The following is a 112,005-nucleotide window of genomic DNA, read 5'->3' as shown; positions in this document are numbered from 1 at the left end:
CAGCCGGGACGGCGAAGTTCATCACGGTCGTCACAACGACGACACGCGTCCGGTCATAGCTTGTGACGGCCGCATGAAACCTCTGCGTCCGCGCGAACCGGAAGGTCACTCATGTCCAGAATCGTTGTCATCGGAGGCACCGGCCTCATCGGCTCCAAGGTTGTCTCAAAGCTCACTGAGCACGGCCACGACGCTATCTCGGCCACACCCAACTCGGGCGTGAACACCCTGACCGGAGAGGGACTGGCCGAGGTGCTGGTCGCCGCCAACACCGTGCTCGATGTGTCGAACTCGCCTTCGTTCGCCGATGACGACGTGATGAACTTCTTCACGACCGCCACCAGCAACACCATTGCCGCCGCGAAGGCCGCAGGGGTTAGCCACTACGTCGCCCTTTCCGTCGTCGGTGCCGAGCGGATGGTCGACAGCGGTTACATGCGCGCGAAGGTCGCGCAGGAGAAGCTCATCAAGGACTCCGGTATCGCCTACTCGCTGGTGCACGCGACCCAGTTCTTCGAGTTCGTGAAGAGCATCGCCGACAGCGCCACCGTCGACGGCGTCGTGCACCTGTCCCACGCCCTGATTCAGCCGATGGCGGCGGAGGACGTCGCGACCGCGGTGGCACGCACCACCGCAGGCGAGCCGCTGAACCGGACCATCGAGGTCGCCGGCCCCGATCGGTACAGCCTGGACGACCTCATCCGCACAGGCCTCGCCTTCCGCGGGGACACGCGGACCGTCGTCGCCGACCCCGATGCCACCTACTTCGGCGAGAAGCTCACCGCCGAGATGCTTCTCCCCGGCCCCGACGCCACACACTTCGACACCCACTTCGAGGAGTGGCTGCCCGCGAACCCCGCCCCGGCAGCGCCGGCCGCTTCGAAGTAGCATGCCGACCGTGTCCGCTTCGGACCACCTCGACTCCGCGGTTCCGGCCGCCTACCAGGCGCTCATCGCCGCCGGTAAGGCGGCCGGCCTCGCCGCCCGCGACGCGGGACTCGACCCGCTGGTTGTTGAGCTCGTTCGCATCCGATCGTCGCAACTTAATGGCTGCGCATTCTGCCTCCGCATGCACACAAGGGATGCATTTGCTCACGGCGAGACCAGCGACCGCCTCGCCGTGCTCCCGGCATGGCGAGACTCCCGCTACTTCACGGCCGTCGAACGTGCAGCACTGGCCGTCGCCGAAGAGGTCACACTCATCGCTGATCAGCAGACAGGACGCCGGTTCCTCCGAAGCGACGGTGACGTCGAGCAGCAGGTGCTCACCCCCGACCAGCTAGCGGCGGTCCGCTGGTTGACCATCGTCATCAATGCCTTCAACCGCATCGCGATCCTCAGCCACTACGACGTCGCACCGTAGCCAGCGGCCGACATCCCACCCCACGGATCGACCGAAACCCAGCACCACTGAAGAAAAGGAAGCGAATGATGAGCGAACACGAGAACTCCGATTCCGCTGCCCACCCTGATGAGGTCAGTTTCCTCCAGGATGGCATCGCCGACCTTCGCAATGACAGTCTCCGCGACGCTGACCTTCCGTCGGCGGACGCAGATTTCGAGATGGTCGTGCATCGCGATGATGTCCGGCATCACTACTCTGCCAGACTCGAGGAGCTCGAGGTGGCGGCCATCGAGTTCAAACAGATGGGCAACCGGGTCGTGATTCTTGCGACCACTGTCGTCCCAGAGTTTCGTGGGCGAGGCATCGCTGTGGAACTCATCGCTTACGCCCTCGACGACGTGCGCGATCGCGGCATGCACGTCACCGTGTACTGCCCTCTCGTTTCCGCCTTCATCAACCAGAGCCCGGAATATGCGGACCTGGTCGATCCGGAGCATCCGGGACGAACATCCAGCGAACGGCTCTTCACCAAAAGGACCACATCATGAAGAACATCGCCGTCTACGGTTTCGGACGTATCGGCCGTCAGCTCGTGCGCAGCGCGGTGAAGAACGACCTCTTCTTCCCCAGCGTCATCTGTGACATCGCTCCAGCCGGCGACCTCGCCGCACTCCTCGAAGTGGACACGAACTACGGGTGGTGGCCAGCGGTCTCCTCGGACGACGACACTTCCATCTCCATCGACGGCAGACGAATCACGTACATCAACTCCCGCGAGGGCGTCCCGGACTGGAAGGCCCTCGGCATCGATCTGGTCGTCGATTGCACCGGCCGCGGTGTCACCCGGGAAGCAGCTGAGCGGCATCTCGCGAACGGCGCCGAGCGCGTGCTGATCAGCGGACCGAGCAAGACCGCCGAGGACTGCGACGCGGTTCTGCTGCCGGGCATCAACCTCGACGACTACAACAGTGATACCCACAAGATCATCAGCATGGCCAGCTGCACCACCAACGCCCTCGCGGCCGTCGTCAAGGTGCTCCTCGAGTCCACGGGCATCCAATACGGCGTCTTCTCAACGGTCCACGCCTACACGAACACGCAGTCGTTGACCGACCAGCCGATGAAGTCCAGAAGAGACTCATGGGCCGGTGCGGAGAACATCATCCCGTCCTCTTCGGGGGCCGCAAAAGCGCTGGGGTTCGTCTGGCCCGACCTCAAGATCACCGGTAAGGCCTATCGGGTACCCGTGCGTACGGGCAGCATCGTCGAGCTCAACGTGATACCGGAGCGAGAGATCGCGACCGAGGACCTTCGCGACGCCTTCCGGCAAGCCGCGGCCACAGGGCCCCTCAAAGGCATCCTCGAAGTGTTCGAGGACGAGTGGACCTCAGCCCGCATCGTCGGAGATCCGCACTCATCGATCGTCGACCTCCCGCTGACTCAGTCGTTCAACGGGATGGTCTCAGTGGCGGCTTGGTACGACAACGAGGCCGGATTCTCGATGCGACTCGCTGAGACCGCTGTCCGCTTGGCATCCACAGACCGCTGAGTGCCGTGCACCGATGCCATGGAACGTGGCATCGGTGCACGTTTTGGTTTCAGCGCCCTCAGCGATACTCGGGATTCGCGCTCAGGCCAAAGCGTTCTCCGCTGTCCCACGCCCCTCGAAGATTTCCCCACGCGGGGATACCGCCAGCTGCTCGAAGCATGCTGGCCATGTGCATCAGGTTCCAGGTCATAAACGTCACATTTCGACGAGTGAAGTCATTCTCCGGACCTCCGGAACCTGGGTCCAAGTAGCTCGGTCCGGGACCGATCTCGCCTATCCAGCCCGCGTCGGCACCTGGAGGTATGACGCATCCCACGTGTTGGAGGCTGTACAGGATTGAAGCGGATGCGTGCTTGACCCCGTCTTCATTGCCGGTGATGATCGCGCCGCCAGTCTTCCCGTAGTAGACATACTGACCTTGGGCATTGTATTCGCCGCTCATCGCGTAGAGGCGTTCGATGAGTTTGCGAGTGACCGATGCGTTGTCCCCGAGCCACAAAGGCCCGCCAACGACGAGGATGTCGGCGGCCTTGATCGCCGGCCATACGTCGGTGAGCCACTCATCGCTCGCCCAGCCGTGTTCGCGCATATCGGGGTAGACACCCGGAGGCACGTCAAAGTCGACGAAGCGAAGCGTTTGCACCTCGACACCATGGGATCTCATCAGGTCGACACTGAGGTCCATGAGTCCTTGGGTGTTACTCACCTGCGGACTTGGTTTGAGAGTGCAATTAACGAAGACGGCACGCAACCCGCTGAAATCAGGCCCGCCGCTCATCGTTGTTTCGCCGCCTGCGCGCGCCAGTCTGCCGGAAGCCGACTCGCGGGGCCGGGCGCTGCCTGATCGAGGGGATGGCTCAACGGTGGCGCCAGAACGACCGGCTCGGCGTAGCTGTCGCTCCGGTAGTCCCAGAACCAGTCCTCGCCCGGCTCGAAGCTTGCGATGACGGGATGGCCGGTCTGAAGGAAGTGCGCCGTCGCGTGCTGACCGGGCGAATTGTTGCAGCAGCCAACATGACCGCAGGCAGCGCACCGGCGCAGATGCACCCACCAGCTGCCTTCCGCATCGCACTGCACACACACATTTCCCGACGGCGGGACCGTCGGGTCGACAATTGAGAGATCCATGGTCATGAGCCAGCCTTCGCTGCGGTGCCCGCCGGGGCAGGTCGCGTTTGCATGAGATCCAGACTGGACAGCCCGCCGGTGCGGGTTTCGCTGATAGTCACTGCGACTTTCCTCTCTCACCGAGCTGAGGCGCGGTGGGTCATGAGATAAGACCGAACAACTGCAACTTGTGTGACACCCCAGAAGCACCGCCAACTGCGGCGATCTACAGCGCCAGGGGCACGGAGGGCGCAATCGGTGCGAGCTTCTCGGGATTCATCACCCAGAAAATTTCTTGCACCGAGCCCACGCGGGCGGAGACCGTGAGGAGCGCGAACGGCTTTCCTGCTCGGTACAACAGGGCACTGTCGTGGCCGTTCGCCTCGACGATTTCGATGGTCACATCACCCCAGAACCACGTCGAGACGCCGACGAGGAATCGAATGAGCGTCTCCCGCCCGCAGATAGGTCGCCTGGCGGTGCGATGAACCACACCGCCGCCGTCGGTGTAGCTCACAGCGTCGGCAGCGAGAAGCTTCTCTAGCTCCGTTGCGTCTCCCCCCTGGGCTGCGTCGAGAAACGTGCGGAAGAGTCGTTTCTGTTCTTCTCGGCTGCTCACGTGCACAGCATCCGTCGACAGATGCTTTCGTGCCCTGCTGACCAGCTGGCGGGCAGAAGCTTCCGTTGTGCTGAGGATGTCCGCGATCTTCGCGTAAGGGTAGGTGAACGCTTCCCGGAGCACATATGCCGCGCGTTCGGTAGCAGTGAGTCGCTCCATGAGGAACAAGGTGGCGAGCTCGAGTGCCTCAGATCGTTCAGCTCCGAGCATCGGATCGTCTGAGGTATCGACGGGCGTCGGCAACCACGAACCGACATAGGTTTCGCGTCGAGAACGGGCACTGTTGAGGACGTTGATGGCGAGGCGCGTGGTGGTTGTCGCGAGAAAAGCGGCGGGGTTTCGCACCGTTGCCTGATCGCACAGTTGCCATCGAATCCACGTGTCCTGCACGACATCCTCCGCTTCAAAAGCGCTGCCGAGAATCCGATAGGCGATGCCGAACAATCGCCGACGCTGAGTGACGAAGGCCATCAGCGACTCGTCATCTGAGTCGTACACGTATTGCTGTTGCGGGTTCATGTGCCGTTCCTGAAGGAAGGTCGCGCACTCGACTTTGTCGCACACGCTGGCTGAGTCGCGCACCTCAGCTGAGCGCAAGGCTACAACGTGCGCCAGCAGTTAGATAGCGATATGACTGCACCTCAAGCCGTGATGTCTTCAACGACTTCCGGGGTCTGAATGCGCCAGTCGTGGTACCTCCGCTGAGCAATCGAGGCTGTGGCCTCCGGAAGAAGGTCACGGCTCGCGAGTCGAGCACCGAAATAGGTCCCGAGCGGGTCGGGCACGACTTCCCGCTCGTCCTGGCGGAAGCTCAGATCCATCACCGCCAGGTCCTTGAGACTGAAGACCTCCGGGCCACCGAACTCCACCATCCCGTAGAGCGGCTGCCCGAGCGACGTGTCAACGACAGCCCGTGCGACATCATCGGCTGCCATGGGCTGCACCAGCACATCGGCGACCCGGACGGCCCCGCCGCGCACCGCATGGTCGGTGATGCTGCGAATGAATTCGAAGAACTGAGTCGCGTGTACGAGCGAGTATGGGCGGTGAGACTCGATGATGAGCCGTTCCTGCTGCTGTTTCGCGACGAAGTACCCGCCTTCGGCACGGGCCAGACGATCGGTGCCGACGACGGAAAGGGCGACATGGTGCCCTACGCCGGCTGCTTCCCCGTAGCTGAGCAGGTTCATGGTGGAGGTGTAGAAGAATTCTTGCGCCCCCGCTTCGTCCGTGTAAGAGGAGTTCGACACGTCGACCAGAACGTCTGCACCTGTCAGCGCGTCTTCCAGCCCCTCCCCCGTGAAGGAGTTGACGCCCGTGGAGCGGGCGGCGACGAGAACGTCGTGCCCGGATGCCCTCAGCTGACGGACGACCCTCGCTCCGATCAAGCCTGTTCCACCGATCACCGTGATTTTCATGTCGCCCCTCTGAATGCTGTTCGGCTGCGACGGATGTCCGCCCGTACTCAATAGACCAGGCGCCCGCCCTGTTTGTGACAGTCCGCGAGGAACTGCCTTTCAATCGCTAAGCCCGTCACACCCGCTCGAGCTACACGGTCTTGTCTGGCATGGGCAACAGATGTTGAACGAAGGCCCATCCCGTTATCCCTGAGCACGGAAGGACCATCATGGTCGATCACACCCTGGAGCCGGATGCACGAGCATTCGCGGACGCCACCTCGAAGCCGCCTTATCTCACCAACCTCGGCGTCGATGGCGCCCGCGAGCTGTTAGACCAAGTTCAAGCGTCCCCGACCGCAAAACCCGACATCGATGAGGAATGGATCTCTGTCCCCGCCGACGTCGGTCAGGTGCGAGTGCGCATCGTCAAGCCGGTTGGCTCCGCTGCGGCGCTGCCGGTTGTCCTCTACGTGCATGGCGGCGGGTGGGTGCTCGGCAACGCTGGCACCCATGATCGGCTGGTGAGAGAGATCGCTGTCGGCGTCAACGCAGCGATAGTGTTCGTCGAGTATGACCGGTCCCCGGAAGTGCGCCACCCCGTCGCCGTCGAACAGGTATACGCGACCGCGCGCTGGATCATGAACGAAGGCGCAACGAAGGGCCTGGACGCGTCTCGTCTCGCGATCGCCGGCGATTCCGTCGGTGGAAACATGGCCGCTGTTGTCGCGATCCTTGCGAAGCGGCGTGGCGACGTCACCTTCATTCACCAGTCGCTGTACTACCCCGTCACCGATGCGGGCCAGGACACTGACAGCTACCGTGAGTTTGCTGAAGGATTCCACCTGCGCGCTGATGCGATGGCGTGGTTCTGGGACAGCTATCTGCCGGATCTTGACGCTCGCAAGGACGTCACCGCGTCGCCGTTGCAGGCTTCCGTTGACGATCTCAGGGGACTGCCGGAGACGCTCCTCGTGGTCGATGAGAACGATGTCCTTCGCGACGAAGGCGAGGCATACGGACGAAAGCTCATCGAGGCGGGAGTCCGCGCGACCCTCGTCCGCTACGACGCCACAATCCACGACTTCATGATGCTCAATCCGCTACGGACCTCAGCCGCAAGCACGGCGGCGATTGAGCAGGCCGTGCGGACCCTCCGCCAAGCCTTCGCCACCGCAAACTAGCCCATTTCGAAGAAAGTGAAGATCATGACCGACTTGAAGCCCACCATCGTCCTCGTTCACGGCGCCTTCGCCGAATCTGCCTCGTGGAACGGGGTTATCACCCGTCTGCAGGAACAGGGGCTCGACGCAGTCGCTGTCGCGAACCCGCTGCGTACGCTCGCCGGCGACGCTGCCTACGTCCGCGATGTCATCACCTCCATCCCCGGGGCCGTCATCCTCGTAGGTCACTCGTACGGCGGCCTGGTGATCACTGAAGCTGCAGCCGACAACGACGCCGTCGTCGGTCTCGTATATGTGTCCGCCTTCGTCCCTGATACCGGGGAGAGTGCGCTCTCGCTGTCGTCCAGCGCGCCGGGAAGCACTCTCGGAGACGCGCTTTCTGTGTACCCGGTCACAACCGGAGGCAACGAGTTCGCTATCCGTCCGGACGTATTCCGGCACCAGTTCGCCGCAGATGTGGCAGAGGATGTTGCGGCACTCATGGCCGCAACTCAGCGACCTGTGACCGAAGCCGCGCTCTCCGAGACGCTTTCCACGTCGCGTCCGGCCTGGAAGGACGTGCCCTCCTGGCACGTGTTCGGCGAGCAGGATCTGAATATTCCAGTTGCAGTGCTGCGGGCTGGTGCCGAGCGCGCTGCCTCGCGGGCAACACACGAGATCAGCGGAGCATCACACGCTGTCCCCGTTTCCAACCCCGGTGTCGTCGCCGAGATGATCACTAAAGCAGAGCAGGCCTATGCCGCGACCTTGGAGGGCGCCGCATAGCCAAAAAGTTTCGGGCAGGCTGTCACAGATCGATGCACTGTCCGGTCTGAACTTGAGTAGGGCTTTCTGCGTGCACGGCGCAAGCCCGGAACGGAGCGGGCGAGATGCGAATCGTTGTATTGGGCGGAACCGGCCAAGTTGGCCGGAAGATCGTTGAAAAGCTCGAACGAAGAGCTCAGGCCGTTGTCGTTGCTTCACCGACCAGCGGGGTGGACGCGAGAACTGGACGCGGGCTCGACGCCGCGCTCGAATACGCCGACGCGGTGATCGATGTGACCAATGCTCCCGATCTCTCCGGAGATGCGGCGCGGGAGTTCTTCGAGGCCAGCACTCACCGGTTGCTGGAAGCCGAAGAACGCGCCGGCGTGAAGCACCATGTGGTCCTCTCGATCGTCGGGGCCGATCACGCAGGTGAAGACGGTTACTTTGCGGCAAAGGGTCTCCAGGAACGGCTTGTGCAATCGGGGCCGATCGCTCACTCCATCCTGCGATCGACTCAGTTTTTCGATTTTGCTCGCAGTATCGCCGAATGGAACACCGCCCAGGACACGGTGCATCTACCCGCGAAGCGCGTTCAACCGGTCGCGTCGTCGGATGTCGCGGAAGTTCTCGTGGAACTGGCGATGGGAGATCCGCTGGGCGGCGCCATTGACTTCGCCGGCCCGGAGCAGATGCCCCTGCCCGAGTTCGTGCACCGCGTGCTGCGGGTCGACCACGATCCGCGCTACGTCATCGAAGATGCCGAGACCACCCTCGTCGGCTTCAACGTCTCCGGAGATCTCCTCCTCCCCCGCTCACCCATGCGCCTTGCACCCACCACGCTGGAATCTTGGGTGCACCAAGAAGGACAGCGGAAGCTTTCAGGAGTCCGTTGAGGTGGGAATGGAAGACGTGACAGCTACAAATCCTGATCATCCCAGCAGAAGCGGTGACCTCGCCGCTGCCGTCCAGGTCTTCGACGCGCATCGTCGGCGCCTGTTCGGCATCGCATACCGGATGTTGAGCAGCGTGGCTGATGCAGAAGACATCGTTCAGGAGACGTGGATCCGGTGGCAGAACACCGATCGGACACAGATTCAGGAGCCCGTCGCGTTCCTGACCACGATAGCGACCAGGCTCTCGATCAATGTCCTGCAGTCAGCGCACGCACGACGTGAGACCTACATCGGGCCGTGGCTCCCGGAGCCGGTCAACACGGATAATGACCCAGCTCTCGGCGCCGAGCGCGCCGAAGCGTTGCATTTCGCGATCCTGCTAACCCTCGAGAAGCTGACCCCGACCGAGCGGGCAGCGTACATTCTGCGCGAAGCATTCGACTATCCCTACCCGCGCATCGCTGAGGTGATCTCCAGCAGTGTCGTCAGCGCTCGACAACTCGTCAGCAGAGCACGCACGCACCTGTCCTCGGCCCGCGTTGTGACAGTAGACCCGATCGCGCAGCGCCGATTGCTGGAAGCCTTCCTCGTCGCTGCGCAAAAAGGCGACGCCAAAGAACTCGAAGCACTCTTCGCATCCGACGTCGTGAGCTACACAGACGGAAACGGCGCGAAGCTCGCTGCCCGCATCCCCGTGATCGGAAGTGCACGGGTTGCGAAGTTCGTCGCGGCGTTCTCGCACCACTTTTGGACCGACAAGACAATCGGCTGGGTTCATGTCAACGGTCAACCCGCCGCGACACTTACAGAGAACGGCACGGTGACCGCCATGGTGACAGCGACAACAACGAACGACGGCATCCTCCAACTTCTCTGGGTGATGAGCCCGCAGAAGCTCGGGCATGTCACCGCGGCCAGCGCATGACTCGCAAGCACTACCCGGCGTGGTTGCGCCGGAGGCGTCGTGGTGCCGCTGACGAAGCCACAATGAAGGAACTTGCGATCGCGCTGACGTCGAGCGATCAAAATGCGCTCCAGGAACTGCTTCACCCTGATGTCGTCTTGATCATCGACAGCGGCGGCCACATCCCCAACGTCGCCGAACCCATCGAGGGGCAGGCAGCGGCATCTGCACAGCTGCTCAGCCTGGTGACGTCGGGCACGTCCGCCGCGATGGCCTCGATCAACAGCGTGCCCGGGTTCACCCTCATCCGTGACAAAAAGGTCGTCGGAGCGGTCACGGCAGAGATGCGATCGAGGCTCCTGGTCACCGTCTGGGTTGTGTACAACCCGGACAAGCTTCGCCACTGGAATCGGTGATCCGGCGTCACAAGAACACCTGGCCGCCGGTCAAACCTTGAGGGCGCCACTTCGGCGCCCTCAAGGACGGAAGGTATTCGACATGGCGAAAATCGTAGTTATCGGAGGCACCGGACACATCGGGTCGCGCGTGGTGTCAAAACTCCTCGAGCACGGCCACGACGCCGTCGCCGCGTCACGCAAGACCGGCGTCGACACGATGACAGGGGACGGACTGGCTCAGGCTCTGGCAGGTGCGGACGTCGTCGTTGATACGACCCAGGCGCCCTCCTACGCTCCGGACGTCGTGCTGGATTTTTTCACCACCTCGACCCGGAACCAGCTTGCGGCCGAGAAGGACGCCGGCGTGAAGCACCACGTGGCCCTCACTGTGGTGGGAACCAACCGCCCTCAGGATATTTCCTACTTCCACGGCAAGGCCGCACAGGAGAAGCTGATCCGGGAATCAGGGGTCCCGTACACGCTTGTTCACGCCACCCAGTCCTTCGAGTTCGCGCCGGCGATCGTGTTCACCTCCACCCATGACGACATCATCAGCGTCGCGGATGCCTTGATCCAGCCGATCGCCGTCGAAGACATGGCGACGGCTGTGGGCCGGGCTGCAGCTGCAGAGGCCGTCAATGGGTCGATTGAAGTGGCGGGGCCGGAGACGTTCCTGCTCGAGGACTTTGTCCGGCGGAACCTTGCGGCGTCGGGTGACCAGCGTCCCGTGGTATCCAACAGCGAATCGACGTACTTCGGGGCCCGCATTGAGGAGCGAACGCTGCTCCCGCTTGAAGGCGCGCAGACATCAACGACCACCCTCATCGAGTGGCTGGCGACGAACACAACGCCGTGAGCCAGAGGTGCAGGGCCACCGCGGTCCTGCACCCTCAAAAGGCCATTCCGAAGAAGTACAACATGAGTCAACTTCAGAGTTGCTAGTCCACGGGGGTGAGCGGGACTTCTCCTCCGGTCACGAAGAGCTCGCGAGGCTCCTGGAGATCCGGGAGCGAGACGATGTCCCGGCCGAAGAGCGCACCGGGGATCCAGCCCAGCAGCACCCGTGCATTGCGATCCCATGTGGGTACTGCGAGGACGTGGTAGCCCCGATGCATCACCCAGGCGACGAAGCCCTTCACGACGATCCCGTGCCACTGGAAGATTCCCCGGCCGAGGCCCAGCGTCGCAACGACACCGAGTCCGTGGTGTGAGTAGTCGACGGGCCGCTTGCCGCGAAGCGTGCGGACCAGGTTTTTTGCGAGAAGGCGCCCCTGCCTTACCGCGTGCTGGGCGTTTGGCACAGTGCGAGCGCCTGCCGTCTTCTGGGTCAGGTCGGGCACTGTGGCATTGTCTCCTGCACCCCACGCATCTTCGACGACGCGGTCTGCCTGGGCGTCGTAGACGCGGAGATCCGCTTGCACGGTCAGCAATCCACGTTCGTCAATAGGCAGATCAGTATGCCGGGCGGTCATCGGGTTCGAGGCGTTGCCCGCGGTCCAGATGAACAGCGAGGTGTCGCACTCTTCACCGGTCGACAAGACGATGTGACGCCCCTCCGCGGACCGCAGCTGCGTACTCAGATGCACGTGCGCACCGCGACGTTCCAGCTCACGTACAACCCATGACCCGGGCCCGTCGCTCACCTCGGGAAGGATGCGGTTCGCTGCCTCCACGAGATGGAAGTCGAGGTCTGCCTTTGAGAGCATCGGATATTTGCAAAGCATCGCTGTGGCCAACGAAAGCAGTTCACCGAATACCTCGACCCCCGAAAAGCCTCCGCCGACGACCGTAACGGAGAGGGCACGGCTACGCGCGGGTCCCGGGACCATGGACGACGCGCGTTCAAACGCGCCGAGCAGTGCCTCCCGGATCGCGATCGCCTCCTCAGCGGACTTGAGTCCGATCGCCTCATCCAGGATCCCGGGGATCGGGAACGTCCGGGTGACGGCGCCGGCGGTGACGACCACCATGTCGTAGGTGAACTCCCAGTCCGCGCCGTCGATTGGCCGAATGACGGCGACCTGGTCGGCGTGGCGTACCTGCACCACGTGGCCGGTGATCACGTTGGTACTCGTGAGGTTGCGTCGTATCGACACCGCGACGTGGCGTGGCTCGACCGACCCCGCTGCTGCCTCGGGAAGGAAGGGCTGATAGGTCATGAAGGGTCGCGGTTCGACGACGGTAACGTGTGCCTCCCCCGGGCGAAGCCGCTTCTCGAGGCCCCAGGCTGTGTAGAAGCCCGAGTAGCCGCCACCGATGATCAGAATCTTCTTCGTGTCGCTTCGTTCTCCATCTTCTTCTTCAGAGCGCTCGACGACGCATCGGTTCCGGGCGTCTGGCCGGCTCGTGATGACGCGTCGTCCAGGCCGAGTTCCTCGGAGTCCGAGCGCCCAAGGGGCTTCAACCGCTGTTCGTAGAACAGGTGCGAGAGCGCCGCACGCGCCCGCTCGAGCACCGATCGGCGTCCGTCTTGCTGGACGATCGCGTGGGGCAACACGACATCGTCTTCGTTGATCAGTCGCCACCGCTCGTGGGGCGTCAACGACGAGTGCACTTCCACGTACTCGCCACCGGGCAACCGCACGATCCTCCCTGTCTCATACCCGTGGAGGAGGAGTTCTCGGTCTTTGCGCTGCAGACCGATGGCAACGCGGCGGGTCAGAAGGAAGGCGACTACCGGCCCCAGGACGAGAGCTGCCTGGAACACGTGGATGGTGGACTCAAGGCTGACCGAGAAGTGAGTGGCGATGATGTCGGCGCTTGCGGCACCCCACAGCGCTCCATAGAACACGATGGCCGCAACGCCGATGCCCGTACGACCAGGAGCGTTCCGCGGACGATCCAGAAGGTGGTGCTCGCGTCGGTCGCCTGTGATCCATCCCTCAAGGAACGGGTAGGCGACGACCAGCAGAAGGAACAAACTCACAACGGCAAGGGGAACGAGGATCGCGAAGGTCCAGGTGCGGCCGAGCCATTCCGCCTCCCAGCCCGGCGGGACGAGTCGTAGTGCACCGTCGAGGAAGCCGGTGTACCAGTCCGGCTGGCTGCCGGCCGAAGCGTCGCCCGGGGACGACGGCCCGTAGACCCAGACTGGTGCGATGGTCACGGCCGAGGCGATCGCGATGATGAGTCCGCCCACGATGAAGAACAGTCCGCCCGCCCGCGCCGCCATCTGCGGATAAAGCGGGAGCCCGACGACGTTCTGCTCGGTGCGGCCCGGTCCTGCGAACTGTGGGGCCTGATGCCGGTATCCCGCGCGGACGCGAAGGATCAGGAACAGCACGAGCGCGCCGGGGAAGATGTGGATGTGGAGTGGGTAGAGGTTGTCGATGATTCGGCCGGGGAATTCTCCTCCGAAGAGGAGGGTCGAGATGGCAGTGCCAACGAACGGGATGGCGAGCACGATTCCCTCAACGATCCGAAGGCCAGTGCCGGAGAGTAGGTCATCGGGAAGTGCATACCCGCTCCACCCCGCGGCGAGGGCCATGACGAAGACGAGAAAAAGCAGCACCCAACTCCCCCGCCGCGGGCGGCGGAACGCTCCTGTGAAGAAGCTCACCAGGATCTGCAAAATGATCGTGGCGGGTAGGAGAAGGCCGGCCCAGTGATGCGCTTGACGCATCAGGAGGCCGCCGGAGATGTCGAAAGAGATAGCGAGCGTCGAGGCATATGCCTTCGACATCTCTATGCCCACCAGAGGCGGGTACAGCCCTTCGTACTTCACTTGGGCGCTCGAGGGGACGTAGGCGATCAGGAAGACGCCGGTCACGAAAAGCACGGCAACACAGGCTGCCGAAGCCACCCCGAACAGGTTCGACCAATGCAAAGGGACAACCCGCGCGCGTACATCGGCTTGGAGGATGCGAAGCCAGGTCCCGACGCGGCGCTCGCTTAGGGCAATCGAGAGCCGTTCCGTCACGGAAGCGCGGCGCTTCGCAGCAGTACTCCTCAGCATGAGTTACTCGATTCTCTAAGCCGCCACAAATAAGACAACTTCGACGGCCCAGCTGTGACACGGACGGTGGGGGTTGGTTTCCCCTGCAGACGCCTCAGCGAGCACGTGCGCTGCGGAGCGGGCACGTCGGCGGCCTACGGCGACCCGGGAGGCCTCGCCCGCCGGCGTCACGGCCGCATTCGGAAGCGTGAAGCCGGAACAGGACCTTGTCACAGAAGTCGTGGGTAGCCGGTCCGTCATGTGTAGGCATTATCTGAAGAGGAGCCACCATGTCGGATCGTGTAGACCCGCTTTCTCGCAGCATCGTCGTTGTCGGCGCAGGGCCTGGGATAGGTCTCGCGGTTGCCCGTCGTTTTCACTCATCGGGCTATGCCGTCGCTGTCATCGCGCGTTCTCGTGCTTCCATCGACGGCCTTGTTGCAAAGCTGAACGATTCCGATGCCAACGTGCCGGTCATCGGTCTGACTGCCGACATCAGCGATGATGCAGCGCTCTTCGCTGCTCTCGACGCCGCCGTTGCAGAGCACGGCGTTCCCGACTTGCTCGTGTACAACGCCGGAGTCATCCGTATGGACCGAGCCGGGGAGCTCTCCTCCGACGAACTTTTAAGCACCTACGCGATCAACGTCGTCGGGGCAGCGATAACCGCCGGCCACCTTGGGCCGCTGATGGCCAGACGCGGCCATGGCACGATTCTTATCACCGGTGGCATGGCCGAGCCGAAGCCGGACTGGTTTAGCCTGTCTCTGGGAAAGTACGGAGTACGCACCCTGACTGAACTCTTGGCCCGCCAGTTCGGCCCTTCAGGAGTGCACGTCGCCACCGTTGCCGTAACCGAGGCCGTGGTTCCCGGCACGGCCTATGATCCCGACGTAATCGCTGAACAGTACTTCCAATTACACAACCAAGAGCAGGGCCAATGGCAGCGTGAGATCGTGTTCACCCCCGGGCAGTGAAACTACCTACCTCTGACATCCATCTACTCGCATCCCCGGGCGGAAGTCGCTCGAACCGACATCGCGAAGCAAGTCAATGACGGCGAAGCAGGCACCCTGCACCCAACACCTCACTAGATTGGGCACGCGGCTCGCCGGAAAGGCCGAATGTCGGTGGTCACCGCGAGACTGCCCTTAGAGCCTGCGGTTCCTGGCGCTACTACAAGGAGACAAAGATGCCTCAGCCCGACCGATACGTCAGCGTCAAAATTGAATGCAGTTCCAACCACTCGCACGACATCTGCGTCGAAGTAGACCGGCAAGTCCCGCCGGAGCTTCGCTGCGAGCCGAACGCTGGCCCCGGTTACTCGCAGGGCGGCGGAGGTGGTGGTTGCAGCATTCCGTCTTCCGCCCAGCTAAAGGAACTGACCAGGCGCGAACTTCGCGACAACTTCCAAGAGTCCAAGCGCCGTGGTTACGTGCTGATCCGTCGGTGACAACCGGCAAAGCGAGGTTTCGAGAACGGGCACCCTGAGTACGGAAGCGATCGCCCTCCCAATTGCCGTGCTGAAGATCGTTCCATACTTCGGGTATACGGCGCAGGTAGGCGGCGGGCCACTTGTGCTCCCCGGTCGTCGCCTCGGCAGACCGACACATCCAGCAGTTCGCCATACTTGGAGGCTAGCCATGTGTCGCAAATGCTCTTTGTTCCCTCGACCCAGTCAGCAACTACGTGTCGCAACACTCTAGGTTGAAGAACACTCCATTCCTTGCTGCGACCGTCCGGCAAGCCGAAGGGCCTCCTGAACATGACCTGGGCGACTGGGGCGTGACCCTTCGACCCATCCCTAAGAACAACTGTGTCTCCGGAGACCGCGGTCAGGTGGCTGAGTCCGCTCGTGCGCATGTCGTCGTTCAGCTCCGTCGACACCGCACGCGTGTCACCGACGGCGAGTCCCGGAAGCAGCCCTGCGCCCGGTTCGGGGAGACGTGTGGACCGCTCGATGAAGTCGCTGCGCAGGTCGGCGGCGACCGCGAACACCCCGGATGCCGGCACCTCGACCGACGCCGTGCTCGCGAACACGACGAGAGCAGACCTCTCCCCCGGATCCGTCGCCGCTGCCTCGCCCTTCACTCTGAGCGTCGCACCGAGATCGAACCCGTCGGCCGGATCGATGCCGACCCGCACCGGGGCGGATGCCGCGCGCACCGACCCCGGAGACCCGATGCCCGTGAGCTGCACCTCCATCCACAGCCGCCCGTCCCGGCCGACCGACGCCGACGAGATGACCTCTCCGGTCGCCTCGACCACACGGCCGTCCCACGACGCGGCGCTGTCTCGAGCAGGAAGCGCGGTCAGGGCCGTAACGGACACAGCCGCAGCGGCCGCGAGGAGCACCACGATCAGGCCTGCCCTCGACGCAGTGCGTTCGCGGCGCTTCAGCGCGATTCCCAGCGCTGCGACCGTGCCGAATCCACTCGCCAGTGCGCACCATCCTGCCGCAGCAGGCACGAACACGCAGATGAGAGCGACCGCCCACACCGCCGCCGCGATGGGCAGCATCCGCAGGTCGCGCCTCATGCCCGCACGACGTCACTGATGACAGCGACCATCCCGCGGTTGCTCACGCTCTTCGCGGATCCTCGCACCAGAAGAACCTAAGGTCTCCCGAAGTGGCCTCGTTGGCGTAGGCCCGGTCACTGTGCACAAGCGTCAACGACGTCGCGGTGTGCAGAAACGGCGGGCGACTTTGCGGCTCCTGTGCGACCTCGACGAGACGCGCGAGGCCGCCGAAAAGCCCGGACGCGAAACCGGCGGTCGGCGAGCTTCGTCACCGAGCTGGCGGTCGAAGTTACCGACTCCCAAGCATCATTGGCTGCACCGGACCCGCGATTCCTCGGTGAGCCAGCAGCGCCGGCCGCAGCTCGTAGAGACACGACAAGAGCCGCCGAGCATAGGGGTCGGCGGCTCTTGTCCAGCATGTGCCCTCGCTAGCTAGCTGTTCAGTCGTCGCGTGAGGGTGACAGATGCCATCGCGATCAAATCTCTCGATAGCGACAACTTCACGCCGTGCGGCGGCCGGTCACTCTTGTCGGCGTCGTCGCGCGCCGACGAACAGCAGCACCAGTCCTCCACCGAGGATAACCAGCCCTAGCATCATTCCCGCCGTATCCTGGGGAAGCGCAACGCACCCTGCAGCGACGTCGTCTTCGGGGCACTCCCGCCACGGCTGAAGCGCGAAGACGACGGCCATCACAACACCCGCTATAACCGCGGTTGCCCCGCCAAGCGTGTACATGGATGCCCGGATTCTGGCTTGTGATCGATTCATTAGTCGTTGTCCCCATATCTCGGGTGTACGTTCCGTCTCGCCAGTTCAGTATCCGGTAGCGGTGTTCCAGTTGCACCGGTGCACGGCGACACCACAGGTCCAGAAGACCGTGCGGTCGCGGTGAAAACGCTTCAGATTCCATACGCCAGCGAAGGCATTACCGAAGCGTGGCAGTCTCCTCGTGACGAACATGCCAACGACCGTATCAAGGGTCGTCACGGTCGCCGCTCACGAGCGCCGCATGCTCAGCTTTCATGCTGGGAGTTGTGCGTTCTCGCGCGCCTAGGGGATGTACTCCGAGGACCAATAGTCGGCGACGAGAAGAAGGACGCTACCCGCTGGTCTCGCCGACACCCACACGGTCCGAGGATCCCAGAAGGTGCCCGGTATCGACAGCTGCGGGGTCGCACCAATCTCCTCTGCGAGAGCCCCCGGCGACTGCCCGTTCGCTGGACGCACGGTGAAAGTCGCTGAGCATCCCCCGCTTCCGCACCCGACGCTGCCACCGAGGATCTCCGCGCCTTCAGGCAACGGAACTGCGGATGCAGGGGGCACGTCGCCCTCGGTCGCCATCATGGACAACCAAGCCACACGCCCGGTGTAGAAGAGCACCAGCACCACCACCACGGTGACGACCAGCACCCACAACGTACGCCGCCGCCTGACGGCTCTCTCGTTCGCCTCCCAGTCCGCCTGGTTGAAGGACTGCCCCGGTTCCATGCCGAGAGCCTACTGAGTGGGCCGACGAGCGGGCTGGTGGAACGACACCGTGTCCCCCGCGACACGACAAGCGTCGACGGACTCGTCCGGGTGACGAGGGCGCGATAGGCGCCGATTCCGCGCGGGCGTCCGCTCCACGGCATCCCGTCGTACACTGGTGTCATGGAGCGGACGCTGCGCAATCTGGTGATCGTGCTCGGCGACCAGCTCGACCTCGAGGCCAGCGGGTTCGACGGATTCGATCCGCTTCGCGATGCGGTGTGGATGGCCGAGGTCGCCGAAGAATCCACTCACGTGTGGAGCAGCAAACCGAGGACCGCCCTGTTCCTGTCGGCCATGCGCCATTGCGCCACCGAGATGCGCGCCGCCGGACGTACGGTCCACTACACGTCGCTCGATGACGCGGACAACCGTGGCACGCTCCCGGATCAGCTCACCGCCGATATCGCGCGGCTCGCCCCGACATCGCTTGTGATGACCGCGCCCGGCGACTGGCGGGTGCTCGAGTCATTGCGACAGGTGGCGATTCATGCCGACATCCCTCTCGAGATCCGCGAGGACCGCCACTTCTTCTGCACGGTGCGCGAGTTCGCCGCTCACCTGCACGAGCGCAGCACGCTGCGGATGGAGTACTTCTACCGAGAGCAACGTCAGCGCTTCGGGATACTCATGACGCCGGATGGGAAGCCCGAAGGTGGTGCGTGGAACTTCGACGCCGACAACCGCAGAGCTTTTCCCGCGCAGGGGCCCGGACTGGTGCCACCGAGAGCCATGTTCGAGCCGGATGAGATGACTCGAGAGGTTCTCGCGCTCGTCACCGAACGCTTCTCCGACCACCCCGGTCGCCTCGATACGTTCGCGTGGCCTGTCACCCGCTCGCAGGCGCTCGAATCTCTTGCGCTCTTCATCGAGGAGCGCCTGCCTCAGTTCGGAGACTCGCAAGATGCCCTGTGGCCCGGTGAGCCATGGCTCTGGCACGCGCATCTGTCTGCCGCCATGAACCTGAAACTGCTCCGCCCGCGTGAGGTCGTCGCCGCGGCAGAGGCCGCCTATCGCGACGGGCATGCACCGCTGGCATCCACTGAGGGCTTCATCCGGCAGATTCTCGGGTGGCGCGAGTATGTCCGCGGAATCTACTGGACCCAGATGCCGGGGTATGCCGACCGCAACGCGTTGGACGCGCACGAGCCGCTCCCGGACTGGTACTGGACGGGCGACACGTCGATGGCGTGCATGGCCGACGCGATCGGTGCCACGCTGGAGAACGGCTACGCCCATCACATCCAGCGGCTGATGGTGACAGGCCTCTACGCCATGCTTCTCGGCGTCGAACCGGCGGAAGTGCACGCCTGGTACCTCGCGGTCTACGTCGACGCGGTCGAGTGGGTGGAGCTGCCGAACACCCTCGGAATGAGCCAGTTCGCTGACGGAGGGCTGATGGGAAGCAAGCCCTACGCAGCATCCGGTGCGTACATCTCGCGAATGAGCCCGCACTGTCGCACCTGCCGATTCGACCCGAAGAAACGCGTCGGAGCGGATGCCTGCCCGATCACCACTCTCTATTGGGACTTTCTGATGCGCCACGAAAAGACTCTCGCCGCGAACCCGCGCATGGCCCTGCAGGTGCGCAACGTCGATCGAATCGACGACGACGAGCGCGCGGCGATCGGCCGACGCGCGGCGGCGGTCCGCCGAGGGGAAGTCGTCGCGAATGCATGACGTGATCGTGATCGGCGCCGGACTCGCGGGTCTCCGCTGCGCCGGGCTGCTCGCCGCACGCGGGCTCGATGTCGTCGTCCTCGAGGCCGCGGATGCCGTCGGAGGACGGCAACGCACCGACATCGTCGACGGCTTCCGGCTGGATCGTGGCTTTCAGGTGCTCAATCCGGCCTACCCGGCGCTCCGCCGCAGCGTCGACCTCGACGCGCTCGCGCTGGGGAGCTTCCCGGTCGGTGTGCGTGTGCGCACGCGGGATGGGATGGCCGAGCTGCGGCATCCGTTGCGGCACCCGCTGTCGATCGGCACATCGCTGCGCAGCGGTCTGGTGAACGGTCGGGATGCCGTCGCGCTGGCACGCTGGGCCACGCCGGCTCTGGTGCGTCCGCGCTCGCGTCTCGCCCGAAACGATGTCACCCTGCGCGAGGGCTGGGATGCCGTGGGGCTCCGCGGCCCGCTCCGCACGGCCGTGCTCGAACCGTTTCTCGCCGGGGTCCTGGCAGAGAGGCGCGGCGAGACATCGAACGCGTTCGCCCGACTCCTTGTGCGGTACTTCGCGCTCGGCCGTCCTGGCCTGCCCGCACAAGGCATCGCTGCGGTCCCGGAGCAGCTCGCCGCACACGCCCGCGCGGCGGGTGCTGACATCCGTCTCGGTGCGGGAGCGGAGCGGATCTCGGCGCGTGGAGACGGCATCCGCGTGGAACTGATCGACGGCGGCTCCGTCAGCGCTGGTCGAGTGGTCGTCGCAGTCGGCCCCGGTGATCTCGAGGGGCTCACCGGGCTTCCCGTTCCGGCGACGAACGGCCTGCAGACATGGTGGTTCGCCGCTGCCGAACCACCGACCAGGTCCGCGCTGCTCACCGTCGACGGGCGCGGCGACCGCGGCCCCGTCGTGAACACCGTCGTGATGACGCACACGGTGCCCTCATACGCCCCGGCCGGCCGCCACCTCATCGCAGCGACATGCTTGCTACCGCGCGGTGGTGATCCGGCCGCGGAGAACGACGTCCGCCGCCACCTGAGTGAGATCTGGGGTGCAGACATCAGCGCGTGGGAGCTGATACGGCGCGATGACATCGAAGACGCGCTACCTGCACAGCCGGCACCCCTCGGTGCACCACGATCGCCGCGCTACGCCGAGCGTCTGTACATCGCGGGCGACCATCGAGACACCGCGTCGATTCAAGGCGCTCTCGCGTCTGGCGAGCGGGCCGCGCGCGCCGTCCTCACTGACGCGGGATCTTCGAGGAGCACCGCACCTACCAGCCTCTGAAGAACTGCGAGATCACAGAGCGCAGCGTGCTCCGTCATCTGGCAGTTCGAGGTCGACGAGGTAGTCGGCGACGATCCCGTCGATGCACTCGTTGCGTGAGATGACGGTGCCGTGCTGGTTGCCGTCGACGGTGAGCAGCCGCGCACCGAGCGTGTCGGCCAGGCTGATGCCGCCCTCATGCGGTGTCACGGGATCTCCGGTGGCCGAGATGACCAGCACTTCGGGCAGTCCGTCGATGTCGGTCGCGTAGGGGTAGCCGAGTGTCGGTTCACCGGGCCAGTACTCGCAGCCGTCCTGAGTGGCGGGATCGGTTCCCGGGTCGAGGAACGGCACGGCGTCGTTGAGGTCCTCGCCGAGCTGCGCCATCTCCTCGGCGGTGACGCGTTCTTCGTCGAGGCAGTTGATCGCGAAGAGCGCTTCGTACGAGTTCGTGTACTCGCCGCTTTCGGAGCGTCCATAGGATACGTCTCGAAGTGCGAGCAGGGCATCCGGTCGCCCTGCCTGCAGCTCCGACAGCCCGGCGATGATCGCAGGCCAACTCGCTTCGGAATAGAGCCCGGCGACGATTCCCTCACCGGCAGCGAGGAAGCCGACCTCACGGCCGTCAGCGGCGATCAGAGGCTCATCGACAAGCGGTCGCAGCAACTCCTGCGTCACGGTCGTCGCCTGTGCCGGGTCCGTGCCGAGCGGGCACTCCGCTTGGGTCGCGCAGTAGTCGGCGAACTGCTGGAACGACGCCTGGAGCCCTTCGCTGAGCTGGATCCTGCGGTCCGCGGTGCCCTTGAGCGGGTCCACCGCGCCGTCGAGGACGAGGGCACGCACGTTCTGTGGGAACATCTCGGCGTATACCGATCCCAGACGTGTGCCGTAGCTCGCACCCGCGAACGTCAGCTGGTCATCGCCGAGCGCAGAGCGGAGGACGTCCATGTCGCGGGCGGTGTCGCGGGTTCCCAGGTGCGCAAGCACCTCCTCACTACCCGTGCCTTGTGCGCACTTGTCGACGATCTCGCGCGCGGACTCTTCCGTCCACTCTCCGAGCGCCGCGAGGGGCGCGTCGGCGTCTCGCTCTTCGTCGGTGTAGCAGTCGACGGCGGGGCGGCTGAGACCGACGCCCCGAGGATCGAAGCCCACGATGTCGAAGCGCTCGGTGACGCGACCGCCCGTCCACAGCGCGGCGACCAGCGGGGCGAAGGTCGTCGCCTGAGCGCCGGGCCCGCCCGGGCTCAGGACGACCGAGCCGATGCGGTCGTCGCCGGTGGCGGCGATGCGGGTCACGGCCAGGTCGATGGTCTCCCCCCGTAGATCCTCGTAATCCATCGGCACCGTGAGCATGGCGCATTCAGCGCTCTCCGCCGCATCGATGATCTCCGGCACGTCAGGCTGAGAACCCACGATCGTGGGGTCGCAGGGCCCGAAGTCGAGCTTCTGCGCCATGAACTGCTCGAGCCCGGTCTCGGTCGAGCCTCCCTGGTCGTCCGGCGTTGCCGTGGTGCACCCGGCCAGCACCAGCAGCGATACGGCCGCGAATACGGCGATGCCCGGTGTCACCCATCGCCGTCGTTTGTCGTTCTTCCCTCGGCTGCGCATCGGAGAGCGGTTCATCATTGTGATTCCTTTCGTGGGGTGTCAGCTGGCGAGTTCATCGATCCAGCTCGATCGCATCCGCAGTGCCCGCTCCGTGCTGCCGACGACAGCTACGAGCCCGATGAGCAGATTGACGTGGAGTGGGAGCTGGATCGGGGACGTGAAGGTACCGATCGAATCCGCTATCGGGGGGATCTGCGAGAGGGCTTCGATGATCTGGGGAACCTCGACGCAGAGGCCGACGACGACGAACAGAACGGAGAGGATGCCGATCGCTTGGCTTATTCCGGGATGCTGCTGGTGCAGGCGGGCGCGACGCCCTTCGGCCGATCGGGGATCGGGTGACAGTTGCTGTTCCGTGCCGTCCGCTCGCACATAGTGGCATCGCTTGAGCCCGAAACCGGTGATCGCCACCTCGATGTGGCCGCCCGGCACCGCGAAACGGGTGGGCATCTTCGCGTACGCCTGCAGCGCTCCGTCGACGTAGAGGCGGGCGCGGACCTCGCCGTCGGTCGCATCGCCACCATGACGGACGTCGACGGAATAGATCGACGTCCTGCCGTCTTCCGATGTCAACGTGATCGAGCGCAATGACCGGCTGAACATCTGCCACCAGCGATAGCGTCGCAGCGGCTCGCCGGATCCTGCATGGACGCGACGATTGCGCCAGTTCGCGATCCCCATTCTTCGATCCGCCCTTCCCATTAGCACAGCGTGATAGTGACGAGGGGTTAAGCTAGCACACTGTGATAGACAGGTGTCACACGGAGGGCGAACATGGACGTCGAATCGAAGGAACCGGGAACCCGCTCGAAGATTCTCATCGCCGCGGCGACGATGCTCGGAGAGAACCCCACCGCGCGGTTGAGCGTGAGGGCTGTAGCTGCCCGCGCCCAGGTGAGCACCGGCTCCCTGCGCCACTTCTTCCCCACCCAGCGGGAGCTCATAGAGACGGTGATCGCGGCGATGTACGACCTGGAGATTCCCGATGACCCCATCAACGATCACTCACTGGCGCCGCAGGAACGCCTCCTCGCATGCCTGCAGATGCTGCTCAGCCACGTCGGCGTCGGCGCTCGCGCCAGGGAGCAGTGGGGCGCCCTCTACGAGGCGTATGTGGCCACCGCGCCATCCGAGGATGAAGCCGCGACCTATCTCGCTCTCGATCGCATGGGGCGCCACCGCATCGAACAGTGGCTGAGCGCCCTGGTGGAGGAAGGCGCGATCCCTGCGGGAGGGATCGAGGCGCGAGCCCGGTTCCTCTCGACAGTGACGACCGGGATCATGACAGAACGCGCACTGCCTTCCGAGACGGTGCGCGTCGACTCCGAGAACGAGACTCTGCGTCTCGCAGTCCACGCCGTCACGAGTGGGTGGCCCGGCGCATGAGTTCCCTGCTCTACAAATCCGTGATGCACGTCGTTCCGCTGCTGTTCCTCGAGCTCGTCGAGGGCGTGGCGGACTTCACGCCGTTCGGCGCTTTGGGGAGCGCCTGAGGAATGCGCCGCCTTCTGCCCCTTGCCCTCGGCTGTCTTCTGATTGCGGCAGCACTCGTCGGCTGCGCAGACTCGACGTCAGCGCCCTCCGAATCCGATGCGGATACCCCGACGGTCGCCGCGCCGGACCCCGACCTCGACTTCGTCGTGGAGAAGGAGCTCATCGGCCTCGAGCAGGAGTTCGAGGCGAGTATCGGCGTCGTGGCGCTCGACACAGCCACCGGCGAATCCGTCTCGTACGGCGGCGATCGGCGGTTCGGCTTCGCGTCGACCATCAAGGTCTTCGCCGCCGCAGAGTTCCTCCGCTCGGTGCACGGCCCGGACCGCGACGAGCTCGTCCGCTGGACAGCGGACGAAGCGGCTTCTGCCGGCCACGCCCCGGTGACCTCGCAGCATGTCGAGGGCGGCCTGACTTACGCGCAGCTCGCCGAAGCCGCGGTTCGGTTCAGCGACAACGCCGCTCTCAACCTCGTCCTCGACCGGATCGGTGGCCCCGCCGCCCTCGACGGTGCGCTCGAGGACCTCGGTGACGCGACCACCGAGGTCGCCAATGACGAACCGACGCTCAACACCATCGAACCCGGCAGCACGGCGGACACCACCACGGCGGCCGCGTTCACGGCATCGCTCGCGACGATCCTCGACGGCGCCGCACTCTCCACGGTTGACACGGCGCTGCTCATCGACTGGATGAGCGACAACCGCACGGGAGACGCCCTCATTCGGGCCGGCGCTCCCGACGGGTGGACTGTCGCCGACAAGTCCGGCGGAGCCGGTGCGATCCGCAACGACATCGCTCTGGTCACGCCGCCCGACCGAGACCCCATCATCATCACGGTGCTGACGTCGCGGAACGATCCCGAGGCGACCTTCGACGACGCGCTCGTGGCTCGTACGGCATCCGTCGTTCTGAATGCCCTCGACCGCAGTCACTGACGAGACAGTGTCGCGCCACGGTCACTCCCCCGCCGCCCACGGCTCATACCTCAGGTCGGCGAGTCACCTGTGGTGCCGCTCTACGGTGTGCGAGGCAGAACATACCCACGTGGCGGCACTGTGATCGGGAGTCCACTTCAGCAGCGCACACGCGGCGAGGTCCAGCGTCACACGCGCACACCGTCTCGGATGCCGGCGAGCAGCTTCTCGCCGATGCCGGGCACGGCGAGCAGATCCTCGACCGAGGCAAACCGCCCGTTCTCCTCTCGCCACGTGATGATGCGCTCCGCGAGCGCGGGACCGATCCGCGGGAGGCCCTCGAGCGCTGCCTGATCAGCCGTGTTGAGATCGACTCGATCATCGCCCGGGGTGGTTCCTCCCGTCTCTGCAGCTGCCCCGATCACGGGCACGATGATCTGCTCACCATCCGAGAGCACGCGGGCGAGGTTGATGGCGGTCAGGTCGGCGTCATCCGTCGTTCCCCCGGCAGCAGCCACCGCGTCGACCAAGCGCGAATCGAGGTCGAGGACGTAGAGCCCGGGACTCGTGACCGCGCCGAGCACATGAACGTACAGCTCGCCCGATGAGCTTGTGGTCGCACTGTCGCCGGTCGACAGCGGCACCGATTCCGTGGGTGCGGCCTGGCCACGCATCAACCCGAGACCGACAGCGGCCGAGAGCACGACGAGCGCCAGCACAATGGCCGCGCCGATGCCCAGTTTCAGCCGCCGCGGGGGCGTCGATGCAGACGGGGACTCGGACATCCGACAACGCTAAGCGTCCCGCCGGAAGCACGAAGACGTCCGGCCGCCCGACGGGGAGAACCCCCGCGGGCGGCCGGATGTGCAGAACGGCTGGATCGCCTCAGTCGTCGACCCTCAGCCCTTGACGACGATGCTGACGATCTTCGGAGCGCGCACGACGACCTTGATGATCTCGCGATCGCCGATCGAGCGGATGACGCGCTCGTCGGCACGGGCCAGTGCTTCGAGCTCGGCCTCGCCGATGCGTGCCGGTACCTCGAGCTGGGCACGCACCTTGCCGCCCACCTGCACGACGGCGGTCACCGTGTCTTCGACGAGCAGAGCCGGGTCGGCCGATCGCCACGTCACGAGTCCGACGGAGGGCTCATGGCCGAGGATCTCCCACATCTCCTCCGCGGTGTGCGGGGCGATCAGGTCGAGCATCACGGCGACCGTCTCAGCGGCCTCGCGGACGGACGGATCAGCCGCACCGGCAGCGCCGTCGATGGTCTTGCGAGTGACGTTCACCAGCTCCATCAGACGAGCGACGAGGACGTTGAACTTCGTCTGCTCGACGAGGGACGGAGCATCGGCGAGCAGCTTGTGCGTCGTACGGCGCAGCGCCGAATCGCCTCCGGCGAACACCACGTCGACGGGGGACGAGACCTCGCGGGCGACTCGCAGCGCACGCGCCAGGAACTTCTGGGCACCCGTGGTCGAGACGTCTGCCCAGTCCTTATCGTCTTCCACCGGGCCGGCGAAGGCGAGGCCGACGCGCAGCGCGTCAGCACCGTAGGCGTCGAGCTCCTCCTCGAACAGCACGAGGTTGCCCTTGCTCTTCGACATCTTCGCGCCGTCGAGCAGCACCATGCCCTGGTTGATCAGGTTGGAGAACGGTTCGGTGAAGTCGATCAGTCCCATGTCGAACAGCACCTTGGTGATGAAGCGCGCATAGAGCAGGTGCAGGATCGCGTGCTCGACGCCGCCGATGTACGAGTCGACCGGCGACCAGCGTGCGGCCTGAGCCGGATCGAATGCGACGGTGTCGCTGTTCGGCGAGAGGAAGCGCAGGAAGTACCACGAGCTGTCGACGAACGTGTCCATCGTGTCGGGGTCGCGCAGCACCGGATCGCCGCTGGCGGCGTCCACCGTGCGCACCCAGCTCTCCGCCGCACCGAGCGGAGAGGATCCCTTGGGCTTCAGGTCGAGTCCCTCGACGCTGGGCAGCTTCACGGGCAGCTGGTCCTCGGGCACCGGGATGATCCGGCCGTCCTCGGCGTGCAGCATCGGGATCGGCGTGCCCCAGAAGCGCTGACGCGAGATCAGCCAGTCGCGCAGTCGGTAGTTCTTCGCAGCGCGACCGGTGCCGGAGGCCTCGAGCTGCTCGATAGCGCGGGCGATCGCGTTGCGCTTCGACAGACCGTTGAGCGGGCCGGAGTTGATCATCCGTCCCTCTCCGGTCAGCGCGATACCCGTGGATGCGGGGTTCTGCTCGTCGAGTGCGGCACCGGTGTCGATGGGCACGCCCTCCTCGTCGACCTCGATGACGGGCATCGCGCCGGTGATCGGCGCCGTCGTGTCGACGACGACCTTGACCGGCAGGTCAAAGGCACGAGCGAAGTCGAGGTCGCGCTGATCGTGCGCAGGCACGGCCATCACTGCTCCGTGGCCGTAGTCGGCCAGCACATAGTCGGCCGCCCAGACCGGCAGCTTCTCGCCGCTCACCGGGTTGATCGCGTACCGCTCGAGGAAGACACCCGTCTTCGGACGATCCGTCGCCTGACGGTCGACATCGGTGGTCTTCTGCACCTCGGCCAGATACTTCTGGAAGCGCTCGCGCACCTCGGCAGGAGCATCCGCCGCCAGCTCGGACGCCAGGTCGGAATCAGGAGCCACCACGAAGAAGGTCGCTCCGTGCAGCGTGTCGGGACGTGTCGAGAACACCGTGACCGGCTCCTCGCGTCCCTCGATGCGGAAGTCGACGTCCGCACCGATCGAGCGACCGATCCAGTTGCGCTGCATCTGCAGCACCTTGTGCGGCCAGAAGCCCTCGAGCTGGTTCAGGTCGTCGAGCAGTCGGTCGGCGTAGTCCGTGATCTTGAAGTACCACTGGGTCAGCTTCTTCTTCACGACCTCCGCGCCGCAGCGATCGCAGCGCCCGTCGACGACCTGCTCGTTCGCGAGCACCGTCTGATCGTTGGGGCACCAGTTCACGGCGCTCTTCTTGCGATAGGCCAGACCGCGCTCGTGCAGCTTCAGGAACAGCCACTGGTTCCAGCGGTAGTACTCGGGGTCGGACGTGTGCAGCACGCGCGACCAGTCGAAGGAGACGCCGTAGTTCTGGAACGCCTGCTTCTGCTGCGCGATGTTCTGATAGGTCCACTCCCGCGGGTCGGCACCCTGACGGATCGCCGCGTTCTCGGCGGGCAGGCCGAACGAGTCCCAGCCGATCGGGTTGAGCACGTTGTGGCCGCGGTGACGCCAGAAGCGAGCCACGATGTCGGAGTAGAGGTAGTTCTCGGCGTGCCCCATGTGCAGGTCGCCGGACGGGTACGGGAACATCGCCAGCACGTAGCGGCGAGGCCGCTTGTCGTCGTCACCGCCGGTGAGGAACGTCTCGTTCTCCGCCCAGTACTTCTGCCACTTGGCCTGGATAGCGTGCGCCGAGGAGGTCTCCTCGTCGACGGGAGAGGTGGACAGGTTCTCAGACAACGAACGCACGACCAATCTGAAGGGAAAAGGGGGTCAGTTCAGGATATCGGAAGCCCAGGCCGCGGGCATTTCCGCACCGAGCGCCGCAAGAGGTGCACGCGCCTTCGTCGCGACCTCCGCGACCTCGGAAGCGGCGACCGATCGCCAGGTGATTCCGCCGCCCGCCCCGACGACCGCATCCGCGCCGTCGATGACGATGCTGCGGATGACCATCGCGAGGTCGAGCGACCCGTCGTCGCCGATGTAGCCGAAGCATCCGGCGTAGATTCCGCGGGGCCCGCCCTCCAGCTCGAGCAGACGCGTCATCGCCGAGAGCTTCGGCGCACCGGTCATGCTGCCCGCGGGGAAGGCGGCATCGAAGAGCCCACCGGCCGTCGTGCCGGAAGACGCTCTGCCACTGACCGTGCTGACGAGCTGATGCACGGCGGGATAGGTCTCCACCGCCCACAGAGCGTCGACGCGGATCGACCCCGGTTCGCAGACCTGCGACAGATCGTTGCGCATCAGATCGACGATCATGACGTTCTCAGCGCGCTCCTTCGCATCGGCGGCGAGCTCCGAGGCGAGCTCGGCGTCGTGCGCGGCATCCGTGCCGCGAGGTCGCGTCCCTTTGATCGGACGAGTGCGGATGATTCTGCCCTCTGCGTGGAGGAACTGCTCGGGGCTCGCGCTGAGCAGCGACCGACCACCGATGCGGAGGAATCCGCCGTGGTGCGCTGGGGTGGCTGAACGGAGTCGTCGATACACCGAGACGCCGTCGTGCTCCCCGGGGACGGTGAAGCGGGTGGTCAGGCAGAGCTGGTAAGCGATCCCCGCGCGGATGAGCTCGCGGCAGCGCTCGATGAGTGCGGCGTACTCGGTCGGGGTGTGTCGCGCCTCGACGCGCCTCGTCCCCATCTCGTTCGGTGCCGGCCCGTCCTCCGGCACCGTCGTCGCAGCGGCGCGCGAAACCCAGACCTCCCAATCGTCGAGGTCTGCCTCGGCTGCGGCCACCCAGACGGCTCCGGTCGCGTGGTCGAACGCGGCCAGTCGAGAGATACGCAACCAGGATCCGCCCGGCACCTCGGCCGTATCCGCCACGGGAGCTCCCGCTGCTCGGGCGCCGCTCTCGTAGTCATACCATCCGACCCACCCGCCCGACAGCGGCGGAACCCCGCCTGCGGAATCACCCGCGGCAGCAGAGGCGGCGTCCAGTCGGACCTCGCCGGGGAAGGAGGACGGAAGGCCGGTTCCGATGAAGCTCCATCCCTCGGGCGCATCGGCACCCGCGTCGAGCCAGAACAGATCGGAGTGCTCCCGTTCGAGCGCGAGGAAGAGCGCTTCGGGCGCCACCCGGTCGATGATGACGCGGGTGCTCAGAGGTTCGGGCACGTTCTCAGCCTAGGCCGCGAGTAGTCCCGTATTCTCAAGGGGTGGACGACTTCGTGCCGTGGCTGATCGACTTCATGCGGTCCATCGATCCGGTCGCCCGCACGCTCGTCGCCGGGCTCGCAGTGATGCTCGAGACCAGCGTCCTGATCGGCCTCGTCTTCCCGGGCGACACCGTCGTGCTCGTCGCATCGATCGGCATCACCAGCCTCCCCCAGGCGGTGGCCATGGTCGTCTCCGTCGTGCTCGGCGCGTTGATCGGCGAGAGCATCGGCTTCTGGCTCGGGCGGTGGATCGGTCCGCACATCCGCGCTTCCTGGGTCGGTCGTCGGGTCGGCGAAGAGAACTGGGTGCGCGCCGAGCGGTACCTCGCCCGCCGCGGGGGCATAGCCATCTTCCTCTCGCGCTTCCTGCCCGTGCTGCACTCTCTCGTGCCTCTGACCGTGGGCATGAGCCACTACTCGTACCGCCGGTTCCTCGCGTGGACAGCGCCCGCCTGCCTGCTGTGGGCGACGGCATATGTGAGCATCACCTCGCTCGCCGCGGGCAGCTTCGACGAACTCGCCGACCGGGTGCACTACGCGGGATACATCTTCGTCGGCATCATCGCCCTCTTCCTCATCGCCGTGTTCGTCGGCAAGAAGGTGATCTCTCGCCTCGAGTCTCGTCATCTCGACATCTCCGACGCGAAGGACTCGACCGACGTGAAAGACTGAAGCAATGGCTTCGTCACCCCCGGCGCCCCGGATCCACTGGTTCGCGCGCCTCGAACACCGCCTCCATGTGTGGCGCGAGGGACGAGCGCGCCGTCGCGGTCGTACCGCGACCATCCTCCCGTTCCCCGGTTACGGGGGCCCCGGGTGGGTGCGAGTCGTCGGACGCGTGCTCATCGTCCCGCCTGCGCGGAGCACGAAAGATGGTGAGCCGGCGAGCGTCCGCGGCTGGCGGAGCTTCGTCGGCATCCCGGTGAGCTTCGCGAAGGTCGCCGTGCAGATCGGCGACTCGACGCACTACGTCGTCGCCGACCGAGGCGGTGTGATCGACTCGGTCGTGCACACCGATCTCGAGTCCGGGTGGCAGACGTTCACGTTCTCCGTCGAGGGCCAGGAACCGGTAGAGACGACCGCGTTCATCGTCGCAGAGTCGACGCACTTCGGTGTGGTCTCCGATGTCGACGACACCGTCATGGTGACCGCTCTCCCCCGTCCGTTCATCGCCGCGTGGAACTCGTTCGTCGTCGACGAGCACGCGCGCATCCCCGTACCGGGCATGGCCGTGCTGCTCGATCAGGTGCTCCGCGAGTACCCCGGCGCGCCGATGGTCTACCTGTCGACCGGCGCCTGGAACGTCGCCCCCACACTCCGACGCTTCCTCGGGCGACACCTCTTCCCGGCGGGCTCCATGCTCCTCACCGACTGGGGGCCCACGCACGACCGCTGGTTCCGCAGCGGACGAGAGCACAAGCTCACCAACCTGCGTCGCCTGGCGACCGAGTTCCCGCACGTGAAGTGGCTGCTGATCGGCGACGACGGTCAGCACGACGAGTCCATCTATTCGGAATTCATGGACGAGCACCCCGATTCGATCGCCGGCGTCGCCATCCGTCGACTGCTGCCGGCTGAAGCGGTTCTCGCGGGTGGACGCGCCGGTCACGAGCAGCATGCCGAAGGCGTCGCCCCCTGGGTCAGCGCCGAAGACGGCGCGGGACTCCGTGACCTGCTCGGCAAAGCCGGCATCCTCCGCTGACATGATCACGTCGCTTCCGCGGACCGACTGGCTGGAGCGTGAGCGAGCGCACCAGGCGAGAGCCGACGCGCTCACGGCAGAGCACAGGGAGCGGGCTGCCCGAGGCGAGAAGCACCCGGTGTGGGACTTCCTCTTCACCTATTACAGCTACAAGCCTGCGCAGCTGCGTCGGTGGCACCCGGGCGCCGGGATCGAGCTGGAGCAGGCCCCCGAGCGGCTGACGTGGCGCTGGTACTCCCCCGGCAGGACCGGAGACGGTGCGATGCCGGATGCCGCCGTGTTCGCGCGCGAGAAGGCAGACCTCGCCGGCCTGGTAGAGCGGATGCTGCGCCGCACCGCCTCGCGCCCCGGTCAGTTCGGATGCTTCGGGCTGCACGAGTGGGCGATGGTCTACCGTGCCGACGAACACAGGCATCCGGTGCCCTTGCGTCTCGGACAGGCAGGCACCGATCTCGTCGTCGAGAGTCACGACCTCAGGTGCACGCATTTCGATGCGTTCCGGTTCTTCACACCCGAGGCGGTGCCGCGCAACCGCACAGAGCTGACCCGCGACGATCAGCCTCTGTTCGAGCAGCCGGGTTGTCTGCACGCCGGCATGGACCTGTACAAATGGGCGGTCAAGCTCGGCCCCCTGGTGCCGGGGGATCTGCTGCTCGATGCGTTCGAGCTCGCGAGGGACATCCGCCTTCTCGACATGCAGGCCGCTCCTTATGATCTGGCACCGTGGGGCATCGTGCCCGTGCCGATCGAGACCGCCGAGGGCAAAGCGGACTACGTGCGTCAGCAGCGAGTCTTCGCAGAGCGAGGTACGCGGCTTCGCAGCGAACTCCTGCACGCGTGGCTCGGCTCGGCTGAGCCCGCCGCAGTCGCGAGCTGACGCGTCAGCCCACCGGCTCGCACTCCGGGCACAGCGCCCAGTTCGTCGTCGCCAATGTCGACTGCAGGCGCAGCGACATCACGCGTGTCGCCGCCTCGGCGAGGCGATCGACGGGGAGCGTTCCTGCATCGACCGCCGCCGTGAGCCCCCGCACGATCTCGCCCGCGGTATCGGGCGTCGAACCCGCGATCATGAGCACGAGATCACTTCCGGCGGAGACCGCCGACACCGCGTTGCGCACCGGGTCGGCGTACTCCGGAATCCCCGAGGACTGCAGCATCCCGAGGTCGTCTGTCACGATCACTCCGTCGAAGCCCAGTTGCTCTCGAGCGATCTCGTGCCAGCGAGCCGAGAGGGACGCAGGGGCCGGATCCACCGAGGTGTAGGCAAGGTGACCGAACATGAGCAGGGAGGCACCGGCGTCCACACCGGCGACGAACGGCACCGCATCGGTCGCACGCCATTCGTCGAGGGTCTCACCGGTCGTCGGGATCGCCTGATGGGAGTCGCCCGGCGCCGCACCGTGACCGGGGAAGTGCTTCAGCGTCGACGCGACGACCTGCTCCTGCGCCGTCGTGGCGGCCATGACCCGCTCTGCCGCCGATTGCGGATCGGTTCCGAGCGCCCGGCCGTAGATGAACGACGATGAGTCGGACGTGACGTCTGCGACCGTGCCGAAGTTCACGCTGATCCCGGCCTTCGCGACCAGCGCGGCGCGCGCCGAGAAGGCCGCCGCTGCGTCGGCGACCGGCTGCGACTTGAGACCGGTTGAGGCCGGGAACACGTCGCTGCCGAAGCGCGACACGATCCCGCCCTCCTGATCGATCGCGACGAGCGGAGGCAGTGCAGGATCGACGGTGAGAGCGGCCGTGAGAGCGTGCAGCTCGTCATCCGTCGCGGGGATGTTCGCTCCCATCAGGATGAATCCGCCGATGCCCTGCTGCATGTACGCGCGGAGGGCTGCGGCATCCGTCGTAGGGATGTGCCCCATCACGATGCTCGCCGCCTGTTCGGCTGTCGTCATCCCCGCGACGAGGGCCGTTGCGTGCTCATTCGCCCCCGAAGAGGAGACATCCGTCCGGACGTCGCCGACACGTACTCTGTCATGCGTCGATGCGGACGCGGGTGCGGATGCCAGAGCCAAGACGGCGATCACGGCCGCTCCGACCGCCCCGAAGCGACGCCACAGCATGGCCTCAGGCGCTGAGGGCGTCGACGATGGGCACCGCGGTGTCGTCCGTGCCGTTTCCGAATCTGATGGTGCGGCCGAACGTCGACGGGTTGCCGACGACCTCGGCGATCACGGCTGCCACATCGGCGCGGGCGACCTCCCCCTTGCCCTCGGGATCGAGGACGATGCGACCCGTGGGCTCGTCGAACGTGAGCGTGCCTGGGCCGAGGATCGTGCCGTCGAGGTCTGTCGATCGCAGGTGCTCGTCTGCCGCCCACTTCGCATCGGCGTAGGCGAAGAAGCCGTCGCTCTCGGGCACTCCGTGATCGGCCTTGGAGCCGAGCCAGGAGACCATGACATAGCGCTTCACACGGGCGGCCTCGGCGGCATCCATGGTTCGGATCGCGGCGTCGCGGTCGACGGCGTAGGTGCGCTCAGGAGAGCCGCCACCGGCCCCCGCCGACCAGACCACGGCGTCGTGTCCGCGGATGATCTCCGCGAGCGCATCGGTGTCGAGGGTCTCGACGTCCGCGACGAGCGCGTGCGCCCCCGTCGCTTCGACCTCTGAGACATGGTCGGGATTGCGGATGACCGAGGTCACCTCGTCGCCGCGGGCGACGAGGATCGGGGCGAGGAGAAGTGCGATGCGGCCGTGGCCGCCGAAGACGATGATTCGCGACATGTCTTCACCCTACGCGCCTGCGCCGACGTCGGCTCGGGCATGCGCTCAGCGCGGCCCCTGCGAGCTGTCGATGACGAACGTCTGAGGGTGCCCGGGAAGATACCGGACGACGACCGGCTCGCCGGAGGGCAGGTACGCGTCGCGATCAGGATAGACCGCAGGAGTGAAGAAGTTGCTCTCGATCGTGTACTCGATGCCCGAGGAGGTCGTGAAGGTGACCCAGTCGCCATCGATGGTCCCGGTCGTCGGCTGACCGTGCTCATGGATGTACGCACGCGTGATGGGGACGCCGATGAGGCTCAGGATGCCGATGGCGAGGTTCGCGACCATCACGAACGCGAGGATCCGGAACACGATCCGCAGGGCCGTGCCGCCTGTCCTCCCCCGCGCCGCGTTCTCACCCTGCAGCAGCCCCTCGCGCTCGCGGAGGCGTCGAAGCGCGACGCCGGGCGCTGCACCGGGTGCGGACACCGCGAACAGTCCGAGGATCGAGAACCCGGCGATGAACACCATCGCGTACCCGTGCGAGGCCGGGAAGTTGATCAGCCAGATCAGAGTGTCGAGAAGGTTCATCGTCCGGCCTCCTTGTCGACCGTCACGGCCACGGTGTGCGGATCCTCGCGTCGATAGAAGGCCCAGATCGGCGCGCCGACCTGGAATCGCGAGATCGCCTCGGGAAAGGCGAAAACCGTCGTGTCGGCCTCCCAGGTCACGGCGCCCTCCGGAGCCATGAGCACCTTGAGCGCCAGCTCGATCTGCCCCTCGAGGCGGCGTCCGGTGGGGCGCACCTCGAGCACGGATGCCGGCACCTGCGTGCCACTCGTTCGCGCTCTCACCAGACGAGGGTCGATCAGACCCCGTTCGATCCGCCACTGCAGCATCGCGTCTCGCACCGCGGGGTCGGTGATGTCGGCGAGCTCGACCGTGTCCTGATCGCTGAGGCTGTATCGGACCGGGATCGGCTGCCCCACCTGCATGGCCCCGATCTCGCTGTGATCGACGAGCATCCGCAGCTGCCCGACGAAGTCCTCGCCCACTCCTGGAGTGACTCGGATGAACAGGTCGTACTGGGGCACATCGTTCACGGTCAGACCGGTTCTCGAGATCTCGATGAGGCGGCCCACGCCGATCTGCGACTCGCCCCTCACCTTCCGGCGGCGACCGAAGCCCGACATCGTGCCTCCGAAGGTGAGAAGCAGTCCCCACGCGACCCCGATGACGATCGGCGCTCCGAGGGTATCCTCTCCGGAGAACGGAAGGATCGACTCACGCTGGTTCACACCGAAGAGACCCTCTCCGGTCCAGATGACGAGCCAGGCCGACAGCAGCAGCCAGACGACCAGGAGCACGATGCGGATCATGCCCTCAGCGTAGCGACGGGGTGTCGCACGGTCACGCGGCCGGGACACGGCCCCGTCCCGGCCGTTCTACGAGGTGCGCAGGGATTCCCTCGCCAGCGCGCGTTGCACACCCTTCGCCGCCGAGCGCCCCGCCCGGTTCGCGCCGATCGTGCTCGCCGACGGGCCATAGCCGACGAGTTGGACCCGCGGATCCTGCACCGCTGTCGTGCCGCGGCCTCCACGGTCGAGTTGGATGCCGCCGGCCGCACTGCGCAGATGCAGCGGGGCGAGGTGCGCGATGGCGGGTCGGAATCCTGTCGCCCACAGGATCACGTCGACGCGCTCGAACGAGCCGTCGGCCCAGCGGACGCCGTCCGGTTCGATGCGAGCAAACATCGGACGGCGTGCGGCGTACGCCCCGAGACGCTCGGCCTCGCGCTCCTGCGGTCGCAGCATGAGTCCGGTCACGCTCACGACGCTCTGCGGAGGCAGCCCCTGCGCGACTCGCTGTTCGACGAGAGCGACCGCCGCTGCCCCGGCCTCGGGAGTGAAGTCATCGTCGCGCCACACCGGCTCGCGACGCGTGACCCAGAGCGTGTCGGTGAGGGGCGCGAGGGCTCCGAGGAACTGGACGGCCGACGCACCGCCGCCCACGACGAGGACCCGCTTGCCCACGAAGTGCTCCGGTCCCGGATAGTCGACCGTGTGCAGCTGCTCGCCGAGGAACGTCTCCATGCCCGGGTAGTGCGGCAGGAACGGATGCGTCCAGGTGCCGGTCGCGTTGACGAGGGTGCGGGTGCGCCACTGCCGCTCCCCGGCGTGGACCACCAGGAACCCGTCGTCGTCGATCACCCGGTCGACGCGGACAGGTCGGATCACCGGCAGACCGTGATCATGCTCGTAAGCGGCGAAATATGCGGGGACGGCGATGTTGGCGCGCTGTCCGTCACGCGGAGGCGGTGACTCCCCCGGCAGCTCGGCCACTCCGTGCACGTCGCGCATCGTCAACGCATCCCACCGGTGCCGCCACGCACCCCCTGGCTCGGAATCCGAGTCGAGCACGACATGGGAGATGCCCAGACGGGTCAAATGGAAGGAGGCCGACAGACCGGCCTGACCGGCGCCGATCACGACGCTGTCCAAGATGCTCACGGTGGTGACAACACCCGCGATCGCGCCGTTGTTCCGCAGGGCTCAGAGTGCGATCTGGTAGTGGGTGTACCCGGTGTGCGTCGCCACGCTGTCATAGAGCGCGCGAGCCGTCATGTTGGTCTCCTGAGTCAGCCAGTAGACCTTCTCGCATCCGTGCTCCGCGGCCCATCCCCGCACGTGCGCGATCAGCAGCCGCCCCGTTCCGGAGCCTCGCGATGCCGTATCGACATAGAGATCCTCGAGGTAACAGTAGGCAGATCTGCTCCACTTCGCCGGGTGGGTGAGCCAGTGAACGATGCCGATAGCGCGTCCGGCGTCGTCGCGGGCGACGGCGCCGTGCAGCTCCCCATCCTCGACGAGCCGCCGGAACGTGTCGGCCGTGATCTCGTCCGAGAGCTGGGTGCCGTAGAACGTCAGATATCCGCGCCACAGGCCCGACCATTCGTCGAAGTCCGCCTGTGTGATCGCGTTGATCGTCGTCATGCCGTCGAGCCTAACGCGACGCGCCCGGGAGGCCCTCGTCGATTGGTGTTGCGCGCGATCCGTGTAGTACTCTGTTCAAGTTGCTTCGAGCACTGAGGAAGCAGTTCTGGGCCTGTGGCGCAGCTGGTAGCGCACCTGCATGGCATGCAGGGGGTCGGGGGTTCGAGTCCCCCCAGGTCCACATCGAAACCCGCGAGAAATCGCGGGTTTTCTTGTTTTCTACGGGCAGTTCGGAGACTTCAAGACTTTCGCAATGAGGCCGTCGCGAGAGTCTTGAGACATGGTCATCCACGACTAACCACCTCTCGTCGCCATCAACAAGCGCACCTCGCGCATAGAGGTGTCATGACGACAACAGACAACAACCTCATCACCCACGAGTTCCGCGCCGCCGAGAACCTTTCGGACCTCCTCACGGTCAAGGAGCTGGCGACCTATCTGCAGGTGTCGGTCCACACCATCTACTACTGGCGCGGACAAGGAGATGGCCCTGAGGCCGTGCTTCTCGGTAAGCACCTGCGGTTCCCGAAACGCGCCGTCATCGAGTGGTCGCTCGGAACGGCAGCCTGATGGGCCATCCGAAGCCATCCCCACTGACGTGGGGCGACATCTCGTTCTACGGACAACCTCGGACAATAAACATGACCATTGATGGCCCATTCGCCCACTACGGGCCGCCTCTTTCTGCCATCGAACGACTACGGGTAGCTACGACCGGGCCTTCCGAGACGTCGACAGGCCCAGCTCTGTTTTGGTCGCTGAGCCGAACAACACCTCGGAGCGCATGCCTCGCCGTCAATACGAGCGAGCGCGATATATCAGTCCAAGGTTGCAGAAGAGCGGCACTAAATGCCGCATATTTCTGGCTAATGCACCAAAACCCTGGTCTCTCGAACGCTGTCGTCAGCGACCAGCACCCACTGTGCGTCCGCGCCGACAGGCCGGTCGGCTTCCACTTCCGGGCCCGGGCGTCACGAGGTGAACGCCGCTCTCGCAGCTATCGCGAACTCTTTCTCGTGAGCGAGGCTGACCAGGTCGCGAATGAGCTCCGCTGCCACTCGTGGCTCGCTCACCTCGACGGGCGTTGCATAGTGCCGCCTGACGGCAGTCTCGAATGGGTCCGCAAGAATTTTCGCGTCGCGGCACCGAGAATCGAATCAGAGCCGCGGCCATCCAGGCATGCACGCATCTTCCCTGGAATTGTTATCCCTCGTGAGCGTTGAGTCCTGGCCGTCCTATGCCCGAGAACTGGGTGCGAACGTTCACGCCGCGCGCGTGAACGGGAAATGGACGCAGGAAAAGCTCGCCGCAGCCGCCGGCATTACTCGCACTCACCTTCAGCAGATTGAGCGCGGAGCATGGAAGGCCGACGAGACTGCCAATCCCAGCATCAAGGTGCTGACGCGCCTGGCCATCGTGCTTGCGGTAGAAGTCGCGTCGCTCTTGCCCAGCAACAACCAGCTGCGGTTCGACTGACTGCGCATCAGGTCCACCGACCTCCCACCTGCAAGGCGCATCCTCTCTGAGTGCGGGCCTCACTCCGTCAGGCGGTGCGCTCAGCCGACCGCGATGACAGCGGCGATGACCTGCTGCCGCAGGCGCGTTGGCTGCAATCAGCGCAAATACTTCATCGCCCCTCAGTTCACTGCGCAGCCGACGTCGAATGACGCTCTCTGCGAAAGCCAGTACACGCCGCGCTCCCGCCCGCGCAGTAGTGGCGGCCGCTGAAGTGTGGCCAGCTGAGACGCACGCTCCCGCGCTAGTCCACGACCTTCGTGGACTCCAGCGCCATCCTTCGCCGACACGCACTCGAGCATGTGCGGGTCCGTCGGGGCGATGAGGCTGCCCATTCTGAACCCGACCAGCCACAGCATGCATCGAGACGGCCCAAAGGTCCTGCTCTACCTCGGGCCCCGCATGAGACCCGTGGCCCCAACGATCGGTACCTAAACATAGTGTTCGCTATGCCGGAACACGCCTTACCAATATCTTGCGCGTCGCGCGCCTATGCAAGAGACATAGCGAACGTTATGTTTAGCTCGTCGGGGGGTCCGGCGCACGAATGAAAGGCACTTCAATGATGAAGAAGAAGATTGTCGCGGGAGTCATCGCGGGTGTGATGGCTCTGGGGATGTCGGCGGCCGTCGCCGCGCCGGCGAACGCGGGCATCAAGCTGTACCAGCTCAACGACTACGCCGGAGAGTACCTCGGCGACTTCGGAACCGGTACCAGCTACGTCGGCACGTTCGCGGACAACCGCGCGTCGTCGCTGAAGGTGACGTCGCCTGCGGGCTACGCAATCCTTCACCAGTTCCGTGACTACGGCGGAGCGGCGACGGGGAAGTTCTACACCGGTTCGCCGAACCTCGGCAGCTGGGGCTTCGACAACCTCACGAGCAGCATCAGCTGACGACCTGAGGACGAGGGGGTGGGCGTGTGCTCACCCCCTCGATGAACGACTGAGAGGACCACATGACTCATCGACGACGTGCCCTGGTGGGCGCTTCACTGCTCCTGATGCTCGCACTGACGAGCTGTTCCGAAACGAGTGCTCCGAGCCCGTCAACACCGGAAGAACTTCCGGAGGTCAGCATCGCCGACTATGGCGACGTCACAGCGCAGTTGGACTACGACCATGCCGTCGCGATGACGCCCGTCTCCGAGTTCAGCCTGCGAGAGCCGGACTACGTCATCCGTGTGCTCCACGCTATCGCCGTCCGCACGGACGAATGCATGACGGACGCCGGACAACCCGCCAACGCGGGAGACAGAGACTGGTCCCCGTTCATACAGGACGAGGACCGGACCTACGGGCTGTGGAGCGTCGCGTACGCCTCGAAGTATGGGGTGGAATTAGCGCCGGAGGCCGGAGCGAAGTCGGTCGATATCATCGGCATGGGTGTCGAGCAGAGCAAAGAGTTCGCTGCGTGCGCCGAGACCGGGAAAGAAACGCTGATGGACGAGTTGATGTGGTCCCAGGACATGAACATCGATTCGCAAATCCGGAACCGGGCGATTGAGCTCACCGTCGCTAGCAAGGAAGGCAAGAGCGCGAAAGCGGACTGGCAGGCCTGTATGGAGGACCAGGGCATCGTGCTCGACCCCGCCGATGGCCGGCCGGTGCAGCAGTACCAGGAGCAGGGCAAGGAAGCGGAGATTGCCGCCATCGTCGTCGAGGCACAGTGCGCGCAGTCGACCAACGCGGTGCAGACGCTATACGACATCCAAGCACGGTACGAAGCCGCACTCATCGACGCTCAATCTGCCCAGGTCACATCGTTCATGGAGAAGCGTGACGAAGTCATCTCGGTCTTCGAGGACGCGATTGCCGGTCGATGAGCTTCCAGCGACGCGGCCGGTATCTGACTGCCACAGCGGGCGAGAGCCCTGATTCTGCACCCCTGAAGCGGGTGCAGAATCCCGGGCGCCTCATTGCCTTCGGGGTGGTCACCGCGGTCCTTGTCGGTGCTGCCTTCGTCGTCGGTGGGATGGTGAAGTCCCCTCAGGACCAGGCGCTGGCGAACGTCGATTCTGAGGTGGAAGTATTCGCCCAGGTCGAAGAGCGCGTCGTCAGTGACAGCTTTTCGCTGCCTGCCGTCGTCGTGGCAGGGGCCACTACCGACGTGCTGGTCACGGAAGCCCCGCGGGAGGCGTCTCCAGTTGCGCCTCCCGCGGCCACCGACACGGCTGCGGCGCCAGCGGCGACCCCCGTCGCGCCGACCGAAAACGAAACCGCGGTGTCGGACAGAGCCGTCGTGTCGCGCATGGCGGTCGCGGCCGGTGACACGCTCAAGTACGGGTCACTCATTGGCGAGGTGTCCGGACGCCCTGTCTTCGCATGGCCGTCTTCGGTCCCGTTGTTCCGGGACATCGTCGTCGGGGCTCGCGGGTCAGATGTGAAGGCCGTTCAGCAATCCCTCGCCGATATGGGATACAGCGTGACCGTTGACGGCGTATTCGGTGCAGGGTCTCTCGCCACTCTTCAGCTGCTCTACCGCGAAGCGGGGTATGAACTGCCGTTCGTCGCCGCAGGGGTTCGGGGACTGTCCTGGCGGGAGCTCATCGGCATACCCACGGGTGACGGGGTCGTGCAGGCCGCAGCCCCGGTGGGGTCGCTCCTCGGCGCGGAAGCACCACTCATGACGATTCGCACGACCCCTCCCGCTTTGGAAGCACAGGCGACGGCGGTGGAGGTCGGCCGCCTCGCGGCCGGCGCGGAAGTCGGCGTAGAAGTCGCGGGTGCCGCACCTGTGGTCAGTACCGTCGTGGCACTCGGCGCGTTCGCGACCAACGAGGACACCGGCGCGTCAGGCTATCCGGTGCGTATCGCGCTGCCGGCGGACGTGGCTATCGATGCGAGCACGCCGGTGCAGATTCGGCCGTGGGGAGAGCCACAGCCCTCCCTCGCCGTCCCGACATCAGCAATCCGTCAGGAAGGTTCGGCGTCTTTCGTTCTGGTACGAGGAAAGAAAGCAGCCGAGGGAGAGGCACCAGCGCACGAGCGCATCGACATCGCGGTCGTCGCACAGGCGGACGGATGGGTCTCCATCGAAGCGAACGATGCCCTACCTGTCGGCACAGAGATTCTGGTGTCCCCATGACGTCTTCGGCTGTCATCGAGCTCGACGGGGTCACGCGGAGTTTCGGCGCCGGTCACACGAAGACAACAGCGCTGGATGCCATCTCGTTGACGGTCATGCCCGGAGAGTTCGTGGCCATCATCGGCCCATCCGGCTCAGGGAAGTCGACCCTCCTGAACATCTTGGGTCTCCTCGACCGCAGCAGCGGCGGACGTTATCTGCTCAACGGCGTCGACGTGCAGTCATTGAGCGAGCGGGATCGGGACCGGGTCCGCAACGAGACCCTGGGCTTCGTCTTCCAGGACTCGCGCATGCTCCTCATGGATACGGCGGCCGGCAACGCGAGCCTGGGATTGAAAGTACGCGGGACACCTCGCGTCGACAGAGCCACCCGGGTCGGCGCAGCACTTCGCCGACTCGGGTTGACGCACCGGATGGGTGAGACGGCCATCAACCTCTCGGGAGGTGAACGCCAGAGGGTGGCCATTGCACGCGCGATGGCGACGGAGCCCGCAGTGATTCTCGCGGATGAACCAACGGGTGCACTGGATTCCAAGAACTCCGAGAGCATCATCTCCCACCTCCGTGAGTTGAATCGGCAGGGCGTCACGGTTGTGGTCATCACCCACGACCGAACCGTCGCTGACGCCGCGGACCGGCGGGTCGAGATAGTCGATGGGGTCATCGTCGCGGACTCCGGAGCCGCCACATCGAAGTCTGCGACGGCGGCGGCCGAGGCTCCAGCGCCGCAGAACCGACGCCCAAGCTTCGCGGTGCGCCTCTGGGACGAGTTCTGCGATGCGCTGTCTGTGCACAGCAGCAAGCCCGCCCGTGCGCTTCTCCTGCTGACGGCGTTCATGTTGGGCGCGGGCGGGCTGGTCTGTTCCATCGGCATCAGCGAAAGTGCCGCGGCTCAAGTCACTGAACGGCTCACACAGGCGAGTCTCGACGAGGTCGTCGTGCGCTCAGCCTCCGGAACCGCTTTCGCGGACGGCTTCTACTACGCAGACGGCAGTGCCTCAGCAGCCATCAACGGACTCGAAGGTGTGCGTAGCTCCGGGTTCGTCGCATCAGTAGCTGCCGCCGAAGCCCGCATCACACTCCTCCCGAGCGGTTCCGTCCCCAACCAGCCGGCGTTCGACGGGTCTGTTGTCGTCGCCGACGCCGGGTACCTCGGCGCGCAGCAGGTGACCGCGGCCCCAGCTCACGCGGTCGGTCTCCTCTCCGCCGACTGGGGCGCGCGTGTCGCGCTCATTGGAGAAGGTGCCGCAGAGAACTTGGGTATCGCATCCGTGGGCCCGGGAGCGCAGATATGGGTGGACGGCTCGGCTGTCGATATCGTCGGCGTCATCACCGATACCGGGCGGAAGGCGGCGCTCCGGGAGGCCATCGTCCTGTCGCCCGCTGCACTGGGAACCCTCACCCCGGACGATGTCTCGTTGGTCGTCCGCACAGTGCCCGGCTACCCGGCGGCGTTGGCGGAAGCCATCCCCCTGGCAGTCGCGCCAGGCGACCCCGCGCAGGTCAGGGTCGAAACTGTCGCTGACCTCCGTAACCTTCGGTTCGGTGTCGCCACCGACCTCGGCACCCTCGTGGGCATCGTGTCCGTGCTGCTGCTTCTGCTCGCGAGCATGAGTTCAGCCATCGCAATGTATCTCTCGGTCCAAGCCCGGTCATCGGAGATTGCTCTCCGTCGCGCCCTCGGCGCCAGCCGTGGGTCCGTATGGCGGGTGTTCACGATGGAAGGGCTCGTCATTGGTGCGGCAGGAGGCGTATCCGGGGCAGCGCTCGGCGTCTGTGCCGTCGTCATCGTGTGCGTCCTGCAGGGATGGACGCCCACCCTCTCACCATCCGTGCTGCTTCTCGGGCTCGTCGCCGGGTGCGTGTCAGGAATCTGCTCCGCAACATACCCCGCTATCGTCGCCGCGCGCGCAGACCCCGCGATTGCGATTCGGGGATGACGGACACCCGTGCCCAATCGCGATACCACTGACCGATGCGCGGGTTGTCGTCGAGCACGACTCCACCTCCGTCCAGCGACGAGGAGAAGTGGTTGTGCGCAGTGAGCATCCATGCCTGATGTTCACTGGCTCCTACATTCTGGACGAACCGGAACACGTCCTGCGCCGAGAGCACCTCAAGGTCCGTCACCGAGCCCGCCATCTCGACCAGCCGGATAAGACGAACCGGCTCACCGTGGTCGGCGTTGGCTGCTCGACCCGCCAAGTCTTGCCGCTCGACGAGCGCCCACACCTGAGCCGCGAGCTGCTCAGCGCTAAGTGCGGACACCAACGGGGACGGGAAGGGCACACCACCGACCGCGCGCATCGCGCAAAGCGCTGCTGGCAGCACCTTCGTGTCGCCGACGCCGTAAACGAGGTGCGGCCGAATGACTGTCCCGCCCGCCGAGAGCACGTGCTGCTCTGCCCGCAGCCGAGACCTGCTTGTGGGCGACACCGGGGAGAGGGTCGTGTCCTCCGACGCTCCCACGAACGGACCGTGCCCGTAGACGCCGGTTGTACTCACGTAGATGATGCGGGCCACCCCCGCTCGCATAGCGGCCTCGACCAGAGTCCGCGTTCCGTGGTCGTTCACGTCCGTCGCCAGGTCTTCGGAAGGGCCAATATAGCTCGCGCAGTGCAGCAAGACATCCGCTCCGTCCAGCAGCCGCTCACACGCGGCACTATCGCGAAGGTCTCCCACGGTGACCTCTATGCCCTCGACCGCCGCATTTTTCGTGCGCTGAAGCGCGCGGAGCGTCCCTGGCGGTCGTCCCCGAAGGACGGCCCCTCCGACATAGCCTGTCGAGCCGGTCATCGCTATCAACGCACGCTCCCCGGAGGCGTGCGCCCCAGAGCGTGCCCACAGTAAACTGACCTCGCCCGAAGGGAATGGCACCGATGCAGAAGCGCGCAGAAGAGACTCGCGAACTGATTGTTCAGACCGCCGCCGAGATTTTCGCCAAGCAGGGGTACTCCGAGACCGCGCTCCGCGATATCACCTCGCGTATCGGCATGACCCTCGGTGCGTTCTACTTCCATTTCGACTCAAAACTGGTCCTCGCAGGAGAGATTGTCCGGCGCCAGCACGAGACGTCTATCGGCGCTATCCAATCAATCACGAGTACCGACGCATCCGGCATGGTGAGCATTGTGAGGCTCTCCCGCGAGCTCGCCGAGCAGACGCGCGACGATGCGGTCGTGCGCGCGGGTATCCGCTTGTCCACCGAATCCGTCGCCGAGCTGGCCACAGTCGCCTCCGCCCCCTACCGGGAGTGGGTGGCGGCCTGCCGCATCCTTCTCGAGCGGGCGAGTGCGCAGGGAGAGACCCGACCGGGGCTGGACTTGGACGCCGCCGCTGACCTCATCATCAGTGCGTTCAGCGGCACGCAGTTCCTCTCCGCCGCGCTCGGGCGGAGCGAACGCATACTCCACATGCTTGCCCGGATGTGGCCGATACTTCTCGGCGGGATGCTCGCAGACGCGGACCATCCCATCCTCAAGCAGATTCCTGACCTTCTGGATGTGTCCGCAAGGGCGTAAGCAGCTCATCACTCGACCTCAGCCTTCGCGGTAAGTATCGCCGCGCCGTCTTCACTGCACACCTCGGCTTCGAAGTGTCGCCTCGGCCGACTTTTCACGATGTCTGTGCGCGTCACGCGCACTCGGAGGGGTTCATGCAGCTCAGCAAAACGGGTGTACGTGCCATCGAACGCGCGGAGGTCGGAGCGCGGCGCGCCCGCGGCTAGCACACACGCCCGGCGCACCGCGTCGAACAGCAACATCCCGGGCACATGGTCGACATGGTGGTCAAAGAAGAACGGGTCGCGCTCGTCAAATCGAATGTCCCACTCGTTCTCCGCGTCCCGGACAACGTCAAGCGAGAGCGGGGATGCCGAGGTTGGACGCGTTGCTCTCGCCGGCATCGTGTTCAGCCCGTCGCGCCTCAGCCGTGAGTACACCGCTTTACTGACAACCTTCAGCGCGCCACGGCCGCGGGCGAACTCGGCACCGTCCGCGAAGAACGAGACGTCGGATGTCATCGTACGCAGCGCGCCCCCCGAGAGCTTCGGGTCGACCGCTCGCACCGTCGCCGTGAGCGCTCCCCGAGGGAGCGAGCGGTCGCTCCTCAGTTCCATCCGGCCCATGATGAACGCCCATCCAACCGGCACTCCCCATGCCACGTGCCCATAGGCGATGGTCGTCTGTCTCAGGTACTCCGCAACCAGCAGCGGGTCGGCGGCACCGCCATACATGCTGAACGGTCCGCCGACTGGCCGCTTCAACGTGAACTCGACGTCGTGCTCGTCTGGCTGCCGGTATGCCTCCAGCAAGACGCTCCGCTCGTCATTCCGATGTACGAGGTGTTGCTCCATCGCAACCCAGGGTGTGCCGTTCATCGCCGTGCTCGGCTTTCGTTCAAGTGATAACAGACCGAAAAAATAGCATACGATTTGCTTTAGGGAAGGCTCCTGCGATCATGACTGCGGTATATAACGTGCGGAGAACCCCGAGCTGGATTCCACGTGTTCTGTTTGGTTCATTTTTCGGCGAGGGTGGGTGCAGACCGTCACTGTCCTTGGAGACCTTGGCCGCCGGTGTTTCCCATCTGCCAACGAGGACCAGACCAACGAGGTTCGGCGAGCATGAGTTCTCGCTGAACTCATTGCCCTAGCAGGGCTCCCGCTCAGTCAATCGGGCCTGCAGTTCAGACGCTCCCGGTCTGGTGCGGCGGAACAAAGCCGCGCCGCTTCTATGTGCGAACGCGACTCGCACGGCACCCGAGTCGAAGCAACTCGCCTGCAAGTCGAGTCGACCATTGTCGGGCCCCGGATGGGCGAGCCTTCGCGCCTGCCCCAGAAGTGAAGTGGCTGGCGACACAAACCGCATGCGGGAACCTGCTGCGATAAGGACTTGCCCACAGCTTCGCGAGACGCACTCTATGTCGTCACTCCCTAATCAGCAGCGCTATATCGATAGGTCGGTCGCGCGGACTCCCCCATACGCTTGCCCAGTTCCAGTACTTTCGGCGGATGGTTTATCGATGGACGTGCTGAGGCGCATAGATACATGGGAGCGAGGACTTCTCCTCCCGGTACCAGCAAGGAACCGAGACGACTGAACCGACCGAGTTTGAAGCTGCCGAGATTGACAGACTGACCGAAATGGTGCAGGGGGGTCGGGGGTTCGAGTCCCCCCAGGTCCACATACAGAAGGCCCCGCGAGAGATCGCGGGGCCTTCTTTGCGTCCGCCGATGCTCAGCGTCGGTGGAGGCTCGGCGAACGCGCGTCATAGACGGGTCATCACGAGGCGGAGCGCCAGGGACTTGCCATCGCCTGCTGCTCCAGATAGAAAGGCCAGGCCGTCCTCGTCAGTGAGACGGTCTTCGACGAGGTGGAGGACGCACGTGCTGGGACTGTTCCGACGACAGGGGATCATGTCGTCCCCGCCATCAGACGGCCCGCGGCCGATCGCAGAACCCGGCCTCTGGTCGCGCGGCTTCGGACTCGCCGCCACCCGGAGCCTGCAGACGCTGTCGGTGCTCGCGCTTGTCGCCATCGGCGTCCTGGTGATCACGCAGCTCTCGCTGGTCTTCATCCCGGTGACGATCGCGCTGATCCTCGCCTCGGCCATTCACCCGCTCGTCGCTTTCATGCGCCGCCGCGGGGTGCCGTCGATCCTGGCGACGTGGATCGCGTTGATCGGAATCCTCGCGATTCTCGGCGGAATCGTCTGGGTGATCGTGCTCACGGTCCGCTCGCAGTGGGACGACCTCATCGACTCGGCCACCGACGGCATCACCCAGGTGACGGCGTGGCTCGACACCCTGCCCTTCAACCTTGCGTCGTTCGACCTCGATGAGGTGTGGGCCGGGCTCGGCGACTTCCTGACGAGCGCCTCGTTCGGGCGCGGAGCCCTGGCGGGCGTGTCAGCCACCGCGAGCTTCTTCACGGGCCTCGCGCTGATGATCGTGGTGCTGTTCTTCTTCCTTAAGGACGGACCACGCATCTGGGAGTTCCTGCTGCGTCCCTTCGCCGGCGCCAGCTACGAGCGCGCCCGCCGCATCGGCGACAAGACGGTCGACGTGTTCGGGGGCTACATCCGGGGCACCTCGATCGTCGCAGCGGCCGACGCCCTCGGCATCGGCATCGGTCTGGCGATCCTGCAGATCCCGCTCGCTCTGCCCCTCGCCGTGATCGTCTTCCTCACGGCCTTCATCCCGCTCGTCGGTGCGACCGCGGCGGGGATCCTCGCGGCGCTCGTGGCACTCGTCACGCACGGGCCGGTCGCCGCCCTCATCGTGGTCGGCATCGTGGTGCTCGTCAACCAACTCGAGGGCAACTTCCTGCAACCGGTCGTGATGGCTCGCTCGCTCAAGCTGCACGCCCTCGTGATCCTGCTCGCCCTGACCACCGGGACGATCCTCGGTGGGATCGTCGGTGCCGTGCTCTCGGTGCCGATCGCCGCAGTCGCCTGGGGCATCATCACCGTGTGGGATGGTCCGCACACTCCCGCGAAGCCGTTCCGCAAGAAGCGCCCGGAGACCGTGTGAGAGGCGACTCGCCTCGAGCAGAGGAGGCGGCGCGCCACTCGACCGCCTCTGGAGTCGTGACGTGAGACGGCTTCCTGCATCCCGACCGAAGGACTGCGTCGACGCGACCGCCCGAGATACATGGCCCGTCTTCGTGATCGGCCTCTGCTCGATCGCCATAGCGATGTGGCGGTTCCCGGCCTGGCGATGGCTGACACTGGCCGCCTTCGGACTTCTGCTGCTCGAGGTGATCGCCTTCATGCTCCTCGGCTACGTCGACCTCGCAGTGTGGCTCGGTTCGTTCGTCTTCGCTCTCCTACTGGGAGCGACGCTGGTCGTCGCGGGGCACACGCTCTGGCGTCTGATCGACCCGAACCGTCTGGTGCTGCTCCCGCCCACCCGCGACGCGTGCCTCGACGTGGTCTTCAAGGTCCGAAACCGGGTGTCGCTCGCCAATCACGCCCGTGTCTTCTCGGCGACCAGCGCACCGGCTCTCCGCCAGAGCACCGCGTCGTGGCTGGAGAGCCTCGGTGACCGTGATCTCGACATCCGCGCGCAGAACATGATCGTCGCCGAGCATTACATCCGACAATTCCCGCAGTTGAAGGCCTCGGGACGCGACTGGATGGGGCATGTGCGACTGAGCGCCGCATCACGCTGACCCGATGTGGTGGCGACGTGGCTACCCTGCCGAGACGCCACGGTCAACCCGCTCCCCTCCACTGACTGCCGCGTCTAGCGTGACGCTCACATCTCACGAGAGGAGTCAACGATGACCAGCAACCCGATACCGCCGCTCGTTCCCCGGCCGGACGACGACCCAGAGATCGACGGCGTCCCCCACCGCGAGGTCGACGGCGAGCCTGTGCTCGACACGGACGCCGATGCCGACCAGGTCGACGGTGCCGCTGCCGACCGCCTCGCCGCAGAGAGGCCGCTGGACGAGGACTCCTGAGTCCCCGCCCAGCGCAGAAGTGTGCGGCAGGTCCCTCCTCGGGTCCTGCCGCGCCTTCGGTTCAGGCCGAGTAGAGCGGAGGAAGGTGCGGGATAGCGATGGGCCTCGTCGCCCGGCTCGAATCCTGCACCCGCGTCACCTCTTGAAGAACTTCGGCGGCAGTGGCATATCGCACTGCCAGAGGCAGATCACGAAGCCACACGACCTCGACCTCGGTGTCGGCGTATTCGTACACGCTTGCCACCACGTGCCGCGGATCGTGCGACTCGTACCGCCGGTCGTTGATCACCCATTCCGATGGCGTGACCCGATGCAGCACGTATCTAGGATCTGGATCTCCGGACATGTGATTCCCTCCAAGACTCTCTCCCCCACTGCACATCATCCACGGTGCCGCCCCCAGCCCACAGGGGCTTGACAGCTGCGAGAGAGACTGCAGGGAAGGGGATCAGCCGCGAGGGCGGATCGTCAGGTCGGTGAGAGCGGCATCGTCCGGCAGATCGAGTGCGGTGAGGATCGTCGTCGCGATCGAGTCAGCCGTGATGAAGCGCTCCGGATCGTAGTCGCGCCCCTCCTGCTGGTGCACGCGCTCCTGCATGGGCGTCGCTGTGCGACCGGGATAGATCGAGGTGACCCGCACCCCGTGCTCGGCCTCCTCGGCCCGCAGGGAGTCGGCGAGAGCCTTGAGCCCGTGCTTCGACGCGGCGTACGCCGACCAGCCGGCGTGCGCGTGAAGCCCCGCGCCGGAGTTGACGAACACCACTCGAGCACCGGAGACACGCAGCACCGGCAGCAGCAGGCGTGTGAGCTCCGCCGGACCCACGAGGTTCACGGCGAGCTGACGCTCCCACAGGTTCGCCGGGAGGTCGGCTACCGGTCCGAGGTCGACGACACCCGCCGCATGAATCAGCGAGTCGATGCGTTCGGGAAGCGCCTGCTTCGACAGCGCCCACGAGAGCCTGCCAGGCTGCGCCAGGTCACCGACGACCGCCGATGCGCCCGGAAGCGCCGCGGTGATCTCCTGCGCGCGCCCCGCATCGCGGGCCAGCACGACGACCTGATCACCCCGGTCGAGCAGACGGCGCGCGACGACGGAGCCGATGCCGGATCCGGCACCGGTGATCAGGTGGACGCTCATGTCAGTCGCGGTCCGCTGCGGCGGATTCGGCGAGTTCGAACGGCACGACAGGGCAGTCCTTCCACAGGCGCTCGAGGCCGTAGTAGACCCGCTCCTCCTGGTGGAAGACGTGCACGATCAGGTCGCCGAAGTCGAGGAGCACCCAGCGGGCCTCCGCACGACCCTCACGGCGAACCCGCTTGTGGCCGGCTTCGATGAGTTTGTCTTCGATCTCATCGGCGATGGCGGCGACGTTGCGCTCGCTGTTTCCGGTGACGAGCAGGAAGATGTCGACGAGCGGCAGAGGCTCGGAGACATTGAGGGCGACGAGATCTTCACCGCCCTTCGAAACGGCGGCGTCTGCCGCGAGCTGGAGCATCTCTTCGGCGGTTTCAGGTGACTGCATCAGAACACATTCGAGTTGAAGGCGACGATCAGGGAAACGCCCAGCGCGAGCGCAAGACCACCCGCCACGATCGCGAGGATGAGCATGAGTTTGTTGCCCTTTTCGGGGGCGGGTGGGCGGATGACCTCACCGGCGGGCTTGATGGTGCTGACGGCCGCACTGGCGGCGATCGGCGTGGGCGAGGATGCCGGAGGCAGCTCGCCGTCGATCAGCACGGCGTCCACGTCCTTGCCGTCTGTGGTGCCGTGCGCGTGGCCCTGCGAACCGAGACCCTTGGGCAGTTCGTAGGAGCCGGTCACGAGGATCTCCCCCGTGGAGGCGACCGGGCCCGACAGCGACCCGTCTCCCGGGGAGGGGTTGAAGATGAGTGTGTTCGGAGCGAGATGCTGCGATCCGGTCGAGTCGCCGACGGTCAGGAGCTCGTCGAACGAGGGAGCGAAAGGCTTGCGGTTCTCCGCGTCGTCGCTGAGCAGCTCCTGCCCGAAGGCGGAGTTCACCGTGGGGCGCTCCCCTTCGGCGATGTCGACGTCGTCGGACTCGGCCACATCGGCCAGGACGTCGTCGTGCGCGTCCGTGGGTTCTGCATCGATGCCGAGCTCGGCCACCGCGGCATGTGTGTCGGTCCCTTCGGGGACGATCGCATCGACGTCATCAGAGGCATCGACAGGCGTCGAGGCGCTGACAGGAGCGGGGAGGCCCGCTTCAGCGGGGTCATCATCGTCATCATCGGCGGACGCAAGAGATGCCGGAGTCTCGCTCTTCGCCTCGGGCTCTGGTGCGACGGGCGGAGCCTCCTCCGCCGTCTCTTCGGCGACCGGCGCATCCGAAGCATCGGACTCATCGACGGGAACGGACCCCGTCGCGGAGCGCTCGCGCTCGCGAACCTGTCGACGCGTCAGCCGGGTGGTCCCCTGGGGAGTCTCCGCATCCGTCTGGCCCGCGGCTGACCCTGCCTGCGTGGCGGACTCGACCTTGCTCGGCTCGGGCACCTCTGGTTTCGGCGGCGCAGGTGGAGAGGGGACGGCAGCCGCGGCCGCAGCCTCCTCCGCTGAGATGACCGGTGTGGATCCCGTCAGCCGGATCTCACGCAGCTGCTTTCGCGTCAGCGGACCGTGACCCTGCTGATCCGATGTACTCATGCCTTGCTCCGATACAGATGATGCTTCGCGATGTATTGAACGACTCCGTCGGGGACGAGGTACCAGACCGGCTCGTCGTCACGCACCCGCGCACGGCAGGCCGTCGACGAGATGGACAGCGCCGGCACCTCCAATTGGCTGACATTGTCGCTGGGGAGGCCGTCAGTGCTCAGAACGTGTCCTGGACGCGAGACCGCGACGAAGTGGGCCAACTCCCACAGTTCATCATGGTCCCTCCAACTGAGAATTTGCGCCACGGCGTCGGCACCGGTGATGAAGAACAGCTCCGCGTCGGGTCGCTTCTCCTTCAGGTCGCGAAGTGTGTCGATCGTGTAGGTCGGCCCTTCACGATCGATGTCCACCCTGCTCACCGTGAACTGCGGGTTGGATGCAGTGGCGATCACGGTCATCAGGTAGCGGTGCTCGCTAGGGGTGACACCCGACTTCTGCCACGGGTGTCCGGTGGGGACGAAGACGACCTCGTCGAGATCGAAGGAGTGAGCGACCTCGCTCGCGGCGACCAGGTGGCCGTGGTGGATGGGGTCGAAGGTACCGCCCATCACACCGATGCGCGCCGGACGCGAGGTCGTGTCGTTCATACGGGCCTAGTGGCCGTGCCCTGCCTCGTGGCCGTCCTTGCCGTGCTTCGCAGCCCAGGCGTCGGCCTTGGCGGAGTGACGGTTGGCCACGTTCTTGTACGACAGCGTGACCAGGCCGAGGAAGGCGAAGACGATGATGGCGATGACGCCGAAGATCAGCGTCTCCTGCTGCACATTGCCGTGGTGCTCGGTTTCGGCAGCGACCATCGCGATCTGTGCGACGAGGTTCATCCTGACTCCGTTTCGTGGCTGGCGGGCATGGCTCACGGAGAGCCACAGCGCCCCCTAGTCTAGCCCTCAGCCGCGCGTCTGCCCTGCCCCACGCGCCAGCCATTTCGTGCTGGTCAGCTCGGAAAGCCCCATCGGTCCCCGCGCGTGCAGCTTCTGCGTCGAGATGCCGACCTCGGCGCCGAACCCGAACTCGCCGCCGTCGGTGAACCGGGTCGAGGTGTTCACCATCACGACCGCCGAGTCCACCTCGGCCAGGAACCGCTCCGCATTGCGCGAGTCTGTGGTGATGATCGACTCCGTGTGGCCCGTGCTGTAGCGACGGATGTGGTCGAGCGCGTCGTCGAGGGTGTCGACGACCTTGATCGCGATGTCGAGGCTGAGATACTCCGTTGCCCAGTCCTCCTCCGTCGCCGGGATCACGTTCGAGACGAGCCCCGCGACCATGTCGTCACCGTGGATCGCCACGCCTTCGCTCTGCAGCGCGCTGGCGACGAGAGGAACCAGCCGCGGTGCGGCCTGACGGAGCACGAGCACCGTCTCGACGGCGTTGCAGACGCTGGGTCGCTGCACCTTCGCGTTCACCACGATCTCCTGCGCCCAATCGTCAGGAGCAGTCTCGTCGAGCACGATGTGCACATTGCCCGCGCCGGTCTCGATCACAGGGACGGTCGCCTCGGTCACGACGGTCTCGATCAGCCCCGCGCTGCCCCGCGGCACGAGCACGTCGATGAATCCGCGGCCGTGCATCAGGGCCGTGGCGCCGTCGCGGCCGAAGTCGTCGACAGTCTGCACCGCTTCCGGCGTCACACCCGCGCCCTGCAGCGCCCGGCGCATGATCTCGACAAGCACCGTGTTCGACTCACGTGCGGCGCTGCCGCCGCGCAGGACCACGGAGTTGCCCGAGCGAAGCGCGAGCGCGGCGATGTCGACGGTGACGTTCGGACGCGCCTCGTAGATCGCGCCGACCACTCCGAAGGGCACTCGCACCTGCTCGAGCGCCACACCGTTCGGCATCCGGTGTCCTCCGACGACGCGACCGACCGGGTCGGGCAGCGCCGCCACCTGGCGGACCGCTGCCGCGAGAGCCGCGACGCGCTTCTCATCGAGGCGAAGCCTGTCGATCAGTGATTCACCGATGCCGTCGGAGCGACCTCGCTCGATGTCTCGACCGTTGGCCTCGATGATCTCAGCGGTGTTCGATTCGAGGGCAACCGCGATGGCCTCGAGAGCGTGAGCCTTGTCGTCGCTGGTCAGCCTGGCCGTGGCGCGGGACGCCTCTCTGGCGAGCTCCAGGCGCACCTGGGGGGTCTGGTCGGTCATCCGCCCAGTCTAAGAGAGCGCGGGTTCGAACCAGGTCCCTATGTCAGCCCCGGCGAGGGCCTTGTCGACCAGGTCGGCGCTCGTCACGAGCACTCCGATCCCGGACGCGGCGGCGAGGCGCGCGGCGGAGACCTTGGTCGCGGCTCCCCCGGTGCCGACGCTGTTGACGACGGTCGATCCGAACTCGAGCCCCGACAGATCGGCGTCGGGGGCGACGATGTCGATGGGCTCGGCCGTCGGGTCGGACGGCGGCTTGGTGTAGAGCGACTCGATGTCGCTGAGCAGGATCAGAGCGTCGGCCTCGATCAGCTGCGCGACGAGAGCCCCGAGTCGGTCGTTGTCGCCGAAGCGGATCTCCTGCGTCGCGACAGTGTCGTTCTCGTTCACGATCGGCAGGATGCGCAGACCGAGAAGTCGCTCCATCGCCCGTCGAGCGTTGCTCCGCGACGTCGGGTTCTCGAGATCGCCCGTCGTGAGAAGCACCTGTCCTGCGACGATGTCGAAAGGACGAAGCGACTCCTGGTAGCGGTAGACCAGGATATTCTGCCCGACAGCGGCCGCAGCCTGCTGTGTGGCCAGGTCTGTCGGTCGTGCGTCGAGACGCAGGAACGGAGTGCCTGTGGCGATCGCTCCGGACGAGACCAGGATCACCTCTGCGCCGCGCGCGTGCGCTGCCGCCAGCGCCTCGACCAGCACGGGGATGCGCCACGACGACTCGCCGCTGATCGACGAGGACCCGACCTTGACGACGATACGTGAGGCTGTGGCGAGATCCGCCCTCGTGCGAGCGGTCACTCCCCGTCCTCGCGGTAGGCCGCGAGCCGCTGAGCCTCGACCTCGGCGCGAGCCTCAGCCTTGGCATCCATGCGCTCGTAGTAGTTCTCACGACGCTCGGAGGTGGTGCGACGGGCGTTGGGTGCCAGGCGCGGATCGGTGCCGCGGGGCGCCGTCATGAGCTCGGCCGCAGACGTCATGGTCGGCTCCCAGTCGAAGACGATGCTCTCGCCCTCGCCGATCACGACTGTGGACCCCTGCACGGCACCGAGGCGGAAGAGTTCGTCTTCGACGCCCAGCTTCTCGAGGCGGTCGGCGAGGTAGCCCACGGCCTCTTCGTTCTGGAAGTCGGTCTGCTGAACCCAGCGAACCGGCTTCTCGCCCAGGATGCGGTAGATGTTTCCGTAGCTGCCGCCCTCGACCCGGATCTCGAAGCCCTTCTTGGGGCCCCGCGGACGAAGCACGACGCGCTCACGCGGAACCTCGATCGCGGCGAGCTCTGCGCGGTGCTTGTCGACGATGTCGCCGAGCGCGTAGGTCAGCGGGCGCAGGCCCTCGTGCGAGATGGTGGAGATGTCGAAGACACGGAATCCGCGGGCCTCGAGCTCAGGGCGCACGAGGTCGGCGAGGTCACGGGCCTCCGGCACATCGATCTTGTTCAGGGCGATGAGCTGAGGACGCTCGAGCAGAGGAGTCTGCCCCTCGGGGACCTCGTACGCGGCCAGTTCGCCGAGGATGACGTCGAGGTCGGAGATCGGATCGCGACCGGGCTCGAGTGTCGCGCAGTCGAGCACGTGCAGCAGAGCGGTGCAGCGTTCGACGTGACGGAGGAACTCCAGTCCGAGTCCGCGCCCCTCGCTCGCTCCTTCGATGAGTCCGGGCACATCGGCGACGGTGTAGCGCGACTCCCCCGCCTGCACGACGCCCAGGTTCGGGTGGAGCGTGGTGAAGGGGTAGTCGGCGATCTTGGGGCGAGCGGCCGAGATCGCACCGATCAGGCTGGACTTGCCCGCAGAGGGATAGCCGACCAGCGCCACGTCTGCGACGGTCTTGAGCTCGAGGACGACATCGCCCTCGTCTCCCGGGGTGCCCAAAAGAGCGAAACCGGGCGCCTTGCGCTTCGGCGTCGCCAGTGCGGCGTTGCCGAGTCCGCCGTGCCCGCCCTTGGCGACGACGAATCGCTCGCCGGGCTCGATCATGTCGATCAGGACCTCGCCGGCCGCGTTCCTGACCACGGTGCCGACGGGAACGGGAAGCTCGAGGTCTTCGCCCATGAACCCTGCACGGTGGTCGCCCATGCCGGGTCCGCCGTTGCCGGAGCTGCGGTGGGGCGAGTGGTGGTACGAGAGGAGCGTCCCCGTCTGCGTGTCAGCGACGAGGACGATGTCGCCGCCGTCACCGCCGTTGCCGCCGTCGGGGCCGCCGAGCGGCTTGAACTTCTCGCGGTGCACCGAGACACAGCCGTTGCCGCCCTTGCCCGCACGCAGGTGAAGCGTCACGGTGTCGACGAAACTGACCATGTCTCTCTCCTCAATAAAGAACTCGGCCGGAACCGAGAATTGGACCGGTGATTCGGTGGGAAACGCGAATCCGGCCTGAAACGCAAATTCGGGACGGGCCGAAGCCCGCCCCGAATCGCATGACTACTGTCGTGCTGTGATCACTCAGCAGCGGCGACGATGTTGACGACCTTACGGCCGCCCTTCGCGCCGAACTGCACCGCACCGGCGGCCAGAGCGAACAGCGTGTCGTCGCCACCGCGACCGACGTTCACGCCGGGGTGGAAGTGCGTGCCGCGCTGGCGGACGATGATCTCGCCGGCGAGAACCTGCTGTCCACCGAAGCGCTTGACGCCAAGTCGCTGAGCGTTGGAGTCACGACCGTTACGGGTGGAGCTTGCGCCCTTTTTATGTGCCATGTCCTGGTCTCCTCGGTCTTACTTGATGCCGGTGATCTTGACGCGCGTGAGCTCCTGACGGTGGCCCTGGCGCTTCTTGTAGCCGGTCTTGTTCTTGTACTTCTGGATGATGATCTTCGGGCCGCGGAGGTTGCCGATGACCTCTGCCGTGACCTTGACCTTCGCCAGCGAGTCAGCGTCGGTGGTCACCGAGGCGCCGTCGACGAGCAGCACTGCGTCCAGCTCGATCTTCTCGCCCTGGGCAGCCTTGACACGGTCGAGCTGAACGATCGTGCCGACCTCGACCTTCTCCTGCCGCCCACCGGCGCGCACTACTGCGTAAACCACTTCATACCTGTTTCGTTGGGGAGCTCACGGCTCCGATATCTCACGGGAAGACTGTTGCTTGCATGCATCGCGGGGCGACGGGCACGAACGCAAGACTCTCCGCTCCGACCGTCCAGGACGACGCGGCATACGCACCAAGGGACTACTTTACCGGATGTAGGACACTGTGGCAAAACGCGCCGCCCGGTGTGTCCGGTCATAGGCTGGAGGAATGACCGTTCTCGTCGATGACCCCATATGGCCCGCGCACGGCCGCCTGTGGGCTCATCTCGTCAGCGATGACAGCCTGCAGGAGTTGCACGCCTTCGCGAGGTCGCACGACGTTCCTGCGCGCGCCTTCGACCTCGACCACTACGACGTCCCGCAAGAGCTCATCCCCCGGCTCCTCGCCGCCGGCGCACAGCATGTCGGCGGCAAGGAGCTGGTCAGACGATTGATCGCCTCAGGACTGCGAATCCCCGCCCGCGACCGGCGCTGACGGCTCCGAGTTCACGGAGATCGGCGTACCGGTGAGCGCGGCGGTCGAGACACGGCGACGGCCGCGGCCCTGACCCGGCGCCTTCGGCTCGGGGAGAGCGTCGAGCACGGAATCGAGCAGCGCCTCGGCCGGCGACTTGGGCGACTTGCGGTCGGATCCGCGCTTCTTGCGCGGCTTCTTGGCACGCTCCTGCGCGGCCGGGACTTCCGTCGTCTCCGCTGTGGGAGCGACGACCTCGGTCGGCTCGTCGACGTTCGGAGCGCGTGTCGAGGCGGCGATCTGCGCGAGCGCGGACTTCGCCCCCTCGGGGATGCTGTGCGTCGTCACCGCGGCAGGAGCCGAGTTCTGCGACTGGCCGTTGCCGCCGCGCTGGCGGCGGTTTGACTGCGAGTTGCCGTTGCCGTTGCTGTTGCTGCTCGAGCGGTGCTTCACGACCGGGTCGTGGTGCACGATGACGCCACGACCGGCGCAGACGTCGCACGCCTCGCTGAACGTCTCGAGCAGGCCGAGTCCGAGCTTCTTGCGGGTCATCTGCACGAGGCCCAGCGATGTGACCTCGGCGACCTGGTGCTTCGTCCGGTCGCGGCTCAGGCACTCGATCAGTCGGCGCAGCACGAGGTCACGGTTCGACTCGAGCACCATGTCGATGAAGTCGACCACGATGATGCCGCCGATGTCGCGCAGACGCAGCTGGCGGACGATCTCCTCCGCGGCCTCGAGGTTGTTCTTGGTGACCGTCTCCTCGAGGTTTCCGCCCGAGCCGACGAACTTGCCGGTGTTGACGTCGACGACGGTCATGGCCTCGGTGCGGTCGATGACCAGCGAGCCACCCGACGGCAGCCAGACCTTGCGGTCGAGCGCCTTCTCGATCTGCTCGGTGATGCGGAACGCGTCGAAGGGATCGCTCTCGTCCTCGTACGACTCGACGCGCTCGAGCAGGTCGGGTGCGACGCTCTCGAGGTAGGCGCGGATCGTGCGCTGGGCGTCCTCGCCCTGGATGAGCATCTTCGTGAAGTCCTCGTTGAAGACGTCGCGGACGATCTTGACGAGAAGGTCGGGCTCGGCGTGCAGCAGCGCCGGCGCCTGCTGGCTCTCGACCTGCTTGCGAATGTGCTCCCACTGGCTGGTCAGCCGCTGGACGTCACGCGTGAGCTGGTCTTCGGTGGCACCTTCGGCGGCCGTGCGGACGATCACGCCGGAGGACTCGGGGAGAACCTCCTTGAGGATGCGCTTCAGGCGCGTGCGCTCGTTATCGGGCAGCTTGCGGCTGATGCCGTTCATCGATCCGCCGGGCACGTACACGAGGTAGCGACCGGGGAGCGAGATCTGACTGGTCAGACGAGCACCCTTGTGGCCGATCGGATCCTTGGTGACCTGCACCAGGACGCGGTCGCCCGCCTTGAGAGCGAGCTCGATGCGACGAGGCTGGTTGCCGGTCTCGACGCCGTCCCAGTCGACCTCGCCCGAGTAGAGCACGGCGTTGCGGCCACGGCCGATGTCGACGAACGCGGCCTCCATGCTCGGCAGCACGTTCTGCACGCGACCGAGGTAGACATTGCCGATCAGCGAGGCATCCTGGTTGCGCGCGACGTAGTGCTCCACGAGCACCCCGTCTTCGAGGACGCCGATCTGCGTCCGGCCGTTCTTGGAGCGGACGACCATCTTGCGGTCGACCGACTCACGACGCGCGAGGAACTCGGCCTCGGTGACGACCGGACGCCGGCGACCGGCATCCCGTCCGTCGCGACGACGCTGCTTCTTGGCCTCGAGACGCGTGGAACCCTTGATCGCCTTGGGCTCGGTGATGTACTCGACGACGCGCTGGCGAGGCTGGCGCGGTTCGTCACGCTGTTCCCGGGGCTCGCGCTGCTCACGGGGCTCGACATCGTCAGAACCACCGCGACGACGGCGGCCACGGCGGCCGGCCGGCTCCTCCGGCTCTCGCTCGGCGATGCGATCGAAGACGCGCTCACGGCCCGGGCGAGCCGGAAGGGGAAGCACCTCGGGGGCGTAGAAGTGCAGCTGCGTCGAGACCTGCGAGACGAAGACCTCGGGCAGCAGCCCCAGCGACACAGCAGTGACAGGCTTGGCGTCCTCGGGCTTGTCCGGAGCAGGCTCAGCAGCGGATTCTTCGGAAGCGCCCTCGGCTGCAGCGTCAGCAGCCGGAGCGTCAGCGGCGGGAGCTTCCTCGGCAGCAGGAGCATCGGAGGCAGAGGCACCAACAGCAGGCTCTTCCTCAGCGGGAGCTGCATCAGCGGGAGCTGCATCAGCGGGAGCTGCATCAGCGGGAGCTGCATCAGCGGGAGCTGCATCAGCGGGAGCTTCCTCGGCGGAAGCTGCTTCAGCGGGCGCCTCAGCAGGGTCAGCCTCAGCGGAGTCAGCCTCGGCAGGCGCGCCGTCGGAAGGAGCATCCGCTGCAGGTCCCTCAGAAGGAGAGTCCTGGGCAGAAGCTGCCTCGACGGGCGCGTCAGCCGCAGGAGCGTCCTCGGAAGGAGCGTCCTCGGAAGGAGCGTCCTCGGAAGGAGCGTCCCCCGCCGGAGAGATCTCGGCGGTCGAACCCGCGCCGTCCTCCGGAGCGTCGGACGAGCCGTCGGTCTCCGCAGCGTCGGCGGCTACCTCTGCGGGTGCATCAGCATCCGCAGAGAAGTCGAGGGTAGGGGCGTCGTAGTCATTGTTGTCATCGGCCATCTCTGGCTTGCTCCTCGCGCGGACACTTCGTGTTCCGCTAACTCTCATGCGGCACCCGCAGGTGCCGCGAACTCATTCGGTGTGCGACCGGCTCATGGCTCTGATCACGAGGGGCATACGGCCCCGAAGTCTGCGTCGATGCCCGCCGCGACAGGGTCGAGCGATGCATCACAGGCCATTATCGCACCAAGTGCGCCGGTTCGCGGCATCCTCGGGAGTCCGAGTCGTTTTCTCCGGCGCGCTCACGCCCGATCCATAGCGATCGCTGAGAGAATCCACACATGAGCGAGCAGCGCACCCGCCCCGTCGTCTATGCCGTGTGGTTGATCATCGCGAGCGTCATCGGCTGGTTCGCCGCCTTCCAGCTCACGGTCGAGAAATTCGTGCTTCTCGAGAACCCGACCGATGCCCTGGCCTGCGATGTGAGCCCGTTCATCCAGTGCAGCAAGAACCTGGGCTCGTGGCAGGGTGAGATCTTCGGCTTCCCCAACCCGCTGCTCGGGCTGACCGGATGGATGGCTCCGCTGGTCATCGGCGTCGCGGTCCTCGCCGGTGCCCGCTTCCCCCGGTGGTTCTGGGCTGCGTTCGGCGCCGGGATCACCTTCGCGTTCGGACTCGTCTGCTGGCTGATCGGCCAGAGCCTGTATGCATCGAACCTCGGTGTGCTGTGCCCGTGGTGCATGGTGACCTGGGCTGTGACGATTCCGACGTTCTTCGCCACGATGCTGCATCTCACTCGCAACGGCACGTTCACGAAGAATGAGAAGGCACAAGAGCGCGCGGACAAGCTCATGGTCTGGGTTCCGCTGGCGACCATCCTCGCCTACGCGGTCATCATCGTGATGGCTCAGCTGCAGGGTCTCGACTTCCTCGGTGAGATGGCACGAATCATCTTCTGATCCGATGTTCCTACGACGAAGCCCGCCGCACGTTCTCGTGCGGCGGGCTTCGTCGTGAGCGGGATCGGTCAGTCGAACCAGATGCCGAGCTCGCGTGCGGCCGACTCGGGGCTGTCCGAACCGTGCACGAGGTTCTGCTGCACCTTGAGGCCCCAGTCGCGACCGAAGTCGCCGCGGATCGTGCCGGGTGCGGCCGTGGTGGGGTCGGTCGTGCCGGCGAGCGACCGGAAGCCCTCGATCACGCGGTTGCCCGCGAGGCGGATCGCGACGGAAGGGCCCGAGAGCATGAACTCGAGGAGCGGCTCGTAGAACGGCTTGCCCTCGTGCTCGGCGTAGTGCTCGGCGAGCAGGTCGCGGTCGGGCTCGACCAGGCGGATGTCGACGAGGGAGTATCCCTTCGCTTCGATGCGCGCCAGGATCGTGCCGGTGAGGCCGCGGGCGACACCGTCGGGCTTTACGAGGACGAGGGTTTCTTCGGTGGCCATGTCATTCACTCTCTGTCTGAGTCTGAGTCGTGGGCCCGTCAGGACGTCGTGCGTCCAATCGGGCCCCCATGATCGTCGCATATCCCCACATGCCGCCGAAAACCACGACGACGAGCAGGATCGCGGGCACCAGGATAGCCGCCAGCGCGATGACGACCTGCAGGATCCACCCTGCGGTGATCGCCCAGGGCTTCGTGATCATGCCGGCCACGGCGATGCAGGCGAGTCCGACGACGGCGCCGCCGACGATCCCCCACCACTGCGGGATGCCGGCAGGCAGCGTCTTCAGGCCGAAGACCGTGAGACCCGCCAGGAAGACGACGATCGATTCGAATCCGAGCACGACCGGCGCCAGCTTCTGCACCAGCGTGCGAGGCGGGCGCGCCGACGGGGAGGCGGCGCTCACGCGTGCCACCCGGACTTCCAGTCCTCTGCCTCGGAGAGAGCGATCGCCTCGCCTGCGAGCACGACCGACCCGGCGATCACGACGGCCCGGCGGTCGGAGGATGCGGCCCACTCCCGTGCGGCATCAGCCGCCTCCGCGAGGGTCGGATGCACGGTCGCTCGCTGCCCCGTCGCCTCGACGAGGTCGGCGATGAGATCTGCGTCGCTCGCGCGGTCGGACTCCGGTGCCGTGGCGAAGACGTGCGCCGCAGCGGGAGCGAGCTGCGCGACGATGCCGGCGGCATCCTTGTCGGCGAGCACCCCCAGCACGACACCCCACTCGTCGAAGTCGAAGCTGTCGTCCATCGCCTGCACGAGAGCCGTGGCGCCGTGCGGGTTGTGCGCGGCATCCACGATCACCGTCGGAGCGATCCCCAGCAGCTGCAGGCGTCCGGGCGAGGTCGCCCCCTGGAGACCCTCGGAGATGATGTCGGCCGCGATGGGCTGCTCAGCGCCTCCGATGAGAGACTCCACGGCGGCGACCGCGAGGGCCGCATTGTGCCCCTGGTGCGCACCGTACTGCGGCAGGTACTCCTCGACGTAGGCGCCCGCGAGTCCGCGGATGGTCAGCAGTTGACCTCCGACGGCGAGCTTCTGGTCGGCGAGTCCGAACTCCTCGCCCTCGAAAGCGATCGTGGCGTTCTTCTCGGCGGCGACGCGACGCAGCACGTCGGCGGCCTCCGCGGGTTGCTGTGCCGAGACGACGGCCGCGCCTTCTTTGATGATTCCTGCCTTGACTTTCGCGATCTCGGCGATCGTGCCGCCGAGACGATCTGCATGGTCGATGTCGATGGGCGCGAAGACCGCCACATCGCCGTCTGCCGTGTTGGTCGAGTCCCACTCGCCTCCCATGCCCACCTCGAGCACGAGCACGTCGACCGGAGCATCGGCCACGGCCACGAATGCGAGCACGGTGAGCAGCTCGAAGAACGTGAGCGGCTCTTCGCCCGCCGCCTCGAGCTCGGCGTCGACGATCTCGACGAAGGGCTCGATCTCGTTCCAGGCGTCGACGATCGCCGCATCGCCGATCGGCTCGCCATCGATCATGATGCGCTCGGTGAAGCGCTCGAGGTGCGGGCTGGTGAAGAGGCCGGTGCGCAGACCGTGGGCGCGCAGCAGCGTCTCGATCATGCGGGCGGTCGACGTCTTCCCGTTCGTACCCGTGATGTGCACGACGCGATAGGTGCGCTGCGGATCGTCGAGGTACGCGAGGATGCGCGCGGTGCGCTCCTTGCGCGGCTGCACCCAGCGCTCGCCCGCGCGGCTCAGCAGCTTGTCGTAGACGGCATCGGCCTTGTCACGTGCACTCATGCGACGGGCTCCTTGATCGTGACGTCGATCGTGACGATGATCGGGCGCTTGTCGGCGCCCAGCGCACTCGCCCCGCTGCGGAAGACGCCGCCCCCCGGGCTGGTGACGTCCTGCACGAGAGTGCCCATGTCGTCGGTGGCCTGCACCGCGAATGCCACCGCCAGGGTCTCCCCCGCGATCAGTTCTGCATGCGCCTGCAGCGCTTCGGCGTCGTCCGGGCTCACGTTGAGCGCGAGCACGATGCGGTCGCTCACGTCGAGATCAGCGTTCTTGCGGGCCTCCTGCACGACGCGGATCGCGTCGCGCGCGAGTCCCTCGGCCTCGAGCTCGGGGGTAGTCTGCGTGTCGAGCAGCACGAACCCGCCCGACGGCACGATCGCGAGTGCCTCCCCCTCGGGGCGGCCGGTGGTCTCGAGCACGAGGTCGTACTCGCTGGGCTCCAGCGCGATGCCGCCGGCCGTCACGACGCCGTCGGTCTCGGACCAGTCGCCGTTCCGCGCACCCTGGATGGCCTTCTGCACGTCCTTGCCCAGACGAGGACCGGCTGCGCGGGCATTGACGCTCAGGCGGTGGTCGATTCCGTACTCGGCGGCAGTCGTCTCGGTCGCCTCGACGAGCTCGACCGACTTGACGTTGAGCTCTTCGCGGAGGATGTCCTCGAACTGGCCGAGCGTCCCCGCCAGCGGAGACACGACCGTGAGACGAGCGAGCGGCAGGCGCACGCGCAGCTTCTCCTTCTTGCGCAGCGCGTTGCCGACGCTCGACAGCTCGCGGACCGCATCCATGGCATCCCGGATCTCGTCGGCGGCGGGGAAGGCGGTGTCGTCCGGCCAGTCCTGCAGGTGCACGCTGCGTCCGCCCGTCAGGCCCTGCCACACGCGCTCGCTGATCAGCGGCACGAGCGGAGCCGCGACCCGGGTGAGGGTCTCGAGCACGGTGTAGAGCGTGTCGAAGGCATCGGCGTTCGACCCCTCCCAGAAGCGATCGCGCGAGCGGCGGATGTACCAGTTGGTGAGCACCTCGGCGAAGTCGCGCAGACGAGCGGATGCCGTCGTCGAATCGAGACCTTCGAGGTCTGCCCGCACGTCGCGCACGAGGTCGCCGAGGCGGGCCAGGATGTAGCGGTCGAGCACATCGGTCGAGTCGGTGCGCCAGGTCGCCTCGTAGCCCCCCGGCTTCGCCGCATTCGCGTACGTCGCGAAGAAGTACCACGAGTTCCACAGCGGGAGCAGGAACTCGCGGACGCCGGAGCGGATGCCCTCCTCTGTGACCGCGAGGTTGCCACCGCGCAGCACCGAGCTCGACATGAGGAACCAGCGCATCGCGTCGGAGCCGTCACGGTCGAGCACCTCGGAGACATCCGGGTAGTTGCGCAGCGATTTCGACATCTTGTAGCCGTCGTTGCCCAGCACGATCCCATGGCAGCTGACTCCGGTGAAGGCCGGACGATCGAAGAGCGCGGTCGACAGCACGTGCATGACGTAGAACCAGCCACGCGTCTGCCCGATGTACTCGACGATGAAGTCGGCGGGTGCGTGCGTGTCGAACCACTCCTGGTTCTCGAACGGGTAGTGCACCTGCGCGTACGGCATCGAGCCCGAATCGAACCACACGTCGAAGACGTCCTCGATGCGGCGCATCGTGCTCTTGCCGGTCGGGTCGTCGGGGTTCGGACGCGTGAGGTCGTCGATGTAGGGACGGTGCAGGTCGATATCGCCCTCGGGGTTGCGCGGCAGCGCACCGAAGTCGCGCTCCATCTCTTCGAGAGAGCCGTATGCGTCGACGCGCGGGTACTCGGGGTCGTCGCTCTTCCAGATCGGGATCGGCGAGCCCCAGTAGCGGTTGCGGCTGATCGACCAGTCGCGCGCACCCTCGAGCCACTTGCCGAACTGGCCGTGCTTGACGTTCTCGGGCACCCAGGTGATCTGCTCGTTGTTCGCGAGCAGGTCGTCCTTGATGTCGGTGACGCGGATGAACCAGCTCGAGACGGCCTTGTAGATCAGGGGGTTCCGGCAGCGCCAGCAGTGCGGGTACGAGTGCACGTAGCTCTGCTCGCGCAGCAGGCGTCCCTCTCCGCGGAGCAGGCGGATGAGCGGGGTGTTCGCGTCCATCCAGAGCTCGCCGGCGACGTCGGTGACGTTCGGCAGGAAGCGTCCACCGTCGTCGAGCGACAGGATCGTCGGGATGCCGGCGGCACCCGCGACCCGCTGGTCGTCCTCACCGTAGGCGGGAGCCTGGTGCACGATGCCGGTGCCGTCGCTGACCGTGACGTAGTCGTCGACGAGGATGCGCCAGGCGTTCTCGGTGCCGTAGGTCTCGGTGTCGGCGTAGTAGTCGAAGAGCCGGTCGTACGTGACGTCCGCGAGGTCAGCGCCTTGCACCGTCGCGTCGACTGCGGCGAGCGCGTCGTCGAGGCTCTCGTAGCCGAGATCCTTGACGTAGCCGCCGAGAAGCTCGCGCGCCAGGAGGTAGCGGTGGGCGGACGCCTCGACAGCGGCTTCCGTCGTTCCGGCGATCTGGTGCACGTCCGCCGCACCGCCGGGGCCGGCCGGGAGCACGACGTATTCGATGTCGGGCCCTACGGCGAGCGCGAGGTTGGTGGGCAGGGTCCACGGCGTGGTCGTCCAGGCGAGCGCCCGCACCCCGGTGAGTCCCAGGGCCTCCGCCTTGGCCCCGGTCAGCGGGAACGTGACGGTGACCGACGGGTCCTGACGGTTCTGGTAGACGTCGTCGTCCATGCGCAGCTCGTGCGCCGACAGCGGGGTCTCGTCGCGCCAGCAGTACGGCAGCACGCGGTATCCCTCGTAGGCGAGGCCCTTGTCGTACAGTGTCTTGAACGCCCAGAGCACGCTCTCCATGTACCCGAGGTCGAGCGTCTTGTAGCCGCGCTCGAAGTCGACCCAGCGGGCCTGACGCGTGACGTAGTCCTGCCACTCGTGCGTGTACTTCAGCACCGAGTCCTTCGCCTTCGCGTTGAAGACGTCGATGCCCATCTCCTCGATCTGGCTCTTCTCGGTGATCCCGAGCTGCTTCATGGCCTCGAGCTCGGCCGGCAGACCGTGGGTGTCCCAGCCGAAGACGCGGTCGACCTTCTTGCCGATCATCGTCTGGAAGCGCGGGAACACATCCTTGGCGTAGCCCGTGAGCAGGTGCCCGTAGTGCGGCAGGCCGTTGGCGAACGGCGGGCCGTCGTAGAAGACCCATTCGTCATCGCCCTCGCGCTGCTCGATCGAGGCGCGGAAGGTCTGATCGGTCTCCCAGAAGTCGAGCACCTCTCGCTCGATCTGGGGGAACCGAGGGCTCGGTGCGACGGAGGCAGCCTGGTCGGCGGCGGGGCCGAAGGAGGAACGCGGGTAGGTCATGTCGTCTCGCAGGAGTCGTGGCGGATGCTGCTGCGAGGACGATCCGTCCGGAATCTCATCCCGGGGACCGCGGTACCACCTCGCGTGCCGCGCCTCTCGGCGGAGCCACTCTCACTGCGGCTGTGACGGGCCTGCCCCGCTCGGTTCTACTTACCCCCGCTTGCACTGAGCCTGCCGAGGTGTTCTTCCGAGAGCTCCCCGGTGATGTCCGGATCGATGCTCGTGTCTCCATTGTACGCGCGGCAGAGGGTGAGCGCCCGCGACATCCGTGAGCGAACAACACGACGCCGGCGACTGTCACACCCACCCCCTACCCTCGAAGCATGGCCCGCTCCTCCGCATCCCCCGTGGCTCCCCGCGTCTCGCCGCCCGACCTTCCCCGGGAATTCGCACATGCTGCAGCGCGCCGCAGCGCCGATCTGATCGCAGCGTGCCTCGAGCTCGACGGCACGGTCGACCTCGCCTATGCCTCGCTCGAGCAGTGCACGGTCGCCGCCGATGCGGACACGGTCGACCTGACCGGTGCGACGCTCATCGACGTCGACCTCTCCGGCGTCCGGATCGCGTCGCTCAAGATGCGGGATGCGAGCATCCGCCGTGTGCACATCAGCGGCGGCCGCATCGGCACGCTCGATCTGAGCAGCGCTCGCATCGACGAGCTGCTGCTCAGCGACGTGCGGATCGACTACCTCAACCTCGGGGCAGCGAAGGCCACCGACGTCGAGATCCGTGACTGCGGCATCCGCACCCTCGACATGCCCCAGGCCGAGCTCACGCGCGTCCGCTTCACCGGCACTCGGTCAGACGAGGTCGACACCAGAGCGATGCGCGCTGCGCACGTCGACCTCCGTGGGCTCGACGCCTCGGCGTTCCTCGATGCGAACAGCCTTCGGGGCACGACTCTCACCGAGTTCCAGGTGCAGCAGCTCGCGCCGCTGCTCGCCGCGGGGATCGGCATCCAGGTCATGGACTGACGGGACGGTTCGCTTCGAGCAGCTCCCGGGTGAACGGATGCTGCGGCGCGGCGAACACGTCGCTCACCGCTCCCTGCTCGACGATCACGCCGTCCTGCATCACGAGCACCTCGTCGGCTACAGCACCGACGACATCGAGGTCGTGCGACACGAAGATCATCGTCAGCTCTCGTTCGCGCTGGAGGCGCAGCAGGAGCTGCAGCACCTTCTCGCGCACCGAAGGGTCGAGAGCCGACACCGGCTCGTCGAGAACCAGCACCTCGGGTTCGGCGGCGAGCGCCCGCGCGATCGCCGCGCGCTGACGCTGCCCGCCGGAGAGTGCGATGGGCCTGCGGCTCGCGAGCACCGGATCGAGATCGACCTCGGCGAGAAGCTCCGAGACTCGTGCCGCTCGCTGCTGACGAGGTACACCCCCGGCGGCGAGCGCCTCTCTCAGTGATCTCCCGATCGTCCACCGCGGATCGAAGGCGCCGAGAGGGTTCTGGTGCACGAGCTGCACCCGATGATGTCCGATCCACCGCAGGTCACCGTCATCCGCATCCTCGACGCCCACGATCATTCGGGCGAGGGTCGTCTTGCCGGATCCCGACTCCCCGACGATGCCGAGCGTGCGTCCAGCGGCCACGGCGAATGACGCATCCTGCACTGCGATGAGGTCGCCGAACGCCTTCGTCACGCCGGCGGCCACGAGCACCGGCTCGGCCGCCCCTTCACGCTCTGCGCGCGGCTCGTGGATCGTGGCGGCGATGAGCTGCCGGGTGTACTCATGCTGGGGCTTCTCGAGAACCTCATCGACGGTCCCGGACTCGACCACGATGCCGTTGCGCATCACCAGCACCCGGTCCGCGATCCTGCGCACGGCCGCGAAGTCGTGGCTGATGAACACGATGGCGGTGCCCGCGTCGGCGATGTCTCGCAGGAGCCTGAGGATCCGCGCCTGCACAGTGGCATCGAGCGCGGTGGTGGGCTCATCGGCGACGAGGACTGCGGGGTCTGCTGCGATGGCCGAGGCGATCAGCGCCCTCTGCCTGAGCCCTCCGGAGAGCTGATGCGGATACTGGCGGGCTCGCCGAGCCGCGTCCGGCATCCAGACCCGGTGCAGCAGGTCCTGCACCCGTTCGCGCAGCGCGGCCCGCCCGGACGCGAGCCCGTGCAGCCGGAGCGGCTCGGCGATCTCCGACCCCACCCGTTGCAGCGGGTCGAGAGACACCAGTGCGTCCTGCGACACGAGTCCGACGCGGGCACCGCGGAGCGCCCGCCATCCGCGCTCACCGAGGCGGACGGCGTCCGTCCCATCGACGACGAGTCGATCGACGGTGACGCGCGCTCCCTGCGGAGCGAGCCCCAGCAGAGCCCTCGCCGTCAGGGTCTTGCCTGCTCCGGACTCTCCGACGATCGCCACGCATTCGCCTCGTGCCACCGACAGCGACACACCGTCGACCACGGGCGTCCCGCCGAAGTCGATGCGCAGCCCCTCGAGTTCCAGCGCGGCGGTCACGGTGTCAGCCCCTCTGCCCTGGCTCGCAGCACGCGACCGACGATGGTGGCCGACATGACGGTGATCGTGATGGCGATGCCGGGGAAGACGGCGATCCACCACGCCTGACCGAGCACGTTGCGTCCGCCGGCGAGCATCAGTCCCCACTCGGGTGTCGGCTCCGACGGTCCGAGACCGAGGAAGCTGAGTCCGGCCGCTGCGAGGATGCTCGATCCGATGCCGATCGTCGCCAGGACGCTGAGCGAACCGAGCACGGCCGGCACGACGTGCCTCACGAAGGCGGGCACCGGGCGCACCCCGAGGATGCGGGCGGCCTCGACATGCTCTGCGCCGCGCAGCGCGCGCGTCTGCACGCGGGCGAGGCGGATGTAGACGGGTACGGCCGCGAGGGTGACGGCGATCGCGATGTTCACGGGACCCGGCCCCAGCACCGCCACCACCACGAGCGCGACCAGGAACTCGGGGAACGCCATCAGCACGTCGTTCACCCGCATGATCGCGGCGTCGACGCCCCGGGGCGCGAGCCCGGCCAGAGATCCGACGATGAGTCCGGCCGCGAGGGCGACGCCGGTGGCGAGCACTCCGATCCCGATCGAGCGCCCGGTTCCGTAGACCACCCGAGAGAAGACATCGCGTCCGCTCTGGTCGGTGCCGAAGAGGTGGTCTGCGCTCGGAGGCAGCAGGGAAGCCCGCACGTCCGTCTGCAGGGGGTCGTGCGTGGCGAGCACCCCGGGGAACACCGCGGCGAAGGCGAGCACGAGAAGCACCGCTGTGGCGCACCACAGCAGCACGACCTGCGCCCGCCTCATCGGACGCCCCCTCGGTCGATGCGCAGACGAGGATCGATGAGCGGATGCAGCAGCTCGACGACGACATTCACGACGACGAAGACGAGGGCACTGAGCAGGACGATGCCGGTGATGACCGGCAGATCACGATTGGTGATGGCGGCGAGGGTCACTCGTCCGAGACCTGCCCGCGCGAAGACCGTCTCGACGAGGACGGCTCCTCCGAGCACGGACCCGGTCAGGTACGCGGCGAGCGTCACCGCATTGGCCGCACCGTGCCTGAGGCCGTGCCGCAGCGTGAACCAGGATGCACTCGCACCCCGCGCACGCACGGTCTCGGCGAACGGCATCCGCTCGGCCTGCGCGAGGCCGTCTCGCAGCACCTGGCTGAGCAGAGCGGCCACCGGCAGGGCGAGCGAGATCGCCGGCAGCACGATCGTCGCCGGGTTGCGGGCACCCGACACAGGGAACCAGCCGAGCCCGAACGCGAACACGCTGAGCAGGATCAGACCGATCCAGAAGACGGGCGAAGAGAGGATGACGAGTTCGACAGCCGCGGCGACGGTGCGCCCGGCACGCCCTCGCACGAGCAGGGCGACGGCCAGGGCGAGCACCACGGCTATGAGCAGCGCCAGCGCTGCGAGCTGCAGCGTGGAACCCAACTGTCGGCCGATGACCTCGGACACCGGCATCCGCAGTTGATACGACTCGCCGAGGTCTCCGCGTGCGAGCTGTCCGATGAACGTGACGTACTGCTCGAGCGGAGGACGATCGAGCCCCAGTTCCGCGCGGATGCCGTCTTTGACCTCGTCGCTCACCTGCGCCTGCGGTCCGAGCATGACGGAGACCGGATCGCCCGGGATCACCCGGAACGCGAGGAACACCAGCGTCGCAGCGCCCCACAGGACGATGACGACGGATGCCGCGAGTCCGGCCACCCGAGTGAGCGCTGCCTTCACCGTTGACGACCTCTCGACGGATCCTGAGCGCCCCTCGGCTCACGGCGCGCGCTCACGAAGATATCGCAGTGCGCGAGCGAGGGGCGCTCGATGATTCGGGCCTCAGCCCACGCTCACGTCGTAGAACAGCGGACGACCGTAGAGGTCGTACGTGAGCCCGTCGACGCGCTCTCCGACAGCCGTGATCGCCGACGGGCTGTAGAGCGGGACGATCGCGGTGTAGTCGGCGTTCCACTCCTGCAGCTGGGTGTAGATCTCGTTGCGCTGATCCTGATCGTTCGAGGCGACCGCCTGCTCGAGCAGAGCATCGATCTCGGGGTCGGCGACCTGCGAGGCGTTCTGGAACCCCTCGGTGTGCAGGTGCGCACGGAGGAAGTCGGGGTCGACACCCGAGAATCCCCAGTCGGTGAGGTCGAAGGTCTTCGGCTCGTACTGCTCGTTGTAGGCGCCGGGCTCGAGCGTCTCGCGGACGACCTCGAAGCCGATGCTCTTGAGATCCGACTGGATGGCGTTCGCGAGAGCGGCACGGTCGTCGGGAACCGGGGTCCACGCGATCCACCGAGCGGAGAGGCGCTCGCCGTCCTTCATGCGGATCCCGTCGGAGTCGCGCTCCGTCCACCCGGCCTCGTCGAGGAGTGCGCTCGCCGCGTCCGCGTCGAACGGCCGGACGCCTTCGAGAGAGGCGTCGTATCCAGGGGTCGTCGACCCGAGCACGCTCCAGGCGCGGGGGAACTGCCCGAAGAAGATCTCCTCGACGGCCGCGTCCACATCGATGCCCAGTGCGAACGCCTGGCGCACCTTCTCGTCGGCGAAGACGCCGTACTTCTCGTTGAGGTACAGCGAGTAGGGCAAGCCCGGGTACTCGATCGAATCGACGGTGATGCCGTCGCCGAGGTCACCCGCGAGGTTCGGCGGGATGTTGCTCGCGAGATCGGCCTCACCGCTCTCGATGACGCCCGTGCGCACGGACGCCTCGGGCTGGATCTCGACGCGCAGCGTCTCGACCTTCGGAGCGTCTTCTCCGTGCGGCCCCCAGGCGTAGTCGTCGTTTCTCGTGTAGACGATCTCCTGATCGGGTGTGTACTCGGTCAGTTCGAACGGCCCTGTTCCGACCGTGATCCCCGGGCCGCCCGCCTTGAGCTGGTCGGCGGACTCCTCGAGAGCGGCCGGCGAGTAGAAGCCGAGCTGCGGCGTGCTCGTGGCCTGCAGGAACGGTGCGTACGGCTGGGTGAAGCTCACCTTCACCGTGTGCTCGTCGATGACCTCGGTGCCCTCGTAGAAGTCGGCCCCCATCATGCTGGCCGCCTGCGCGGACTCGGTCGCAGGGTCGACGATGCGATCGAAGTTCGCCTTGACCGCCTCGGCGTCGAACGGCTCACCATCGGTGAAGGTGACGTCGTCGCGCAGGACGAAGGTGTACTCGGTGCTGTCGTCGGACACCGTCCATTCCTTCGCCAGCCAGGGAGTGAACGAGCCGTCATCCTCCTGGAAGACCAGAGAGTCGAGCACCGCGCGCTGCACCATGCCTGAGACGTCGAGCTGACTCACCTGCGGGTCCATGTGCCCCGCCGAGAGGTTCGCGCCCTCGATCGACCAGACGAGCTCACCGCCGTCGGAATCGGAGGAGGGCGCAGCGCACGAGCTGAGCAGGAGTGCGCTCACGGCGACTGTCGCACCGAGCGGGATCGCGCGGCGCAGGAAGGAGATAGGCATGCTGTTCCTCGGGAGGGAATGCGGGAGATGACGCGGATGCATCAGTTCTTGGACTCGATCCAATTCTAGATCCTCCTCGGCGGCTCGGGCGTCGCGGGGCCTTCATCCCGTCATCGCTCCCTCATATACTGCGAAGGCACCGGAGGAGGGGGAACCAGTGTCATCTGAGGAACTTTCGGACACGATCGCCGCGCTCAACGCGAAGATCGATGCCCAGATCGACCACGCGCAGGACCTGGCCGCTGAGTCGGCACGACTCGAGACGGAGGCCTCGCAGACCACCGCGACCGTCACATCGGCGGACGGCCGCGTGACCATCACCGCACGGCCCACCGGGGCCATCCAGTCGGTGAGACTGCAGTCCGTCGGCGCCGCCGACCTCGCATCCCTCGGGGCCACGATCACCGACACGATCGCGCAGGCGCAGCGGGTCGCGGCGGAAAGGGTGCTCATCTCGATGGAGCAGGCCCTCGGGGCCGACTCCCCTCTCGTCGCCGCGGTGCGCCACGATGTCGATGCCGCGTTCCCGCAGGTCGGCGGCAGCACGATCGAGTACCGCTGATGAGCGTCATCGAGGTCAACCCGGCGCAGGTGGCGAAAGCGGCAAAGGCCATCAGCGTCGCGTCACGCAACATCGACGCCGCCCTGGAGGAGCTCACCGCGCACGCGATGATTCTGCGTCGCTCGTGGTCGGGCGACGCGCAATCGGCGTTCGACTCCGCCCAGGAGCGATTCGACGGCAATATGCGTGAGCGCACCGGGCTCGTCATGGCCGTCTCCGATCTGCTCGGCGAGCTCGCGACCCAGTACTCAGACGCCGACCTCGCCGGTCAGCGTGTCCTCGGCGGCAGCTGACCCAGGACAGACACCAGATCATCGGGGGGAACCGATCATCATGACCGCATCCAATCAGCAGATCGTGATCGACGAAGACGAGCTCCGCGCGCACGTGCGGGCGCTCACCGCAGCGGCCGAGCTGCTCGGCACCGCCGCGACGACAGCCGCCGGAGGTGTGGGACAGTCCGCGTTCGGCGCGATGTGCGGCCCCTTGCTCGGGCCCGCAGTCGACGCGCTCGCGGATGCCTCCGAGTCGACGCTCACTGCAGCGACGACTCTCGCCGACGCGACGGCGACCGGCCTCAAGGGGATCGTCGACGCCTTCGGCGCGATCGAAGACGGCGCCGTCACCTCGTTCCGCGCCATCGAGGGAGAGCTGTGAGCGCCGTCGCAAGCATGAGCAGCCAGGTGCGCTCCGGTTCGTGGGCGGCGGGAGCACCCGGGTACAGCGCCTCGCAGGCCGACTGCGCGAGCATCCCCGGCATCGCCGGCATGCTCATGCAGTACATCGCTCCACTGCGGGAGTGGTTCGACGATCTCCTCGGCGACCCCGGCACCGTCGGGGGGTTCGCCTCGCGCTGGGAGGGCGCAGAGAGCTCGCTCCGCCGAGTGGTCGAGACGCTCCGCGATGCCGAGCCCCGGCTGGCCGAGCTCGACGGCCGCACGGTCCGCGCGCTGCGGGCCCGGTACGGTGACCTGCTGTCCGTCGCTGAGGATGCCGCCCAGTGGACAGGAGCCACGGCGAGCGCGGTGCGCCTGGTCAGCCAGATCATCGAGTCGACACGAGTGCTGATCTGCGACTTCCTCGGTCGCCTGAGCCGCTTCGCCGACGACCTGTTCCGCTTCAGCCTCAATCCCCTGCAGAAGCTCGAGGACATCCAGCGGTTCGCCGAGTCCGCAGCCGAGTTCGTCACCACCGCCGGCGCGCTGGTCAAGAGTCTCACCGGCGCCGTCGTGTCTCTTGCGCAGCTTCTCTACAAGCTCGTGCCGCTCGTCGGCGACGCGCTGGCCACCCTCCGCGATGTCCTCGCCGACATGCTGCCGCTCGTCGGCGGACTCACCGGCGGGCCGCTCGGACTGGTGTTCGGCAACGTCCTTCACGACTTCTTGACCGATGACGCGCGGGTCCGCGAGATCGATACGTCGACGTTGAACGAGGATCAACTGGCCGCATGGAACGACGCTCATGAGGTCACCTCGCTCGACTCGCTGTCGGATCTCGTGTCGGTGAACGGCACGACCGACGCGATGGGCGGGGAGAGCTCCACGGCGATCGACATCAAAGAGGTCGTCGGTCCCGACGGCTCGACGCACTGGGTCGTGTCGCTCCCGTCGACACAGGCCTGGGAGTTCGGCCCCTCGAGCGGCGCGATGAACGACCGAGACAACAACCTCGCGCTGATGCTCGACAACCCGCTCTTCCGCACTCAGTACGAGCGCGCGGTGCTGGATGCGATGCAGCAGGCGGGGATCCCCGCGGGATCCGACGTCGTGCTGACCGGCTTCAGCCAGGGCGGCATCATGGCGGCGAACCTCGCCGCGGACTCGTCCTTCCCGTACAACCCGATCGGGGTCGTGACCAATGGCTCCCCCGTCGACAACTTCCACGTGCCGCCGAACGTGCCGGTCTACGCGTTCCAGCACGCGACAGACGTCGTGCCGATGCTGGATGGGACCCTCGTCGGCGTTCCCGGGCTGCCGGGCCAGTCCCCGTTCGACATCCCGAACACCCCGGTGACCGTGCTCCCGCCGAACATCCACCAGATCACGCTCCCGGACCCGGATGGGGCGCACGGGTTCGGAGCACACAACAACCCGAAGTATGCGACGTCCGTGGCAGAGTGGGAAGCCGCCTATCGCGATGCCAACGGCGGAACAGATCCTTGGGACCTCGCCGGTCTCGGCGGCACAGTGGTCGATCACCAGGTATACCAAGGAGTGGAACGCTGATATGAGCATCACCGGCCGCGCGCGAGCCACTCGGGGAGCCGTCGCACTCACGCTCGCGGCGATGATGCTCGCACTGAGCGGGTGCGGCCCGCTTCTGAAGGAGACCTCCGACGGGGACTTCGCCGAGACGATTCCGGCAGCGCTGATGGATTCAGAGATCGGCGTCACCGATGCCTACGCTGCGAAGACGATCTCCGGGTTCACCTTCTATCTGAGCGTGGGCGTCGACCTCGACCACGAAGACGCCTCCGCCGATGATCTGGCGGGCATCCTGAGGATCGTCCTCGAGCACAACGACGTGCCCAGCGACGAGATCGACCTCGGCGTCAACGGAAGTGATGGCGAATCGATCGACCTCGAGGCGTTGGTGGGGAGCATCTCGCCCGACCTGGAGATCGCGTCGAGCACCTATGGCGACATCCAGGTGACGAACGACCAGGCAGCCGCGATCATCGAGGCCGTCTGGGGCGAGTGAGGGACTCCCCTCCGGTTCGGGGCGATTAGACTGTGGGGCACAACCCACACTCAGGCACGCTCACACAGTGCCGCATACATCGCTCGAGGAGACCTCCATGTCCGTGATTCCCGACAAGCCCGTACTCGAAGGTCTCGAAGCGAAGTGGGGTGAGTCGTGGTCCGAGCAGGGCACCTACCTGTTCGACCGCATTCGTGCCGCGGAGTCGGGCCGCGACGGCGTCTACTCGATCGACACTCCCCCGCCCACTGCATCCGGCAGCCTGCACATCGGCCACGTGTTCTCGTACACGCACACCGACGTCAAGGCGCGTTTCGAGCGCATGCGCGGCAAGAACGTGTTCTACCCGATGGGCTGGGACGACAACGGCCTTCCCACCGAGCGTCGGGTGCAGAACTACTACGGCGTGCGCTGCGACCCCTCCCTTCCCTACCAGGATGACTTCACGCCGCCGTTCGAGGGCGGCGACAACAAGTCCAGCCGTGCGGCCGACCAGGTGCCGATCAGTCGACGCAACTTCATCGAGCTGTGCGAGCGTCTGACGATCGAAGACGAGAAGCAGTTCGAGGCGCTGTTCCGCCAGCTCGGCCTCTCGGTCGACTGGACCCAGACGTACCGCACGATCTCGGACGACACGATCCGCCAGAGCCAGCTCGCGTTCCTGCGCAACCTCGAGCGCGGCGAGGCCTACCAGTCGCTCGCACCGACCCTGTGGGACATCGACTTCCGCTCGGCGATCGCGCAAGCCGAGCTCGAGGATCGCGACCAGCAGGCCGCCTACCACACCATCGATTTCCCGTTCGCCGACGGATCCGGCTCGATCACGATCGAGACCACCCGCCCCGAGCTGCTGCCGGCGTGCATCGCGATCGTGACCCACCCGGAGGGCCCGCACAAGCACCTGATCGGCACGAAGGTGCGCACGCCCTTCTTCGGCGCCGAGATCGAGATCCACGGTCACCACCTCGCACAGCCCGACAAGGGCACCGGCGCCGCGATGGTCTGCACCTTCGGTGACGTGACCGACATCATCTGGTGGCGTGAGCTGCGCACGGCCGCGGGCGACCACCTCCCGAACATGACGACCATCGGTCTCGACGGTCGTTTCCTCCCCACCGCCCCGTCGATCGTGGCCGACACCGAGGCCATCGACTGGTACGAGGCGGAGCTCGCCGGCAAGACGGTGTTCTCGGCTCGCAAGGCGATCGTCGAGAAGCTGCAGGAGACCGGCGACATGACAGCCGTCGGCAAGCCGTTCAACCACGCGGTGAAGTTCTTCGAGAAGGGCGACCGCCCGCTCGAGATCGTCTCGACCCGTCAGTGGTACATCCGCAACGGCGCGCGCGACGCGAAGCTGCGCGACGAGCTGCTCGAGCGCGGCACCCAGGTGGCGTGGCACCCCGACTTCATGCGTGTGCGATACGAGAACTGGGTCGGCGGCCTGACCGGCGACTGGCTCGTGTCGCGCCAGCGCTTCTTCGGCGTGCCGATCCCGCTCTGGTACGGGCTCGACGAGAACGGCGAGCGCGACTACGACCGCGTGATCGCTCCCGACCACGCGAGCCTTCCCATCGACCCGACGACCGACGTCCCCGCGGGCTACACCGAGGATCAGCGCGGCGTGGCCGGCGGATTCGAGGCCGAGGCCGACATCCTCGACACCTGGGCGACCTCGTCTCTCACTCCGCAGCTCGCCGGAGGATGGCAGCGCGACGAGCAGCTGTGGCAGCTCACTGCCCCGTTCGACCTGCGCCCGCAGGGTCAGGACATCATCCGCACCTGGCTCTTCTCGACCATGCTGCGCTCGACCCTCGAAGACGCGCGCTCGCCGTGGCGCAACGCCGCGATCTCGGGCTTCATCGTCGACCCCGACCGCAAGAAGATGTCGAAGTCCAAGGGCAACGTGGTGACACCGGCAGACATCCTCGAGACCCACGGATCGGATGCGGTGCGCTACTGGGCCGCCTCGAGCCGTCTGGGCATGGATGCCGCCTTCGACCCGCAGAACCCGACGCAGGTCAAGATCGGTCGCCGTCTGGCGATCAAGGTGCTCAACGCTGCGAAGTTCGTGCTGTCGTTCCCGGTGCCCGAGGGCGCGCAGGTCACCCATGCACTCGACGCATCGATGCTGACCGCTCTCGACTCCGTGATCGTCGAGGCGACGAAGGCGTTCGAGAACTACGACCAGGCCAAGGCGCTCGAGGTGACCGAGGCCTTCTTCTGGACCTTCTGCGACGACTACCTCGAGCTCGTCAAGGAGCGTGCCTACAACCAGAACGATGTCGGACAGGCTTCGGCCGCACTCGCGCTGCGCCTGGCCCTGTCGACCCTGCTGCGTCTGCTCGCCCCGATCCTCTCGTTCGCGACCGAAGAGGTGTGGTCGTGGTTCGAGGAGGGCTCCGTGCATACGGCATCCTGGCCGGCGCCGCTCGGCATCGAGGGCGACCCCGCGGTGCTGACCGTGGCGAGCGAGGCTCTGATCAGCATCCGTCGCGCGAAGACCGAGGCGAAGGCGTCGCAGAAGACCCCGGTCGCGAGCGCAATGATCACGGCCCCTGCAGACAAGTACGAGGCGCTGCGCGCCGCCGCCGCCGACCTCTCGGCGGTCGGGCGCATCGCGGAGCTGGAACTCGCCGTGGGTGACGAGTTCGCGGTCACGGCGATCGAGCTCGCGCCGGTCGAGGGCGCCTGATGCAGCTGGGCACGCGGTGGGCCACCGGTTCCGAGCCGCCGGCATCCGTTCCTGCTTCGTACCGGCCGGCGATCGCCGAGGTCGAGTCGCGAGGCCTCTCGGGACACTGGACGCTCACGTGGCTCGAGGGTCGCGCGATCGCTGAACTCGATGCGGGTTGGGAGGTCGTGCAGACCGCGTCCGGCGACGTGATCGCCCGCCCCTTCGAGGACTGAACGGTCGTCGACGACGAAGCCCCCTGTCCGCCTCAGCGGCAGGGGGCTTCGTCGCGCCCGATACGGTCAGCGCCTCGAGAGACCTAGTTGCGCGAGCATATGGTCGACCGCGTGAGGATCCTGGCGCCTGGCCTGCTGCTCGCGCAGCAGATCGAGCGCGAGCGTCCGTGTGCGAGCGCGTCGCTCGATACGATGCTCGACCAAGGCTCTCAGCAGGTCGGCGACACGGAGAAGCCTCTGCTCGACCTGGGTCGGAGCGATGAGACGGATGGTCGCGCTGGTCATGATTCCTCCGCACTGTCGTCGGTGGCGTCGGGGAGCACCGGCCCCGATGCTGGGATGTCGAAAAGCTCGGTGCGCATCGACACGCGACGCACGTCCGGCCCGGTCTGTCCGCGGTAGCGCTCCACCGCTGCGTCGATGACCGCCATCAGCTCGCCTTTGAGATCCTCCATCTGCGCGGGAGTCATCTCGAGCAGTGTCGTGGCGATCAGGCCCGCATCCTTCCACCCCTCGGGCACCTCCGTGTCCGGACGATTCACGTAGGCCATCAGGGTCTCGTGACGCAGGCGGAAGAACTCGGACGAGACGATCTGCGCCGCGGCGCGGTTGGCAGGCGACATGCTCTGGCTCGGACCGGGGATGTCGATGCGCCCCTGCGGGAGCTCCCACCAGCGCTCTCGAGCCGTGCCGCGCCCCTCGACCTCGTGGATCAGATCATGCGCTGAAAGCGTGCGCAGGTGGTAGCTCGTCGACCCTGAGGTCTCCCCCAGCATCGAGGCGAGCGAACTCGCCGTCTGCGGCCCATGAGCGCTGAGCAGATCGAAGATCCTCACGCGCAGCGGGTGAGCGAGGGCCTTGAGCGCCCCCGGATCGAGCCGCCGCAACTGCTGTTCTTCTTCCATGCCTGCGACGATACTCTTACAAAGAGTTCTTTGCAAGCAAAGTTTTGCAAAGGAGGCTTTGCGAAGAGACGACCTCAGTCCACGGCGGCCCGCGCGGTGACGAAGGCCGCCACGCACCGCTCGATCTGCTCAGCCGTGTGCGCGGCCGACAGCTGCACGCGGATCCGCGCCAGCCCTCGGGGGACGACCGGGAAGCTGAACGCCGTGACGTAGATCCCCTGCGCCTGCATCTCGGTCGCGATGCGCGCAGTGAGGCCGGCATCGCCGAACATGACGGGGACGATCGGGTGCTCCCCCGGCAGCAGGTCGAAACCCTCCGCCGTCATCCGCTCACGGAACAGCGCGGCGTTGTCCCGCAGGCGCGCACGGAGGTCGGCCGACCCCTCGACGAGGTCGAGTGCGGTGAGGGTGCCGGCCACGATCGCGGGGGCGAGCGTGTTCGAGAAGAGATAAGGGCGCGAACGCTGGCGCAGCAGCGCGACGATGTCGGCGTGCGAGGCGACGTATCCGCCGGATGCTCCTCCGAGTGCCTTGCCGAAGGTCCCGGTGTAGATGTCGACACGGTCGGCGACGCCGCAGAGTTCCGGAGTGCCGCGCCCGTTCTCGCCGACGAAGCCCACTGCGTGAGAATCGTCCACGAAGACGAGCGCGTCGTAGCGCTCCGCGAGGTCGCAGATCTCCGCGAGCGGCGCGATGTAGCCGTCCATCGAGAACACGCCGTCGGTGACGATCACCCGGAAGCGCGCATCGGATGCCGCCTGCAGCTGCATCTCGAGATCCGCCATATCCCGGTTGCGGTAGCGGAACCGACGAGCCTTCGAGAGGCGGATGCCGTCGATGATCGACGCGTGATTGAGCTCGTCGGAGATGATCGCGTCGTCCGCACTGAAGAGCGTCTCGAACACTCCCCCGTTCGCGTCGAAGCACGACGAGTACAGGATCGAGTCGTCGGTGCCGAGGAACCCGGCGAGTCGTCGCTCCAGCTCCAGGTGCTGCTCCTGCGTGCCGCAGATGAAGCGGACGCTGGCGAGTCCGTAGCCCCATTCCTGCAGCGCCGCAGTCGCAGCACCCAGGATCCGCGGGTCGTCGGCGAGGCCGAGGTAGTTGTTCGCGCAGAAGTTGAGCACCTCTGCGCCGTCGGCGGTGATCTCGGCGCTCTGCGGTCCGCGGATGCCGCGCTCGTGCTTCGTGAGCCCCGCAGCCTCGATCCCCGCGAGCTCGTCAGCCACATGCTTCTGGAATGTCCCGTACATCACAGCTCCGTCCAATCGAGGATGATCTTTCCCGTGCCGGCGGACTCGGCCGCCGCGAAGCCCTGTTCCCAATCCCTGGCGGGGATCACATCCGCGATCACCCGTCCGATCGAGTCGCGCAGGGTCGCGCTCGTCTGCAGCATCGCACCCATCGCGTTCCAGGTCTCGAACATCTCACGTCCGTAGATGCCCTTGATCGTCAGCATGTGCGTGACGAGCTTGCCCCAGTCGATCTCGAATCCGGTGCTGGGCAGCCCGAGCATCGCGATCCGCCCGCCGTGGTTCATGTTGTCGATCATCGCCGGGAGAGCCGACGCGGCGCCGCTCATCTCGAAGCCGATGTCGAATCCCTCGCGCAGACCGAGCGCCTGCTGGGCATCGCGGATCTCTCGGACTGAGACGTCGACGACCTCGTCGGCTCCCATGAGACGTGCCATCTCGAGGCGCGGCGCGCTCACATCCGTCGCCGCGATGAACCGGGCCCCGGCATGCCGAGCGACGGCGATCGCCATGAGACCGATCGGGCCGCACCCGGTCACGAGCACATCCTCACCGACGAGCGGAAACGTGAGCGCCGTGTGCACGGCGTTGCCGAGCGGATCGAAGATCGCACCCAGTTCCGGCGCGACGTCGGCGTGATGCACCCAGACGTTCGCCGCCGGCAGTGCCAGGAACTCGGCGAACGCTCCGTCGCGCTGCAGCCCGAGGCCGATCGTGCGGATGCACATCTGTCGGCGTCCCGCCCGGCAGTTGCGGCACGTGCCGCAGACGATGTGCCCCTCGCCCGACACCCGATCCCCGACAGCGATGTCGTGCACCAGGGGCCCGACCTCGACGACCTCGCCGTAGAACTCGTGGCCGGGGATGAGCGGGGCGTCGATGGCGGACGCGGCCCAGTCGTCCCAGCGGTGGATGTGCAGATCGGTGCCGCAGATGCCCGTACGCAGCACTCGGATCACGACCTCGTCGGCCGCCGCTGTGGGATCCGGACGATCCATGAGCTCGAGCCCCGCTGCGCGTTCGGCTTTGAACAGTGCCTTCATATGTCGATCTCATCGCACTCGACCATGTAGAGCAATCGCCATTCGCTGCATCAACTATGTAGCGAAAGCTAATCTGAACAGATGGAACTCCATCAGCTGCAGATCCTGAGAGAGCTCGGCGCTCTGGGCAGCGTCACCGCCGTCGCCGAGACGCTCAGCGTCACCCCGTCGGCCGTCTCCCAGCATCTCGCAGCCCTGCAGCGGAGCTTCCGCACACCGCTCACCCGCAAAGACGGTCGCCGCCTCGCCCTGACCGCGGCCGGGCAGGCGCTCGCAGCAGCGGGGGCAGAGGCTATCGACGCGATGGCTGCGGCACGCAGCGCGCTGGACGACTTCGAGAACGACAGCACCGGTGTGGTCACGATCAGCGGATTCCACAGCGTCGGACAGGCGCTCTTCGGGTCGCTGATCCGTGAGCTCGACGACTCCCCCACGCCGCCGACCGTGAAGCTCACCGACGAGGACGTGGCACAGAGCGAGTTCCCCGCCCTGACCTCGAGGTACGACCTCGTACTCGCGCACCGCATGGAGCATTCTCCGCCCTGGCCGACCGACGGGATGCGAAGCCTGGCGCTCGTTCGAGAACCACTCGACGTCGCCGTCGCGTCGTCTCACCCTCTCGCCTCACGCGGACAGGTGACATCGTTCGACGTCGTCGACAGCCCCTGGGTCACGAGTCGCATCGGATACTCGCCCGATGACGTGCTGCGCGCCGTCTCGGCCGTGGCCGGACGCCCTGTCGAGATCCGCCACCGGATCAACGACTACGGTGCGGTCGCGGCCGTCGTCGCGGCGGGCGGTGTGCTGGGGATGCTGCCGCGCTATACGTCCCGCACCGTGGATGACCGTGACATCGTCCGGCTTCCGCTGCGGGGAGTCAGCACACACCGGATGATCGATGCCCTCGCCAGGCCGGAGAACCTGAGGCGACAGTCCGTGCGCCTCGTCGTCGAGGCACTGCAGCGGGTCATGGCTAGGCTCAGAGGATGAACGACGTCTCGAACCCGCTGCTGCAGCCGTCCACGCTCCCCTACGGCCTCCCCGACTTCGCGGCGATCACCCCCGAGCACTATCTGCCCGCGTTCCAGGCCGCGTTCGACGAGCACCTTCAGGAGATCTCGCGGATCACGATGGTGCGCTCCATGCCCACTTTCGAGAACACGATCGAGGCACTGGAGCGCTCGGGAGAGTTGCTCGACCGCGTCGCGCACACCTTCTACACCGTGACATCGGCCGATGCGACGCCCGAAATCCAGGCGATCGACGAGCAGCTCGCTCCCCTCATGGCGGCGCATCAGGATGCCGTCACTCTCGACGGGGCGCTGTACTGGCGCGTGCAGCAGGTGCACGCACGTCTCGACGATCTCGAACTCGACGACGAGCAGCGGTACCTCGTCGAGCGGCATCATCGAGAGATGACCCACGCGGGTGCCGCCCTCGACGACGACGCGAAGAGCCGACTCACCGCGCTGAACCAGCAGCTGTCGACGCTGAGCAACACCTTCGAGCGCAACCTGCTCAACGACACGAATGATCTGGCCGTGGTGTTCGATTCCTCCGATGAACTCGCCGGCCTCAGCAGTGGCGAGCTCTCCGCCGCGGCTCGGGCGGCGGCCGATCGCGGCCTCGACGGGCGGTTCGTCATCTCTCTCCCTCTGTTCACCGGGCATCCGTATCTCGCTCAACTTCGCGACCGGGAGTCGCGCCGCCGCATCATGGCAGCCTCGCGGTCGCGGGCGTCCAGGCCCAACGCGAACGACAACCGGCCGGTGCTCGCAGAGATCGTGCGCCTGCGCGCCGAGCGCGCCGCACTGCTCGGCTACGCCTCGCATGCCGCCTACGTCACCGCTGACGAGACGGCCGGCACCCCTGCTGCCGTAGAGCGGATGCTGCGCGAGCTCGCCGCCCCGTCTGCGCGCAACGCCCGTGCAGAGCGCGAAACCCTGCAGGCGATCATCGATGAGACCGAGGCCGCACCGTTCGCTGTCGAGTCGCACGACTGGGCGTTCTACACCGAGAAGGTGCGCACTGCTCGCTATGCGATCGACACGAGCGCACTGCGCCCGTGGTTCGAGGCCGAACGAGTGCTGCAGGACGGCGTGTTCTTCGCTGCCACGCAGCTCTACGGAGTGACTTTCGCGGAGCGGCACGATCTCCATGCTTACCACCCGGGTGCGCGCGTGTTCGAGGTGAGCGATGCCGACGGCAGCGCGGTCGGCCTGTATGTGCTCGATCTCTACACCCGCGACTCCAAGCGCGGCGGCGCGTGGATGAATCCCATCGTCAGCCAGTCCCGCCTCCGCGGAACCCTGCCCGTCGTGGTCAACAACCTCAATGTGCCGCTTCCGGGTGAGGGCGAGCCGACCCTGCTGACGCTCGACGAGGTCACGACGCTGTTCCACGAGTTCGGGCACGCGCTGCACGGCCTCTTCGCGGTCGTCACCTACCCGCATTTCGCCGGCACGAACGTGTTCCGCGACTTCGTGGAGTTCCCGAGCCAGGTCAACGAGATGTGGATCCTCTGGCCCGAGGTGCTCGACAACTACGCGCGTCACTACGAGACCGGCGAACCGCTCGACCCCGCGATCGTCGAGCGCCTTCGCGCCACCGAGACGTTCGACCAGGGTCACGCGACGAGCGAGTACCTCGCCGCGGCATGGCTCGATCAGGCATGGCATCGCCTCGACACGAAGACCGCCGTCGACGACGTGGCCGAGTTCGAGGCTGCCGCCCTCGCCGATATCGGACTCGACGACCCCGTCGTCCCGACCCGCTACTCGTCGACCTACTTCGCGCACGTCTTCTCGGGCGGATACAGCGCCGGCTACTACTCCTACATCTGGAGCGAGGTGCTCGACGCCGACACCGTCGACTGGTTCCGCGAGAACGGCGGGCTCACACGTGAGAACGGCGACCGGTTCCGCTCCCGTCTCCTCGGCGTGGGCGGTTCGAAGGACCCCCTCGACGCCTACCGCGACTTCCGCGGCCGGGATGCGGAGATCGCGCCGCTCCTGAAGCGCCGCGGACTCGAGGCCTGATCAGGCCGCGTGCCGCCGCCTGAGGTCAGCGGCCGAGGTGCTCCATCGCCTTGTACCACGTGAGCTGGTGGTAGCTCTGCGCGAGATGCGTTCCGAGACCGTCGAGAGACGTAACCTGCACTGCGATCGCCTCGCTCTCATCGAGGGACTGCTCGGCGACGCGCACGCAGCCGCGGGCGAGGAAGTGATGCACGCGATTGGTGTGATTGCCGTAGTTCGCCCAGGTGGCCCCGAGGCCGATCAGCTCATCGGCCTCGTATCCGGTCTCCTCGCGCAGCTCTCTGATCGCAGCGGCTTCCGGTGATTCGCCGCCCTCCACCCCGCCGCCGATCGTGCCGACCGCGACGATCCCGGCTCCGTGTCGATACTCTTCGACGACGATGGCGCTGCCCTCGCGATCCAGCGCGAGCACCGAGATCCAGTCCCCGTACTCGAGCACGTAATACGGGGCGATGGATCGCTCGTTCGCGTCGCGGCAGTCGTCTGCGCGGACGCGGATCCATCGATCGGCATGAATCAGCTCACTGTCGACCACTCGCCAGGGCGAGGGAGCTGGACTCACGCGCTCTTGCGCTTGCGCTCCATCACGATCGTCGGCGGAGCGCCCTCGTCGACGGCCGCCTGAGTGACGATGACCTTCGCGACGTCGTCAGCAGAGGGGATCTCGAACATGATCGGACCGAGCACGTCTTCGAGGATCGCACGGAGTCCGCGAGCGCCGGTCTTGCGCTCGACGGCGAGGTCGGCGATCGAACGCAGTGCCTCTGCTTCGAACTCCAGCTGAACGCCGTCGAGTTCGAACATGCGCTGGTACTGCTTCACGAGCGCATTGCGCGGCCCCGTGAGGATGTCGATGAGCGCACTCTGATCGAGCGGTGAGACCGAGGTCACGACAGGAAGACGACCGATGAACTCGGGGATCAGGCCGAACTTGTGCAGGTCTTCCGGGAGCACCTCGCTGAAGAGGTCGAGATCCTTGCCCTTGTCGTGCAGCGGGGCGCCGAAGCCGATGCCGTGCTTGCCGACGCGAGCCGACACGATGTCCTCGAGGCCGGCGAACGCGCCGGCGACGATGAACAGCACGTTCGACGTGTCGATCTGCAGGAACTCCTGGTGGGGGTGCTTGCGCCCGCCCTGAGGAGGCACCGAGGCGACGGTGCCCTCGATGATCTTCAGGAGAGCCTGCTGCACGCCCTCGCCCGAGACGTCACGCGTGATCGACGGGTTCTCGGCCTTGCGGGCGATCTTGTCGACCTCGTCGATGTAGATGATGCCCTGCTCTGCGCGCTTGACGTCGTAGTCGGCGGCCTGGATGAGCTTGAGCAGGATGTTCTCGACGTCTTCGCCGACATACCCCGCTTCGGTGAGCGCTGTGGCGTCTGCGACGGCGAAGGGCACGTTCAGTCGCTTCGCGAGCGTCTGCGCCAGATAGGTCTTGCCGCAGCCCGTGGGGCCGATGAGCAGGATGTTGCTCTTCGCGATCTCGACGCTCTCGGCCTTCTGCTCGGCCGTCTGGAGCGTGCCGTGCGCGCGGATGCGCTTGTAGTGGTTGTACACCGCGACGGCCAGAGCCTTCTTGGCGGGCTCCTGCCCGACGACGTACTCCTCGAGGAAGGAGAAGATCTCACGCGGCTTGGGCAGTTCGAAGTCCGCCGTGCCGTCGGCGGAGGACTCCGCCATCCGCTCCTCGATGATCTCGTTGCACAGCTCGACGCACTCGTCGCAGATGTACACACCGGGTCCTGCGATGAGCTGCTGCACCTGCTTCTGGCTCTTTCCACAGAATGAGCACTTGAACAGGTCAGCGCTTTCGCCGATACGGGCCATGCGCGTCCTCCTAGGGGGATCCTGAGATCGTCTACTGAGCCTAACCGCTGCATCCGACACCGGGACGCATTGGCGCGGGGTCGCGCATCACGAGTCCGCATCGCCCTCATGCATCGAGGCCCGCCGCCTGCTGTCGCAGATGACGGGCCTCTTGCTGCCGACGTACGTCAGACCATGCTCTTGGTGTGCCACACCGTCTTGATCTCGGTGAAGGCTCCGATGCGCTCGGGCGAGGCGGTGACCGCGCCGGGTGCCAGCACTCGCTTGAGCGTCTCGGCCGCGGCGATCTGCATGTCGATCCACTCGAGGTCGCCGGCACCCGCGAGATCGAGGGCGTTGACGTCCTGGTGCGAGGCGAGCCACGGCGCCATCTCGGCGGGCGACCCCGTGAGCACGTTGACGACGCCACCCGGCACGTCGCTCGTGGCGAGCACCTCGGCGAGGCTGATCGCCGAGAGCGGGAACCGCTCGCTCGCTATCACGACGACCGTGTTGCCTGCCACCAGTGCGGGAGCGACGACCGATACGAGGCCGAGAAGTGCGGAGTCCTGAGGCGCGACGATCGCGACCACACCTGTGGGCTCGGGCACCGAGATGTTGAAGTACGGCCCGGACACGGGGTTGGCGTTGCCCGCGACCTGCGAGTACTTATCGCACCATCCGGCGTACCAGACCCAGAGGTCGATCGCCTCATCGACCTGCGCGGCGGCAGCGGATGACGAGACACCCTCCTGCGCGGCGATCTCGTCGATGAACTGCGCGCGGCGGCCTTCGAGCACCTCGGCGACGCGGTAGAGCACCTGCCCGCGGTTGTACGCGGTCGCCCCCGACCAGCCCTTCACGGCGGCGCGGGCTGCCACGACGGCATCCCGCGCGTCCTTGCGAGAGCCCTGGGCGGCATTCGCGAGGAAGTCCCCCTTGGCCGAGAGCACCTCGTAGGTGCGGCCCGACTCGCTGCGAGGGAACGCCCCGCCGATGGCGAGCTTGTACGTCTTCGGAACGGTCAATCGCTTGCTCATGCGGATGCCCCCTTCAGGTATGCGGTGAGACCCTGGCGTCCGCCTTCGCGGCCGTATCCGGACTCCTTGTATCCGCCGAACGGGCTCGACGGGTCGAATCGGTTGAAGGTGTTCGCCCAGATGACGCCCGCCCGAAGGCGGTCGGCCACGGCGAGGATACGGGATCCCTTGTCCGACCAGATACCTGCCGACAGCCCGTACGGGGTGTTGTTCGCCTTCGCGATCGCCTCGGCCGGAGTGCGGAACGTCAGCACCGAGAGCACCGGACCGAACACCTCGTCGCGCGCGATCCGGTGCGACGCCTCGACGCCGGTGAAGATCGTCGGAGCGAACCAGAAGCCCTTGTCGGGGATCGCGCAATCGGCGGTCCAGCGCTCCGCGCCCTCGGCCTCGCCGATGTCGCTGAGCTCGCGGATGCGGGCGAGCTGCGCCGCGGAGTTGATCGCACCGATGTCGGTGTTCTTGTCGAGCGGGTCGCCGAGGCGCAGGGTCGACAGACGGTTCTTCAGTCGGTCGATGACCTCGTCGTGGATCGACTCCTGCACGAGCAGTCGGCTGCCTGCGCAGCAGACGTGGCCCTCGTTGAAGAAGATGCCGTTGACGATGCCTTCGATCGCCTGATCGATCGGCGCGTCATCGAACACGATGTTCGCTGCCTTGCCGCCCAGCTCGAGGGTGACCTTCTTGTCGGTTCCTGCGACGGCGCGAGCGATGTCGCGTCCGACACCGGTCGAACCGGTGAACGCGACCTTGTCGACATCGGGGTGGCGCACGAGGGTGGCGCCGGTGGCACCGGCGCCTGTCACGATGTTGACGACTCCGGCCGGAAGATCGGCCTGCTGCAGGATCTCGGCGAAGATCAGCGCCGTCAGCGGCGTGGTCTCCGCGGGCTTGAGCACGACCGTGTTGCCGGCTGCCAGAGCGGGGGCGAGCTTCCACGCGAGCATCAGCAGCGGGAAGTTCCAGGGGATGATCTGTCCGGCGACGCCGAGCGCCCGCGGGTGCGCGCCGAGGCCGGCGTAGTCGAGCTTGTCGGCCCACCCCGCGTAGTAGAAGAACCAGGACGCCACGAGCGGCACGTCGACGTCGCGGCTCTCCTTGATGGGCTTGCCGTTGTCGAGGCTCTCGGCGACGGCGAGCTCACGGGCCCGCTCCTGCACGAGGCGTGCGATGCGGAACAGGTACTTGCCCCGATCCCGGCCGCTCATCTTCGACCAGGTCTTCTCGTAGGCACGACGCGCGGCGGCGACCGCTCGGTCGATGTCCTGATCGTTCGCCGAGGCGATCTCGGCGATGTGGCTCTCGTCGGCCGGCGAGATCGTCGCGAAGCTCGCACCCGAGCCGTCGACGAACTCGCCGTCGATGAACAGGCCGTAGCTGTCCTTGAGATTCAGGACCGCCTTCGACTCCGGGGCCGGAGCGTATTCCAGGAATGACATATGCGGGGCTCCTAGTCGATCGTGACGTAGTCGGGGCCGGAGTAGTGGCCGGTGGTGAGCTTCTGACGCTGCAGAAGCACGTCGTTCAGCAGGCTCGAGGCGCCGAAGCGGAAGAGGTGCGGCTGGAGCCATTCCTCCCCGACGGTCTCGGCGACCGTGACGAGATACTTCACCGCGTCCTTGGACGCGCGGATGCCGCCCGCGGGCTTCACGCCGATGCGCTCGCCCGTGCCGCGGTGCCAGTCGCGCACCGTCTCGAGCATGAGCAGAGTGGTCGGCAGCGTGGCCGCGGGCTGCACCTTGCCGGTGGACGTCTTGATGAAGTCGCCACCCGCGAGGATGCCGAGCCACGACGCGCGCTTGATGTTGTCGTAGGTGTTCAGCTCGCCGGTCTCGAGGATCACCTTGAGCGAGGCGTACGAGCCGTCCGCCCGACGGCAGGCTTCCTTGACCTGGGCGATCTGGTCGTAGACGAGCCCGTATCGGCCTGAGAGGAACGCTCCTCTGTCGATCACCATGTCGATCTCGTCGGCGCCTGCCGCGACCGCTTCTGCGGTGTCGGCGAGCTTGATCGCCAGCGACGACCGACCGCTGGGGAAAGCTGTGGCAACTGCTGCGACCGAGATCAGTCCGTCATCGGGGTCGCCGTGCAGCGCACCGAGCGCCTCGACCGCGTCGCCCACCATGTCGCCGTACACGCACACGGCAGCGACCTTCGGAGTCGACGGATCAGCGGCATCCGGGTTCTTGGCCTTGGCGACGAGCGACCGAACCTTGCCGGGGGTGTCCGAGCCTTCGAGGGTCGTGAGGTCGATCAGCTTGATGATCGTGTCGAGGGCCCAGGCCTTCGACGTCGTCTTGATCGACCGCGTGCCGAGCCCGGCAGCGCGCTGCTCGAGGCCGACGGCGTCGACGCCGGGGAGTCCGTGCAGGAAACGGCGGAGTGTGGCGTCATCCGGCTCACCGCCGAGAACGTCCACCGCCGTTCTGCGGCTGAGTTCTTGGGTCGTCATCGTTCCTCCAACAATGCTCGTGCTGTGGTCTCATCTGTCACCAGAACGCTGCACAGGCCGCTGGTCACGACTGTGCGCGCGATGTCATGCTTGGCGTCACCGGCGGTGACGAAGATCGAGCGCTTCGCCGCGCGCAGGCGCCCGAGGTCGACTCCGACCGTCCGAGCATCGAGCTGCGGGTCGACGATGTTGCCGTCGGCGTCGATGTAGCGCCCCAGGACATCGCCCACGGCACCTCGGCGTGCGAGCTCCTCGACATCGGCTGCCGACAGGTATCCGTTCTCGACATGCGCGGACGTCGCATCGCACGGCCCCGCGGTGAACAGGAATGCCTGAGCTTCGGCTGCTTCGACGAGAACGGCCGCGACGGTGCGGTCGGCTTCGATCGCCTGCTTGGTCTCGACGCGCTCGAGGATCGCCGGGCTCGGCAGGAGGGACACGTGTCCGGATGCCCGCTGGGCGATCGTGACGGCGAGGCCCGCGGCTCCACCGGAGCGCCGATTGAGGCTCACTCCCCCGTTGAGCTGCACGACCGTGACGCCGGTCGCCCAGCCGTCCGGCAGCGATTCGGCCACGGCACGCAGAGTGCGTCCCCAGCTGACGCCGAGAGTGCGCGGCACCGGCCGCATCGCGGTGAGGTAGTCGGCGGCGGCCTGAGCTACGCGCTCGAGTGTTCCGTCATCGCCGTCCGGAGAGGGAACGACCACCGCGGCCGTGAGCCCGTGACGTTCCACGAGCTGGCGCTCGAGTCCGAGCCTGCGCGCACGCGGGTGCACGATCTCGATCCGGACGATACCGCGCTCTCGGGCCTGCGTGAGAAGCCGCCCCACCTTCCAGCGGGAGAGCTTGAGGAGGGCGCCGATCTCGTCCTGTGTCTTGTCCTCGTCGTAATACAGCTCGGCGACGCGGACCATGATCAGTTCTTCTTCCATGGCATCCTCCTTCCTCGCCTCAGTTTACGTTGGTGTCACCGTTCGCGCATCCATCTGCTCATATGAGCACATTGCTCGCGATCGTCGCACATTCGCCGGAGACGACGAAAGGACGCCGACCCCGAGGGGTCGACGTCCTTTTCACAGCGAAGTGCTTACATGCGCTTGCGCGACGTGAGCACCTGGTCGACGAGTCCGTACTCCAGCGCCTCGGCGGCGGACAGGATCTTGTCGCGGTCGATGTCACGGTTGACCTGCTCCACCGGCTTGCCGGTGTGACGGGCCATGGCCTCCTCGAGCCAGGTGCGCATACGGAGGATCTCCGCCGCCTGGATCTCGATGTCGGACGCCTGACCGTGTCCGGCCTCACCCATCGCCGGCTGGTGCATCAGCACACGGGCGTTGGGCAGAGCGAGACGCTTGCCGGGGTGGCCGGCCGCGAGCAGCACGGAGGCAGCGGATGCCGCCTGGCCGAGCACGACGGTCTGGATCTGCGGCGCGACGTACTGCATCGTGTCGTAGATCGCCGTCATCGCGGTGAAGGAACCACCGGGCGAGTTGATGTACATCGTGATGTCGCGCTCGGAATCCTGGCTCTCGAGCACGAGCAGCTGCGCCATCACGTCATCGGCCGACGCATCGTCGACCTGGACGCCGAGGAAGATCACGCGGTCTTCGAACAGCTTGTTGTAGGGGTCCTGGCGCTTGAAGCCGTAGGCGGTGCGCTCCTCGAACTGAGGGAGCACGTAGCGGCTGGAGGGCAGGTCGCCGGCAGCGCGGAAGGTGGGTGTGTACATGAGAGTCCTTTCGCTTTCCGTTACTTGCTGTCCTGGTCGGTTCCGCCGCCGCCGACGACGTCGGTGGCCGAGTCGCGGATGTGGTCGACGAAGCCGTACTCGAGCGCCTCGTCAGCGGTGAACCAGCGGTCGCGGTCACCGTCGGCGTTGATCTGCTCGACAGACTTGCCGGTCTGCGCCGCAGTGATCTCGGCGAGGCGGTTCTTCATCGAGGTGATGAGCTGCGCCTGCGTCTGGATGTCGCTCGACGTGCCGCCGAAGCCACCGTGCGGCTGGTGCAGCAGCACGCGGGCGTTCGGGGTGATGTAGCGCTTGCCCTTGGTGCCGGCCGTCAGCAGCAGCTGACCCATCGATGCGGCCATGCCGATTCCCACGGTGACGATGTCGTTCGGAACGAACTGCATCGTGTCGTAGATCGCCATGCCCGCGGTGATGGATCCGCCAGGCGAGTTGATGTAGAGGTAGATGTCCTTCTCGGAGTCCTCGGCGGCGAGAAGGAGGATCTTCGCGCAGATCTCATTGGCGTTCTCGTCGCGCACCTCCGATCCCAGCCAGATGATGCGGTCTTTCAACAGCCTGTCGAAGACGCTCGTAGCGAGGAGGGGTTCTGCAGCCATGTCAGCTCCTGATTCCGTGTTTCAGTGATTCGAATCTACCGGCGACAACGCAGCGCTCAGGCCGTGTTCGCCGTCGGCATATCAGCGGTCGAGTTCGGCGATCTCATGCGCATATGCGGTCATCGAGCGGTGGTACCGCGGAAGGTGCGGCACGAGCGCCAGTAGCGCGACCGAGAGTCCCTGCGCCGGCTGGCCCGAACTCGCCAGGATCAACGCATGCACTGTCGCCACGGCATCCCGGTAGGGTCCGTCGGCCGACAGCTCCTCCTCGGCGCGGATGACCGCGAGCGCGTCATCGTACTCGCCGAGGTTGCGCAGTGAGCTCGCCAGCTGGATGACGCACTGCGGGCGGTGTTCGTCGTCCAGCCCGAGAGCGAGAGCATGCCGGTAGAGCTCCACGGCCTCGGCCGGCCGCCCCGCGGAGTCCCTGGCGCCTGCACGCTCGAACTGCGCTCGTGCGTCGTCGACCCCTCGCTCTGCGGCGAGAGCGTCGATCCGGGCGATCGTGTCGTCGCCGACCTCTTCGCCCGATGCGTCATCCCACACCTCATCGATGCGTTCGTCCCAGGTCTTCATCATGTCCTCGCTCACGGGGTGTCGTCTTCACGAGAAAGGGGCGGATGCCGCAGCATCCGCCCCTCTCATCGAGATCGTGTTCGATCACTCAGCCTTGTCGGCAGCCTTCTTGGCCGGAGCCTTCTTCGCTGCGGGCTTCTTCGCGGCCGGCTTCTCAGCGGCGCCTGCGTCGTCGGCCTTCTTCGCGGGGGCCTTCTTGGCCGCAGGCTTCTTCGCAGCCGGCTTCTCAGCCGCGTCGTCGTCGTCAGACTTCTTCGCAGCGGCCTTCTTCGCCGGAGCCTTCTTGGCCGGCTTCTCGTCGGCGGCTGCGTCGGACTCCGCCTCGGCCTCGTCGTCGGTCACGACGAAGTCGGACAGGTCGACCGGCTTGCCGTTGGTGTCGACGACCTTGACCTTGCCGAGCGCGATCGCGAGGGCCTTGTTGCGGGCGACCTCACCGACGAGTGCGGGAAGCTGGTTGGACGACTGCAGCGCCTCGACGAACTCCTGAGGCGCCATGCCGTACTGCGATGCGGACTGGATGAGGTACTGCGAGAGCTCCTCCTGCGAGACCTGCACGTCAGCCTGCTCGGCGATCGTGTCGAGCAGCACCTGCGTGCGGAACTGCTTCTCGCTGGCCTCGGTCACCTCGGCGCGGTGCACGTCGTCCTCGAGGCGGTTCTCGCCCTCGAGGTGGTTGTGCACCTCGTCCTCGATGAGCTTCGGCGGCACGGGGATGTCGATCTGCTCGAGCAGGACCTCGACGAGCTTGTCGCGCGCTGCGGAGCCCTGCGCGAACACGCCCTGCTGCGAGACGCGCTCGGCGAGGCTCGCACGGAGCTCGGCGATCGTGTCGAACTCGCTGGCGATCTGCGCGAAGTCGTCGTCAGCCTCGGGAAGCTCGCGCTCCTTGACGGCCTTGACGGTCACGGCGACCTCGGCCTCGGAGCCGGCGTGGTCGCCGCCCACGAGTGCGGAGCGGAACGTGGTGTCCTCACCGGCGGTGAGAGACTCGATCGCGTCGTCGATGCCCTCGAGCAGCTCGCCCGAGCCGACCTCGTACGAGACGCCCTCTGCGCGGTCGATCTCGGCGCCGTCGATCGTGGCGACGAGGTCGAGCTCGACGAAGTCGCCCTTCGCTGCCGGGCGGTCGACGGGAACGAGCGTGCCGAAGCGGGCGCGCAGGTTCTCGAGCTCGGCGTCGAGCGCGGCGTCGTCAGCCTCGACGGCGTCGACGGTGACCGTGATGCCGTCGTACGACGGAAGCTCGATCTCGGGGCGGACGTCCACCTCGATGTCGACGAGCAGGTCGCCCGAGAAGTCCTTCTCGTTGGGCCACTGCGTGATGTCTGCGGCCGGACGCCCGACGACACGGAGCTTGTGCTCGACGGTCGCGTCGCGGAAGAACTTGTCGAGGCCCTCGTTGACCGCGTGCTCGATGACCGCACCGCGCCCGATGCGCTGGTCGATGATCGGAGCCGGGACCTTGCCCTTGCGGAAGCCGGGGATCTGCACGTCCTGAGCGATGTGCTCGTAGGCGTGCGCGATGCTGGGCTTGAGGTCGTCGGGGGTGACCGTGATGCTGAGCTTGACCCGGGTCGGGGTCAGCTTCTCGACGGTGCTGTTCGCCATTCTGGTGTGCTCTCCTTGTGATTTCCGCGCTGAATCGCGGCTGTCAGGCCGTTGAAGCCGTGTCGGGGCGACAGGAGTTGAACCTGCGACCTCCCGCTCCCAAAGCGGGCGCTCTACCAAGCTGAGCTACGCCCCGGGGAATCCGCTTGCAGATTCAGCCCCACCGAGTCTAACGGACACGAGCACCCGCGTCAGTCCGCTATGATCGATGAGTCGGCAACGAACCGAGAGGTTCTCGCCGAAATCGGGGCTGTAGCTTAGTGGTAAAGCCTCTGTCTTCCAAACAGATGATGCGAGTTCGATTCTCGTCAGCCCCTCACTCGATGAAGGCCCCCGCGATCAGCGGGGGCCTTCATTCTTGCCCGGGGGTTCTCCCACGAAGCGGTGCACTCATTAGAGTCGTGATACGCCGGTTCCCCACGGAGGTCCCCACCGCATGACTGCACCCGTCGACGTGGCTTCCTCTGCCATAGGAGGACACGCGCTCCCCCCGCGCTTCGCCAGCGCGCCGGAAGCGACGCCGAGAAGCCGGAGACGACGCCGCGGGCTGGTTCTGAGCAGTGCCGCGGTCGTGCTCGCCGCCATGACGGTCGGAGCGCTCCAGATCACCGCGAGCCTCGGCTACGACGAGGCTCGCACCGAGTTCGACGTCGGCCGAGCCACGACCGAGAGCACCGAAGCTGCACTCCGACAGGAGCTCGACACGCTCGCCTCCACCCTGGGCAACGCGGATCTCCTCCTGCAGACCGACTCGGGTGTGCTCGTCGCTCCCGCAGCGAGAGAAGCCCTCTCGGCCGCGACCACCGATGCCCGTGAGGTCGTGACCCCCGCGGAGGATCTCCTCGCCCTGGACCTGCCCGCCGCGGAAGCGAAACCCGGGGCCTTCTGGGAGCTCTTCGCAGCATCCGGCGAACTGACAGCGCAGACACGCGATCTCGACGATCTGGCGGCCGACCTCGACAGCGCGACGCCCCCGCTGACCTCTGCCGACACGACGGTGACCGACGCGGGCGCGGTCGTCCTCCGTTCGGCGGCCGACGCCGCACCGGCATTCGAGTCCGCGCACCTCTCGGCCAAGAACGATGCGGTGATCGCACTGCGCGATGCGGCGTCCCAAGCATCCGGCACGACCCTCCTCGACGCGTCAGCCGTCGAGACCCTCGTGTCGCTGCAGGATGCGGCAGCGCAGGTGGTGGCGACCGAACAGGCCGAGCTCGCCGAGAAGACAGGGCCTCTGCAGGCCGCGCGGATGGAGGTCGAGGCGTTCGCCCGCTCACTCGCCCCCGGCGTGCTGCTCGAGTTCGACTGGAATCAGGTCGTCAACAATGCCGGCTACAACGGCAGCATGGGAGGCCTCACGACCTGGTGGTGGGATGACCCGGATCGCGCGGTCATCGAGCTGTCGAACTCTGTAGCCGAGCAGTGGCCCGCCGACCGGAGCAAGGCTCTCGTCGCCCATGAGGTCGGCCATGCGATCAGCGTGAAGTGCGAGGACATGTACGATTCGTCGACCCAGGACAGCATCGAGAAGTGGGCCACCGCCTGGGCGATCAGCATGGGCTTCAGCGACGACGCGAACGGTGTCTGGGCCTACGGATACCCGCCCCAGTCCTACATCGACGCCGCGTACGGATGCCGGTGAGCATGCACACCGCAGACGAGAGAAGCCGCCGCGATCGAATCGCGGCGGCTTCTGTCGACAGATCAGATCGAGGTCACTGACCTCGACGCTCGCGCAGCTGGGTGAGCGCATCCTCGAGAAGCTGGACGGCTTCTGCGTCGGTGCGACGCTCCTTCACATACGCGAGGTGGGTCTTGTACGGCTCCGGCTTCGCGAGCGCGGGCGGGTTCGCCTTGTCACGACCCGCCGGCAGACCGGACTGGGGGTGGTCGATCGTCTCGGGGATCTCCTCTTCAGGAAGCCCCGCGGCGAAGTAGCGGACCGTCTCGTTGCCGAGACCGTCCCAGTACGAGACCGCGATGCGGTCGGCGTGATAGCCGTGGTCCTGCTCGCCCATGGGGCCGGAACCCACACGGGTCCCTCGGATCGCATTGCCGCCGGTAGCCATCAGATCACCTCGAACTTCGTGATGAGACCGAGCGCCACGATCGCCACGAACCACGCCAGAGCGAGGATCACGGTGAAGCGGTTGAGATTGCGCTCAGCGAGACCCGACGAGCCGACAGCCGACGTCATTCCGCCACCGAACATGTCGGAGAGGCCGCCACCGCGACCCTTGTGGAGGAGGATGAGGAGAGTCAGCAGGACGCTGGTTATGCCCAGCACCACCTGCAGGACGAACTCGAGAATTTCCACGAGGAAGAGCCTTTCGCTGGGGCAGGATTGCCCCGGTAACGGTCAAGTATACGGTGCGGCGGGGCCGGAGCCCCGCCACACTCACACGCCGACGTGCTTCTCGAAGCGGATGATCGCGGCGAACTCGTCGACCACGAGGCTCGCGCCTCCGACGAGTGCGCCATCGACATCGGGCTCACGCATGAAGCTGGCGATGTTGGCCGCCTTGACCGATCCGCCGTACAGGATCCGGGTGCGCGCCGCAGCGTCGTCACCGAGGACCTTGGCGATCACCTTGCGCAGCGCGGCGCAGACATCCTGCGCCTGATGAGGCGTCGCCGCCTGTCCGGAGCCGATGGCCCAGACGGGCTCGTACGCCACCACGATGTCGGCATCCTTCGAGAGCCCCTGCAGAGCCGCTTCGAGCTGCCCGGCGGGAACGGCGCTGGCGCCGAACTTCTCGAGGTCCTCGGCGGTCTCGCCGACGCAGATGACCGGCGAGAGGCCGTGCTTCAGCGCGGCCTTCGTCTTGGCAGCCACGACGTCATCCGACTCCGCGTGGTACTCGCGGCGCTCGGAGTGGCCGATGATGACGTACTTCGCGTCGAGCTTGGCGAGGAACGCTCCCGACACCTCACCGGTGTACGCACCGGAGTCGTGAGCCGAGATGTCCTGTGCACCGAGAGCGAACGGGATCTTGTCCGCGTCGATGAGCGTCTGCACGCTGCGGATGTCGGTGAAGGGCGGGAACACCGCGACCTCGACCGATCCGTCCTCGTGCTTGGCATCCTTGAGAGTCCAGTGCAGCTTCTGCACGAACGCGACCGCCTGCAGGTGGTCGAGATTCATCTTCCAGTTTCCCGCGATCAGCGGGGTACGAGTGTTCACGCCCATCCGAGCACCTCCAGGCCGGGTAGTTTCTTGCCCTCGAGGAACTCGAGGCTGGCGCCGCCACCGGTCGAGATGTGACCGAACTGGTCGTCGGTGAAGCCGAGCTGGCGCACGGCTGCTGCGGAGTCTCCTCCGCCGACGACGCTCAGACCGTCGACCTCGGTGAGAGACTGCGCGACGGCCTTGGTGCCGCCGGCGAAGGCCGGGAACTCGAACACGCCCATCGGGCCGTTCCAGAAGACCGTCTTCGATTCGCGGATGACCTCCGCGAACCGCGCGGCGGTCTCGGGACCGATGTCCAAGCCGATTCCGGCAGCGCCGAACGCCGTGTCCTCGATCGCGTCCGCAGCCGTCACCTCGTGGTCGGCATCCGCCGAGAACGAGGAGGCGACGACGACGTCGGTCGGGAGCACGAGCTCAACGCCGCGCTTCTCGGCCTCGGCGATATAGCCGCGCACCGTCTCGAGCTGGTCCTCTTCGAGGAGGCTGGATGCCACGGCGTGGCCCTGCGCCTTCAGGAAGGTGAACAGCATTCCGCCACCGACGAGGATGCGATCCACGCGAGGCAGCAGGTGCGAGATGACACCGAGCTTGTCGCTCACCTTCGATCCGCCGAGCACGACCGCGTACGGTCGCTCGGGGTTCTCGGTGAGACGGTCGAGCACATCGAGCTCGGCCGCGATCAGCAGACCGGCAGCCGACGGCAGCAGCTCGGCGAGGTCGTAGACGCTCGCCTGCTTGCGATGCACGACACCGAATCCGTCGGAGACGAGCACGTCGCCGAGTTCTGCGAGCTGAGCCGCGAAGGCGCCGCGCTCGGCGTCGTCCTTCGAGGTCTCCCCCGGGTTGAACCGCAGGTTCTCGATGACGACGATGTCGCCGTCTTCGAGCGAGGCCACGGCCTCCTGCGCCGACTCGCCGACGGTGTCGCGCGCGAACGCGACCGGCTTGCCGAGCAGCTCGGACAGTCGCTGGGCGACCGGCGCGAGGCTGTACTGCGGGTCGGGCGCACCGTCGGGGCGTCCGAGGTGCGAGCACACGACGACGCGGGCGCCCGCGTTGATCAGTGCGTTGAGGGTAGGCAACGAGGCGCGGACACGGCCATCGTCCGTGATGATCCCGTCCCGGAGGGGGACATTGAGATCACAACGGACGATGACGCGCTTGCCCTCGAGCGAACCCAGTGAATCCAGGGTGCGCAGAGTCATGGGAGGTGTCTCAGAGACGCTCGGCCACGTACTCGGTCAGGTCGACGAGACGGTTGGAGTAGCCCCACTCGTTGTCGTACCAGCTGGAGACCTTGACCAGGTTGCCGCTGACGTTGGTCAGCGTCGCGTCGAAGATCGACGAGTGCGGGTTGTGCACGATGTCGCTCGAGACGATCTGGTCTTCGTTGTACTGCAGGAAGCCGGCGAGGCGACCCTCGGCAGCTGCCTTCTTGTAGGCCTCGTTGACCTCTTCGACAGTGAGGTTCTCACGGTCGGTGATCAGCGTCAGGTCGACGATCGAGCCGGTGGGAACCGGAACGCGGTACGACGAGCCGCTCAGCTTGCCCTGGAGCTCGGGCAGAACCTCGCCGATCGCCTTGGCTGCACCGGTCGAGGCCGGGGTGATGTTGATCGCAGCGGCGCGTGCACGACGCAGGTCGCTGTGCGGGCCGTCCTGCAGGTTCTGGTCTGCGGTGTAGGCGTGGGCGGTCATCATGAAGCCGCGGTCGATGCCGAATGCGTCGTTGAACACCTGGGCCAGCGGCGCGAGGCAGTTGGTCGTGCACGACGCGTTGGAGATGATGTGATCCGTCTCCGGGTTGTACGTGTCCTCGTTCACGCCCATGACGAACGTGCCGTCGACGCCGGTGCCGGGGGCCGAGATGAGCACCTTCTTGGCACCCGCCTCGATGTGCTTCTTGGCGAGCTCGGCCTTGGTGAAGAAGCCGGTCGACTCGATGACGATGTCGACACCCAGCTCGCCCCACGGGAGACCCGCGGGGTCGCGCTCTGCAAACGCCTTGATCGTCTTCCCGTTGACCGTGATGCTCTCGTCGTCGTAGCTGATGTCAGCGTCGAGGACGCCGCCCACAGAGTCGTACTTCAGAAGGTGGGCAAGGGTCTTGTTGTCGGTGAGGTCGTTGACCGCGACGATCTCGATGTCCGCTCCCTGCGCGAGAGCCGCGCGGAAGTAGTTGCGTCCGATGCGGCCGAAGCCGTTGATACCGATCTTGACAGACACTCAGGTCTCCCTGTTTCTCGTGCGCTGTGCGCAGCAAAAGTGCTTACGCGATGCGCGGGGGTTTTTGGCTGAGATGGCGTCCCGACGAGACTTGGCCCGTCGGGACGCGACCCGATTACGACAGTACCAGCAGGCCGTTCGTCTTCTCGCGGGCGACCTCGAAGCGCTGCGCGACGTTCTCCCAGTTGGCGATGTTCCACGCGGCCTTGACATAGTCGGCCTTGACGTTGAGGTAGTCGAGGTAGAAGGCGTGCTCCCACATGTCGAGCTGGAACAGCGGCACGGTGCCCTGCGCCGTGTTGGACTGCTGGTCGAACAGCTGCTGGATGATCAGACGCTGACCGATCGAGTCCCAGCTGAGCACGGACCAGCCGGAGCCCTGGATTCCGAGGGCGTTCGCGGTGAAGTGCGCCTGGAACTTCTCGAACGAGCCGAAGAATTCGTCGATGGCTGCCTTGAGCTCGCCCTCGGGCTGTCCGCCGCCGGTCGGCGAGAGGTTGGTCCAGAAGATCGAGTGGTTGACGTGACCGCCGAGGTTGAACGCGAGGTCCTTCTCGAGCTTGTTCACGTTCGCGAGGTTGCCGCTGTCGCGCGCCTCGGCGAGCTGCTCGAGGGCGGTGTTGGCGCCGGCGACGTAGGTCGCGTGGTGCTTGTCATGGTGCAGCTCCATGATCTTGCCGCTGATGTGCGGCTCGAGGGCTGCGAAGTCGTAGGGAAGGTCGGGGAGCGTGTAGGTCGCCATGTCGCTTTCATCCAATCCGCGCCGCGCCGCGGCGCTTGCCGATCCTCTGCGCCGCCGATGTGCGGCGAAGAGCGGACGTAACTCATCCTAGTGACGACAACGCACGGCTGTCCTGGATCCTTCCTCCGTATGACGAAGCGAGGCGGCCCCTGATCGGGGCCGCCTCGCTCATGAGAGTCCGGTTGTCGTCAGACGTCGAGTCCTGCGGGCACGGCGGCCTCGGTGCCCGGGATGCCCTCCTGCTGGGCACGCTTGTCGGCCATCGCCAGAAGGCGGCGGATGCGGCCGGCGACGGCATCCTTCGTCATCGGCGGATCGGCGTGATGGCCCAGCTCGTCGAGGCTCGCGTCACGGTGCGCGAGGCGCAGCTCACCGGCGACCTTGAGGTGATCGGGCACCTCGTCGGCGAGTATCTCGAGAGCGCGCTCCACACGCGCGCAGGCGGCGACAGCGGCCTGCGCGGAGCGACGAAGGTTGGCGTCGTCGAAGTTCACGAGTCGGTTCACACCCGCGCGCACCTCGCGGCGCTGACGCATCTCTTCCCACGCGACGGCGGTCTTCTGCGCGCCCATCTCGCTCAGGATCGTGCGGATGGCCTCGCCCTCGCGGACGACGACGCGGGGCATGCCGCGCACCTCGCGTGCCTTCGCAGCGACTCCGAGGCGGTGGGCGGCGCCGACGAGCGCCATGGCGGCCTCAGACGACGGGCAGGCGACTTCGAGCATGGCGGAGCGGCCCGGCTCGCTGAGGGTTCCTGCGGCGAGGAACGCTCCGCGCCACAGACCGGCCACCTCGGCGCGAGAGCCGGTGGTGAGGCGGTTGGGGAGTCCGCGGACCGGACGACGGCGCTGGTCGAGCAGACCGGTCTGGCGAGCGAGGGTCTCCCCCGACGCGATCACCCTGACAGCCCACCGCGCTCCGTCGTTCGCCGTGCTCGACTGCACCTGGGCGATCTCGGGCCGAACCCCGTAGATCTCTGCGAGGTCGCGCGCGACACGCTGCGCGAGGATCTCGGCATCCACCTCTGCCTCGACGGCGACCCGCCCGGCGATGGAGTGCAGTCCGCCGGCGAACCGGAGGATAGAGGTGACCTCCGCGACACGCACCGTCGGGGGTGCATTACGGATGCTGACCAGCTCAGCTTTGACGTCGGTGGTTAGTGCCACGACACTCCTCTACGCTCACGCGCCGGATCGCGGCGCAAACCTCCAGCCTACTCTGACGGAGGCTCCTGCTATTCCCTGCCGAGGTCTCGGTGACGCACGTTGACGGCCACTCCCGGCACGGACGCGAGCCGACGAGCGAGCTCCTCCACCATGGCGACGGATCGGTGCTTGCCGCCCGTGCAGCCGATCGCGATGGTCGAATGGCTCTTGTTCTCGCGCTGGTACCCCTCGAGCACCGGCGTGAGAGCCGCCGAATACGAATCGAGGAAACCTGCGGCGCCCTCACGGGAGAGCACGTAGTCCCTCACCGGTTCGTCTTGACCTGTCAGGCCGCGAAGATCCTCGTTCCAGAACGGATTCGGCAGGAAGCGCATGTCCGCGACCATGTCGACATCTGTCGGAAGACCGTACTTGAACCCGAAGCTCATGAGCGTCACGCGGTGCCGCGCCGCACCCTCTTCTGAGAAGAGGTCGGACACCTGGGTGGCGAGCTGATGGATGTTGAGCGCCGAAGTGTCGACCACGAGGTCGGCCGACTCGCGGATCGGCGCGAGGCGGAGACGTTCGATGCGGATGCCGTCGAGCAGCGTGCCATCTCCCTGCAGCGGATGCGGCCTGCGAACCGCCTCGAATCGACGTACGAGGACGTCGTCGGACGCATCCAGGAACAGAACGCGCACGGAACCGCGTGACCGCAGCGCTCTCGCCACGCCCGGGAAGTCGTCGAAGAGGTTGCGACCTCGTACGTCGACGACCGCTGCGACCTTGGGCAGCGCATTGCCGCCCATGTCGGTTAGGTCGAGAAGCGGACGGAGGATCTGCGGCGGCAGGTTGTCGACGACGTACCACCCGAGGTCCTCGAGCGCGTTGGCAACCGTCGTGCGCCCCGCGCCCGACATGCCCGTGACGATGAGGAACTCGCCTTTGTCCCCGTCAGTCATGGTTACTCCTTCTCCCCCGCTTGACCCAGCCTAGCGAGTGGAGAGATGCGTATGGATGTTCTCGGCGAGCACGGGCCCGATCCCCTGCACCTCCTGAATCTCCTCAGGAGCAGCGGACCGCAGTGCGGTGACGGATCCGAAGTGCTTGAGCAGCACCTTGATCCGCGATGCGCCGAGCCCTGGCACCTCGGCGAGGATCGACGTGATGTCGTTCCTGCGCCGCTTGCGCTGGTGAGTGATCGCGAATCGGTGGGCTTCGTCTCTGAGCCGCTGGAGCAGGTAGAGCGACTCGCTCGTGCGTGGCAGGATCACCGGGAAGTCCTCGCCGGGAAGCCAGACCTCCTCGAGCCTCTTGGCTATGCCGCACACCGCGATCTCGGTGTGACCGGCGTCGCGGAGGGCGCGCGCGGCCGCCTCGACCTGCGGCTGGCCGCCGTCGACCAGCAGCAGCTGCGGCGGGTAGGCGAAGCGCGGCCTGCGTTTGACCTCCACCACGACCTCTGCGAGCTCGTCTCCACCCTCTGTCGTGGCCGCGACGGCCGGCGCGACCGCTGCGGGCTCGTCGACCTCCTCCGGACGATCGAGGTAGGCGAGGCGACGGCGCAGCACCTGGTACATCGAATCGGTGTCGTCCGTGGTCTCGGCGATGTTGAACGACCGGTACTGGTCTTTTCGAGGCAGTCCGTCTTCGAAGACCACCATCGACGCGACCACGTTCGTGCCCCCGAGGTGCGAGATGTCGAAGCACTCGATGCGCAGCGGCGCCTCCGACATCCCCAGCGCCTCCTGCAGATCCGTGAGAGCCTGCGTGCGTGCGATGTAGTCGCTCGTGCGACGGGTCTTGTAGCGGATCAGCGCCTGCTGCGCGTTGAGTGTCGCGGTGCGCATGAGGTCGGCGCGCTGACCGCGCTGGGCGACGGCGATCTCGACCTTCTTGCCTCGCCGCTCACGCAGCCATACCTCGAGCTCGGCGGCATCGTCCGGCAGCGTCGGCACGATGATCCGACGCGGCACGTCCTGCGCATCGCCGTAGGCACGCTGCAGCACCTGATCGACGAGGTCGGCAGTCGAGATGTCGATCTCCTTCTCGATCGTCATCGCGCGGACGCCTCGCACGCGTCCGCCACGGATCACGAAGTGCTGCACGGCCGCGGCGAGCTCGTCCTCCGCGATTCCGAACAGGTCGGCGTCCTCGTCGGTGGCCAGCACCAGCGCGCTCTTGCCGAGCACCGCCTCGATCGCCGTGAGCTTGTCACGGAATCTGGCGGCGGCCTCGTAATCCATCGCCGCGGAGGCTGCGAGCATCCGCTTCGTCAGCTCTCGGGTGAAGCGCTCGTCTCCTCCGGCCATGAATGCGACGAAGTCGTCGACCATCGCACGGTGCTCTTCGATGGTGACCGTCATCGAGCATGGTCCGCCGCACTTGCCGATCTGCCCCGGAAAGCACGGACGCCCCGTCTGCATCGCGCGCTTGTAACTGGAGTCGCTGCAGGTGCGAATCGGGAAGGCCTTGACCATCAGGTCGATCGTCTCGTGCACGGCCCAGACCTTCGGGTAGGGACCGAAGTAGCGCGCACCGGGAATCTTGCGATTCCTGGTGACGATCACGCGTGGCGCCTCATCGCCCAGGGTGACGGCCATGAACGGGTAGGACTTGTCGTCCTTGTAGCGCACGTTGAAGGGCGGATCGAACTCCTTGATCCACATGTACTCGAGCTGGAGCGAGTCCACGTCGGTCGAGACGACCGTCCACTCGACGGAAGACGCCGTGGTGACCATGCGTCGGGTGCGTTCGTGGAGCGTGCGCAGCGGTGCGAAGTAGTTCGACAGGCGTTGACGCAGGTTCTTCGCCTTGCCGACGTAGAGCACGCGTCCATCGGCGTCGCGGAAGCGGTACACGCCGGGGTTGGTGGGGATCTCACCAGCCCGCGGCTTGTACGGCAGGACGTCGACCATCAACTGGCCTTCCGCGCAGAGCGCCCCTCACCCAGGATCTCGGCGAGGAACTGGCCGGTGTGGCTGTCCTCGACTCGCGCGATCTGCTCGGGGGTGCCGGTCGCCAGGATCTCACCGCCACCGGAGCCACCCTCCGGCCCGAGGTCGATCACCCAGTCGGCGGACTTGATCACATCGAGGTTGTGCTCGATGACGATCACCGTGTTGCCCTTGTCGACGAGTCCGTTCAGCACCTCGAGGAGCTTGCGCACGTCTTCGAAGTGCAGACCCGTGGTCGGCTCATCGAGCACGTAGATGCTGCGACCGTTGCTGCGACGCTGGAGCTCGGTGGCGAGCTTGACTCGCTGCGCCTCGCCGCCGGACAGGGTCGTCGCCGACTGACCGAGACGCACGTAGCCGAGACCCACGTCGACCAGTGTCTTCATGTAGCGGTGAATCGCCTGGATGGGCTCGAAGAACTCGGCCGCCTCGGCGATCGGCATCTCGAGGACCTCGGCGATGTTCTTGCCCTTGTAGTGAACCGACAGCGTGTCGCGGTTGTAGCGCTTGCCGTGGCAGACCTCGCAGTCGACGTAGACGTCGGGCAGGAAGTTCATCTCGATCTTGATCGTGCCGTCGCCCGAGCACGCCTCGCAGCGGCCGCCCTTCACGTTGAAGCTGAAGCGTCCGGGCTGGTAGCCGCGGACCTTCGCCTCGGGGGTCTCGCTGAAAAGCGAACGGATGCGGTCGAAGACGCCGGTGTAGGTGGCCGGGTTCGAGCGCGGCGTGCGTCCGATCGGCGCCTGGTCGACGTGCACGACCTTGTCGAGATTGTCGAGACCCGAGACACGGGTGTGCTTTCCGGGGACCGTGCGGGCGCCGTTGAGCCGTGAGGCGAGCACCTGGTACAGGATGTCGTTGACCAGCGAGGACTTGCCTGAGCCGGACACTCCGGTGACCGCCGTCAGAACGCCCAGGGGGAAGTTCACGCTGACGTTCTTCAGATTGTTCTCGCGGGCGCCGACGACGCTGAGCATGCGCTTCTTGTCGAGCTTGCGGCGCTTCTTCGGCGTCGGGATCTCGCGACGCCCGGAGAGGTACTGTCCCGTCATCGAGCTCGGCTCGGCCAGGAGCGCCTCGTAGGAGCCGGAATGCACGACCTCGCCGCCGTTCACTCCCGCGCCCGGCCCGATGTCGACGACCCAGTCGGCCGACTCGATCGTCTCTTCGTCGTGTTCGACGACGATCAGCGTGTTGCCGAGGTCGCGGAGCTTCAGAAGGGTGTTGATCAGCCGACGGTTGTCTCGCTGATGCAGACCGATCGATGGTTCGTCGAGCACATAGAGCACACCGGTGAGACCCGAGCCGATCTGCGTGGCGAGGCGGATGCGCTGTGCCTCACCACCCGAGAGCGATCCGGCCGAGCGGCTGAGGTTGAGATACGAGAGCCCTACCTGCAGCAGGAAGTCGAGTCGCAGGCGGATCTCGCGCAGCACCTGGGCCGCGATCTTCGCCTCACGATCGGTGAGAGTGAGCGTCTCCATGAACGAGCGCGCATCGGCGAGACTCAGGTGCGACACCTCGGCGATCGAGTGGCCGTGCACCTGCACCGCGAGCACCTCGGGCTTGAGCCGGTTGCCGTCGCACACGGGGCACGGCACCTCGCGGAGGTACTCGCCCCAGCGTGAGCGCTGCGTGTCGGACTCGGCCTGCGCGTACTGCCGCTCGATGTAGGGGACGACGCCCTCGAAGCCGGATGCGTAACGCATCTCGCGCCCGTACCGGTTCTTGAACTTGACCGTGACCTTGTAGTTGTCGCCGCGGAGGATCGCATCCTGCACGTCGACCCTGAGGTCCTGCCACGGGGTGTCGAGCGAGAAGTTGAGGTCGTCGGCCAGGCCCTCGAGCAGGCGCTCGTAGTACTGGAAGAGTCCCTTTCCCTGGGTGGTCCAGGGAACGATCGCGCCCTCGCGGATGGAGAGCTCCTCGTCGCCGAGCATCAGGTCGATGTCCACCGACATGCGGGTGCCGAGACCCGAGCAGGCGGGGCAGGCACCGAAGGGCGCGTTGAACGAGAAGGTGCGCGGCTCGATCTCGGTGAGCGACAGAGCGTGCCCGTTCGGGCACGCGAGCTTCTCGGAGAACGACTGCCAGGCGTCGTCGCCCTCTTCGTCGACGAAGTTCACCTGCACGACGCCACCGGCGAGACCGAGTGCGGTCTCGACCGAGTCGGTGACGCGACCGAGGATGTCGTCGGCCGCGACCAGGCGGTCGACCACCACCGCGATGTCGTGCTTGTAGCTCTTCTTGAGCGTGGGCGGCTCGGCCAGCTGGATCAGCTCTCCGTCGACGATCGCACGGGAGTAACCCTTGGCACCCAGTTCGCGGAACAGATCGACGAACTCGCCCTTCTTCTGAGAGACGATGGGCGCGACGATCTGGTAGCGCGTGCGCTCGGGCAGCTCCATGAGCTGGTCGGCGATCTGCTGCACCGTCTGTCGCTGGATGCGCTCACCGCACTCGGGGCAGTGCGGAATGCCGATGCGCGCCCAGAGCAGACGCATGTAGTCGTAGATCTCGGTGATCGTGCCGACCGTCGACCGCGGGTTGCGGTTGGTCGACTTCTGATCGATCGACACCGCGGGGCTGAGCCCCTCGATGAAGTCGACGTCCGGTCGGTCGACCTGGCCGAGGAACTGGCGCGCGTACGCGCTCAGCGACTCGACGTAGCGACGCTGCCCTTCGGCGAAGATCGTGTCGAACGCAAGACTCGACTTTCCCGAACCGGACAGGCCGGTGAACACGACGAGGGAGTCGCGTGGGATGTCGATGTCGACGTTCTTCAGATTGTGTACGCGGGCACCGCGAACGCTGAGTTTTCCTGGGGTTGCAACCGGGACGATAGGCACTGATCAAGTCTACGAGGGGCCACGGACATTGGCTCCGTGAGGGCTCACAGGGAAGGCATCTTCACTCACGGTGCACGTCGGTTCGCCCGCACGAGCAGGGTCGCCGCGAGAGCGACGACGGCTCCGGCTCCCGCCACCGCGGCCCACGGCACGGTCTGCGCCGATCCCTGCGTGACGACCATCACAAGGACGGTCACCGGTTGGGCGATCGCCTGAACGGCGAGCAGCCGCAGGGCGCTGGGCCGGAGTGCGGCGATCACCACGCGGGACCCCGCGGGGATCACGAGAGAGAGCGACATCAGCACGTGGATGAGCTGCACGACGAGCACCGCGATCATCGCGCGCCCGAGATCGGGCTCCGAGATCAGCATCCCGATCACGAGGCAGCCGATGGATCCCCACGCCGCGAACGTCTGCGGAAGGGCGGCGGCGACGATCGCGAGCACGACCGCGGCCACCTGCCACCCGATCAGCGGACACAGGGCGACGGCTCCGACCGCGACCACGACGACGAGCGCGCCCCGCACGACGAGCCAGGGGACGGCAGGGCCGGTCTGCAGGGAGTCGTTCGCCCTCATCGGCGCGCCCTCGCGATCGCGAGCAGCGCCGACGACGGATCATCGGCCCAGGAGACCACATCGACTCCGGCGCCATGCAGATCGGCGAACACGTTCTCCCGTTCGGCGAGCACCGTTCGAAGACCGATGAGCTGCGCGCGGGTGAGACGCGTGCGGTCGAGCGGCGGAAGCACGTCGACGGCGACGACTCTGTGTCCGCTCGCCCTCCACATCAGCGCCGTCCGTGCCGCGGCGCCCTCGAAGAAGGTCGACAGCACGAAGACGACAGAGCCGTGCGGCACGGGAGGAGTGCGGCGGAAGGTCGCATCGTCTCGCGCCTGGCCGGTCGTGGCGATGGCCGCCACGACGCGCGAGAGATGCCGCGATCCGCTGCCGCTGCGCAGCGACCTGCCCCCGTGCACGAGCACGTGCAGCGCGACGCGGTCGCCTGCGCCGATGGCCGAGTCGGCGATCGCACGGGCGGCCTCGCGCGCGAGGTCGAGCGATGTCACTCCGCTGCGTTCGAAGTCGCCGCTCCCCCACGACGAGACGACCTCGCCGAGGTCTTCCGACGTGTCCATCGCGATCACGACGGAGGAGTCGCTGAGGGTGTTGGTGCGTCGAACCAGCAGATCCCCCGGCCTGCGGGCCATCCGCGCCGTGGCCCGCCAGTCCACGCGGCGCAGCTCGTCTCCGGGAGCGAAGGCGTGGATGTCCCTGAAGTCACCGCCCTGGCCCTGACGGCGACCCTCGTGAGCACCGTGCGACCCGATCAGCCGTCGGGGCAGCGGCAGCGCATCGAGCGCTCTACGGGGCGGCGCGACCTGGCGCCTGGCGGAGAAAACCTCTGACCTCTTCGAGAGCGCTGCGCCTTCGAAGGAGAACCCTCTCGCAGCCGCCTGGACGGGAATCGCCGGCCCGGAGTGCAGGACCTTGCTGCGTGCTGTCACGGTCGACCCGTGCCCTGGCACGATCACGCGCCTGGTGCGACGCTCCGACTGCACGATCAACAACTCGACGGCTTCCGCATCGGCCACGACGGTGACCGCGCTGAGCAGCTCGCCCTCCGGCCCAGGCAGCGGATCGATCGTGACCTTCGGCACGCCCGCGGCCGGACCGCGCGCGATCGCGAACCCGCTCCAGAGGGCGAGCGGCAGCCCCATGGCCACGACGTCCGGCCGAGCCGACAGAAGGCCGATGACTGCCAGGATCACCGCACCCCCGATCGCCACGGACAGCACCGGCCCGCGACGCCCCACGTCGGGAGCATCCGTCATCCGAGCGCCCCGACAGTAGACGGCACTGCGACCTGCCCGACGACCGAGCGCACCACATCGGACGCTGACGCCCCCTGAGCCCACGCCTGCGGGGTGAGGGTGAGCCGATGCGCCAGCACAGGCACGGCGATGCGCTTGATGTCATCCGGGCGCACGAAGTCGCGGCCGTCCAGTGCCGCCAGAGCTCGTCCGAGCAGAAGCAGACCGAGCGAACCTCGTGGCGAGGCCCCGACCTCGACGTTCGGCGCATTCCGCGTGGCGCGCGTGATCTCGACGCAGTAGCGGGAGATGTCCTGATCGACGTGGATGGCCTCGACAGCGTCCTGCAGGGCGACGAGCTGAGCGGCGTCGATCACCGGGACGACGTGGGTCGCCTCCTGGCGCCTGCTCACCCGATTCTCCAGGATCCGAGCCTCGTTCTCCGGCCCCGGATAGCCGACGGACAGCCGCACCATGAACCTGTCGAGCTGCGCCTCGGGAAGCGCGTAGGTGCCCTCATACTCGATCGGATTCGACGTCGCGATCACATGGAACGGCGCCGGCAGCGCGAAGCTGTTGCCCTCGACGGTCACCTGCCGCTCCGCCATCGCCTCGAGCATCGCGGACTGGGTCTTCGGCGTGGTCCGGTTGATCTCGTCGGCGAGCAGCAGACCGGTGAAGATCGGCCCCGGGCGGAAGACGAAGTCCCCCGAGTCCGGTGCGTACACGTACGATCCGGTCACGTCGCCGGGGAGCATGTCGGGAGTGCACTGCAGGCGGCGGAACGACAGCCCCAGGGCAGACGCGAGACTGCGGGCGGCGAGGGTCTTGCCCAGCCCCGGCACGTCCTCGAACAGCACGTGCCCACCCGCGAGGATCGTCGCGAGCGCGATCTCGACGGGGTCATCCATGCCCACCACGACGGTCCTCACTGCGGCGAGGATCCTGGCTCCGGTGTCGGCGATCTCTGCGGGGCTCGTCATGTCATCTCCTTGATCGACGGAACAGTGAGGGCCGCCCCTGGTCTGGGGCCGGGGAGTGCGGCGCGAGCGATGGCTCGCCGGGCGATGCGGGGTTCAGTCGGTCGACGGCATCCAACGCCCGTTCGATGTCGACGATCGTCGGGGCGCGACCGGTGAGCCGATCCCAGAGGTCGGGTCCGATCACCGCGGTGAGGCGCTCCCTGTCGTCCGGGTCATCCGGATCGATTCCCTGGCGCAGCAACCGATGGCGCAGGATCGCGCTGACGCGTCGGGTGATCTGCTGTCCGGCCATGCCGGTGTGCGTGTTCAGCGCCCACGCCATCCGGGAGATCTCCGTCGGCCGCCGATGAGGCTCCGTGTCGATGCTCGGCGCGTCGAAGCCCGGTTCGAGCGGCATCACGAGCTGTCCGAGCAGACCGACCGAGCAGATCAGCAGACTCCAGCCGATCACGAACGGCCAGGTGAAGCCGAACCCGAGGAGGGCGAGAGCCGCGACGACCGCGATGCCCACCGCGAGGAGTGTTCTCCGCGCGCTCATCGCCACACCTCCTCGATGCGCCGCAGTGCCCGTCGCGCCGAGGACCGATCATCTTCGTCGGCAACCCGGGTTCCGAAGCGGACGCTCTCATAGAGGCGCAGCAGCGCCACAGCCTCGTCCGCGACGCCCGGCCGCAGGGTGATGATCCTCACCACGAACTCCCCCGGAGTCTCGCTCGCCGCTCGCGTGACCCCGGCGTCTGCGGCGCTCTCTTCGAGCCCGATCCAGGCCGCGATGATGGCATCCGTCGCTCTGACACGCTCATCGATCGTGGCCAGCGCCCCGGCGATCCCTCGTCGCATCACCCCGACTGCGATGTCCGCCGTCGGCGGCGACTCGAACTGCTCGACCTCGGGCGCGACCACGGCTGCATCGCGGCGCCTGAGCGGGCGATCTCGCCATGCTCGAACCAGGGCCTTGGCGACGATCACGAGGAGAACGATGATCCCGGCCGCCACCAA

Annotated in this window: 112 protein-coding genes, 3 tRNA genes and 1 pseudogene (1 of these 116 running past the window's edge); 45 read left to right on the top strand and 71 right to left on the bottom strand. The window is 66.5% G+C overall.

Translation table 11 applies throughout. From position 1 onward, the window contains the following. Positions 1-111: 111 nt before the first annotated feature. The 4 genes from ACLKOY_RS01135 (at position 112) to ACLKOY_RS01120 (ending at position 2,894) form a co-directional block, all read left to right on the top strand. Positions 112-888: an SDR family oxidoreductase gene (locus tag ACLKOY_RS01135; protein WP_341957886.1), complete on the top strand. Its 777-nt coding sequence runs from the start codon at positions 112-114 to the stop codon at positions 886-888. 10 nt (positions 889-898) lie between these two features. Continuing rightward, positions 899-1,363 (top strand): carboxymuconolactone decarboxylase family protein, encoded by a 465-nt coding sequence (locus ACLKOY_RS01130; protein WP_341957887.1) that lies wholly within the window; start codon positions 899-901, stop codon positions 1,361-1,363. Positions 1,364-1,431: 68 nt separating this feature from the next. Then, on the top strand, positions 1,432-1,893 hold the full coding sequence (locus ACLKOY_RS01125) for a GNAT family N-acetyltransferase (protein ID WP_341957889.1): 462 nt from the start codon (positions 1,432-1,434) through the stop codon (positions 1,891-1,893). Further along, positions 1,890-2,894, top strand: a complete 1,005-nt coding sequence (locus tag ACLKOY_RS01120; protein WP_436452078.1) for a type I glyceraldehyde-3-phosphate dehydrogenase — start codon at positions 1,890-1,892, stop codon at positions 2,892-2,894. Before ACLKOY_RS01125 ends, ACLKOY_RS01120 begins: the two co-directional genes overlap by 4 nt. 58 nt (positions 2,895-2,952) lie before the next feature. Here the strand turns inward: ACLKOY_RS01120 and ACLKOY_RS01115 are convergent, their stop codons facing one another. From ACLKOY_RS01115 to ACLKOY_RS01095, 5 genes and pseudogenes are all read right to left on the bottom strand, one after another. After that, on the bottom strand, positions 2,953-3,672 hold the full coding sequence (locus tag ACLKOY_RS01115; RefSeq protein WP_341957893.1) for a flavodoxin family protein: 720 nt from the start codon (positions 3,670-3,672) through the stop codon (positions 2,953-2,955). Continuing rightward, complete coding sequence (locus ACLKOY_RS01110; RefSeq protein WP_436454075.1) at positions 3,669-4,022, bottom strand: UBP-type zinc finger domain-containing protein; 354 nt, start codon at positions 4,020-4,022, stop codon at positions 3,669-3,671. The genes ACLKOY_RS01115 and ACLKOY_RS01110 overlap by 4 nt, the downstream gene beginning before the upstream one ends. A gap of 205 nt (positions 4,023-4,227) precedes the next feature. After that, positions 4,228-5,139, bottom strand: a complete 912-nt coding sequence (locus ACLKOY_RS01105; RefSeq protein WP_341957897.1) for a sigma-70 family RNA polymerase sigma factor — start codon at positions 5,137-5,139, stop codon at positions 4,228-4,230. Between the two features lie 122 nt (positions 5,140-5,261). Then, positions 5,262-5,810, bottom strand: coding sequence for an NAD(P)H-binding protein (locus tag ACLKOY_RS01100; RefSeq protein ID WP_436454129.1), 549 nt, complete (start codon positions 5,808-5,810; stop codon positions 5,262-5,264). A gap of 60 nt (positions 5,811-5,870) precedes the next feature. Then, a pseudogene (locus tag ACLKOY_RS01095) lies at positions 5,871-6,038 on the bottom strand (NAD-dependent epimerase/dehydratase family protein); the annotation flags it as partial. A 209-nt stretch (positions 6,039-6,247) separates the two neighbouring features. Between ACLKOY_RS01095 and ACLKOY_RS01090 the strand changes: the two are divergent. The 6 genes from ACLKOY_RS01090 (at position 6,248) to ACLKOY_RS01065 (ending at position 10,999) form a co-directional block, all read left to right on the top strand. After that, entirely contained in the window at positions 6,248-7,201 is a 954-nt protein-coding gene (locus tag ACLKOY_RS01090; protein WP_436452077.1) for an alpha/beta hydrolase, read from the top strand. Positions 7,202-7,225: 24 nt separating this feature from the next. After that, on the top strand, positions 7,226-7,966 hold the full coding sequence (locus ACLKOY_RS01085) for an alpha/beta fold hydrolase (RefSeq protein WP_341957901.1): 741 nt from the start codon (positions 7,226-7,228) through the stop codon (positions 7,964-7,966). Positions 7,967-8,070: 104 nt separating this feature from the next. Beyond that, positions 8,071-8,841, top strand: a complete 771-nt coding sequence (locus tag ACLKOY_RS01080; protein WP_341957904.1) for an SDR family oxidoreductase — start codon at positions 8,071-8,073, stop codon at positions 8,839-8,841. A 7-nt stretch (positions 8,842-8,848) separates the two neighbouring features. Further along, a complete protein-coding gene (locus tag ACLKOY_RS01075; RefSeq protein WP_436452076.1) occupies positions 8,849-9,766 on the top strand; it encodes an RNA polymerase sigma-70 factor in 918 nt (305 codons plus the stop codon). Between the two features lie 62 nt (positions 9,767-9,828). Beyond that, positions 9,829-10,161, top strand: coding sequence for a hypothetical protein (locus ACLKOY_RS01070; RefSeq protein WP_436452075.1), 333 nt, complete (start codon positions 9,829-9,831; stop codon positions 10,159-10,161). Between the two features lie 82 nt (positions 10,162-10,243). Further along, complete coding sequence (locus tag ACLKOY_RS01065; protein ID WP_436452074.1) at positions 10,244-10,999, top strand: SDR family oxidoreductase; 756 nt, start codon at positions 10,244-10,246, stop codon at positions 10,997-10,999. Between the two features lie 82 nt (positions 11,000-11,081). On the opposite strand, the gene ACLKOY_RS01060 is transcribed toward ACLKOY_RS01065, so the two are convergent. After that, complete coding sequence (locus tag ACLKOY_RS01060; RefSeq protein WP_436454074.1) at positions 11,082-12,401, bottom strand: NAD(P)/FAD-dependent oxidoreductase; 1,320 nt, start codon at positions 12,399-12,401, stop codon at positions 11,082-11,084. Positions 12,402-12,403: 2 nt separating this feature from the next. Then, the gene (gene qcrB / locus ACLKOY_RS01055) at positions 12,404-14,062 is read right to left on the bottom strand and encodes a cytochrome bc1 complex cytochrome b subunit (RefSeq protein ID WP_436452073.1); all 1,659 of its coding nucleotides are present in this window, start codon (positions 14,060-14,062) and stop codon (positions 12,404-12,406) included. A gap of 305 nt (positions 14,063-14,367) precedes the next feature. Here qcrB and ACLKOY_RS01050 point away from each other — a divergent pair, with 305 nt between their 5' ends. From ACLKOY_RS01050 to ACLKOY_RS01040, 3 genes are all read left to right on the top strand, one after another. Beyond that, positions 14,368-15,054 (top strand): SDR family NAD(P)-dependent oxidoreductase, encoded by a 687-nt coding sequence (locus ACLKOY_RS01050; protein WP_436452072.1) that lies wholly within the window; start codon positions 14,368-14,370, stop codon positions 15,052-15,054. 215 nt (positions 15,055-15,269) lie between these two features. Then, positions 15,270-15,530 (top strand): hypothetical protein, encoded by a 261-nt coding sequence (locus tag ACLKOY_RS01045; protein WP_436452071.1) that lies wholly within the window; start codon positions 15,270-15,272, stop codon positions 15,528-15,530. 495 nt (positions 15,531-16,025) lie between these two features. Next, entirely contained in the window at positions 16,026-16,634 is a 609-nt protein-coding gene (locus ACLKOY_RS01040) for a hypothetical protein (RefSeq protein ID WP_436452070.1), read from the top strand. A 1,014-nt stretch (positions 16,635-17,648) separates the two neighbouring features. On the opposite strand, the gene ACLKOY_RS01035 is transcribed toward ACLKOY_RS01040, so the two are convergent. Further along, on the bottom strand, positions 17,649-18,086 hold the full coding sequence (locus tag ACLKOY_RS01035) for a hypothetical protein (protein ID WP_436452069.1): 438 nt from the start codon (positions 18,084-18,086) through the stop codon (positions 17,649-17,651). Positions 18,087-18,248: 162 nt separating this feature from the next. Here ACLKOY_RS01035 and ACLKOY_RS01030 point away from each other — a divergent pair, with 162 nt between their 5' ends. Together ACLKOY_RS01030 and ACLKOY_RS01025 are read left to right on the top strand one after the other, a co-directional pair. Continuing rightward, positions 18,249-19,805, top strand: coding sequence for a cryptochrome/photolyase family protein (locus ACLKOY_RS01030; RefSeq protein WP_436452068.1), 1,557 nt, complete (start codon positions 18,249-18,251; stop codon positions 19,803-19,805). Continuing rightward, positions 19,798-21,075: an NAD(P)/FAD-dependent oxidoreductase gene (locus ACLKOY_RS01025; protein WP_436452067.1), complete on the top strand. Its 1,278-nt coding sequence runs from the start codon at positions 19,798-19,800 to the stop codon at positions 21,073-21,075. Before ACLKOY_RS01030 ends, ACLKOY_RS01025 begins: the two co-directional genes overlap by 8 nt. A gap of 12 nt (positions 21,076-21,087) precedes the next feature. Here the strand turns inward: ACLKOY_RS01025 and ACLKOY_RS01020 are convergent, their stop codons facing one another. Both ACLKOY_RS01020 and ACLKOY_RS01015 read right to left on the bottom strand, forming a co-directional pair. Next, positions 21,088-22,677 (bottom strand): alpha/beta hydrolase, encoded by a 1,590-nt coding sequence (locus ACLKOY_RS01020; RefSeq protein WP_436452066.1) that lies wholly within the window; start codon positions 22,675-22,677, stop codon positions 21,088-21,090. A 24-nt stretch (positions 22,678-22,701) separates the two neighbouring features. Further along, positions 22,702-23,343, bottom strand: a complete 642-nt coding sequence (locus ACLKOY_RS01015; RefSeq protein ID WP_436452065.1) for a hypothetical protein — start codon at positions 23,341-23,343, stop codon at positions 22,702-22,704. Between the two features lie 93 nt (positions 23,344-23,436). Here ACLKOY_RS01015 and ACLKOY_RS01010 point away from each other — a divergent pair, with 93 nt between their 5' ends. Continuing rightward, complete coding sequence (locus ACLKOY_RS01010) at positions 23,437-24,048, top strand: TetR/AcrR family transcriptional regulator (RefSeq protein WP_436452064.1); 612 nt, start codon at positions 23,437-23,439, stop codon at positions 24,046-24,048. A 110-nt stretch (positions 24,049-24,158) separates the two neighbouring features. Then, positions 24,159-25,091 (top strand): class A beta-lactamase, encoded by a 933-nt coding sequence (bla, locus tag ACLKOY_RS01005; protein ID WP_436452063.1) that lies wholly within the window; start codon positions 24,159-24,161, stop codon positions 25,089-25,091. Between the two features lie 167 nt (positions 25,092-25,258). Here the strand turns inward: bla and ACLKOY_RS01000 are convergent, their stop codons facing one another. The 3 genes from ACLKOY_RS01000 to ACLKOY_RS00990 all read right to left on the bottom strand — a co-directional run bounded on the left by ACLKOY_RS01000 (position 25,259) and on the right by ACLKOY_RS00990 (position 29,917). Next, on the bottom strand, positions 25,259-25,855 hold the full coding sequence (locus ACLKOY_RS01000) for a helix-hairpin-helix domain-containing protein (protein WP_436452062.1): 597 nt from the start codon (positions 25,853-25,855) through the stop codon (positions 25,259-25,261). 114 nt (positions 25,856-25,969) lie between these two features. Further along, positions 25,970-28,546: a leucine--tRNA ligase gene (gene leuS / locus ACLKOY_RS00995; RefSeq protein WP_436454073.1), complete on the bottom strand. Its 2,577-nt coding sequence runs from the start codon at positions 28,544-28,546 to the stop codon at positions 25,970-25,972. Between the two features lie 33 nt (positions 28,547-28,579). After that, entirely contained in the window at positions 28,580-29,917 is a 1,338-nt protein-coding gene (locus tag ACLKOY_RS00990; RefSeq protein WP_436452061.1) for an anthranilate synthase component I family protein, read from the bottom strand. 41 nt (positions 29,918-29,958) lie between these two features. Here ACLKOY_RS00990 and ACLKOY_RS00985 point away from each other — a divergent pair, with 41 nt between their 5' ends. The 3 genes from ACLKOY_RS00985 to ACLKOY_RS00975 are packed head-to-tail and all read left to right on the top strand — an operon-like array spanning position 29,959 to position 32,537. Next, positions 29,959-30,630 (top strand): DedA family protein, encoded by a 672-nt coding sequence (locus ACLKOY_RS00985; protein WP_140037349.1) that lies wholly within the window; start codon positions 29,959-29,961, stop codon positions 30,628-30,630. Between the two features lie 4 nt (positions 30,631-30,634). Beyond that, entirely contained in the window at positions 30,635-31,660 is a 1,026-nt protein-coding gene (locus ACLKOY_RS00980) for an App1 family protein (RefSeq protein WP_436452060.1), read from the top strand. 1 nt (position 31,661) lies between these two features. Further along, positions 31,662-32,537: a 3-methyladenine DNA glycosylase gene (locus tag ACLKOY_RS00975; RefSeq protein ID WP_436452059.1), complete on the top strand. Its 876-nt coding sequence runs from the start codon at positions 31,662-31,664 to the stop codon at positions 32,535-32,537. 4 nt (positions 32,538-32,541) lie between these two features. Here the strand turns inward: ACLKOY_RS00975 and ACLKOY_RS00970 are convergent, their stop codons facing one another. The 6 genes from ACLKOY_RS00970 to ACLKOY_RS00945 all read right to left on the bottom strand — a co-directional run bounded on the left by ACLKOY_RS00970 (position 32,542) and on the right by ACLKOY_RS00945 (position 37,365). Then, positions 32,542-33,729 (bottom strand): glycoside hydrolase family 3 N-terminal domain-containing protein, encoded by a 1,188-nt coding sequence (locus tag ACLKOY_RS00970; RefSeq protein WP_436452058.1) that lies wholly within the window; start codon positions 33,727-33,729, stop codon positions 32,542-32,544. Between the two features lie 4 nt (positions 33,730-33,733). Continuing rightward, positions 33,734-34,390: an SDR family oxidoreductase gene (locus ACLKOY_RS00965; protein ID WP_436452057.1), complete on the bottom strand. Its 657-nt coding sequence runs from the start codon at positions 34,388-34,390 to the stop codon at positions 33,734-33,736. A gap of 45 nt (positions 34,391-34,435) precedes the next feature. After that, positions 34,436-34,963 carry a hypothetical protein gene (locus tag ACLKOY_RS00960; protein ID WP_436452056.1) on the bottom strand — a complete coding sequence of 176 codons (528 nt, stop codon included), beginning with the start codon at positions 34,961-34,963 and terminating at the stop codon, positions 34,436-34,438. Continuing rightward, a complete protein-coding gene (locus tag ACLKOY_RS00955; protein ID WP_436452055.1) occupies positions 34,960-35,751 on the bottom strand; it encodes a hypothetical protein in 792 nt (263 codons plus the stop codon). The genes ACLKOY_RS00960 and ACLKOY_RS00955 overlap by 4 nt, the downstream gene beginning before the upstream one ends. Before the next feature lie 66 nt (positions 35,752-35,817). Next, a complete protein-coding gene (locus tag ACLKOY_RS00950; protein WP_436452054.1) occupies positions 35,818-36,882 on the bottom strand; it encodes an NAD(P)-binding domain-containing protein in 1,065 nt (354 codons plus the stop codon). 42 nt (positions 36,883-36,924) lie between these two features. After that, entirely contained in the window at positions 36,925-37,365 is a 441-nt protein-coding gene (locus tag ACLKOY_RS00945; protein WP_436452053.1) for an N-acetyltransferase family protein, read from the bottom strand. Positions 37,366-37,473: 108 nt separating this feature from the next. On the opposite strand from ACLKOY_RS00945, the gene ACLKOY_RS00940 reads away from it, so the two are divergent. The 7 genes from ACLKOY_RS00940 to ACLKOY_RS00910 all read left to right on the top strand — a co-directional run bounded on the left by ACLKOY_RS00940 (position 37,474) and on the right by ACLKOY_RS00910 (position 43,906). Beyond that, positions 37,474-37,546, top strand: a tRNA-Ala gene (locus ACLKOY_RS00940). A 164-nt stretch (positions 37,547-37,710) separates the two neighbouring features. Beyond that, positions 37,711-37,935: a helix-turn-helix domain-containing protein gene (locus ACLKOY_RS00935; RefSeq protein ID WP_436452052.1), complete on the top strand. Its 225-nt coding sequence runs from the start codon at positions 37,711-37,713 to the stop codon at positions 37,933-37,935. A 609-nt stretch (positions 37,936-38,544) separates the two neighbouring features. Beyond that, complete coding sequence (locus ACLKOY_RS00930) at positions 38,545-38,841, top strand: helix-turn-helix domain-containing protein (RefSeq protein WP_436452051.1); 297 nt, start codon at positions 38,545-38,547, stop codon at positions 38,839-38,841. Between the two features lie 604 nt (positions 38,842-39,445). Beyond that, positions 39,446-39,775 carry a hypothetical protein gene (locus tag ACLKOY_RS00925; protein ID WP_436452050.1) on the top strand — a complete coding sequence of 110 codons (330 nt, stop codon included), beginning with the start codon at positions 39,446-39,448 and terminating at the stop codon, positions 39,773-39,775. Positions 39,776-39,882: 107 nt separating this feature from the next. Continuing rightward, positions 39,883-40,704: a hypothetical protein gene (locus ACLKOY_RS00920; protein ID WP_436452049.1), complete on the top strand. Its 822-nt coding sequence runs from the start codon at positions 39,883-39,885 to the stop codon at positions 40,702-40,704. Next, positions 40,701-41,966 carry a hypothetical protein gene (locus ACLKOY_RS00915; RefSeq protein WP_436452048.1) on the top strand — a complete coding sequence of 422 codons (1,266 nt, stop codon included), beginning with the start codon at positions 40,701-40,703 and terminating at the stop codon, positions 41,964-41,966. The genes ACLKOY_RS00920 and ACLKOY_RS00915 overlap by 4 nt, the downstream gene beginning before the upstream one ends. Continuing rightward, positions 41,903-43,906 carry an ABC transporter ATP-binding protein/permease gene (locus ACLKOY_RS00910; RefSeq protein ID WP_436452047.1) on the top strand — a complete coding sequence of 668 codons (2,004 nt, stop codon included), beginning with the start codon at positions 41,903-41,905 and terminating at the stop codon, positions 43,904-43,906. Before ACLKOY_RS00915 ends, ACLKOY_RS00910 begins: the two co-directional genes overlap by 64 nt. Here the strand turns inward: ACLKOY_RS00910 and ACLKOY_RS00905 are convergent. Then, positions 43,860-44,762, bottom strand: a complete 903-nt coding sequence (locus ACLKOY_RS00905; protein ID WP_436452046.1) for an NAD-dependent epimerase/dehydratase family protein — start codon at positions 44,760-44,762, stop codon at positions 43,860-43,862. The genes ACLKOY_RS00910 and ACLKOY_RS00905 overlap by 47 nt on opposite strands. 83 nt (positions 44,763-44,845) lie before the next feature. Between ACLKOY_RS00905 and ACLKOY_RS00900 the strand changes: the two genes are divergently transcribed. Next, on the top strand, positions 44,846-45,487 hold the full coding sequence (locus ACLKOY_RS00900) for a ScbR family autoregulator-binding transcription factor (RefSeq protein ID WP_436452045.1): 642 nt from the start codon (positions 44,846-44,848) through the stop codon (positions 45,485-45,487). Between the two features lie 8 nt (positions 45,488-45,495). Here ACLKOY_RS00900 and ACLKOY_RS00895 read toward each other — a convergent pair whose 3' ends face one another. After that, complete coding sequence (locus ACLKOY_RS00895) at positions 45,496-46,344, bottom strand: AfsA-related hotdog domain-containing protein (protein ID WP_436452044.1); 849 nt, start codon at positions 46,342-46,344, stop codon at positions 45,496-45,498. Positions 46,345-47,382: 1,038 nt separating this feature from the next. On the opposite strand from ACLKOY_RS00895, the gene ACLKOY_RS00890 reads away from it, so the two are divergent. From ACLKOY_RS00890 to ACLKOY_RS00880, 3 genes are all read left to right on the top strand, one after another. Beyond that, positions 47,383-48,498, top strand: a complete 1,116-nt coding sequence (locus ACLKOY_RS00890) for an AI-2E family transporter (RefSeq protein ID WP_436452043.1) — start codon at positions 47,383-47,385, stop codon at positions 48,496-48,498. Between the two features lie 61 nt (positions 48,499-48,559). Further along, positions 48,560-49,138: a hypothetical protein gene (locus ACLKOY_RS00885; RefSeq protein WP_436452042.1), complete on the top strand. Its 579-nt coding sequence runs from the start codon at positions 48,560-48,562 to the stop codon at positions 49,136-49,138. Between the two features lie 111 nt (positions 49,139-49,249). After that, positions 49,250-49,432, top strand: coding sequence for a hypothetical protein (locus ACLKOY_RS00880; protein ID WP_436452041.1), 183 nt, complete (start codon positions 49,250-49,252; stop codon positions 49,430-49,432). 61 nt (positions 49,433-49,493) lie between these two features. Here the strand turns inward: ACLKOY_RS00880 and ACLKOY_RS00875 are convergent, their stop codons facing one another. The 11 genes from ACLKOY_RS00875 to rplU form a co-directional block, all read right to left on the bottom strand. After that, entirely contained in the window at positions 49,494-49,778 is a 285-nt protein-coding gene (locus ACLKOY_RS00875; RefSeq protein WP_436452040.1) for a hypothetical protein, read from the bottom strand. Positions 49,779-49,880: 102 nt separating this feature from the next. Then, positions 49,881-50,570, bottom strand: a complete 690-nt coding sequence (locus tag ACLKOY_RS00870) for an SDR family oxidoreductase (RefSeq protein ID WP_436452039.1) — start codon at positions 50,568-50,570, stop codon at positions 49,881-49,883. A gap of 1 nt (position 50,571) precedes the next feature. Further along, positions 50,572-50,955 (bottom strand): ribosome silencing factor, encoded by a 384-nt coding sequence (gene rsfS, locus ACLKOY_RS00865; protein ID WP_400784932.1) that lies wholly within the window; start codon positions 50,953-50,955, stop codon positions 50,572-50,574. Then, complete coding sequence (locus ACLKOY_RS00860) at positions 50,955-52,094, bottom strand: hypothetical protein (protein WP_436452038.1); 1,140 nt, start codon at positions 52,092-52,094, stop codon at positions 50,955-50,957. Before ACLKOY_RS00860 ends, rsfS begins: the two co-directional genes overlap by 1 nt. Beyond that, on the bottom strand, positions 52,091-52,693 hold the full coding sequence (gene nadD, locus ACLKOY_RS00855; protein WP_436452037.1) for a nicotinate-nucleotide adenylyltransferase: 603 nt from the start codon (positions 52,691-52,693) through the stop codon (positions 52,091-52,093). The genes ACLKOY_RS00860 and nadD overlap by 4 nt, the downstream gene beginning before the upstream one ends. Positions 52,694-52,699: 6 nt before the next feature. Beyond that, on the bottom strand, positions 52,700-52,924 hold the full coding sequence (locus tag ACLKOY_RS00850) for a hypothetical protein (protein ID WP_290163561.1): 225 nt from the start codon (positions 52,922-52,924) through the stop codon (positions 52,700-52,702). Positions 52,925-52,990: 66 nt separating this feature from the next. After that, a complete protein-coding gene (locus ACLKOY_RS00845) occupies positions 52,991-54,244 on the bottom strand; it encodes a glutamate-5-semialdehyde dehydrogenase (protein WP_436452036.1) in 1,254 nt (417 codons plus the stop codon). A gap of 9 nt (positions 54,245-54,253) precedes the next feature. Beyond that, positions 54,254-55,039, bottom strand: coding sequence for a glutamate 5-kinase (gene proB, locus ACLKOY_RS00840; RefSeq protein WP_436452035.1), 786 nt, complete (start codon positions 55,037-55,039; stop codon positions 54,254-54,256). Then, positions 55,036-56,538: a GTPase ObgE gene (gene obgE, locus ACLKOY_RS00835; RefSeq protein WP_436452034.1), complete on the bottom strand. Its 1,503-nt coding sequence runs from the start codon at positions 56,536-56,538 to the stop codon at positions 55,036-55,038. The genes proB and obgE overlap by 4 nt, the downstream gene beginning before the upstream one ends. 140 nt (positions 56,539-56,678) lie before the next feature. After that, positions 56,679-56,936: a 50S ribosomal protein L27 gene (rpmA, locus tag ACLKOY_RS00830; RefSeq protein WP_028501603.1), complete on the bottom strand. Its 258-nt coding sequence runs from the start codon at positions 56,934-56,936 to the stop codon at positions 56,679-56,681. Positions 56,937-56,954: 18 nt separating this feature from the next. Then, positions 56,955-57,263, bottom strand: coding sequence for a 50S ribosomal protein L21 (gene rplU, locus ACLKOY_RS00825; RefSeq protein WP_436452033.1), 309 nt, complete (start codon positions 57,261-57,263; stop codon positions 56,955-56,957). A gap of 211 nt (positions 57,264-57,474) precedes the next feature. Between rplU and ACLKOY_RS00820 the strand changes: the two genes are divergently transcribed. Beyond that, positions 57,475-57,741, top strand: a complete 267-nt coding sequence (locus ACLKOY_RS00820) for a DUF4031 domain-containing protein (protein ID WP_140037367.1) — start codon at positions 57,475-57,477, stop codon at positions 57,739-57,741. Here the strand turns inward: ACLKOY_RS00820 and ACLKOY_RS00815 are convergent. After that, positions 57,706-60,429 (bottom strand): Rne/Rng family ribonuclease, encoded by a 2,724-nt coding sequence (locus tag ACLKOY_RS00815; protein ID WP_436452032.1) that lies wholly within the window; start codon positions 60,427-60,429, stop codon positions 57,706-57,708. The genes ACLKOY_RS00820 and ACLKOY_RS00815 overlap by 36 nt on opposite strands. A gap of 281 nt (positions 60,430-60,710) precedes the next feature. Between ACLKOY_RS00815 and ACLKOY_RS00810 the strand changes: the two genes are divergently transcribed. Further along, positions 60,711-61,328: a vitamin K epoxide reductase family protein gene (locus tag ACLKOY_RS00810; protein ID WP_436452031.1), complete on the top strand. Its 618-nt coding sequence runs from the start codon at positions 60,711-60,713 to the stop codon at positions 61,326-61,328. Positions 61,329-61,396: 68 nt separating this feature from the next. Here ACLKOY_RS00810 and ndk read toward each other — a convergent pair whose 3' ends face one another. The 4 genes from ndk to ileS are packed head-to-tail and all read right to left on the bottom strand — an operon-like array spanning position 61,397 to position 66,930. Next, complete coding sequence (gene ndk, locus ACLKOY_RS00805; protein WP_042537730.1) at positions 61,397-61,813, bottom strand: nucleoside-diphosphate kinase; 417 nt, start codon at positions 61,811-61,813, stop codon at positions 61,397-61,399. Position 61,814: 1 nt separating this feature from the next. Beyond that, a complete protein-coding gene (locus tag ACLKOY_RS00800; protein WP_436452030.1) occupies positions 61,815-62,219 on the bottom strand; it encodes a DUF4233 domain-containing protein in 405 nt (134 codons plus the stop codon). Next, positions 62,216-63,568 carry a bifunctional folylpolyglutamate synthase/dihydrofolate synthase gene (locus ACLKOY_RS00795; RefSeq protein ID WP_436452029.1) on the bottom strand — a complete coding sequence of 451 codons (1,353 nt, stop codon included), beginning with the start codon at positions 63,566-63,568 and terminating at the stop codon, positions 62,216-62,218. Before ACLKOY_RS00795 ends, ACLKOY_RS00800 begins: the two co-directional genes overlap by 4 nt. After that, a complete protein-coding gene (gene ileS / locus ACLKOY_RS00790) occupies positions 63,565-66,930 on the bottom strand; it encodes an isoleucine--tRNA ligase (protein ID WP_436452028.1) in 3,366 nt (1,121 codons plus the stop codon). The genes ACLKOY_RS00795 and ileS overlap by 4 nt, the downstream gene beginning before the upstream one ends. Positions 66,931-67,253: 323 nt before the next feature. Between ileS and ACLKOY_RS00785 the strand changes: the two genes are divergently transcribed. Then, entirely contained in the window at positions 67,254-67,904 is a 651-nt protein-coding gene (locus ACLKOY_RS00785; protein WP_436452027.1) for a pentapeptide repeat-containing protein, read from the top strand. Here the strand turns inward: ACLKOY_RS00785 and ACLKOY_RS00780 are convergent. The 4 genes from ACLKOY_RS00780 to ACLKOY_RS00765 all read right to left on the bottom strand — a co-directional run bounded on the left by ACLKOY_RS00780 (position 67,894) and on the right by ACLKOY_RS00765 (position 72,862). Then, positions 67,894-69,402 carry an ATP-binding cassette domain-containing protein gene (locus ACLKOY_RS00780; protein ID WP_436452026.1) on the bottom strand — a complete coding sequence of 503 codons (1,509 nt, stop codon included), beginning with the start codon at positions 69,400-69,402 and terminating at the stop codon, positions 67,894-67,896. The two genes, ACLKOY_RS00785 and ACLKOY_RS00780, sit on opposite strands and share 11 nt — an antisense overlap. Beyond that, positions 69,399-70,211, bottom strand: a complete 813-nt coding sequence (locus ACLKOY_RS00775; protein WP_436452024.1) for an ABC transporter permease — start codon at positions 70,209-70,211, stop codon at positions 69,399-69,401. The genes ACLKOY_RS00780 and ACLKOY_RS00775 overlap by 4 nt, the downstream gene beginning before the upstream one ends. Further along, a complete protein-coding gene (locus ACLKOY_RS00770) occupies positions 70,208-71,149 on the bottom strand; it encodes an ABC transporter permease (RefSeq protein ID WP_436452023.1) in 942 nt (313 codons plus the stop codon). Before ACLKOY_RS00770 ends, ACLKOY_RS00775 begins: the two co-directional genes overlap by 4 nt. 102 nt (positions 71,150-71,251) lie before the next feature. Then, entirely contained in the window at positions 71,252-72,862 is a 1,611-nt protein-coding gene (locus tag ACLKOY_RS00765) for an ABC transporter substrate-binding protein (RefSeq protein WP_436452022.1), read from the bottom strand. Between the two features lie 157 nt (positions 72,863-73,019). On the opposite strand from ACLKOY_RS00765, the gene ACLKOY_RS00760 reads away from it, so the two are divergent. The 7 genes from ACLKOY_RS00760 (at position 73,020) to ACLKOY_RS00730 (ending at position 79,031) form a co-directional block, all read left to right on the top strand. Beyond that, positions 73,020-73,424, top strand: a complete 405-nt coding sequence (locus ACLKOY_RS00760; protein ID WP_436452021.1) for a YbaB/EbfC family nucleoid-associated protein — start codon at positions 73,020-73,022, stop codon at positions 73,422-73,424. Next, the gene (locus tag ACLKOY_RS00755; protein ID WP_436452020.1) at positions 73,424-73,717 is read left to right on the top strand and encodes a WXG100 family type VII secretion target; all 294 of its coding nucleotides are present in this window, start codon (positions 73,424-73,426) and stop codon (positions 73,715-73,717) included. Before ACLKOY_RS00760 ends, ACLKOY_RS00755 begins: the two co-directional genes overlap by 1 nt. 40 nt (positions 73,718-73,757) lie before the next feature. Then, positions 73,758-74,081 (top strand): hypothetical protein, encoded by a 324-nt coding sequence (locus ACLKOY_RS00750; protein WP_436452019.1) that lies wholly within the window; start codon positions 73,758-73,760, stop codon positions 74,079-74,081. After that, positions 74,078-75,649 carry a hypothetical protein gene (locus ACLKOY_RS00745; protein ID WP_436452018.1) on the top strand — a complete coding sequence of 524 codons (1,572 nt, stop codon included), beginning with the start codon at positions 74,078-74,080 and terminating at the stop codon, positions 75,647-75,649. Before ACLKOY_RS00750 ends, ACLKOY_RS00745 begins: the two co-directional genes overlap by 4 nt. 1 nt (position 75,650) lies before the next feature. Then, a complete protein-coding gene (locus ACLKOY_RS00740) occupies positions 75,651-76,124 on the top strand; it encodes a hypothetical protein (RefSeq protein ID WP_436452017.1) in 474 nt (157 codons plus the stop codon). 97 nt (positions 76,125-76,221) lie between these two features. Next, on the top strand, positions 76,222-78,816 hold the full coding sequence (gene valS, locus ACLKOY_RS00735) for a valine--tRNA ligase (RefSeq protein ID WP_436452016.1): 2,595 nt from the start codon (positions 76,222-76,224) through the stop codon (positions 78,814-78,816). Continuing rightward, positions 78,816-79,031, top strand: a complete 216-nt coding sequence (locus ACLKOY_RS00730) for a hypothetical protein (RefSeq protein WP_436452015.1) — start codon at positions 78,816-78,818, stop codon at positions 79,029-79,031. Before valS ends, ACLKOY_RS00730 begins: the two co-directional genes overlap by 1 nt. A gap of 66 nt (positions 79,032-79,097) precedes the next feature. On the opposite strand, the gene ACLKOY_RS00725 is transcribed toward ACLKOY_RS00730, so the two are convergent. The 4 genes from ACLKOY_RS00725 to tdh all read right to left on the bottom strand — a co-directional run bounded on the left by ACLKOY_RS00725 (position 79,098) and on the right by tdh (position 82,232). After that, positions 79,098-79,316 (bottom strand): hypothetical protein, encoded by a 219-nt coding sequence (locus tag ACLKOY_RS00725; RefSeq protein WP_436452014.1) that lies wholly within the window; start codon positions 79,314-79,316, stop codon positions 79,098-79,100. Further along, positions 79,313-79,936, bottom strand: coding sequence for an ArsR/SmtB family transcription factor (locus tag ACLKOY_RS00720; protein ID WP_436452013.1), 624 nt, complete (start codon positions 79,934-79,936; stop codon positions 79,313-79,315). Before ACLKOY_RS00720 ends, ACLKOY_RS00725 begins: the two co-directional genes overlap by 4 nt. 74 nt (positions 79,937-80,010) lie before the next feature. Then, positions 80,011-81,189, bottom strand: a complete 1,179-nt coding sequence (locus ACLKOY_RS00715; RefSeq protein ID WP_436452012.1) for a glycine C-acetyltransferase — start codon at positions 81,187-81,189, stop codon at positions 80,011-80,013. Then, entirely contained in the window at positions 81,189-82,232 is a 1,044-nt protein-coding gene (gene tdh / locus ACLKOY_RS00710) for an L-threonine 3-dehydrogenase (protein ID WP_436452011.1), read from the bottom strand. Before tdh ends, ACLKOY_RS00715 begins: the two co-directional genes overlap by 1 nt. A gap of 81 nt (positions 82,233-82,313) precedes the next feature. Between tdh and ACLKOY_RS00705 the strand changes: the two genes are divergently transcribed. Beyond that, positions 82,314-83,222: a LysR family transcriptional regulator gene (locus ACLKOY_RS00705; protein ID WP_436452010.1), complete on the top strand. Its 909-nt coding sequence runs from the start codon at positions 82,314-82,316 to the stop codon at positions 83,220-83,222. Next, positions 83,219-85,270, top strand: a complete 2,052-nt coding sequence (locus tag ACLKOY_RS00700) for a M3 family metallopeptidase (protein WP_436452009.1) — start codon at positions 83,219-83,221, stop codon at positions 85,268-85,270. Before ACLKOY_RS00705 ends, ACLKOY_RS00700 begins: the two co-directional genes overlap by 4 nt. A 25-nt stretch (positions 85,271-85,295) precedes the next feature. Here ACLKOY_RS00700 and ACLKOY_RS00695 read toward each other — a convergent pair whose 3' ends face one another. From ACLKOY_RS00695 to ACLKOY_RS00645, 11 genes are all read right to left on the bottom strand, one after another. Next, positions 85,296-85,832, bottom strand: coding sequence for an NUDIX hydrolase (locus ACLKOY_RS00695; RefSeq protein ID WP_436452008.1), 537 nt, complete (start codon positions 85,830-85,832; stop codon positions 85,296-85,298). Continuing rightward, on the bottom strand, positions 85,829-87,097 hold the full coding sequence (clpX, locus tag ACLKOY_RS00690) for an ATP-dependent Clp protease ATP-binding subunit ClpX (RefSeq protein ID WP_363569910.1): 1,269 nt from the start codon (positions 87,095-87,097) through the stop codon (positions 85,829-85,831). The genes ACLKOY_RS00695 and clpX overlap by 4 nt, the downstream gene beginning before the upstream one ends. Before the next feature lie 167 nt (positions 87,098-87,264). Beyond that, positions 87,265-88,116, bottom strand: coding sequence for an aldehyde dehydrogenase family protein (locus ACLKOY_RS00685; RefSeq protein ID WP_436452007.1), 852 nt, complete (start codon positions 88,114-88,116; stop codon positions 87,265-87,267). Further along, positions 88,113-89,555, bottom strand: a complete 1,443-nt coding sequence (locus ACLKOY_RS00680; protein WP_436452006.1) for an aldehyde dehydrogenase family protein — start codon at positions 89,553-89,555, stop codon at positions 88,113-88,115. The genes ACLKOY_RS00685 and ACLKOY_RS00680 overlap by 4 nt, the downstream gene beginning before the upstream one ends. Before the next feature lie 11 nt (positions 89,556-89,566). After that, a complete protein-coding gene (gene deoC, locus ACLKOY_RS00675; protein ID WP_079113056.1) occupies positions 89,567-90,568 on the bottom strand; it encodes a deoxyribose-phosphate aldolase in 1,002 nt (333 codons plus the stop codon). Next, positions 90,565-91,500: a sugar-binding transcriptional regulator gene (locus ACLKOY_RS00670; protein WP_436452005.1), complete on the bottom strand. Its 936-nt coding sequence runs from the start codon at positions 91,498-91,500 to the stop codon at positions 90,565-90,567. The genes deoC and ACLKOY_RS00670 overlap by 4 nt, the downstream gene beginning before the upstream one ends. A 155-nt stretch (positions 91,501-91,655) precedes the next feature. After that, the gene (locus ACLKOY_RS00665) at positions 91,656-92,297 is read right to left on the bottom strand and encodes an ATP-dependent Clp protease proteolytic subunit (protein WP_363569901.1); all 642 of its coding nucleotides are present in this window, start codon (positions 92,295-92,297) and stop codon (positions 91,656-91,658) included. A 20-nt stretch (positions 92,298-92,317) separates the two neighbouring features. Continuing rightward, positions 92,318-92,914, bottom strand: coding sequence for an ATP-dependent Clp protease proteolytic subunit (locus tag ACLKOY_RS00660; protein ID WP_140037393.1), 597 nt, complete (start codon positions 92,912-92,914; stop codon positions 92,318-92,320). Positions 92,915-92,995: 81 nt separating this feature from the next. Further along, the gene (locus tag ACLKOY_RS00655; protein WP_436452004.1) at positions 92,996-93,505 is read right to left on the bottom strand and encodes a tetratricopeptide repeat protein; all 510 of its coding nucleotides are present in this window, start codon (positions 93,503-93,505) and stop codon (positions 92,996-92,998) included. 69 nt (positions 93,506-93,574) lie between these two features. After that, positions 93,575-95,101, bottom strand: a complete 1,527-nt coding sequence (gene tig, locus ACLKOY_RS00650; RefSeq protein WP_436452003.1) for a trigger factor — start codon at positions 95,099-95,101, stop codon at positions 93,575-93,577. Positions 95,102-95,163: 62 nt separating this feature from the next. Continuing rightward, positions 95,164-95,237 (bottom strand) — tRNA-Pro (locus tag ACLKOY_RS00645). A gap of 110 nt (positions 95,238-95,347) precedes the next feature. Here ACLKOY_RS00645 and ACLKOY_RS00640 point away from each other — a divergent pair. Both ACLKOY_RS00640 and ACLKOY_RS00635 read left to right on the top strand, forming a co-directional pair. Continuing rightward, a tRNA-Gly gene (locus ACLKOY_RS00640) sits at positions 95,348-95,418 on the top strand. A 119-nt stretch (positions 95,419-95,537) separates the two neighbouring features. Continuing rightward, on the top strand, positions 95,538-96,743 hold the full coding sequence (locus ACLKOY_RS00635; RefSeq protein WP_436452002.1) for a hypothetical protein: 1,206 nt from the start codon (positions 95,538-95,540) through the stop codon (positions 96,741-96,743). Positions 96,744-96,816: 73 nt separating this feature from the next. On the opposite strand, the gene ACLKOY_RS00630 is transcribed toward ACLKOY_RS00635, so the two are convergent. From ACLKOY_RS00630 to ACLKOY_RS00560, 15 genes are all read right to left on the bottom strand, one after another. After that, positions 96,817-97,170 (bottom strand): RNA polymerase-binding protein RbpA, encoded by a 354-nt coding sequence (locus ACLKOY_RS00630; protein ID WP_042540778.1) that lies wholly within the window; start codon positions 97,168-97,170, stop codon positions 96,817-96,819. After that, the gene (gene secG / locus ACLKOY_RS00625) at positions 97,170-97,418 is read right to left on the bottom strand and encodes a preprotein translocase subunit SecG (protein WP_194763386.1); all 249 of its coding nucleotides are present in this window, start codon (positions 97,416-97,418) and stop codon (positions 97,170-97,172) included. The genes ACLKOY_RS00630 and secG overlap by 1 nt, the downstream gene beginning before the upstream one ends. An 81-nt stretch (positions 97,419-97,499) precedes the next feature. After that, positions 97,500-98,291 carry a triose-phosphate isomerase gene (gene tpiA / locus ACLKOY_RS00620; RefSeq protein ID WP_436452001.1) on the bottom strand — a complete coding sequence of 264 codons (792 nt, stop codon included), beginning with the start codon at positions 98,289-98,291 and terminating at the stop codon, positions 97,500-97,502. After that, positions 98,282-99,496, bottom strand: coding sequence for a phosphoglycerate kinase (locus ACLKOY_RS00615; RefSeq protein ID WP_363569892.1), 1,215 nt, complete (start codon positions 99,494-99,496; stop codon positions 98,282-98,284). The genes tpiA and ACLKOY_RS00615 overlap by 10 nt, the downstream gene beginning before the upstream one ends. Positions 99,497-99,506: 10 nt before the next feature. After that, on the bottom strand, positions 99,507-100,517 hold the full coding sequence (gap, locus tag ACLKOY_RS00610) for a type I glyceraldehyde-3-phosphate dehydrogenase (protein ID WP_140037398.1): 1,011 nt from the start codon (positions 100,515-100,517) through the stop codon (positions 99,507-99,509). Positions 100,518-100,632: 115 nt separating this feature from the next. Continuing rightward, a complete protein-coding gene (locus tag ACLKOY_RS00605; protein WP_042540783.1) occupies positions 100,633-101,259 on the bottom strand; it encodes a superoxide dismutase in 627 nt (208 codons plus the stop codon). A gap of 188 nt (positions 101,260-101,447) precedes the next feature. Then, the gene (gene whiA, locus ACLKOY_RS00600) at positions 101,448-102,425 is read right to left on the bottom strand and encodes a DNA-binding protein WhiA (RefSeq protein ID WP_042540784.1); all 978 of its coding nucleotides are present in this window, start codon (positions 102,423-102,425) and stop codon (positions 101,448-101,450) included. Between the two features lie 68 nt (positions 102,426-102,493). Continuing rightward, positions 102,494-103,366, bottom strand: a complete 873-nt coding sequence (gene rapZ, locus ACLKOY_RS00595; RefSeq protein WP_363569889.1) for an RNase adapter RapZ — start codon at positions 103,364-103,366, stop codon at positions 102,494-102,496. Positions 103,367-103,396: 30 nt separating this feature from the next. Beyond that, positions 103,397-105,322, bottom strand: coding sequence for an excinuclease ABC subunit UvrC (gene uvrC, locus ACLKOY_RS00590; RefSeq protein WP_436452000.1), 1,926 nt, complete (start codon positions 105,320-105,322; stop codon positions 103,397-103,399). Beyond that, a complete protein-coding gene (uvrA, locus tag ACLKOY_RS00585) occupies positions 105,322-108,210 on the bottom strand; it encodes an excinuclease ABC subunit UvrA (RefSeq protein ID WP_436451999.1) in 2,889 nt (962 codons plus the stop codon). Before uvrA ends, uvrC begins: the two co-directional genes overlap by 1 nt. Before the next feature lie 65 nt (positions 108,211-108,275). Continuing rightward, entirely contained in the window at positions 108,276-108,788 is a 513-nt protein-coding gene (locus ACLKOY_RS00580; RefSeq protein ID WP_436451998.1) for a hypothetical protein, read from the bottom strand. After that, positions 108,785-110,044, bottom strand: coding sequence for a DUF58 domain-containing protein (locus ACLKOY_RS00575; protein ID WP_436451997.1), 1,260 nt, complete (start codon positions 110,042-110,044; stop codon positions 108,785-108,787). The genes ACLKOY_RS00580 and ACLKOY_RS00575 overlap by 4 nt, the downstream gene beginning before the upstream one ends. Next, complete coding sequence (locus tag ACLKOY_RS00570) at positions 110,041-111,006, bottom strand: AAA family ATPase (RefSeq protein WP_436451996.1); 966 nt, start codon at positions 111,004-111,006, stop codon at positions 110,041-110,043. The genes ACLKOY_RS00575 and ACLKOY_RS00570 overlap by 4 nt, the downstream gene beginning before the upstream one ends. Position 111,007: 1 nt before the next feature. After that, complete coding sequence (locus ACLKOY_RS00565) at positions 111,008-111,544, bottom strand: hypothetical protein (protein ID WP_436451995.1); 537 nt, start codon at positions 111,542-111,544, stop codon at positions 111,008-111,010. Next, positions 111,541-112,005, bottom strand: partial view of a DUF4129 domain-containing protein gene (locus tag ACLKOY_RS00560; RefSeq protein ID WP_436451994.1) — the 3' portion only. Its footprint extends 267 nt past the window's final position; the window shows 465 of its 732 coding nt (coding positions 268-732); its start codon lies beyond the right edge, outside the window; its stop codon occupies positions 111,541-111,543. Before ACLKOY_RS00560 ends, ACLKOY_RS00565 begins: the two co-directional genes overlap by 4 nt.

The organism is Microbacterium sp. K2, from assembly GCF_051365005.1.
In the GTDB taxonomy this organism is placed as follows: domain Bacteria; phylum Actinomycetota; class Actinomycetes; order Actinomycetales; family Microbacteriaceae; genus Microbacterium; species Microbacterium foliorum_B.
This window is presented reverse-complemented; position numbering and strand designations above follow the sequence as displayed.

Coding starts and splice junctions, on each gene's coding strand:
- ACLKOY_RS01135 (WP_341957886.1), top strand. CDS start 112: ATGTCCAGAATCGTTGTCATCGGAGGCACCGGCCTCATCGGCTCCAAG.
- ACLKOY_RS01125 (WP_341957889.1), top strand. CDS start 1,432: ATGAGCGAACACGAGAACTCCGATTCCGCTGCCCACCCTGATGAGGTC.
- ACLKOY_RS01120 (WP_436452078.1), top strand. CDS start 1,890: ATGAAGAACATCGCCGTCTACGGTTTCGGACGTATCGGCCGTCAGCTC.
- ACLKOY_RS01115 (WP_341957893.1), bottom strand. CDS start 3,672: ATGAGCGGCGGGCCTGATTTCAGCGGGTTGCGTGCCGTCTTCGTTAAT.
- ACLKOY_RS01110 (WP_436454075.1), bottom strand. CDS start 4,022: ATGGATCTCTCAATTGTCGACCCGACGGTCCCGCCGTCGGGAAATGTG.
- ACLKOY_RS01105 (WP_341957897.1), bottom strand. CDS start 5,139: ATGAACCCGCAACAGCAATACGTGTACGACTCAGATGACGAGTCGCTG.
- ACLKOY_RS01100 (WP_436454129.1), bottom strand. CDS start 5,810: ATGAACCTGCTCAGCTACGGGGAAGCAGCCGGCGTAGGGCACCATGTC.
- ACLKOY_RS01090 (WP_436452077.1), top strand. CDS start 6,248: ATGGTCGATCACACCCTGGAGCCGGATGCACGAGCATTCGCGGACGCC.
- ACLKOY_RS01085 (WP_341957901.1), top strand. CDS start 7,226: ATGACCGACTTGAAGCCCACCATCGTCCTCGTTCACGGCGCCTTCGCC.
- ACLKOY_RS01080 (WP_341957904.1), top strand. CDS start 8,071: ATGCGAATCGTTGTATTGGGCGGAACCGGCCAAGTTGGCCGGAAGATC.
- ACLKOY_RS01075 (WP_436452076.1), top strand. CDS start 8,849: ATGGAAGACGTGACAGCTACAAATCCTGATCATCCCAGCAGAAGCGGT.
- ACLKOY_RS01070 (WP_436452075.1), top strand. CDS start 9,829: ATGAAGGAACTTGCGATCGCGCTGACGTCGAGCGATCAAAATGCGCTC.
- ACLKOY_RS01065 (WP_436452074.1), top strand. CDS start 10,244: ATGGCGAAAATCGTAGTTATCGGAGGCACCGGACACATCGGGTCGCGC.
- ACLKOY_RS01050 (WP_436452072.1), top strand. CDS start 14,368: ATGTCGGATCGTGTAGACCCGCTTTCTCGCAGCATCGTCGTTGTCGGC.
- ACLKOY_RS01045 (WP_436452071.1), top strand. CDS start 15,270: ATGCCTCAGCCCGACCGATACGTCAGCGTCAAAATTGAATGCAGTTCC.
- ACLKOY_RS01035 (WP_436452069.1), bottom strand. CDS start 18,086: ATGGAACCGGGGCAGTCCTTCAACCAGGCGGACTGGGAGGCGAACGAG.
- ACLKOY_RS01030 (WP_436452068.1), top strand. CDS start 18,249: ATGGAGCGGACGCTGCGCAATCTGGTGATCGTGCTCGGCGACCAGCTC.
- ACLKOY_RS01025 (WP_436452067.1), top strand. CDS start 19,798: ATGCATGACGTGATCGTGATCGGCGCCGGACTCGCGGGTCTCCGCTGC.
- ACLKOY_RS01020 (WP_436452066.1), bottom strand. CDS start 22,677: ATGAACCGCTCTCCGATGCGCAGCCGAGGGAAGAACGACAAACGACGG.
- ACLKOY_RS01015 (WP_436452065.1), bottom strand. CDS start 23,343: ATGGGGATCGCGAACTGGCGCAATCGTCGCGTCCATGCAGGATCCGGC.
- ACLKOY_RS01010 (WP_436452064.1), top strand. CDS start 23,437: ATGGACGTCGAATCGAAGGAACCGGGAACCCGCTCGAAGATTCTCATC.
- bla (WP_436452063.1), top strand. CDS start 24,159: ATGCGCCGCCTTCTGCCCCTTGCCCTCGGCTGTCTTCTGATTGCGGCA.
- ACLKOY_RS01000 (WP_436452062.1), bottom strand. CDS start 25,855: ATGTCCGAGTCCCCGTCTGCATCGACGCCCCCGCGGCGGCTGAAACTG.
- ACLKOY_RS00980 (WP_436452060.1), top strand. CDS start 30,635: ATGGCTTCGTCACCCCCGGCGCCCCGGATCCACTGGTTCGCGCGCCTC.
- ACLKOY_RS00975 (WP_436452059.1), top strand. CDS start 31,662: ATGATCACGTCGCTTCCGCGGACCGACTGGCTGGAGCGTGAGCGAGCG.
- ACLKOY_RS00970 (WP_436452058.1), bottom strand. CDS start 33,729: ATGCTGTGGCGTCGCTTCGGGGCGGTCGGAGCGGCCGTGATCGCCGTC.
- ACLKOY_RS00965 (WP_436452057.1), bottom strand. CDS start 34,390: ATGTCGCGAATCATCGTCTTCGGCGGCCACGGCCGCATCGCACTTCTC.
- ACLKOY_RS00960 (WP_436452056.1), bottom strand. CDS start 34,963: ATGAACCTTCTCGACACTCTGATCTGGCTGATCAACTTCCCGGCCTCG.
- ACLKOY_RS00955 (WP_436452055.1), bottom strand. CDS start 35,751: ATGATCCGCATCGTGCTCCTGGTCGTCTGGCTGCTGCTGTCGGCCTGG.
- ACLKOY_RS00945 (WP_436452053.1), bottom strand. CDS start 37,365: ATGACGACGATCAACGCGATCACACAGGCGGACTTCGACGAATGGTCG.
- ACLKOY_RS00935 (WP_436452052.1), top strand. CDS start 37,711: ATGACGACAACAGACAACAACCTCATCACCCACGAGTTCCGCGCCGCC.
- ACLKOY_RS00930 (WP_436452051.1), top strand. CDS start 38,545: ATGCACGCATCTTCCCTGGAATTGTTATCCCTCGTGAGCGTTGAGTCC.
- ACLKOY_RS00925 (WP_436452050.1), top strand. CDS start 39,446: ATGAAGAAGAAGATTGTCGCGGGAGTCATCGCGGGTGTGATGGCTCTG.
- ACLKOY_RS00920 (WP_436452049.1), top strand. CDS start 39,883: ATGCTCGCACTGACGAGCTGTTCCGAAACGAGTGCTCCGAGCCCGTCA.
- ACLKOY_RS00915 (WP_436452048.1), top strand. CDS start 40,701: ATGAGCTTCCAGCGACGCGGCCGGTATCTGACTGCCACAGCGGGCGAG.
- ACLKOY_RS00910 (WP_436452047.1), top strand. CDS start 41,903: ATGGGTCTCCATCGAAGCGAACGATGCCCTACCTGTCGGCACAGAGAT.
- ACLKOY_RS00905 (WP_436452046.1), bottom strand. CDS start 44,762: ATGACCGGCTCGACAGGCTATGTCGGAGGGGCCGTCCTTCGGGGACGA.
- ACLKOY_RS00900 (WP_436452045.1), top strand. CDS start 44,846: ATGCAGAAGCGCGCAGAAGAGACTCGCGAACTGATTGTTCAGACCGCC.
- ACLKOY_RS00895 (WP_436452044.1), bottom strand. CDS start 46,344: ATGAACGGCACACCCTGGGTTGCGATGGAGCAACACCTCGTACATCGG.
- ACLKOY_RS00890 (WP_436452043.1), top strand. CDS start 47,383: ATGTCGTCCCCGCCATCAGACGGCCCGCGGCCGATCGCAGAACCCGGC.
- ACLKOY_RS00880 (WP_436452041.1), top strand. CDS start 49,250: ATGACCAGCAACCCGATACCGCCGCTCGTTCCCCGGCCGGACGACGAC.
- ACLKOY_RS00875 (WP_436452040.1), bottom strand. CDS start 49,778: ATGTCCGGAGATCCAGATCCTAGATACGTGCTGCATCGGGTCACGCCA.
- ACLKOY_RS00870 (WP_436452039.1), bottom strand. CDS start 50,570: ATGAGCGTCCACCTGATCACCGGTGCCGGATCCGGCATCGGCTCCGTC.
- rsfS (WP_400784932.1), bottom strand. CDS start 50,955: ATGCAGTCACCTGAAACCGCCGAAGAGATGCTCCAGCTCGCGGCAGAC.
- ACLKOY_RS00860 (WP_436452038.1), bottom strand. CDS start 52,094: ATGAGTACATCGGATCAGCAGGGTCACGGTCCGCTGACGCGAAAGCAG.
- nadD (WP_436452037.1), bottom strand. CDS start 52,693: ATGAACGACACGACCTCGCGTCCGGCGCGCATCGGTGTGATGGGCGGT.
- ACLKOY_RS00850 (WP_290163561.1), bottom strand. CDS start 52,924: ATGAACCTCGTCGCACAGATCGCGATGGTCGCTGCCGAAACCGAGCAC.
- ACLKOY_RS00845 (WP_436452036.1), bottom strand. CDS start 54,244: ATGACCGACCAGACCCCCCAGGTGCGCCTGGAGCTCGCCAGAGAGGCG.
- obgE (WP_436452034.1), bottom strand. CDS start 56,538: ATGGTCAGTTTCGTCGACACCGTGACGCTTCACCTGCGTGCGGGCAAG.
- rpmA (WP_028501603.1), bottom strand. CDS start 56,936: ATGGCACATAAAAAGGGCGCAAGCTCCACCCGTAACGGTCGTGACTCC.
- ACLKOY_RS00820 (WP_140037367.1), top strand. CDS start 57,475: ATGACCGTTCTCGTCGATGACCCCATATGGCCCGCGCACGGCCGCCTG.
- ACLKOY_RS00815 (WP_436452032.1), bottom strand. CDS start 60,429: ATGGCCGATGACAACAATGACTACGACGCCCCTACCCTCGACTTCTCT.
- ACLKOY_RS00810 (WP_436452031.1), top strand. CDS start 60,711: ATGAGCGAGCAGCGCACCCGCCCCGTCGTCTATGCCGTGTGGTTGATC.
- ndk (WP_042537730.1), bottom strand. CDS start 61,813: ATGGCCACCGAAGAAACCCTCGTCCTCGTAAAGCCCGACGGTGTCGCC.
- ACLKOY_RS00795 (WP_436452029.1), bottom strand. CDS start 63,568: ATGAGTGCACGTGACAAGGCCGATGCCGTCTACGACAAGCTGCTGAGC.
- ileS (WP_436452028.1), bottom strand. CDS start 66,930: ATGACCTACCCGCGTTCCTCCTTCGGCCCCGCCGCCGACCAGGCTGCC.
- ACLKOY_RS00785 (WP_436452027.1), top strand. CDS start 67,254: ATGGCCCGCTCCTCCGCATCCCCCGTGGCTCCCCGCGTCTCGCCGCCC.
- ACLKOY_RS00775 (WP_436452024.1), bottom strand. CDS start 70,211: ATGAGGCGGGCGCAGGTCGTGCTGCTGTGGTGCGCCACAGCGGTGCTT.
- ACLKOY_RS00765 (WP_436452022.1), bottom strand. CDS start 72,862: ATGCCTATCTCCTTCCTGCGCCGCGCGATCCCGCTCGGTGCGACAGTC.
- ACLKOY_RS00755 (WP_436452020.1), top strand. CDS start 73,424: ATGAGCGTCATCGAGGTCAACCCGGCGCAGGTGGCGAAAGCGGCAAAG.
- ACLKOY_RS00750 (WP_436452019.1), top strand. CDS start 73,758: ATGACCGCATCCAATCAGCAGATCGTGATCGACGAAGACGAGCTCCGC.
- ACLKOY_RS00740 (WP_436452017.1), top strand. CDS start 75,651: ATGAGCATCACCGGCCGCGCGCGAGCCACTCGGGGAGCCGTCGCACTC.
- valS (WP_436452016.1), top strand. CDS start 76,222: ATGTCCGTGATTCCCGACAAGCCCGTACTCGAAGGTCTCGAAGCGAAG.
- ACLKOY_RS00730 (WP_436452015.1), top strand. CDS start 78,816: ATGCAGCTGGGCACGCGGTGGGCCACCGGTTCCGAGCCGCCGGCATCC.
- ACLKOY_RS00725 (WP_436452014.1), bottom strand. CDS start 79,316: ATGACCAGCGCGACCATCCGTCTCATCGCTCCGACCCAGGTCGAGCAG.
- ACLKOY_RS00720 (WP_436452013.1), bottom strand. CDS start 79,936: ATGGAAGAAGAACAGCAGTTGCGGCGGCTCGATCCGGGGGCGCTCAAG.
- ACLKOY_RS00715 (WP_436452012.1), bottom strand. CDS start 81,189: ATGTACGGGACATTCCAGAAGCATGTGGCTGACGAGCTCGCGGGGATC.
- tdh (WP_436452011.1), bottom strand. CDS start 82,232: ATGAAGGCACTGTTCAAAGCCGAACGCGCAGCGGGGCTCGAGCTCATG.
- ACLKOY_RS00705 (WP_436452010.1), top strand. CDS start 82,314: ATGGAACTCCATCAGCTGCAGATCCTGAGAGAGCTCGGCGCTCTGGGC.
- ACLKOY_RS00700 (WP_436452009.1), top strand. CDS start 83,219: ATGAACGACGTCTCGAACCCGCTGCTGCAGCCGTCCACGCTCCCCTAC.
- clpX (WP_363569910.1), bottom strand. CDS start 87,097: ATGGCCCGTATCGGCGAAAGCGCTGACCTGTTCAAGTGCTCATTCTGT.
- ACLKOY_RS00685 (WP_436452007.1), bottom strand. CDS start 88,116: ATGAGCAAGCGATTGACCGTTCCGAAGACGTACAAGCTCGCCATCGGC.
- ACLKOY_RS00680 (WP_436452006.1), bottom strand. CDS start 89,555: ATGTCATTCCTGGAATACGCTCCGGCCCCGGAGTCGAAGGCGGTCCTG.
- deoC (WP_079113056.1), bottom strand. CDS start 90,568: ATGACGACCCAAGAACTCAGCCGCAGAACGGCGGTGGACGTTCTCGGC.
- ACLKOY_RS00670 (WP_436452005.1), bottom strand. CDS start 91,500: ATGGAAGAAGAACTGATCATGGTCCGCGTCGCCGAGCTGTATTACGAC.
- ACLKOY_RS00665 (WP_363569901.1), bottom strand. CDS start 92,297: ATGTACACACCCACCTTCCGCGCTGCCGGCGACCTGCCCTCCAGCCGC.
- ACLKOY_RS00660 (WP_140037393.1), bottom strand. CDS start 92,914: ATGGCTGCAGAACCCCTCCTCGCTACGAGCGTCTTCGACAGGCTGTTG.
- tig (WP_436452003.1), bottom strand. CDS start 95,101: ATGGCGAACAGCACCGTCGAGAAGCTGACCCCGACCCGGGTCAAGCTC.
- ACLKOY_RS00635 (WP_436452002.1), top strand. CDS start 95,538: ATGACTGCACCCGTCGACGTGGCTTCCTCTGCCATAGGAGGACACGCG.
- ACLKOY_RS00630 (WP_042540778.1), bottom strand. CDS start 97,170: ATGGCTACCGGCGGCAATGCGATCCGAGGGACCCGTGTGGGTTCCGGC.
- tpiA (WP_436452001.1), bottom strand. CDS start 98,291: ATGGGCGTGAACACTCGTACCCCGCTGATCGCGGGAAACTGGAAGATG.
- ACLKOY_RS00615 (WP_363569892.1), bottom strand. CDS start 99,496: ATGACTCTGCGCACCCTGGATTCACTGGGTTCGCTCGAGGGCAAGCGC.
- ACLKOY_RS00605 (WP_042540783.1), bottom strand. CDS start 101,259: ATGGCGACCTACACGCTCCCCGACCTTCCCTACGACTTCGCAGCCCTC.
- rapZ (WP_363569889.1), bottom strand. CDS start 103,366: ATGACTGACGGGGACAAAGGCGAGTTCCTCATCGTCACGGGCATGTCG.
- uvrC (WP_436452000.1), bottom strand. CDS start 105,322: ATGGTCGACGTCCTGCCGTACAAGCCGCGGGCTGGTGAGATCCCCACC.
- ACLKOY_RS00580 (WP_436451998.1), bottom strand. CDS start 108,788: ATGAGGGCGAACGACTCCCTGCAGACCGGCCCTGCCGTCCCCTGGCTC.
- ACLKOY_RS00575 (WP_436451997.1), bottom strand. CDS start 110,044: ATGACGGATGCTCCCGACGTGGGGCGTCGCGGGCCGGTGCTGTCCGTG.
- ACLKOY_RS00570 (WP_436451996.1), bottom strand. CDS start 111,006: ATGACGAGCCCCGCAGAGATCGCCGACACCGGAGCCAGGATCCTCGCC.
- ACLKOY_RS00565 (WP_436451995.1), bottom strand. CDS start 111,544: ATGAGCGCGCGGAGAACACTCCTCGCGGTGGGCATCGCGGTCGTCGCG.